The organism is Serratia sp. D1N4 (genome assembly GCF_054552755.1).
This window is the reverse complement of record NZ_CM137274.1, coordinates 2,763,631-2,878,064: the sequence shown is the minus strand read 5'-3', so window position 1 is coordinate 2,878,064 and position 114,434 is coordinate 2,763,631. Positions and strand designations below refer to the sequence as shown.

Genomic DNA, 114,434 nt, shown 5'->3' with positions numbered 1-114,434 from the left:
AGCGTGCCAGCCAACCGCCATCAACCGCAAGGGTATAACCATTCACATAGTCGGAAGCAGCGGAGGCCAGAAAGACGATCGGCCCCATAATGTCTTCCGGTGTTCCCCAACGTCCGGCGGGAATGCGCTCCAGAATTTGCTGATTGCGTTCTTCATTAGTGCGCAGTTGCTGGGTGTTGTTGGTGGCCATGTAGCCAGGGGCAATGGCGTTCACGTTGATACCATATTGCGCCCATTCGTTCGCCAGCAGGCGGGTAATGCCCAACACGGCGCTTTTTGAGGCGGTATAGGAAGGAACGCGGATACCGCCCTGAAAAGAGAGCATCGAGGCAATATTAATGATTTTGCCCCCGCTCCCTTGGCTGACAAACTGTTTCGCCACGGCCTGCGCCATAAAGAACAGGGTTTTGATGTTAACGTCCATCACATCGTCCCAATCTTTTTCATTGAAGCTGAGCGCGTCTTCACGCCGGATAATACCAGCGTTATTGACCAGAATATCTACCCTGCCGAATTCGCGGATAGTTTCTTCTAGCAATGAAGGAATGGCGTCAATCTTGCCGAGATCGGCGTTCAAATTCAGGAAGCGGCGCCCAAGCTGAGTCACTTTAGCCATCGTTTCATGCGGATCGCTGCGGTTGACGCCGATAATGTCGCAACCGGCCTGTGCCAGCCCAACCGCTATACCTTGGCCCAAACCGGTATTGCAGCCGGTGATGAGCGCCACTTTGCCTGTTAAATCAAAGGAATTCAAAATCATGACTGTATTCTCGTGCTGCACGGCGCGGGTGCACCGTGCAGATGCTGGCTGAAGGGATTTAACGCAGATCGCAGGTAGCGAGATGGTCCATGTCACCAAAGACCTGATTTTCGCCAACCATACCCCAGATAAAGGTATAACGTTTGGTGCCTACACCAGAATGAATGGACCAGCTTGGTGAGATCACCGCCTGTTCATTCTGTACCAGCAGATGACGTGTTTCCTGCGGTTGCCCCATCATGTGGAACACTGCGGTGTCGTCGTCCATGTCGAAATAGAAATACACTTCCATGCGGCGATCATGGGTATGGCAGGGCATGGTGTTCCAGAGATTGCCTTCTGCCAGTTTGGTCAGGCCCATGGTGAGCTGGCAGGTGGGTAAGACGTCCGGAACGATGAATTTGTTGATGGTACGGCGGTTGCTGGTGGCATCATCACCCAGCGTTTGTGGTGAAGCTTCTGCCAAGGTGATTTTTTTATTGGGGTAATGAGTATGTGCAGGGGCGCTGTTGTAATAGAACTTGGCAGGTTGCTGGGCATCCACGCTGCTGAATTCAACGCGCTGCGCACCTTTGCCCACGTACAACGCTTCTTCATGGCCAATTTCGTAGGTATGACCATCCACCATCACAACACCCGGCCCGCCGATATTAATCATGCCTAATTCACGGCGCTCAAGGAAATAGCTCACGCCCAGTTGCTTACCCACTTCGTCGCCGATGCTGACCGTAGTATTCACCGGTTTAACCCCACCGATAATGATGCGGTCAATATGGCTGTAGGTCATCGTGTAGTTGTCGGTTTCGAAGATATTCTCAATCAGGAATTCGCGGCGTAATCCAGCGGTATCGAGCTGTTTAGCGTGGTCACTGTGAATGCTTTGACGAACGTCCATTGCAATGTCTCTCTTCTTTGAAGTTCACCATTGAGGAAGAAAGCACCGGGCCGCCAACTGGCGCTGTGTGGCAGTAACAGCGGTCATCGGCTGCCCGGCGTTTTCTTTATGCTGCCAGCATAGAACGCCTGACATACGAATTCAATAAAAATGAAATGCCGTTTTATTTATTTTATGACGCAGTCGGGGTTTTGCAGTAAAAAAGCGCGGGCGATGTAACGTGAGGGGAAATAAACGGCATCAGCAGGGGCCGATGCCGACAGGGTTTTATGCCAGGTGCTCGGCAGTCAACTGCTCAAGGCTGTGTAGTTTATAATCCGCCAGAGCCCAGCGAGGATCCTGACGATACTCTTGTGCTGGAATGACAATGGAGCGCATACGTGCCGCTTTGGTGGCAATCATGCCGTTGAAGGAGTCTTCCAGCGTAATACAGTGCGACGGTTCGCTGCCTAAGCGCTCTGCGGCAATCAGATAAACCTCTGGGTGCGGCTTGCTGTAGGGCAGATACTCGGCAGAAACCAGCTGATCAAAATAGCTTTCCAGATCGAACATCTTCAAAACCTGTTGCTGCATGCGCAGCGGTGAAGCGGAGGCCAGGCCGATATTCAAATCCAGGCTGCAGCACAGTTCTAGCGCTTGTTGCACGCCAGGCAGCAGTGGGCGTTGTTCTCGCACCAGTTCTATGGCCCGTTCGATAATGCGCCCGGCGACTTCTTCTTGCGACACACCTTGCCACGGCATCGACTGGTACCACATTTTCACCACCAGATCGATACGCAGGCCCAGCGTATCTGGCAGTTTGTGACGATCGGACAGATCCAGCCCCAGCGAGCCGAAGATATCCAATTCCGCTTGTAACCACAGGGGTTCTGAATCGATCAATAAACCATCCATGTCAAAAATAGCGGTTTCTATGCGTTGCGAATAAGTCATTTAATGATTAGCTCCTACTGCGCCGGTAAAAGATCACGTTTTTCCCACTTTATCATTTTTGCCGGTGGGTCTGTACCTCTCTGGCTTGGCTCGTTTGGTCAAAACGCAGCATCTGCCCATCGATTGACAAAGAAAACGGTGGGCGAGCTTCCTTAACTACGGGTAGACTTAGCCCATTGACGGTTACGTCACTTACAAGGGGAACACATGACGTATCAACAGGCTGGGCGCATCGCCATACTGAAACGTATTTTCGGATGGGTGGTTTTCATCCCTGCGTTACTTTCCACGCTGGTTTCACTGTTGAGCTTTGTTTATCAACACAGTGAAAAAACCAAAGGCATTAACGCCGTGATGCTGGATTTTGTTCACGTCATCGTGGATATGCTGCGTTTTAATACCTCGTTCCTGAATATTTTTTGGTACAACTCGCCGGTGCCGGATGTCGACAAGAGCCTGTTCAGCGGTGCGAACCTGATGTTTATCATTATCTATTTTCTGATTTTTGTTGGGCTGGCGTTACAGACTTCTGGTGCGCGGATGTCGCGTCAGGTGAAGTTTATCCGTGAAGGGCTGGAAGATCAGATGATTTTAGAGCAGGCCAAGGGGAACGACGGGCAGACGCGGGCGCAGTTAGAAGAACGAATTACGCTACCGCATCATACTATCTTCCTGCAGTACTTCCCGTTGTACATTCTGCCAGCGGTGATCGCGGTGGTTGCCTATTTCGTGTTTAAACTGCTGGGGCAGATGGCTGGCGCAGCATAATGTGGTAAAGGTTTGATAATTGGGGCGCTGCTTGCAGCGCCCCAATTATTTAGAACACCTCAGGATGTAGCAAGGCGTCGATGGCGCGCTGTGCGGTCACCAAGTGCTGGCCGCCGAACAGGTTGCTGCGGTTAAGCAGGTAGTAGAGTTGATACAGCGGCTGGCGCTCAATAAAACCGGTCTCTAGAGGCCAGATGCTTTGGTAGCCATCATAAATCTGTGCTGGCAGGTCCGGGTAAAGTGGCAACATGGCAAGATCGCACTCGCGATCGCCCCAGTAACAGGCCGGGTCAAACAGGAAGGGGCCATCGGCGGCCAGCGCGCAGTTGGCGGGCCATAAATCCCCGTGCAATAGGGAAGGTTGCGGCTGGTGGTGTTGTAGCCGCAGATACACTACGTCGATGATTTCATCGATATCGCCGAAGGTCATGCCCTTTTCGGCAGCCAATTGCAACTGCCAGCCGATACGCTGTTCGGCAAAAAATTCGGCCCAGCGGCGTTGCCAGGCATTGGGCTGCGGTGTGGTGGAAAGATCGTTATCGAAATCCAGACCGAACTGCGGTTGTTCGCTCCATTGGTGCAGGCGGGCCAACTGTTGGCCCAGGCAATGAGCACCGTGCGCATCTAACGGTTTAAGTGGTTGATATTCGAGCAGCAGAAAACTGTAATCGCGATCGCTACCCACTCCGTACACCTCGGGTACGTGTACGGTCTTACTGCGCGCCAAGAGTGCCAGTTGATCGGCTTCGGCAGTAAATATCGGCAGCAGTTCGCGGGTATCGCATTTCACAAACACCTCGCTGTCACCGTAACTCACGCGCCACGCCGAATGGATCTCTCCGCCGGGTAGTTCAGTCCTTTCGCGGATTTCTGCGCTGCCAAGATGTTCACTTAACAGACGACTAACGGCTTGCCACATAGTCATTCCCCTCTGTGTTGCCTGCGATTTCATTAGGTTAGCGTCTTTCCTGTTGCGAAAACACGACATGGCGCACAGCTGTACCAACTACTGGTGATAATTCCACTGCGCGTGCCTGGTCAAAGTATATACGCTATTGATTAATTTAAGTACGCCTACTCTTGCAACTTGCTGGTTGCTCGGCGATGTTTGTGCACTGTGTCCTTAAATCAGCGAACAGAAGGAGTGAGGATGGAGCAAAACATGCAGTGGCAGCGCGGCGAATTTCACATCAGCAGTGATAAGAGTGAGTTGGATCTGGTTTTTACTCACGCTTTTTTGACTACCTCCAGTTGGGGGAAAGGGATTTCGTTGGAAACGGTACGCCTATCGATAGAGAACAGCCTGTGTTTTGGGCTTTATCATCGTAACCAGCAAATCGGTTTTACCCGCTTGGTGACCGACTACGTGACTTTTGGCTATCTGTGTGACGTTTTCGTCACGTCAGAGTTTGAACGGCAGGGGCTGGCACGCTGGCTAATGGAGTGTTCGCTGGAGCATCCGGTGTTGCAGCGCCTGCGGCGCATCATGTTGGTCACCAACAGCGCCCCTTGGTTGTATCAAAAAGTAGGGTATCAGCCAATCAATGAAGAGAACTTCGTCTGGCATATTGTTCGGCCTGATATTTATCAGCAACAATAGGGTGAGATGCGTTCAACGTTAGTGGGGTGACCGTCGCAGGTTTCGTTCCCAAAGTGAGTGATGAATTCCGCGACGGTGAATGATTCTGTTTTATGTATCAGTATGTAACCGCTTGACGTAGTCCCAAGAGGTAGCAACGGTGACCTTAGGGGGCTTTCCTAAGGCAACCTGGCCGAACCCTTGGGCCAGTTGTTGTACAATCTGTTGATCCAACGGCGTTATCAAAGCAAAGCTGGTGCTCTCCAGTTGATGTTGTATGCCTCGTTCATCAGTGACCGAGGTGGTAAATCCTTCGCGAGTGAGTTGCCCACTCAGCTTGGATAAATCGGTTAAACCGTCTTCCTGAACGTTGAAAGTCACCACAAAACAGGTGGGTGGAGATTGACTCATAAATCACCTCTTGGTATATGGATACCCTGAGAATAGACCAAAAAAGTTATACAGGCGTCCTTACAGGTTGTATATGCTACGCAACTCATTGAAAGGAGTGAGGGATTCTGTGAAAACAAAAATCGGTTGCCTGATGGCAATCTTACTATTAGCCGGTTGCGCGAACGATCCGCAGACAACGGGCAACACGGCAGGCAGTGGTACATCAGGCGGTTGGCTCAAACCTCCATCGCCAATACCCAGCAACCGAACCGGCACACCGGTCGCCTATAATGATTACATTCGTCAGGCTGCCAGCAACTATGGCGTCGACGAAACCTTGATTAAAGCCATCATTCAGGTGGAGTCCGGGTTTAACCCGAACGTCGTCAGCACCTCGAATGCCGTAGGATTAATGCAACTGAAGGCATCAACCGCCGGGCGCGATGCCTACCGTATGAAAGGAAAAGATGGGCAGCCAAGCTCACGTGAGTTGAAGGATCCGGCGGTCAATATTGATCTGGGAACGGCCTATATCAATATTCTTCAAAGCCAGCAGCTAGCCGGGATCACCGATCCACAAACGTTACGCTATGCCACCATCGTCTCTTATGTGAATGGTGCCGGGGCGATGTTACGGACATTTTCATCCGATAAACGTGTGGCGGTAAACCGTATTAACCAGATGAGCCCAGACGAGTTCTATCAGCATATCCAGAAGAAGCACCCGGCACCGCAGGCGCCGCGCTATCTCTGGAAAGTCACTACCGCCTATCAGGCGATGTCTGAGTAATACGCCTTCACATAGCTACAAGGCCCCTTAACGGGGCCTTGTGTTTATTGTGCACAGAAAACCTCCAGCTAGGCTGGAGGTTCCGTAAAGCTTTCAGCTTTGAGCCAGTTATAAAAACCCCTTTTGATTTGTTAAAACAGTTTGCGGTCTGGCAACTGCAAATATTCAACAAGAAATCAAAAGGGGGTCCCTATGAGGGACGAAAAGAGCTTAGCGCACACGCGATGGAACTGTAAATATCACATAGTATTTGCGCCGAAGTACCGAAGACAGGTGTTCTACGGGGAAAAGCGCAGAGCGATTGGCAGTATCTTAAGAAAGCTGTGCGAATGGAAGAACGTGAATATTCTGGAGGCAGAATGTTGTGTGGATCACATCCATATGCTTCTGGAAATCCCACCGAAGATGAGTGTGTCGGGCTTTATGGGATATCTGAAGGGAAAGAGCAGCCTGATGCTCTATGAGCAGTTTGGCGATTTGAAGTTCAAATACCGTAACAGGGAGTTTTGGTGTCGAGGGTATTACGTTGATACGGTTGGTAAAAATACAGCCAGGATACAAGAATACATAAAGCACCAACTGGAAGAGGATAAGATGGGTGAGCAGTTGTCGATCCCGTATCCGGGCAGCCCGTTTACGGGCCGTAAGTAATGCATAGATGCAAATGTCAGATCGCGATGCGCCTGTTAGGGCGCGGCAGGTAACAGAGCCTTATAGGCGCATATGAAAAACCTCCGGCTATGCCGGAGGATATTTATTTGGCATCGAACCATAACTTCCACTGCGGCACCGCCGTCGCGAAAGTGCCCCGGTGAGTGGTGTCACCCGTGGAAATCGCCTCAACCATCGTGTTACCTGATCCCATCGATTGTGCATAGGTCATCGCCATGCGGCCAACGCCAACCGTGATAGCCTCGTCTGTTTCTCCGTAATAGTTACGCACCGGAGATTGGATAACCCAGCGATAGGCTTGAGCTGCGGCAATCAGCTTGCCATAGGCTGAGTTGGCGAAATATTGCGGGTTAAAATATTCCGGCCGAATCAGTTTGTGCAGATCGGTAGGAATATCTTCTGGATTGAACGGTTGGCGCTCATAGGCTTTCTTGGCAACGTCGTAGTACTCGTCGTTGAGCAATGCGCGAGCCAGACCGGGTACTCCGTAGTAATTTTCGTAAGCGAAAGCTGACAGGATCATAATGCTATTCAGCCAACTGGCGTCAAACTTGCGCGGGAAAACCAGAAAACCGTTCATTAGAGCAAACACATCAACGGGCGCGCTGGCGGTGGTAGTGCCTTGTGGTTTGATGCCGACGCTTTCCAGCTTCTCAAGCATAGCCATGGTCACAAAACCGCCCTGTGACCAGCCGGAAAGAAACAGACGATCGTTGCTCAGCCCCATGTGTTTGAGCACGCTTTGGGCGGCGATCAGCATGTCATAGGTGGCCTGCTGGTGGCTGCCTTTTACCATATAGCCTTCAGGCTCGGTAGAGTTACCCAAGCCAAAATAGTCGGCACCGATCACCAGGTAACCTTGCCCGGCAAATTGCGCGATCATCAATTGGGTTTCCGGTGACTGTTCTGGGAATGAAGGAACCTGGTATTTCCCGTAGACCGTACCGTGCTGATAGGAGAGTAGTGGGAATGACTTGCCAGCGGTTTCTGGGATGGCAAGCAACCCTGATGCGACCGTTGGCCGGTTGCCGAACTCCGGTATCACCGAGTGATAGGTGACGCGATACAGGTTTACCGCATTGCGGGCTGGGGTATATTTAACGTTTACTCCAGCAAATTTTGGCGTGTCGACATTGAGGATCTGGTTCAATCGCTCACTGCTCCAGTGGTCGATCAACTGATAAGAAACGCTGTCGCTTATCTGAACTTGAGGGTTATTGTTGGTTTCTGCCGTGACAGGAGCCAGCCAGCAAACCAGCAACAGGTAAATGAAAGCGTGAAATGTTTTTAGCATTGATGTTCCCTCAATATAATCACTGCGCGGAACCGCAGGTAGGCTTTGCGGATGATGTGGCATGGCTAACGGGAGGTACTTCACCGACTGGTTTGTCACTCTCGTTATACAATGAATCTTAAATTTATCAGGCCAGTGCTGTGCTAAACATAGTGTGCTTTGATCAAAAGTCCAAATGGACCGCTGATAAAATCAGCAAAATCAATGATGCATATCAGATAGCAGGAACTGAGGGGGAATAATGGAAAAGATTGACCTGCACATGCACTCCAATTACAGCGATGACGCAGATTTCCCGGTTGAGGTGCTGATCGCTCGCTGCCAGCAACAGGGCATCAGCACGTTAGCAGTGACCGATCACAACAACGCTAATTCGGTAGAGCAAGCCAAGGCCTTGGCATCATCCAGTCTGAATGTGTTATCCGGCATTGAAATCGACTGCACCTTTGCCGGGCGTAACTATCATCTGTTGGGCTATGGTTTTACCCCCAGTGAAGACTTTGCGGCGATCCACCAGAATTTCAGTGCGATCCAGCGTGAACTGACACCGAAAAAGTTCGAAAAGCTGCGTGAGCTGAAGTTCTACCTTGATGAACAGCGGTTAGAGCAGGTGTGCGGCGGGGCTATTCCACAGGAAGAGCAGATGGGAGAGGTGATCCTGGAGGATGAACGCAATGACGGCCATCCGCTGTTGCTGCCTTATCGTGCTGGTGGTGCCAGGGCGGATATGCCATTGATCAACTTTTACTGGGATTTCTTTGGCCCTGGGAAAGTTTGCTACATGCCTGTCAGCTACCCGGCAATGAGCGAGATGGTCGATGTGATTCGCCATAATGGCGGGATACCGGTCGTGGCGCATATTGGTGCCAACGTTAAGCAAGATCACACTCTGGTGATTGATGACATGCTGAAAGCGGGCGTGATGGGTATTGAAGTATTCTCCAGCTACCATTCGCCAGAATTGGCCAGCCAGCTATATGACTTTGCCGTTGATCGTTCGGCATTTGTGACCTGCGGTAGTGATTTCCATGGGCGCAACAAACCGAAAATCGAAGTTGGGCAATGCGCTTACGGCTCGCAGCATATCGCGGAAATACGCCGATTTGTTGCAGCCGCTAGCGCATGATTCCCTGCCAAATTAAGACTTTTAGAAGGCGTTCGGTGTGTAAGTGGAGATAATCTCCAGCACGCCGTTGATAATAAATTGCACGCCCATACAGACCAGCAGGAAACCCATCAGGCGGGAGATGGCTTCAATGCCACTTTTGCCAACCAGGCGCATAATGCTGGTCGAACTGCGTAGGCAGGCCCATAAAATCACCGAAACCGCCAGGAAGGTGAGCACGGGTGCCACCAATAGCACCCAATGAGCAAATCCCAGCGTGTTTTCTTTGATGCTCGATGCAGAGCTGATGATCATCGCAATCGTACCCGGCCCGGCGGTGCTCGGCATTGCTAATGGCACAAAGGCGATATTGGCAGAGGTTTTTTTGCGTAGCTCTTTGCTCTTGGTTTCCACTTCCAGCGTTTCGCCTGGGGTTTGCTGTGGAAACAGCATACGGAAGCCGATAAAAGCGACGATCAACCCACCGGCGATGCGCAGGCCGGGAATGGAGATACCAAAGGTTTTCATGACCAGTTGACCGGCATAGAACGCCACCGTCATGATAAAGAACACGTAGACCGAAGCCATCAGCGACTGCTGGTTACGTTCTTCACTCGTCATATTGCCCGACAGGCCCAACAGCAACGCTATCGTGGTTAGCGGATTAGCCAGTGGCAGCAGTAACACCAGTCCCAGCCCGATGGCTTGAAACAACTGCAAAATGGTCAACATAAAAACAAACCCCAAAAATTGTGGACGTGGATGTCAGCAAAGCGCCTGGTGCGGCGCTTCATCTCAACAACGTTATACTAAACGTTCGATTTTCTTGTGCCGCCAAACCAGCCTGTAGAAAGTGGTCTGCAATGCCAGCATTGTCAAATAAGCTATCGGGAACGCCATCCATACGCCCTCCAAGCCAAAATAGGCACTGAGTAGGTAAGCTGCGGGTAATTGCACGACCAGAATACACAGAATCGAAATGGATACCGGCACTAACACTACGCCGCTGGCGCGCATGATACCACCGACGATGGCTTGGAAACCAAACACCAGCATGCTCCACAGCATGATATGTAACAGATGTTCTGCCTGTGCCAAGACGCTAGGGCTAGTGAGGAACAGACTCAGCAGCCAATGCGAAAGTAGATAACCCAACACGATCAGCGTGCCAGTTAACCAGAAATTGATAAATAATCCGGTACGCAGAATGGGGCTAATCCGTTCCATATGCCCGCCGCCGATCGCTTGGGCCCCGAGAATGGAAGCCGTAATGGCAATCGACAGCGCCGGGAACTGCACGTAATTGACGATCTGCGTGACGGCGCCGTAGGCGGCAGTGGCATCCGAACCGTGGCGGTTAACCAGCGTCAGAATGGCCAGCTCAGAAATTGAAATCACCACCATCTGCAAACCGGTCGGTAAGCCAATGCGCAATACTTTGCGTAGCACAACCGGGTTCAGCTTCAACGCGGCCAGCATGGCACGATCGGGAGCCAGCACGTGTTGTTTGCGGCGAAGGCGTACCGCCAGATAGATCATGGCTAGCGCGTTCCCCACCATACCCGCCAGTGCTGCGCTCTGGATGCCCATCGGAGCAAACCCTAGCCAGCCACGGATGAGCGCCGGGGTCAGCAGCAAACCCACGCAGGTCGATAGCAGCAGTGCCAACAGCGGAGAAACCGTGTCACTGACGCCGCGTAGCAACTGAGTGAACAGAATAAACACCAGCAACAGCGGCATAATCAGCATCATAATACGGGCGTAAGAAACCGCTTCTTCCAGCACATCCGGCGGGGTTCCCAGAGCCTGCAACGCCTGACGAGCAAACAGAGAACCAAATACGGCGGCCAGCAAGCCAATGATGACGCCCAGCATCAGCGCTGTTCCGGCGATGGTTTTCACCTTTTCCGGTTCATTCGCCCCCCATGCCTGCCCAATCAACACCGATGCCCCGGCACCTACGCCGATCACCAGTGAGATAAAGAAGAAAACCACGGGAAACATACCGGCAATCGCTGCCAAAGCATGAGTGCCAAGCATTTGGCCGATATAAATACCGTTAAGAGTGCCGGAAAATCCTTGCAGGAAATTGGACAGTACCATGGGTACCAAAAAGATCAGGTAGATGCGCCAGAGCGGCTTCTGCCCTTGTTGCGAACGGGTTGGCATTGAACGTTTTCCTGCACTTAAAGGGGGTAATAGCACCAGTCGTGCCTAAGTGTGCGTGATATCACGAGGTGAAAGCATCGCGGGTTATCCAGGCCAGATGCGCCTGGATATCGGCTGGCCAATGGGCAATTCGCTCGGCAAAAACCTTACCGTCATGACCAAACAGCGCTCGCACCGCTTCTTCATAACCAGGTAAGCAACCGGCGATGGCGGTCATAAATCGGTAGCCTTTCTCTTTTGCTCGGCGCTCATGGTCCTGTTCCGCCGTATTGTGCCGAGCCTCGTCAACCAAACGGCGCAATGCGGCAGAAGCACCGCCACGCTGCTGTGCTAACCATTCCCAATGGCGGGGTAGCAGCGTCACTTCACGTGCCACTACACCGAGTTTTGGCCGCCCGACGGAAGGCTGAGTTGCGGGTTCAGCCTCATGTATGGAGACATTTTCCCCAGGCTGCGGCCAGACATAGCCCTCAGGCCAGGGATAGTCGACCTGTGCTCCTGTGGCATCATCAAATACCAACAGACCACCTGCTGAAAGATCGAGCGACGCCAGCACCTTTGCAACCTCAGGGTAGGAGCCTGTGGCGACACGTTGGTGACGTAAAAATGCGGTGCATTTTGCAGAGTTAATCGTATTCACAGTATTATACCCGGATATTATTATTTTACCCGGATTAATTTGGCGGGGTTGTGCTTAAAAGTCAAGCACTGTGATATTCACGGTGTTTTACCCATCGTTTGGCACACCCATCACTTGCAGCAATAACTTGTTGATGCTGGCGCGATTGCACTTTATTTATCCGCTACAAATTTAATGTTACTATCCGCAGGGTTGTAAAAAGCCGCTGAAGGTACGCGTTTTATGGGCGTATCAAGTTGTGCATCAATCTGGCAATTGTGGGCGAGATATGCTGCATAACTTACTCAATACTCATCAAAATATCTGTACTGCATGTGATCTGTCGTGTGGGTCACCACTGTAGATAAGGAATTATTAATGCCTGTTATTACTCTTCCTGACGGAAGTCAGCGTCAATATGATCATGCCGTTTCCCCGATGGATGTTGCCCGTGATATCGGCCCTGGCCTCGCCAAAGCCTGTATTGCTGGCCGTGTCAACGGCGAACTGGTTGATGCCAGCGATCTGATCGAGTCTGATGCGCAATTAGCCATCATCACCATCAAAGACGCCGAAGGCCTGGAAATCATGCGCCACTCCTGTGCACACCTGTTGGGCCATGCGATCAAACAGCTGTGGCCAGATACCAAAATGGCCATCGGCCCGGTGATCGACAATGGTTTTTACTATGACGTTGACATCGACCGCACCCTGACGCAGGAAGATCTGGATCTGCTGGAGAAGCGGATGCATGAGTTGGCCGACAAAGATTATGACGTCATCAAGAAAAAAGTGAGCTGGCAGGAAGCCCGCGACACCTTTGCTGCCCGTGGCGAAAGCTACAAAGTGGCAATTCTGGATGAAAACGTCAGCCGTGACGACCGTCCTGGCCTGTATCACCACGAAGAATACATCGATATGTGCCGCGGCCCGCACGTGCCGAATATGCGTTTCTGCCATCATTTCAAACTGCAGAAAACGTCGGGTGCTTACTGGCGTGGCGACAGCAAAAACAAAATGCTGCAGCGTATCTATGGCACTGCCTGGGCAGATAAAAAACAACTGAATGCCTATTTGCAACGTCTTGAAGAAGCGGCGAAGCGTGACCACCGTAAGATCGGCAAGCAGCTTGACCTGTACCATATGCAGGAAGAAGCGCCGGGCATGGTGTTCTGGCACAATGACGGTTGGACCATCTTCCGCGAACTGGAAGCCTTTGTGCGCATGAAGCTCAAAGAGTACCAGTATCAGGAAGTGAAAGGGCCGTTCATGATGGACCGTGTGCTGTGGGAAAAAACCGGCCACTGGGAAAACTACAAAGACGCCATGTTCACTACGTCGTCAGAAAATCGTGAGTATTGCATCAAGCCGATGAACTGCCCGGGCCACGTGCAGATCTTCAATCAGGGCCTGAAGTCTTACCGCGACCTGCCGCTGCGCATGGGCGAGTTCGGCAGCTGTCACCGTAACGAGCCTTCAGGTTCGTTGCATGGCCTGATGCGTGTCCGTGGTTTCACCCAGGATGATGCCCACATCTTCTGTACCGAAGATCAGGTGCGTGCTGAAGTGAACGACTGCATCAAGATGGTCTACGATATGTACGGCACCTTTGGCTTCGAAAAAATTGCGGTGAAATTGTCTACCCGCCCAGAGAAGCGCATTGGTACTGACGATATGTGGACCCGTGCTGAAGACGATCTGGCCGCCGCACTGACTGAAAACGGGATTCCGTTTGAATATCAGCCGGGTGAAGGTGCCTTCTACGGTCCAAAAATTGAATTTACCTTGCATGATTGTTTGGATCGCGCATGGCAATGTGGTACCGTGCAACTCGATTTCTTCTTACCGGGCCGTCTAGGCGCGTCGTATGTCGGCGAAAACAACGAACGCGTGGTACCGGTAATGATTCACCGTGCTATTCTTGGCTCCATGGAGCGCTTCATCGGTATCCTTACCGAAGAATATGCCGGTTTCTACCCAACCTGGATTGCTCCAGTGCAGGTAGTGGTGATGAATATCACCGACAGCCAGTCTGATTACGTCCAGCAATTGACCAAAAAACTGCAAGATGCAGGGATTAGGGCAAAAGCGGACTTGAGAAACGAGAAGATTGGCTTTAAAATTCGCGAACATACTCTACGTCGAGTTCCTTACATGTTGGTGTGCGGTGATAAAGAGGTCGAATCGGGCAAAGTTGCCGTTCGTACCCGCCGTGGCAAAGACCTGGGGAGCCTGGACGTGAGTGACGTCGTAGACAAGCTGCTGAAAGAGATTCGCAGCCGTAGTCTTCATCAATTGGAGGAATAAAGTATTAAAGGCGGAAAACGAGTTCAACCGGCGCGTCCAAATCGCATTAACAAAGAAATTCGCGCGCAAGAAGTTCGCCTAACCGGCGTCGATGGCGAGCAGATTGGTATTGTCAGTCTGAATGAAGCTCTTGAAAAAGCTGAGGAAGCGGGTGTTGATTTAGTAGAGATCAGCCCAAATGCCGAACCGCCAGTTTGCCGGATCATGGATTACGGCAAATTCCTCTACGAGAAGAGCAAGTCGACCAAAGAACAGAAGAAGAAGCAAAAAGTTATCCAGGTTAAGGAAATCAAGTTCCGCCCTGGCACCGATGATGGCGACTATCAGGTCAAACTACGCAACCTGATTCGCTTTCTGGAAGACGGCGATAAAGCCAAGATCACCCTGCGGTTCCGTGGGCGTGAAATGGCGCACCAGCAGATTGGTATGGAAGTGCTTAACCGCGTCCGTAAAGATTTGTGTGAAGATATTGATCTGGCAGTGGTCGAGTCCTTCCCAACAAGGATCGAAGGCCGTCAGATGATTATGGTGCTCGCACCCAAGAAGAAACAGTAAGGCTTCCAAGTAATCGAACCCACGCCGTGCAAGCGTGCGTGGGTTTTATTCGCCTCACTGATTCGTTGTTTAACAATGCGAAGTGGATTTAATTAACATGCCAAAAATTAAAACTGTACGTGGTGCAGCCAAGCGCTTCAAAAAGACCGGCAGCGGTGGTTTTAAGCGCAAACATGCTAACCTGCGTCATATTCTGACCAAAAAAGCAACCAAGCGTAAACGTCATCTGCGTCCGAAAGGCATGGTGTCTAAAAACGATCTGGTCCTGGTTACCGCGTGCCTGCCGTACGCATAAGCCACATTTTTTGAATCAAGAATAAGACTTTAGGAGAGAGCATATGGCTCGCGTAAAACGTGGTGTAATTGCACGCGCACGTCACAAGAAAATACTGAAACAAGCGAAAGGTTACTACGGTGCCCGTTCGCGCGTTTATCGTGTTGCCTTCCAGGCAGTAATCAAAGCAGGCCAGTATGCTTACCGTGACCGTCGTCAACGTAAGCGTCAGTTCCGTCAGCTGTGGATTGCACGTATTAACGCCGCTTCTCGTCAGAACGGCCTGTCTTACAGCAAGTTCATTAACGGCCTGAAAAAAGCCTCTATTGAAATTGACCGTAAGATCCTGGCTGATATCGCAGTATTCGACAAAGTAGCCTTTGGCGCACTGGTTGAAAAAGCGAAAGCAGCTCTGGCGTAAGAAAGACGAAAGGGGGAGCTTGCTCCCTCTTTTAATTGTTATTTTTCAGAGACAAATATTGACTTTTATTGGCCTCGGCGCTCACACTATTCGTCAATCAATCGACAAGGTAATGCAACTATGCACTCTGCCATTTTCCGTTTCTTTTTTTACTTTAGCGCCTGATTTAAGGGAGCCTTGGCGTAAGAAAAGAAACGAAAAGTAGCGCCTTAGCCTCCCACTGTGGAGGCTTTTTTGTTTTTGACTATCTCCTTTGCCTTTCAAACCGTAGCGCTGTGGGTTGCAACGTGAAATTCATTGAGGATAAGGCCAAAGGCGTGCTCGAATAATAATCAATCATAACTTAGCGGGCCGTCACGGCCAGAGGAAGAGGAAAGCAATGTCACATCTCGCAGAGCTGGTTGCCAAAGCCAAGGCAGCCGTAGAAGATGCCCAGGATGTTGCCGCGTTAGATTTGGTACGCGTCGAATATTTAGGCAAAAAAGGTCATTTCACCTTGCAGATGCAGTCACTGCGCGAAGTGCCAGCGGAAGAGCGCCCGGCTGCCGGAGCGGTGATCAATCAGGCAAAACAGGACGTTCAGGATGCGCTGAATGCGCGTAAGAATATGCTGGAGTCTGCCGTACTGAACGCACGTCTGGCGGTTGAGACTATCGATGTTTCGCTGCCAGGTCGTCGTTTGGAGAATGGTGGTCTGCACCCGGTGACCCGCACTATCGATCGTATTGAAACTTTCTTCGGCGAACTGGGTTTCTCTGTCGAAACCGGCCCAGAAATCGAAGACGATTATCACAACTTTGACGCGCTGAATATTCCAGCTCATCACCCGGCACGAGCCGATCACGATACCTTCTGGTTTGACGCTACGCGTCTGCTGCGTACCCAGACCTCTGGCGTGCAGATCCGCACCATGAAGACCCAGCAACCGCCGATCCGCATCATCGCACCGGGCCGTGTCTATCGTAACGATTATGATCAAACGCACACCCCGATGTTCCACCAGATGGAAGGGCTGATTGTCGATAAAGACATCAGCTTTACCAATCTGAAGGGCACGTTGCATGATTTCCTGAACAACTTCTTTGAAGAGGATTTGCAGGTTCGTTTCCGTCCTTCCTACTTCCCGTTTACTGAGCCTTCCGCAGAAGTTGATGTGATGGGCAAAAACGGTAAATGGTTGGAAGTGTTGGGTTGCGGCATGGTGCACCCGAACGTACTGCGCAATGTGGGTATCGATCCGGAAGTTTACTCCGGCTTTGCCTTCGGCATGGGAATGGAGCGCCTGACGATGTTACGTTACGGTGTCACCGATTTGCGTGCGTTTTTCGAAAACGATCTGCGTTTCCTCAAACAGTTTAAGTAAGGCGGGAATATCACATGAAATTCAGTGAACTCTGGTTGCGCGAGTGGGTAAACCCGGCCATCAGCAGCGAAGCATTGTCCGATCAAATCACTATGGCAGGCCTGGAAGTGGACGGCGTTGAGCCAGTAGCCGGTGCTTTCAACGGCGTGGTGGTTGGCCACGTGGTGGAATGTGGGCAGCATCCTAACGCCGATAAATTGCGTGTAACCAAGGTTGATGTAGGCGGCGAGCGTCTGCTGGACATCGTCTGTGGTGCGCCAAACTGCCGTATTGGTTTAAAAGTAGCGGTAGCCACCGTTGGCGCGGTATTGCCGGGTGATTTCAAGATCAAAGCCGCCAAACTGCGTGGTGAACCTTCTGAAGGTATGCTGTGTTCGTTTTCCGAACTGGCGATTTCTGACGATCATAACGGCATTATTGAGTTGCCAGAAGACGCGCCGATCGGTACCGATATTCGCGACTATCTAAAACTCGATGATAGCGCGATCGAAATCAGCGTCACCCCTAACCGCGCGGATTGTCTGGGCATTATTGGCGTAGCGCGTGACGTTGCCGTGCTGAATCAATTGCCGCTCACCGAGCCAGATATGAGCCCGGTTGCTGCTACCATCACCGATACGCTGCCAATCCGTGTAGACGCGCCGCAGGCGTGCCCGCGCTATCTGGGCCGTGTGGTGAAAGGGATCAACGTAAAGGCGCCTTCACCATTGTGGATGCGTGAAAAACTGCGTCGTGGTGGGATCCGTTCTATCGATGCCGTGGTTGACGTCACCAACTATGTGTTGATGGAACTCGGTCAGCCGATGCATGCGTTCGATCTGAACCGCATTGAAGGCGGGATCGTGGTGCGTATGGCATCTGAAGGCGAAACGCTGCGCCTGTTGGATGGCAATGAAGCCAAATTAAGCGCGGATACCTTAGTGATTGCCGATCATCATAAAGCGTTGGCGATGGGCGGCATTTTTGGTGGTGAGCACTCTGGTGTGAACGATGAAACCCAGGATGTGCTGTTGGAGTGTGCGTTCTTCAGCCCGCTGTCGATTACTGGCCGTGCGCGTCGTCATGGTTTGCATACCGACGCCTCCCACCGTTACGAGCGTGGTGTGGATCCTGCATTGCAGTATAAGGCTATGGAGCGTGCAACTCGTTTGCTGATGGATATCTGTGGCGGTGAAGCTGGGCCTATCATTGATGTGACCGATGAGAACGCGTTGCCGAAACGTGCCTCTATCACATTGCGCCGTGAAAAGCTGGATCGCCTAATTGGCCATGTGGTACCCGCCGAGCAGGTGAGCGATATTCTGCGCCGCCTTGGCTGCCAGGTGACTGAGCAGGGCAGCAACTGGCTGGCGGTTGCGCCAAGCTGGCGTTTCGATATGGAGATCGAAGAAGATCTGGTGGAAGAAGTGGCTCGTGTATACGGCTACAACAATATTCCAGACGTACCTGTGCGTGCCGATCTGGTGATGACTAAGCATCATGAATCCGATCTGGCGCTGAAGCGTGTAAAAACCATGCTGGTCGATCACGGCTTCCAGGAAGCAATTACTTACAGTTTTGTCGATCCGAAAGTACAGGTGCTGCTGCATCCGGGCGAAGAAGCGCTGATCCTGCCAAGCCCAATCTCGGTAGAGATGTCCGCTATGCGCCTGTCGCTGTGGACTGGTTTACTGTCTGCGGTGGTGTACAACCAGAATCGTCAGCAAACGCGTGTGCGCCTGTTCGAAAGCGGCCTGCGCTTTGTGCCTGATACTACGGCGAATCTGGGGATCCGTCAGGATGTCATGCTGGCTGGCGTCATTGCCGGGCATACCCATGAAGAACACTGGGATCTGGCAAGAAAGCCGGTGGACTTCTATGATTTGAAAGGGGATCTGGAGTCTGTGCTTGAGCTGACAGGTAAGTTATCTGAAATTCAGTTCAAGGCAGAGGCCCATTCGGCTCTCCACCCGGGTCAAAGTGCGGCGATTTATTTGCACGGTGAGCGCGTAGGTTTCATCGGTGTGGTTCACCCAGAACTTGAGCGTAAACTGGATCTTAACGGCCGTACTGTGGTGTTTGAACTGGAGTGGAATAAGGTCGCAACCCGCGCCGTACCTCAAGCGCGTGAAATTTCTCGCTTCCCTGCAAACCGTCGTGATATCGCGGTTGTCGTGGCTGAAAACGTCGCCGCAGAAGATATTTTGGCAGAGTGTAAGAAAGTTGGCGCAAATCAGGTAGTTGGCGTAAACTTGTTTGATGTGTACCGTGGCAAGGGCGTAGCAGAGGGTTACAAGAGCCTGGCTATCAGTCTGGTATTGCAGGATACCGCTCGTACACTGGAAGAAGAGGAGATCGCCGCTACCGTTGCAAGATGCGTAGAGGCTCTAAAACAGCGATTCCAAGCATCCTTGAGGGATTGAACCTATGGCGCTTACTAAAGCTGAAATGTCAGAACACCTGTTTGAGAAGCTTGGGCTTAGCAAACGGGACGCCAAAGATCTGGTAGAGCTGTTCTTTGAAGAGGTCCGTCGGGCTTTAGAGAACGGTGAGCAGGTAAAACTGTCAGGTTTTGGTAATTTTGATTTGCGTGACAAGAACCAACGTCCGGGACGCAACCCTAAAACCGGTGAGGACATTCCGATTACGGCGCGCCGCGTGGTCACTTTCCGTCCGGGGCAAAAACTAAAAAGCCGGGTGGAAAACGCGAGCCCAAAAGAATAAGTTGCGTAACACCAAAAAGGCCGCGTTCGCGGCCTTTTTCTTATTCACAGAGTCATGATTTTAATAATGATGTTATGTGGTAATATATTGTTACCTGGTTTTTATTATCTCTCACTCTTATTATGCATGGCTGATTTCATTACTCTGCAACGTACCATGCCACCCTGCTTTTTCGCTAGCATATAAGCATTAAATAATCTTACTGATAATGCTTTCTGCTATAAAGATAGATTGATGATGTTTGCAGAGCATTCCTATTTTGCTTTTTTTCAATAGCGCATTGTAACTAACTCAGGGATCGTCATCTCTGGGTTAATGATAGTAATGACCAGAGCCACCAACGTGTGAACCGCCACCATGGCCGCCGCGGGGGCCGAAACAGCAGGCAGATAGAGCCGTAGTGAGCAAAGCTATGGCTAATAAAATCCCAATACGTTTAGTCATAATAATATCCTTCGGTGAGTGTCAGGTAATAATAAGAGGCTATGGAGCAATCAGTGCGTCAATTATTTGTTAAGCTCTGTTGGCGTATGTATTAATAAAATAGAAGTGGTGACAGTGTAGGGATTGTGTAAAGGGCTTGAAAACGATCTGAAAATAGTCCTTGAGGCGATAGGCGTGAAATAGGTGCACTGATATAACCCTCTCAGTTTTGTAATAAAGAGAGATGAACAATGAAAAAGATCCTGTTGCTGGTGTGTTTACCTCTGCTGCTGCCGGTGGCTGCCCAGGCAAATGTCTCTATTGATATCAATGCACCCGGTGTTTCACTGCATTTGGGCGATCAAGATAAACGAGGTTACTACTGGGATGGCTATGATTGGCGTCCGCCACAGTGGTGGCATGCGCACCAGGGGCATAGTGTCGGGGAGCGAAATGAACGCGGCATGTATTGGGATGGCGGGCGTTGGCAGCCATCGGACCTTCGTGAGCATGCTGATCGCGGGAGGAATCCATTTCATGGCGATCGTAAAAATGTTCGCAATTCACACGATGATAGCGATCGTGGCAATAACCGCAGCGATAGCAATAATGCCTACGGTCGGCCTTATCCACAAAACAGCAACGATCCGCGCCACTAATTGATTTGCTGGCGGTTAGTATTGCTATCACCTGTTGGTTAATAGATGGTGCTAGCCGCTGTTTTCCTGGCCGATCTGCGACACAACCCTTTCCCTCACGGCGCTAACCTCCTAATATTCGCTGCAAGATGTTAATTATCAGACCATGACAACGGTCTGCAGGAATTGTTACGCCTATGCCGACCCACCAAACGTTCACGTTATTGCAGCAAAATCAGCGCCAACGCGATAAACGCCATTTATCACTGTTGACGCTGGGCGTTGTGGTGGCTTTTGTCTTCAGCCTGAGCGCCGGGGATGTCTGGATCTGGCCCACTCAGTGGCTGAGTGAGTCTGCGCAGCTATTTGTCTGGCAACTGCGCCTGCCGCGAGCGCTGGCGGTCATGTTGGTGGGGGCCAGCTTGGCAGTTGCGGGAGCGGCGATGCAAGCGCTGTTTGAAAACCCGCTGGCAGAGCCTGGGTTACTTGGGGTGGCCAATGGCGCTGGCGTAGCGCTGGTTCTGACGGTGCTGTTCGGCAACGGATTATTGCCGGTTGCCCTGATGAGCCTGAGTGCGATCCTCGGCGCACTGGTGATGACCTTCCTATTATTGAGTTTTGCCCGCCGCCGACGAATGAGTAATGCACGCCTGCTACTGGTGGGAGTTGCGTTGGGCATCGTCTGTAGTGCCATCATGACATGGGCCGTTTATTTCAGCTCCAGCCTCGATCTACGCCAACTGATGTATTGGATGATGGGCGGTTTCGGCGGGGTCGACTGGCGGCAAAAATGGTTGCTGCTGATATTGTTGCCGGTGCTGCTGTGGTTATGTGCGCAGGGTAAAGCGCTAAATCTGATGGCGCTGGGTGAAGTTCAGGCCCGGCAACTGGGGCTTTCTCTTCATCTGTGGCGCAATCTGTTGGTGTTGGCGATCGGCTGGTTGGTGGGTGCCAGTGTGGCACTGGCGGGGGTGATCGGTTTCGTGGGGTTGGTGATCCCTCATATACTGCGGCTCAGCGGCTTGACCAATCAGCGCTTCCTGTTGCCCGGTTGCGCGCTGGCAGGGGCCGGAGTGTTGCTGGCGGCTGATGTGGTTGCACGTATCACGCTACTTTCCGCAGAACTCCCTATCGGCGTAGTGACTGCCACACTGGGCGCACCGCTATTTATCTGGTTACTGACCCGGTCAAAGAGCGTAAGGTAAATGAGCTACCGCTATAAACCGACGGTACTTTCTCTGCTTCACCTGCAAATAAAACAATAGGATGAAATCTAATGAGTAAGCCAATTTATGCCGTTCCGCTGCAAACCATTGAAAACCAGTCGACTACTTTGGATGAGTATCAAGGGAAAGTGCTGCTGGTGGTTAACGTTGCTTCGGAATGTGGCCTGACTAAGCAGTATGAAGGTCTGGAAAAACTCTATGAAGCCCACCATGAGCAAGGCTTTGCGGTGTTGGGTTTCCCGTCTAATGAGTTTCTGGGGCAGGAACCCGGTACCAATGAAGAGATCCTGGCCTTCTGTCGCGGTACTTTTGGCGTCAAATTCCCGATGTTTGCCAAAATCGAAGTGAATGGTGCGAATCGTCATCCGCTTTATCAGGCATTGATTGCAGCACAGCCACAGGCTGTCACTCCTGAAGGCAGTGAGTTTTTTGATCGTATGAGCAGTAAAGGGCGCGCACCAAAACAAACGGGCGATATCCTGTGGAACTTTGAGAAATTCTTGATTGGCCGTGATGGCACAGTGATCCAGCGTTTCTCGCCCGATATGACGCCGGAGGATCCGGTGGTGATACAAGCGGTCAAGCTGGCGCTGGCGAAGTAAGTAAAGAGGCTATTAGAACATGCTGCAACTCAGCCAGGTGGGAGTAGAAGGTCGTTTTGCCCCTTGTTCAGGGCAGATCAGTGCTGGGTTGCAGGTTCACCTGATCGGCCCTAATGGTGCAGGGAAAAGTACGCTGCTGGCAAGGTTGGCAGGGATCCTGCCTGGGCAAGGTGAAGTCCTGCTGTCGGGCAGGGCAATGGATGATTACCCAGGTCATGAATTGGCGATGCGCCGCGCTTATCTCTGCCAGCAGCAGCCACCTGTTGCTCTGATGCCGGTATTCCAATACCTCGCTTTGCATCAACCTGCAAATTCGGATGAACGTGAGCTGGAAAACGCCATCCTTTATTTATCTGGGTGTTTGAAGCTGGCGGATAAATTATCACGTATGTTGACTCAGTTATCTGGCGGTGAATGGCAGCGGGTGCGTCTGGCTGCCGTTTTATTGCAGGTGTGGCCCACCGTCAATCCGCATGGTCAGCTATTGCTGCTTGATGAGCCCACCAATAGCCTGGATGTTGCGCAGAAAGTGGCGCTGGATCGTCTGCTGCGGGAGTTTTGCCACAGCGGTCGCACCGCGCTGATTTGTGCACACGATCTGAACCATACTCTGCAGCAGGCCGATAGTGTCTGGCTATTACATGCTGGGCGACTGGTGGCGCAAGGGAGTACGCATAAAGTGATGGAGCCAGAAGTGTTATCACGTATTTATGATGTTGATTTTCACTTACAGGCGTTGGGCGACCAGCGTTGGATTATGACAAAAACGGCATAGTGGGTTTTTTTTTGCTGTTATTTTAAGCAGTTGGGTTTTTGATAGGTAGCTTGCAAATCATCAATCTTTTATCTGATTCTTCTCCCCAAAACAGATTCTTTCGTTGAAAAACGTCAATGACGTGCTACGCTAGACGTGGTCAATAGAAAACTATAATAAAGTAAAGCTTTGATTAAGCTGAGTATTTTTGTTCTTTTAGTGGCGATGTCCTTCGGGAAACTTCCTGACAGTAATTTACAACTTAAGGTTTAGTTAAGCTTACCGACGTACATTGGCAGTTTACCCACCGGAAATCATTCTCTCTGGCGTTTAACATTGGTTAAATGAAACAGTTTTACAGTGGCTTAAAGAAATCTGAGACGTTTGAGGTCTAACTATGGATCAATTCCTGCCTTTTTCACGCCCGGCTATTGGTGATGAAGAAATTGCGGCGGTAGAAAAGGTACTGCGTTCCGGCTGGATCACCACCGGGCCACAGAATCAGCAGTTGGAAAGTGAGTTTTGTAAAACCTTCGGATGTAAACATGCTGTTGTCGTCTCTTCTGCGACCGCAGGCATGCATGTCACCTTAATGGCACTGGGTATTGGGCCAGGTGATGAGGTGATTACGCCTTCGCAGACCTGGGTTTCCACGTTAAATATGATCGAATTGCTTGGCGCAACGCCGGTGATGATCGATGTCGACCGCGATACCTTGATGGTCAGCGCCGCCGATGTGGAAGCAGCAATCACAGCACGTACCAAAGCGATTATTCCTGTTCACTATGCAGGCGCGCCATTACCGATGGATGCGCTGCGCGATGTGGCCGAGCGCCACGATATCCCTCTGATTGAAGATGCCGCTCATGCGGTGGGAACTCGTTTTAATGGCGAGTGGGTCGGTGCACGCGGTACTGCGATCTTCTCTTTCCACGCGATCAAAAACCTGACCTGCGCAGAAGGTGGCCTGATTGCTACCGATGATGATGCACTGGCCGATCGCGTGCGTTGCCTGAAATTCCACGGTCTGGGGGTTGATGCCTTCGATCGTCAGCTGCAAGGGCGCAAGCCACAGGCTGAAGTGGTTGAACCAGGCTACAAGTATAACCTTTCTGATATTCATGCCGCGATTGCCGTGGTGCAACTGGCACGTTTGCCTGAACTGAATGCGCGGCGCAAAGTGTTGGCCGAGCGTTACCTTAATGCGCTGAAAGACTCTCCATTCCAGCCGTTGGGGCTGCCGGATTATCCGCACGATCACGCATGGCACCTGTTTATGGTCCGTGTTGATGAAGAGCGCTGCGGCATTGGGCGTGATCAATTGATGGAGCGGTTAAAAGAGGTGGGAGTGGGCACTGGCCTGCATTTCCGTGCCGCCCATACGCAAAAATTCTATCGTGAGCGTTATCCGCAGCTTTCGTTGCCTAATACCGAATGGAATTCGGCGCGTTTATGCACCTTACCGCTATTTCCTGACATGACCGAAGCCGATGTCGATCGCGTGGTCAATGCCTTATCTTCTGTTGTGGAGTCATCTCGTGTCTCGCGCTGAACCGATTAGTAAAGTTTCGGTGGTTATCCCGGTATTCAACGAGCAGGAAAGTTTACCTGCATTGCTGGAACGTACCACTGCCGCCTGTAAGCAATTAACCCAACCGTATGAAATTATTCTGGTTGATGATGGTAGCAGCGATAATTCCGCCGAGATGCTGACGGCCGCCGCTGAACAACCAGGCAGCTGCATTATTGCGGTATTGCTGAATCGTAACTATGGTCAGCACTCTGCCATCATGGCTGGCTTCAATCAGGTCAGTGGCGATCTGGTGATCACTCTGGATGCCGATCTGCAAAACCCGCCAGAAGAAATTCCCCGGTTGGTCAGCGTGGCGGAGGAGGGGTATGACGTGGTAGGTACCGTAAGGGCCAACCGTCAGGATTCCTGGTTCCGCAAGTCGGCTTCGCGCATGATCAATATGATGATCCAGCGCGCGACCGGTAAGTCGATGGGCGATTACGGCTGCATGTTGCGTGCTTATCGTCGTCATATCATCGAAGCGATGTTGCACTGCCACGAGCGCAGTACTTTTATCCCTATTCTGGCAAATACTTTCGCCCGTCGCACCACTGAAATTGAGGTGCGCCACGCCGAACGTGAGTTCGGTGATTCCAAATACAGCCTGATGAAGCTGATCAACCTGATGTATGACCTGATCACTTGCCTGACGACCACGCCACTGCGCTTGCTCAGCGTTGTTGGCAGCGTGATTGCGTTGTCCGGGTTTGTCCTGGCGGTGTTGTTGATCGCCCTGCGTCTGATTTTGGGGCCTGAATGGGCGGCAGGTGGGGTATTCACCCTGTTTGCGGTGCTTTTTACCTTCATTGGCGCACAGTTTGTCGGTATGGGGTTGTTGGGGGAGTACATCGGCCGGATTTACAATGATGTCCGCGCCCGCCCTCGTTATTTTGTTCAGAAAGTGGTCGGCGATAAGCAGACCCAAAATACTCAGGAAGAAGAACGATGAAAGCTATTGTATTTGCTTACCATGATATCGGCTGTGCTGGCTTGCAAGCGCTGACTGAAGCGGGTTATGACGTGAAGGCGGTGTTTACCCATACCGACGATCCTGGTGAAAACAACTTCTTCTCTTCTGTTGCCCGCCAAGGGGCTGAGCTGGATTTACCGGTTTATGCACCGGAAGACGTGAACCACCCGCTGTGGGTTGAGCGTATCCGCGAATTGCAGCCTGATATTATTTTCTCTTTCTATTACCGCAACATGCTGAGCGAAGAAGTACTGGCGCTGGCACCGAAGGGCGGTTTTAACCTGCATGGTTCACTGTTGCCACGTTATCGCGGGCGTGCGCCGGTTAACTGGGCGCTGCTGAATGGTGAAACAGAAACCGGCGTTACGTTGCACAAAATGGTCAAGCGTCCAGATGCAGGCGACATCGTCGGCCAGCAAAAAGTGGCGATCACGGCGAGCGATACCGCGCTGACGTTGCATAAGAAAGTGTTGGAAGCTGCGCAGGGTTTGCTGAAACAGCAACTGCCAAAGCTGAAGAACGGCACTGCGACGTTGACTCCGCAAAATGAGGCGGATGCTAGCTATTTTGGCCGCCGCACAGCAGCCGATGGCGAGATTCAGTGGCATAAGTCTGCCCGCGAGATCGACAATCTGGTGCGCGCTGTAACAGAACCTTACCCCGGTGCTTTCAGCTATCTCGGCCAGCGCAAACTGACCGTGTGGCGCTCACGCGTGCTGGACACCCAGCATGACAAACAACCGGGTACCGTGTTGAGCACTTCACCGCTGACCATCGCCTGTGGTGATGGTGCGCTGGAGATCGTGGCGGGTCAAAGTGAATCCGGTTTATACGTGCAGGGTTCGCGCCTGGCGCTGGAGATGGGCATTGTTACCGATGTGCGCCTGACTCCGAAACCGAGTGCGGCCATGAAGCGCAGAACTCGTGTGTTAATCCTCGGGGTCAACGGCTTTATCGGTAACCACCTGACTGAGCGCTTGCTGCGTGAAGATCGCTATGACATCTATGGCCTGGATATTGGTTCTGATGCGATCAGCCGGTTCCTGGATAACCCACGCTTCCACTTTGTGGAAGGGGATATCAGCATTCATTCCGAGTGGATCGAATACCACATCAAGAAATGTGACGTGGTCCTGCCGCTGGTGGCGATCGCTACACCGATCGAATACACCCGTAATCCACTGAAAGTGTTCGAACTGGATTTCGAAGAAAACCTGAAAATCGTCCGCGACTGTGTGAAATACAACAAACGCATCATCTTCCCGTCCACGTCAGAAGTTTACGGTATGTGTGACGATAAAGAGTTTGATGAAGACAGTTCACGCCTGATCGTGGGGCCAATCAGCAAGCAGCGTTGGATTTATTCTGTCTCCAAGCAGCTGTTGGACCGTGTAATCTGGGCTTATGGCGCGAAAGAAGGCCTTAAGTTCACGCTGTTCCGTCCGTTTAACTGGATGGGGCCACGCCTGGATAACCTGGATGCGGCACGCATTGGTTCTTCCCGTGCTATCACCCAGTTGATCCTCAACCTAGTTGAAGGTTCGCCGATCAAACTGGTTGACGGTGGTGCGCAGAAGCGCTGCTTTACCGATATCAATGACGGCATCGAAGCGCTGTATCGCATTATTGAAAACCGTAACGGGCAGTGTGACGGTCAGATCGTCAACATCGGTAACCCGACCAACGAAGCGAGCATTCGTGAACTGGCGGAAATGTTGCTGGAGAGCTTCAACAACCATCCGCTGCGTGGCAATTTCCCACCGTTTGCCGGTTTCAAAGATGTGGAAAGCAGCAGCTACTACGGTAAGGGCTATCAGGACGTTGAACACCGTACCCCAAGCATCAAAAATGCGCGCCGTTTGCTGGATTGGCAGCCAACTATCGCCATGCAACAGACCGTTGCCGATACGCTGGATTACTTCCTGCGTACCACGGTAGAGGAAGGTAATGGTGCATGAAGAAGGTCGGCCTGCGAGTTGATGTAGATACCTTCAGCGGCACCCGTGAAGGGGTGCCGTGTTTGCTGGACCTGTTCGATAAGTACGGTATTCAGGCCAGTTTCTTCTTCAGCGTTGGGCCGGACAATATGGGGCGCCACTTGTGGCGCCTCCTTCGTCCTCAATTCCTGATGAAAATGCTGCGCTCAAATGCGGCTTCGCTATACGGCTGGGATATCTTGCTGGCGGGCACTGCCTGGCCGGGGCGTAACATCTCCCGGGCGTTAGGGCCGTTGATGAAACGTACCGCCGAGGCGGGTCATGAAGTGGGGCTGCATGCCTGGGATCATCAGGGCTGGCAGGCTCGAGTGGCGCGTTGGTCAGAACAGGAGTTGACGCGGCAAGTGCAGTTGGGCGTTGACGCACTGACTGCGAGCACGGGGCAACCGGTCAAGTTCTCAGCCGTTGCTGGCTGGCGTGCCGATCAACGCGTTGTCGAGGTGAAGCAGGGCTTTGATTTTCAGTACAACAGCGATTGCCGTGGCACACACCCGTTTCGTCCGCTATTAAACAATGGTCAGGCTGGAACGGTGCAAATTCCCGTCACACTCCCCACCTTTGATGAAGTGATTGGCAGCGAAGTCAGCATTGCCGACTTCAATGACTACATTCTGCGTGCGATCGAAAACGATCGGGGCGTGCCGGTGTACACCATTCACACCGAGGTGGAGGGGATGTCTCAGGCCGCCATGTTTGAAGATCTGTTGCAGCGTGCGCAGCAGCAGGGCATTGAGTTTTGCCCGCTGAGTGCCTTGTTGCCGCAGGATCCGGCATCGTTGCCGCTGGGCCGCATCATGCGAGCACCCTTTCCTGGCCGTGAAGGCTGGTTAGGCTGTCAAACCGAAGTAGAGGAAAAAGACGTTTCATGAAAGCGCTGAAAGGAACCTGGGCCATTGTATTGGCCATTTTTTTTGCCCTAGTCTATCTGATTCCGCTCAACGGACGCCTGTTATGGCAACCCGACGAAACCCGCTATGCCGAGATCAGCCGTGAAATGCTGGCCAAGGGCGATTGGGTGGTCCCCAATCTGCTTGGCCTGCGCTATTTTGAAAAACCGGTAGCAGGTTACTGGTTTAACAACGTTAGCCAGTGGATATTTGGTGATAACAATTTTGCCGTGCGCTTCGCTTCGGTATTCAGTACCGGTCTGGCGGCACTGCTGGTGTTTGCACTGGCCTGGCTGATGTGGAAAAACGCGCATCGTGCCTGTTTGGCGGTGTTGATTTTCCTGTCGATGTTCCTGGTGTTCAGCGTTGGAACATATAGCGTGCTCGATCCGATGATCTCGCTGTGGTTAACAGCGGCGATGGTCAGCTATTACCTGACGCTAAAAGCCACCACCACCAAGGGCAAACTGGGGGGCTATGTGCTGCTCGGCTTGGCCTGTGGCATGGGCTTTATGACCAAAGGATTCCTGGCCTTGGCGGTGCCGGTGATTGCGGTGATTCCGATTGTGATCCAGCAGCGCAAAATCAAAGAACTGCTGATCTACGGGCCGGTTGCGGTGGTGGTGGCGGTGTTGCTCAGCCTGCCGTGGGCACTGGCGGTGGCCCAACGTGAACCGGATTACTGGAACTATTTCTTCTGGGTGGAGCACATTCAGCGCTTTGCCGAAGAGAATGCCCAACATAAAGCACCGATCTGGTATTACATTCCGATCCTGATTGCCGCCGTGTTGCCATGGCTGGCGCTATTGCCTGGTTCACTGGTCAAAGGTTGGCGTGAGCGCGTTCAGCGCCCTGAGTTATTCTTTCTGTTAAGTTGGGTAGTGATGCCGTTAATCTTTTTCAGCATCGCTAAGGGCAAGTTGGCGACCTACATTCTGCCGTGTATGGCACCGTTGGCCTTGCTGATGGCGGCCTATGCGGAAGATTGCGTGGCGCAATTGCGCACCCGGGTATTCAAAGCTAATGCCGTACTAAACGGCCTGTTTGGCCTGATTGGTATCGCGGCACTGTCGCTGATGGGGTTAGGTTTGTTGCCTAACGTACGTCTGTTCACTTCAGATGAGTGGCCGAAGATTATTCTTGGCTTCGTTGCTTTCGCTGGCTGGCTGCTGTTTGCCGTGATCTCTGCGCGCAATAATGCACAGCGTTGGGCTTGGGCCGCGGCCTGTCCGTTGCTGCTCTGCTTGCTGATTGGCTATGCCATTCCGCAGCAGGTTGTCGATTCCAAACAGCCGCAGAACTTTGTACGGGTCAATATGCCAGTTCTGAGCCAGAGCCAGTATGTTCTCGCCGACAACGTAGGTGTGGCAGCAGGGTTGGCCTGGGAACTGAAGCGCAGCGATATACTGATGTTTAGCCAGCGGGGTGAAGTTTCCTACGGCCTGAATTATGAAGACTCACGCAGCCACTATATCCGCGATGAAGATTTCCCGCAGTGGCTCGAGCAGGCGCGCAAGCAGGGCGATGTGTCGCTGGTGTTACACCTTTCCCGTGATGAACATGTACCGCAGGATCTCCCAACGCCAGATAGCGTTACCGAAATGCACCGCTTCGCACTGCTGTGGTACAAGCAGCAGCCATGATGGCCTATGGGTTGGTGATTCTGGTCAGCCTGTTTACCTGTGCAGGGCAGCTATGTCAGAAACAGGCTGCCCAAACCTGGGAGCAGGCTGCTGATCGACGCTTGAGCATCACTCTGCGTTGGTTGGCGCTGGCGGTAATCTTCCTGGGGCTGGGCATGCTCATCTGGCTCAATGTGCTGCAACGCTTGCCGCTCAGCGTAGCCTACCCGATGCTCAGCCTCAACTTTGTGCTGGTCACGCTGGCAGCACGTTGGCTGTTTAATGAACCCACCACGCTGCGCCACTGGTGCGGCGTGCTTTCAATCATGCTGGGAATACTGCTGATGAGTCTTAATCCATGAAAGGCTATGCGTGGGGGGCCGCCAGTGTCCTGCTGGTAACGTTGGCACAATTGCTGATGAAATGGGGCATGGCGCAGATCCCGCTGTTGTCATTTGCAGATATCACGCTGGCGTTATTACGTCATCACTGGCTGGCGTTATTGGCGGTCAGTGGTGGCATCTTCGGCTATGCCTTGTCGATGCTGTGCTGGTTCTTTGCATTGCGTTACCTGCCACTGAATCGCGCCTACCCGTTATTGAGCATCAGCTATGCGTTGGTCTATCTGGCGGCGGTGATCCTGCCTTGGTTCAACGAATCGGCGACTTTGCTGAAAACGCTGGGAACCCTGTCGATTCTGTTTGGCGTTTGGCTGATTAACAGCAAAGCGAAGGTTAAATCTCCCCAATAGCGGACAAATCCTCGATATCTCCTTCACAATGCTTGCCTTTTTCCTGTATTGAGAGATAAATCAGCGCTATCCTTACTTAACTTACTCTGTGGCAATGTGCGGGTAGCATGATTCAGTGAAGGGAACGATGCGATGCGTGTGTGGTTTTTATTAGTCAGTTTGATCCTTGCCGGTTGTAGCAGCCATGCGCCACCGCCAAATGGTCGTTTGTCCGATTCCATCGTCGTTGTCGCGCAACTGAATGAGCAATTACGCCAATGGTACGGTACGCCGTATCGCTATGGTGGTTTAGATCAAGCCGGTGTTGACTGTTCTGGCTTTGTCTACCGCACTTTCCGCGATCGTTTCGATATGCAATTGCCACGCTCTACGGAGCAACAGACCAGCATCGGCACCAAAGTATCGCGTGACGAACTGTTACCGGGCGATCTGGTGTTTTTCAAAACCGGCAGCGGTGAGAATGGCCTGCATGTCGGCATCTATGATACCAACGACGAATTTATCCACGCCTCCACCAGCCGCGGTGTGACGCGTTCCTCGCTGAACAATGTGTACTGGCGAAAAGTCTACTGGCAAGCGCGCCGAATCTAGCGTGTAACCGGTTGTGCTGGTGTATCATGGCAGCATCACATTGCTATCGGTGAATGCCATGAATTCCTTACGTTTATTAATTTCCGACTCTTACGATCCTTGGTTCAACCTGGCGGTTGAAGAGTGTATCTTCCGCGAAATGACGACGCAGAACATCCTGTTCCTGTGGCGTAATGCTGAAACCGTGGTCATTGGTCAATCACAGAACCCGTGGAAAGAGTGTAATACCCGGCGTATGGAGCAAGACGGTATTCGCTTGGCACGGCGCAGCAGCGGTGGTGGCGCGGTGTTTCACGATCTCGGTAATACCTGTTTTACCTTTATGGCAGGAAAGCCAGGTTATGATAAAACCGTTTCAACCGGCATTATTCTGCAAGCGCTGGCGCAGTTGGGGATTAACGCAGTGGCTTCTGGGCGCAACGATCTGGTGGTTGAGACAGCCGATGGGATCCGCAAAATATCCGGTTCTGCCTATCGCGAGACGCAAGATCGGGGCTTCCATCATGGCACTCTGCTGCTAAACGCCGATCTCAATCGCTTGGCTGATTACCTCAACCCCGATCCTAAAAAGCTACAGGCGAAGGGGATCACTTCGGTTCGCTCTCGCGTCGCCAATCTGGCGGAGTTCTTGCCAGGGATTCATCATCAGCAGGTTTGTGACGCTATCATCCAGGCATTTTTTGCCCACTATGGTGACAGTGCACCAGCGGAAGTGATCTCACCGGATGTTTTCCCCAATCTGCCAGATTTTGAACAACAATTTGCTAAGCAGAGCAGTTGGGAATGGAATTTCGGTAAAGCGCCTGCGTTCAGCCATCTTCTGAATGAGCGCTTTAACTGGGGAGGCGTAGATATTTTCTTTGATGTCGAAAAGGGCACGATTGTACGGGCGCAGATCTTTACCGACAGCCTTAATCCGGCCCCCATGCAGACCTTGGCCACTATGTTGGTGGGGTGCCCTTACCGCAGTGAGGCGCTGGCCGCCTGTTGCGAGCGTCTGCAATTGCAGTTCCCGCAGCAAGCAGACGAACTTTCCGCGTTACGTGATTGGTTGATGGAAACGATCAAATAGCGTTATCAGGCAGATGAAGAGTATGGGACGGGGAAACCTGTCCCTTTTTTATGCTATCAACGCTGGCAGACAGTTAACCGTTGCTTTTTTATTGTCCTGTTTGAGGGTAAATTCACCGATAGTAGAGATATAACAAAAATCAAGACAGTCATGACGTAGAGGCTCTGATACACGGTGTAACAGAAGTTATTAATTAATAAACAAAATTAATGCTTTTGCGGGATTCAGTATTGATAACGCTCCGGATAGTATTCTCTTAGTTTCACATTTTTTAGGATTTTTCTATAAAAATCAGCGGTAATAAATCAAATGCTCAACTGGATTGCACGTTACAAGTTCAAGTAGAACAAAAAACACGCGTTCTCGAGTTGTTTTAGCCTTAAGATAAATTAATTTATAATTAAACTACTTATGGTTTTAACATAGCTTTAAGCTATTGATTTATTGATAACGCATTGGTAATTACATTAAATTTTACGATTAATCTTAGGTGGGGTTGAGCGATAGAATATATTGATATAGCATTAAATAATCGCCGTTAATCCTTTGGCATTAAAATGAAAGTTAAATTTGAAGCTGACTTTATTAGTTATTCTGTCTTCCAACCGGTGTACTCAATGGAAGGAAGATTGCTGGCGGTGGAGATCCTCAGTCGTTTCAATAGCCTGGATGGCGATCTGGCAATGCCGATGGAGATTGGGGTTAATTTATTATCCCCTGAACAACGGATTGAATTATTTAACGAACAGTTGCTGCTGGTTGAACAGCAGGCATCATGGTTTGTTGAGAATGACGTATTATTAACCATTAATATTGAAGAAACTATTGCTGATTTGCTTATTAGCAACCTTGTGCTGCGCCAGCGTATTCAGCAATTGCCGTTTATTGTTTTTGAGATCGGCGAGAGTTTCCCCAATCTTTCTGCGGGAAAAAACAATGAAACAGTCAGGTTATTGAGTGAATATTTTACCCTGTGGCTGGATGACTTTGGCTCGGGTAAAACGACGCTCACGGCACTGTACGATGGATTATTTGACTGCGTAAAAATAGATAAACGCTTTTACTGGCAACTATTTACCCATCCGGGTTATGACGTGGTTATTGACTCACTATTGAAAAATATCAATTTGCTCTGTAGGGGGGCTATCGTTTGCGGAATAGAAAAAAAAGAGTACTTCAATAAACTTAGAAACGCTGGTGTTTTAGGGCTGCAGGGATTTTTATGGCCTGTCATTAGTGTGGATAATCTACGAACTCTGCGAAGGACTTATGCAGCATTCGACAACAATAGCTGATTATTTCCAACACGCATAATGAGGTTAACAATGGACGGAATGATTGTTTTCGTGATCCCGGTATTGTTATTTATCGCGATTTTTTCGTTCGCAAAGCATTTTTTTGGTCAACGCAGTAAAACATTAAAAATCTCCCGCCGTCGCCGGTAGTGCCATTCGTCTCTGCCTGGTAAACAGGCAGGGCGTTATCCCTGTAATTCCTCCGTATTAATCAGCGCGCCCAGGCTCTACACTGAAGGTAATGGAGGGCCTATGCCACAGTTTGAAAATACCTATTATCAGCAGTTGCCCGGTTTTTACACCGAGTTACACCCTACGCCACTGAAAGGGACCCGTTTGCTGTACCACAGCCAGCCTTTGGCCCGTGAGTTGGGTTTAGATGATAGCTGGTTTACACCGGAAAAAACGCCCGTTTGGGGGGGGGAAACGCTGTTGCCGGGCATGCAGCCGCTGGCGCAGGTTTATAGTGGCCATCAGTTTGGTTCTTGGGCCGGGCAATTGGGCGATGGCCGTGGAATTTTACTGGGTGAACAGAAGTTGGCGGACGGCCGCAGCATGGACTGGCACCTGAAAGGGGCGGGTTTGACGCCGTATTCGCGCATGGGTGATGGCCGGGCGGTGCTGCGTTCGGTGATCCGTGAGTTTCTGGCTTCAGAAGCCCTTTATCACCTTGGCATACCCACTACGCGAGCACTGACCATTGTAACCAGCGAGCACCCGGTATTTCGCGAACAGCCAGAGCGGGGAGCGATGCTGCTGCGCGTAGCGGAAAGCCATATACGCTTTGGTCACTTTGAGCATTTCTATTACCGCAAGCAGCCAGACCAGGTGAAGCAACTGGCAGATTTCGTGATTGCCCATCACTGGCCGCAATGGGTCGAAGAAAAAGAGCGTTACTCGCTGTGGTTTACCGAGGTGGTAGAACGTACCGCGCGCTTGATTGCCCATTGGCAGACCGTCGGCTTTACGCACGGGGTGATGAATACCGATAACATGTCAATCCTCGGGCTTACCCTGGATTTCGGGCCTTATGGCTTCCTCGATGATTACAAGCCGGATTATATCTGTAACCACTCGGATCATCAGGGCCGTTATGCTTTCGATAATCAACCCGCCGTCGGGCTGTGGAACCTGCACCGGTTGGCGCACACGCTTTCCGGCCTGATGAGCGCCGAGCAGTTACAGGCTGCGCTGGCGGCCTATGAACCCGCGTTAATGCAGGCTTATGGTGAGCAGATGCGGGCCAAGCTGGGTTTCTTCACGCCGTCGACGCAGGATAACGATCTGCTGACTGGCCTGCTGCGCCTGATGGCGCAGGAAGGACGTGATTATACCCGCACGTTCCGCCTATTGAGCACGGTTGAACAGCAACAGGCGCAATCTCCGCTGCGTGACGAGTTTATCGATCGCGCAGCGTTTGATCATTGGTATCAGCAATATCGCCTGCGCTTGCAGCAAGAGCAAGTGAGCGATGCCGAGCGTCAGCAAGCCATGAAGGCGGCCAATCCACAGTTGATTTTACGCAATTATCTGGCCCAGCAGGCGATCGAGGCGGCGGAGCAAAATGATGTCAGCAAACTAGCACGTCTGCATCAGGCATTGCTGAAGCCGTTTGCCGATGATCCGCAATATGAGGATCTCGCGGCGTTGCCGCCAGACTGGGGTAAGCATCTGGAGATTTCCTGCTCGAGCTAAGGCTCAAGCAGTTTTTCTATGTGCTCGGGCAAGCGTTCTGGCTTGGTGAACGGGGCAAAACGCGTAATTCGAGCACCGTCCGAAGTGAAGAGAAACTTGGTGAAGTTCCACGTGATGCGTTGGCTGCCCAGCAGGCCGGGTGCACGACGTTTCAGCTCGTTGAACAGCGGGTGGGCATCTGCACCGTTAACGTCGATCTTGCTGAATAGCGGGAAGCTAACGCCGTAATTCAGGTTACAAAATTCGGCTATTTCCAGTGCGTTACCCGGCTCTTGTTTGCCAAACTGATTGCAGGGAAACCCGAGCACCATCAGGCCACGTTCGCGGTAGCGCTGCCAGAGATTTTCCAACCCTTGATACTGTGGGGTAAAACCACATTGGCTGGCGGTGTTGACCACCAGATAAACCCGTGCGGGGAAGTCTGCCAGCGTTTTGAACTCGCCCTGCAAGGTAACGCAGGGGATGGATAACAAAGGGTTGTTCATACAAGAGGCTCCGCATTTCTGCTGGTGGGGTGTGATGCACACCCCACTCAAGGCGATCAGAAACGAGTATCCACCGCATCTGCCAACATTGCCAGTAACTGTTCACTGTCGGACCAGCTCAGGCATGGATCGGTAATCGACTGGCCATAGGTCAACGGGTGGCCGTGAACGATTTTCTGTGTCCCTTCCGCCAGGAAACTTTCTGCCATCACGCCGGCGATCGCCACTGAACCGGCACGGATCTGCTGGCAGACGTTCTCTGCCACTTCCAACTGGCGGCGGTGCATTTTCTGGCAATTACCGTGGCTGAAGTCGATCACCAAATGCTCCGGCAGGTCGAACTCGCGCAGGCTGTCGCAGGCGGCAACCACATCACTGGCGTGATAATTCGGCGTTTTGCCCCCACGCATGATGATATGGCCGAATGGGTTACCGCTGGTCTGGTAAATAGTCATCTGGCCGTGCTTGTCGGGCGACAGGAACATATGGCTGGCACGGGCCGCACGGATGGCATCGATGGCAATGCGGGTATTACCGTCGGTGCCGTTCTTGAAGCCCACCGGGCAGGAGAGCGCCGAGGCCATTTCGCGGTGCACTTGGCTTTCTGTGGTGCGTGCGCCAATCGCCCCCCAACTGATCAGATCGGCAATATACTGGCCGATCACCATATCCAGAAACTCGGTGGCGGTAGGCAGGCCGAGCTGGTTAACGGCAAGCAACAGCTTACGGGCCATTTCAATCCCACGATTGACCTGAAAACTGCCGTCCAGATCGGGATCGGAGATCAACCCCTTCCAGCCAACCACGGTGCGCGGTTTTTCAAAATAGGTGCGCATCACGATTTCCAGGCGATCCTGATAGCGTTCCCGCAAAACGTTCAAGCGGCCAGCATAATCGATAGCGGCATCCAGATCGTGAATGGAGCAGGGGCCAATGACCACCAGCAAGCGGCGGTCTTCACCCACCAGGATGTTTTCAATACGTTTGCGTGACGCTGTCACGTTATTGGCAATGGCGTCTGAGATCGGCAACTTTTCCGCTAGTGCTTGAGGCGTAACGAGGTGATCGATGCGCGCGGTTCGCAGTTCATCTGTTTTGTGCATGATTTTCTCTAAAACTGTTCTTCGCTACGGCAGGAATACCGGGAAGTGATGATGATCACAATAACGCAAAAATCGCTGAATTCAACCGTAGAACCCCGGTTCTGTTGAGCAAATTCAGCAAAAAAACCTGACAGGGTAAAAAGTGGGCGGCAGCAGGCCAGTTTCCTGCTGCTTTACCCTCAGAACATACGGCGGCTCATGCCGAGAATATCGAGGATTTTGGTCGAGATTTCTTCCACCGAATAGTTGGTGGTATTGAGGTAGCGGATTTGATTCTTGCGGAACAAGGCTTCTACTTCTGCCAATTCCATCCGGCACTGGCGCATTGAAGCATACCGGCTGTTTTCCCGCCGCTCTTCGCGGATGGCGGCCAAGCGTTCAGGGTCAATCGTCAGACCAAACAGCTTATGCTGAAAGGGTTTTAGTGCGGCTGGCAGCTGTAAATTGTCCATATCGTCGGCGATAAACGGGTAATTGGCCGCGCGAATACCGAACTGCATGGCCAGATACAAACTGGTGGGGGTTTTACCACAGCGCGAAACGCCAAGCAGGATCACCTGTGCCTGGTCGAGATTACGCAGCGAAATACCGTCATCATGCGCCAAAGTGTAATCAATGGCGGCGATACGGGCGTCATATTTGCCGAGATTGCTTTCGGTCAGGCCGTGGGTGCGATTGGCGATGGGCGTGGGTTCTACCCCCAGTTCACCCTGTAGCGGCCCAACCAGTGCTTGCACGATGTCCTGGCAGAAACCTTCGCTCTGGGTGATCACCTGGCGGACTTCTGGTGAGATAATCGAATAGAACACCAGCGGGCGAACCCCGGTCTGATGATAAATATCATTAATTTGTTGGCACACGCCACGGGCCCGTGCTTCGGTTTCTACGAATGGCAGGGTATAGGTCGTCGCCTTGATGGGGAACTGTGACAGAACCGCATGCCCCAGCACTTCGGCGGTGATGGCCGTACCGTCTGAAATATAAAAAACGCTTCTGTCCATCCACAACTCCTTTACTGAAAATAGTGATCCTGGGGTGAAAAATATCACGGTTCGTGAATGAGTGAATATCATGATCAATTGCGAACAATAAAGCCATATTTTAACCAGGCAAACTTAAAATAGGTCAAAAATTAACTTAATAAAACGTAATTTTATTTTTTATAAAACAATGATTATAAATTATTAGTGCGTTTTCTCGGTTCAGTGATGCTATTTTCTACAAATTCTTTGCCGAGTAAAATTGGCGTTCAATCTGGAAATAATAATATTTAACTTGTTGAATTATATTTATTTAGTGCCAAAGGGAACGATCCCCATTTAAATTATATTATTTCAGTGTTTATCTTAAAATCCATTTTCTTCATCGGGTTGATCGATTCACCTTTCCAATTTCTATGGATCATTGTGCTAGTCTGGCTTGGCTCTGCTTACCGAATAAAATCCGCTTAGACCCTACTGATAGCAAAAAGGATTGTCTCGATGTCCAACAATGGCCCAGACTTGCGTAATGTACTTTGGTATAACCAGCTTGGCATGCACGACGTTGACCGTGTCGGCGGCAAAAATGCCTCCCTCGGTGAAATGATCACCAATCTTTCCGATTTGGGTGTTGCCGTGCCAAACGGCTTTGCCACCACCGCACAGGCATTTAACGATTTTCTTGAGCAAAGTGGTGTTAACCAACGCATCTATCAGTTATTGGATCAAACCGACGTTGACGACGTTGTTCAACTGGCCAAAGCCGGTGCACAAATTCGCCAATGGGTGATCGATACGCCTTTCCACCCAGAATTTGAGCGTGAAATTACCCTGGCGTACCAGCAATTGGCAGACGGTGAAAGCGCAGCCTCGTTTGCCGTGCGTTCTTCCGCCACCGCCGAAGATATGCCAGATGCGTCTTTTGCTGGCCAGCAGGAAACCTTCCTCAACGTGCAAGGCATCGATGCCGTGATGGTGGCAATCAAGCATGTGTTTGCTTCACTGTTTAACGATCGTGCGATCTCCTACCGGGTGCATCAAGGGTACGATCACCGCGGCGTGGCGCTGTCTGCGGGCGTGCAGCGCATGGTGCGTTCCGATCTGGCCTCGTCTGGGGTGATGTTCACCATCGATACTGAATCCGGTTTCGATCAGGTGGTATTTATTACTTCGGCGTTTGGTCTGGGTGAAATGGTGGTGCAGGGCGCGGTCAACCCGGACGAATTCTATGTGCACAAACCGACGCTGCTGAAAGGCAAACCGGCCATCGTGCGCCGCAACCTGGGCTCGAAGAAAATCCGCATGGTGTACGCACCTTCGCAGGATCATGGTAAACAGGTTCGGATCGAAGATGTGCCAGAAGCGCAGTGCAATCGTTTCTCCTTAACTGATGATGAAGTGCAGGCCTTGGCGCATCAGGCTTTGTTGATCGAAAAACATTACGGCCGCCCGATGGATATCGAATGGGCAAAAGATGGTCACACCGGCAAATTGCTGATCGTACAGGCGCGCCCGGAAACCGTGCGTTCCAATGAAAAAGTGATGGAGCGCTACCAGTTAAACGGCAACAGCACCGTGCTGGTGGAAGGACGGGCTATTGGTCAGCGCATCGGGGCTGGCCCGGTGAAAGTGATTTACGATATCAGTGAAATGGACCGCATTCAGCCTGGCGATGTGCTGGTGACTGACATGACCGACCCAGACTGGGAACCGATCATGAAAAAAGCCGCGGCGATTGTCACCAACCGTGGTGGGCGAACCTGTCATGCGGCGATTATTGCCCGTGAATTGGGGATCCCGGCGGTGGTTGGCTGTGGGCATGCCACCGATTTGCTGAAAGATGGGCAGAAAGTCACCGTGTCCTGTGCCGAAGGCGATACCGGCTTTGTTTACAGCGATATGCTGGACTTCAGCGTGCAGAGTTCAGCGGTCACCGAACTGCCAGAACTCCCGCTGAAGATCATGATGAACGTGGGTAACCCGGATCGTGCCTTCGACTTTGCCCGCTTGCCGAACGATGGGGTGGGTTTGGCACGCTTGGAATTCATTATTAACCGCATGATTGGCGTGCACCCGCGTGCGCTGCTGGAGTTCGACCAGCAAACGCCAGAACTGCAAGCCGAAATCCGTGCGTTGATGCAGGGTTATGATGATCCGGTCGAGTTCTATGTGGGCCGTTTGACCGAAGGGATCGCCACCTTGGGTGCGGCGTTCTGGCCGAAGCGCGTTATCGTGCGTCTTTCTGACTTCAAATCCAACGAATACGCCAACCTGGTGGGCGGCGAGAAGTATGAGCCGCACGAAGAAAACCCAATGCTGGGGTTCCGTGGTGCCGGTCGTTACGTTGCTGACAGCTTCCGTGACTGCTTTGCCATGGAATGCGAGGCGATGAAGCGGGTGCGCAATGACATGGGGCTGACCAACGTCGAGGTTATGGTGCCGTTTGTCCGCACCGTGGCGCAGGCGGAAGCGGTGGTGGCGGAGTTGGCGCGTCAGGGGCTCAAGCGTGGAGAGAATGGGCTGAAAGTGATCATGATGTGCGAGATCCCTTCTAACGCCTTGCTGGCCGATCAGTTCCTTGAGCATTTCGACGGTTTCTCTATCGGTTCCAACGATATGACGCAGTTAACTCTGGGGCTGGATCGCGACTCTGGCGTGGTTTCCGAACTGTTTGACGAACGCAACGAAGCGGTAAAAATGCTGCTGACCATGGCGATTCAAGCCGCCAAGCGTCACGGCAAGTACGTGGGGATTTGTGGTCAAGGGCCTTCAGATCATGCCGATTTTGCCGAGTGGCTGATGGATCAGGGGATCGACAGTTTGTCGCTTAACCCGGATACCGTGGTGCAAACCTGGGTGAATCTGTCGAAGAAAAAGTAATTTACCTTTCTAGGGGCACCGAGTAGGTGCCCCACTACGCTATTTCGCCAGACTAAGTATTAGGCATGAATTTTTGTATCACTTCTTCCAGAAAAATAAAAAATAACGTCCGTGATTTCTCATAGGGCTTAAGTTTACTGTTGCCACCGCTATTAGTGAGATAAAAAAGCGTGTTTTGCTGCAGTTTTGGGAAGTAGCGGAACTCTTCAAATAAAAAGATTATCTCTTTGTAATTCAAATCGGATAATTCATCATCAAAAGATTTAAATTGCCCGGTAGTCGATAGCACCAAGAGTTTAGTGTCTTTGCTGTCAGAGTTTCTGACGGTAGTCACTTCATTGGTTGCTAGCGTAAATACATCAGAAAAAATCCGGAGACGATAGGCAAAGTAATCAGCGCAAATGTAAGAAGGGCCTAGCCCATAGATAATCAGCTTATTGCAATCTTTGATCTTTAACCAAAAATCATGAGCAAGGTTATCGTCAAAGTTAGCAATATAGTCTGATATGCGCTGTAGCTCGCTTGATGGTTTTGCCGGGGGGGCTTCATTATGTTCGCTGATAATAAATTTTTTATATTGTTTGAAGGACTCAAACCCCAATTTCCTTACAAACTTGGAGATTTTTGACGTTGAAACATCAAACTGTGCGCTGAGCTCAGTAATAGAAACCGTTGAGTTATGCTGAATGCATTCCTTAGTGCTGTCTAATAGCTTTTTTTCCAACACGTTCAAACCGTTGTAATCAATCTTTATCATGATTTATTTCCGATGTTAAGCCCCGATCATCTCTGCTCAATGTTACGAGAAAATCAGTCCAATGAGTACCCCGATTGCTGAAGAGATAACCACTTTGGCAACGCCACTCCCCATTTACAGCCTATCAGGCCATCACTATAAAGTTTTAAATTCCATATAAAACTAAATTATCAGCATAAAAACAAATAAAAACACCTTTATAATGATTTTTTATTTCAATTTATTATAAAAATCAAGATAAATTAAACTTAATGATGATAATTTTCCATAAAAAGGATCTTAAGCATGGTTTTATGGAAAATTATTGGTATAAATGTTACCCAGCGTCAGGGCTAATGAAAGTGAAATGTTAAAAACCATCAGGAAACGATCATGTTGGAAAAAATCACAGACTTCAGTTTGAACCTGTTCTCCCTAAAGGGCAGGACAGCGATCGTCACAGGAGGCAACAGCGGGCTGGGGCAGGCATACAGCCTGGCGTTTGCTAAAGCTGGCGCCAATGTTGCTGTTATCGCCATTGCGGACGACGAAGGGGAAACCCGGCATTTGGTAGAAGAGTGTGGGGTGGGTTATCAGTTTATTCTTGCGGACATTACCCGTGAAGGGGAACCACAACAGGCCATAGATCAGGTAGCCGCGCGTTTTGGCCGAATCGATATACTGGTTAACAATGCCGGGATGTGCATTAACGAACCGGATGTTCTTAAATTTACCCGCGTACAGTGGGATAAAATGATCGCTCTCAATCTGAGCGCCGCCTTTGAAATGTCGCACGAAGTGGCCAAGTACATGATCCCACAACAAAGTGGGAAGATTATCAATATCGCCTCTATGTTCTCTTATTTAGGTGGGCAGTGGTCACCGGCTTATTCAGCAAGTAAACATGGCATTGTTGGGCTGACAAAAGCCTATTGCGACGAATTAGCACAATTCAATATTCAGGTCACCGCTATCGCCCCTGGATATTATGCAACGCCATTAACTGAAAAAACACGTTCAGATCCTGACGCTAATCAACGGGTGCTTTCTCATATTGCGGCTAATCGCTGGGGAAATATTGCCGATCTGATGGGGACGGCAGTCTTTTTGGCCTCAGATGCATCCAATTATGTTAACGGCTCAGTGATAGCGGTTGATGGTGGTTTTTTAGTGCGTTAATCAATGATGATAAGGGTAATTATGAACAAGCATGACACATTAGGGCAATTGCGTAGCCTGCTGAAAGCGGATCAGATCGTGACCGATCATGCCAAGCTCTATGATGCAGCCGCCGACAGATATAAAAAATATGCCAAGGCCAAAGAGCAGCTTAATGTTCCTATCCCTACGGCAATTGTGCTGCCAGAAAGTGCCGAGGAAGTGGCTGAGATCCTTAAATTCTGTAATGAAAATGCCATTAACGTTATTCCAAGAAGTGGCAAGACGGCGACCGAGGGTGGCCTGGAAAACTGGAAAGAAAATACGTTGGTGATTGACTCGGCGCGCTTGAATAAAATCATCAAGATCGACAGTTATAATATGGAAGCCACGGTGCAAGCCGGCGTTTGCCTGCAAACGCTGGAAGATGAAGTGCGTAAGCAGGGCCTGACCACCGGCCACTCACCACAGTCTAAACCGGTGGCGCAGTATGGTGGGTTAGTGGCAACCCGCAGCATCGGCCAGTTCTCTACCCTGTACGGCGGGATTGAGGATATGGTGCTTGGCCTGGAGTGTGTCTTCCCTGATGGGCATATTTCACGTATCAAGAGCGTTGCCCGCCGTGCCGGTGGCCCAGATATCCGCCATGTGGTGATTGGTAACGAAGGCACCCTGTGTTTTATCACCGAAGTGACGGTGAAACTGTTCAAGTTCTACCCGGAGAACAATCGGTTTATCGGCCACTTAATCAAAGATGTTGCCTCGGGTATCAAGATCCTGCGTGACGTTATGGCGGCAGGCTATCGCCCTTCGGTGGCGCGAGTGTATTCAGAAGAGGACGCGGCGCAGCATTTCTCGGCCTTCCACGAAGGCAAATGTGTCCTGATCTTTATGGTGGAAGGGCCTTCCGGCATTGTGAATGCCACCATTGATGGCATCAACGACATCATCAAAGAACATGCGGCGGGGATCCTGAAACCGGTTAAAGGCCAACTGATCGAAGACTGGTTCAATCATCTCAACTGGTCACAGGCACGCATCGAGCAAGAGGTGAGCGAGATGGTGAATCATAATCGGCATGATGGTTTCACCACTGAGATCTCAGCAAGCTGGGAAATGATCCCGAAAATTTACGATCGCGTGATCCAGCGTATTCGTAGTGAATTTGAACGCAGTGAAGATCTCACCATGCTGGGGGGGCACTCATCGCACAGTTATATTAACGGTACCAATATGTACTTTGTGTATAACTATAATATTCACTGTGAACCAAAGGATGAGATGCGTATTTATCACCATCCTATCCAGCGTATTATTGTGGAAGAGACGCTGAAACTGGGTGGTTCCATGTGTCACCATCACGGTATTGGGAAATATCGTAACCAATGGACCGAGCAGGAACATGGTAGTGCCTATTATATTCTGCAAGGGCTGAAACAGGTCTATGATCCGAAAGGTATCATGAACTTTGGCTGTATTTATCCGCAGCCGGGTACTGAGCATTTCTTTGAGTAATCTTCACGGATAAATCTTCCAAGGGTAACGGGGAAGGTCTGCGAATATCCAAGGTGCTTCGAGTTGCAGTCAATAAGGCTGCAACTCAGGATATATAAATACCTTTCCACCTTATAGCTACCAAGAATAATGGAAGTGAATAATGCAAAAACTATTTATGGGCATTGATAGTGGTTCGCAAAGTACCAAGGTGGGTATTTTTGATCAACAGGGTAATGAAATTTGCTATGGCAGCGATCTATTACAGAGTACAGAAACACCGGCACCTGGGGTTGTTTACCATCCCGGAGAAGATCTCTGGGAAAGCCTGGTGCGCGCCATAGAAGATTGCCTGAATAAATTTACTGGCGATCGGCAGCAGATCCTGGGAATGGGGCTGTGTACTATCCGTTGTTGCCGGGTGTTACTGGATGAAAACGGTGAGTTAGTTGAGCCGGTCATCAGCTGGATGGACATGCGTATGTCGCAACCCTATGTTCATCAGAATGACGCGGTGAAATATGTCACTACCACCTCTGGTTACATTGGGCTCCGTCTGACCGGCGCGTTCAAGGACAGCTGTTCCAACCAGGAAGTTTATTGGCCAATGGATTGGCAAACCCTGCAGTGGGCCGATGATGCCGAGATCCAGCGTCAGGGGTTAACGCGCAGCCAGCTGTTTGAACTGATTAAACCCGGTGAAAGTTACGGCCCGCTCCGTGCAGAACTCTGCGAGCGTTTTGGCCTGAATGCCAACATTCAAGTATTTGCCACCGGCAATGACAAGGCCGTCGAAGTGCTGGGGGCAGGTATCACTGCGACCGATGAAATCATGATCTCGTTAGGGACATTCATTTCAGCCATGCTTTATCGTCATGATTATTACTCTAATGCTGAGAGCTTTTTCCCGACGCTGGCGTGTGAACCTTTCAAATATGTCTATGAATCTACCGGGATCCGGCGCGGCATGTGGACGGTGAGTTGGTTTAAAAATTTAGCCGGTGAAGATATCAGTAAGATCGCTGAAATGGAAAATATCAGCGAAGAGGATGTGTTAAATCGTATTGCAGAATCCATCGCACCAGGCTCGGAAGGGTTGATCACTATTCTTGACTGGCTGAGCCCTCCAAGCCATCAATTCCGTAAAGGGATCATGCTTGGCTTTGATCAACGGCACACTAAATATCATATTTATCGTTCTATTCTGGAAGCTATTGCCTACACGATAAAAAATAATATTGATGCGATGTTACAGGAAACGGCATCCACGATAAGCAGCATTCGTATTATTGGCGGCGGGGCAAAAAGCGATGTATTAGTGCAGATTATCTGCGATCTGTTTGGTAAAGAGACCTATACCCTGAAGGCCAATAGTTCAGCCTGCCTGGGTGCTGCCATGTGTACCGCCGTCGGATTAGGCGTGGTGGAGGATTTCAACCAGGCGAAAAGAGATATGGCGCAGGTTAAGAAGAAGTACATTCCTAATCAGAATAACCATATTTACTATGATGAGATTAATAAAAATGTCTATATGAAAGTACGCAACTATACCGATCCACTCCTGTCAGAGGCCTATGGTTTTCTTAATAAACCATCAATATAAAAATCTCTCTACTCCATTCCAAGGTGCTACGCATAGATGTTAAGTAAATATCTGGCTTAGGGCATCTTGCTGCTTGGGTAAAAGAGGGTGAACAATATCATACAGGTATGACTATTATGGAAAATACAGCAAAGACTGAGCAAGTTAAAAATAGTGCCAGATATATGCAAATATTATTGCTGACTGTCGCCGGTGGGGCAATATATCCGATGTTATATTTGCGGCAGATTTATCAGGATACGATGATCCACGCCTTTAATATCTCCAATGTACAGCTCGGTGAACTGTATTCAGTCATGGGGTTTTTATTCTTTATCTGCTACACGCCCAGCGGTTGGTTGGCTGATAGAGTGAAACCGATGAAACTGATTACCCTGTCGCTATTGGGAACGGGCCTGTTAGGGCTTTGGTACAGCACTTTGCCTTCCTATACCGCGCTATTAATCATTTTTTCTGGCTGGGGAGTGACCACCGGTTTGACCTTCTGGGGAGCCGTTATGAAGCGCATCAAGCTGCTTGCGGCCAAAAATGAGGCTGGGCGCTTTTACGGTATTTATGATGGTGGCCGTGGCCTAGTGGAATCGATCCTGGCGAGCATTGCGTTATTTATCTTCTCGATGACCGTCGGCCCGAATGACGAGAACGTGGTTCAAGGGTTGGTCTACGTTATTCATCTGTACTCCTGGTTTTGTATTGCGTTAGCCGTAGTCTGTTTTGTCTGTATCTGGTTTGAAGCAAACGCACCGAAAGAGACAGAGGAAAAGCAGACAAAAGTCACCCATAAAAACGTGATGAAGGATTTAGGTTTTATCCTGCGCCAACCCGAGGTATGGCTGATCGCGATTATTATCTCCTCCGGCTATCACTTATTTTGGTCTACCTACAGCTTTTCAGGCTATTTGCAGGCCGGTGGCTGGGGATTTACCGCGGTGATGGCGGGGACGATCACCACGATCAAGCTGTGGCTGCGGCCAGTCGGGGGCGTAGTCGGTGGTTTTCTGGGGGACAAATTAGGAAATATCAGAGTATTAACCTACGCATTAATGCTTAGCGCACTTGGACTTGTCGGGCTGATCTGTATTCCGGCGACCCGTTTGTCTGCGGGTCTGGTGATTGGCTTCTGCGTTTTCTTTATTCTGTTTGTTGGCCTGCTGACTTACGCAGTACGTGGCTTGTACTGGGCGATTATTGAGAACCTGAAGGTGCCGGAAAGTAAGCTCGGTCTGGCAATTGGCATAATTTCTGCGGTTGGCTATTGCCCGGATATTTTTATCCCACTGATTAATGGCTATATCATGGACTATGCCCCCGATCAGAAAACCGGTTACCAACTTTATTTTGGTTATACCGTCGTGATGGCCTGTTTTGGTATCGCCGCCTGCTTTGTGCTTAAGCATCGTGTCACGGCCCAACCCCTTTCCACGGTCAAACCTGTTACGGCCGAATAATCCTGAGAAATACAGTGTACCCGCAGTGAGAGCCGCGGGTTTCACCCGCACCCACTGTGGTATGTAACTGAGCGATATCACAGCTGTGAGGTTAGGATAAGAATAAAAAAAGGCCCATCGTAAGAGACGGGCAAAGACTACACACAGCAATTCACTTACATGGAATGATATTGGTTGGATATCTGCCGAGAATCTCGGTGATCTAGGCAAGATATAGCAAGAAGAATAAGCACTTACGCATGGCCCGTCATTAAGACTCGTCCTAATCAAGCCTGGCGGTATAAAACGAAAAGGGGAATGAAGGAGAGATGAGCGAGATAATGGTCTGCCCGTGGCCGGGCAGACCGCTGACTGATTACAACTGTTCTAAGTCCTTAACCACTTCCTCAATATCGGTATTGGGTTCGGGGGCTTCATTGACCCAGGCACTGACCAAGCGATAAGAAACCGCTAGCACCACCGGGCCGATAAACAGGCCGATCATGCCAAATGCCAACAAACCGCCGATCACACCGGACAGGATCAGAATCAACGGCAGGTCTGCTCCCATGCGAATCAGCGCCGGGCGCAGGAAGTTGTCCAGCGTACCCACCACACAACTCCATATCAGCAGCACGGTGCCCCACGTGGTATCCCCGGTCCAATACAGCCAGATAATCGCCGGGATCAGTATCAGTAATGGCCCCAACTGTGCCACGCAGAACACGAACATTAATACCGTCAGCAACGTAGCAGCAGGGATACCGGCAACCGCCAGACCAATTCCCCCCAGCACCGACTGCACCAGGGCCGTCACTACTACGCCCAATGCCACGGCGCGGATCGCTTGCCCAGCCAGCAGCACGGCGGCATCGCCACGTTCGGCAGCCAGGCGGATGGCAAAGTGGCGGATCGCCAGCCCGACCTGTTCGCCCCGGGCATACAGCAGGGCGCTGAACAGCACCATCAGCGTACAGTGCACCAGAAAACGCCCAATATGCGCGGCCTGCGTCACGAACCAGGTGGCCGTCTGGCCGAAATAGGGCTGCACTTTGGCGATCAGTGCGGCTCCACCCGTGCTCACCAGCAGGTGATAGCTGCTATAAACCCGGTCGCCAATCAGCGGGATGGCGCGCAGCCATTCCATAGCCGGGATCTGGATCTTACCCGGTGAGTTCACCCAGGCGACTATCGGTGCGCTATTGTCGACGACGCTGCTGACCAGCAACGAAATCGGCAGCACAAACAGCAGGATCAACAGAATGGTCATGATCAGCACTGCCAGCGAGCGGCGGCCCCACAGCAAGCGTTGTAGTTTAATCAATACCGGCCAGGTTGCGATCACCACCATGCCAGCCCAGGCAAAGCCAAGAATAAACGGCTGAACCACCCAAAAACTGGCGACGATCATAATGGCAATAAACAACACGCCAAAAATAATCGTGGGTAAATCGTATCGGCGTTGCGGTTGTGTCATGAATGCGTTTTCATCCTATTTAGTGAAATCTTTTATCCGTTTTTATCATGGTGCATTTCGGGCAACTTTCACAGCCAAGCGCACGTTTTGCCGCAAGCGCTTCTGTTGCCGTCAGTTTGTGATAATGTGAGTGCCTGCACAAAACGAAGTATGTTAGCTTTTACTGACGATATAAAGATAGGGGTGGGTCTGCATCTAGGCCCGGTTAAGTAGTTAAAAATTAGACAGACAGGGTCAAAAAAGCGAATGATCCCACAGATTTCTCAGGCACCCGGCCTCGTTCAATGTGTGCTCGATTTTTTGGAAGCGTTAAAACAAAACGGATTCAGCGGCGATACTGCCACCAGCTACGCCGATCGTCTGACGATGGCGACGGACAACAGTATTTATCAACTGTTGCCCGATGCGGTGGTGTTCCCTCGTTCAACCAGTGATGTGGCGTTGCTTGCCCGCGTGGCGGCAGAAGAGCGTTTCAAGGCGTTGACCTTCACCCCGCGCGGCGGCGGCACCGGCACTAACGGCCAAGCGCTGAACGCGGGCATTGTGGTCGATATGTCGCGCTACATGAACCGTATTCTGGACATCAATGTTGAACAAGGTTGGGTGCGGGTTGAGGCCGGGGTGATTAAAGACCAGCTCAATCAGTATCTGCGGCCGTTCGGCTATTTCTTCTCTCCTGAGCTTTCCACCAGTAACCGCGCCACGCTTGGCGGTATGATCAATACCGACGCCTCTGGCCAGGGTTCACTGGTTTATGGCAAAACCTCGGATCACGTGCTCGGACTGCGGGCGGTATTGCTGGGTGGCGATATGATCGATACTCGCGCCATGCCGACGCCGTTGGCGGAAACGATTGCCCAGGAAAACACGCCGGAAGGGCGCATTTACGACACGGTGCTCAACCGCTGCCGCGAACAGCGTGCGCTGATCCTGGATAAATTCCCCAAACTTAACCGCTTCCTCACCGGCTATGATCTGCGCCACGTGCTGAGCGACGATCTGCAAACCTTTGACCTGACGCGTATTCTCACCGGCTCCGAAGGTACGCTGGCGTTTATCACCGAAGCGCGGTTGGATATCACGCCGCTGCCAAAAGTGCGCCGCTTGGTTAACATCAAATACGACTCTTTCGATTCTGCGCTGCGCAATGCGCCCGTGATGGTGGAAGCCAAAGCGCTGTCGGTGGAAACCATCGACTCCAAGGTGCTCAACCTGGCGCGCGAGGATATCGTCTGGCACTCCGTCAGCGAGTTGATCACCAACGTGCCGGATAAAGAGATGCTCGGGCTGAATATCGTCGAGTTTGCCGGTGATGATAAAGCGCTGATCGACGGCCAGATGTCAGCGCTGTGTGAACGCCTGGACGATTTGATTGCCAAGCAACAGTCTGGAGTGATTGGTTATCAGATTTGTGGCGATCTTACCGGCATTGAGCGTATCTACAATATGCGCAAAAAGGCGGTGGGGTTGTTGGGCAACGCCAAAGGGCAGGCCAAGCCGATCCCGTTTGCCGAAGATACCTGTGTGCCGCCACAGCACCTGGCTGATTATATTACCGAATTCCGGCAGTTGCTCGACAGCCACAACCTGAGTTACGGCATGTTTGGCCATGTCGATGCGGGAGTGCTGCACGTGCGCCCGGCGCTGGATATGTGCGATCCGCAGCAAGAAGTGCTGATGAAGCAAATCTCCGATCGGGTGGTGGCGCTCACCGCCAAATATGGCGGGTTGCTGTGGGGGGAGCACGGTAAAGGCTTCCGCGCGGAATACAGCCCGGCCTTCTTCGGTGAAATCCTGTATGAAGAGTTGCGTCGCATCAAGACGGCGTTCGATCCGCTAAATCGCCTCAACCCAGGCAAGATCTGCCCGCCGATGGGCGTGGATGAGCCGATGATGAAGGTGGATGCGGTGAAACGCGGCACGCTGGATCGCCGTATTCCGCTGGATATCCGCACTTCGTTCCGCGGCGCGCTGGAGTGTAACGGTAACGGTTTGTGCTTCAACTTTGACGTGCGCAGCCCGATGTGCCCGTCGATGAAGATCACCGGTAACCGTATTCATTCGCCAAAAGGCCGCGCAGCGCTGGTGCGTGAATGGTTGCGGTTGCTGGCTGAACAGGGCGTCGATCCGGTAGCGCTGGAGCAGCAACTGCCGCAGCAGCGCCTTAGCTTCCGCACAGTGATCGAGAAAACCCGCAACAGCTGGCGTGCTGGCAAAGGGGAGTATGATTTCTCGCACGAAGTGAAAGAGGCGATGTCCGGCTGCCTGGCCTGTAAAGCCTGTTCGACCCAGTGCCCGATCAAGATCGACGTACCGGGCTTCCGCTCCCGCTTCCTCCAGCTTTATCACACCCGTTACCTGCGCCCGGTGCGCGATTATATGGTCGCGGGCGTGGAGAGTTATACGCCGCTGATGGCCAAAGCGCCGAAGGTGTTCAACTTCTTCTTTAAACAGCCCTGGATGCGCGAACTGAGCCGCAGCACCATCGGCATGGTGGATTTACCGCTGCTCTCCAGCCCGACCCTGCGCCAGCAGCTTTCCGGTCACAGCGCTTTTACCATGACGCTGGAACAGCTTGAAGCGTTGAGCGAGGCGCAGCGGCAACAGCATGTGCTGATCGTGCAGGATCCGTTTACCAGCTATTACGACGCGCAGGTGGTAGCTGATTTTGTGCGGCTGGTTGAGAAACTGGGTTACCAACCGGTATTACTGCCATTCTCCCCTAACGGTAAAGCACAGCATATCAAAGGGTTCCTGACACGGTTTGCCAAAACGGCACGCAAAACTGCCGATTTCCTCAATCGGGTGGCGAAGCTCGGTATGCCGATGGTAGGGGTTGATCCGGCGTTGGTGCTGTGCTATCGCGACGAGTATCGGGAAATCCTCGGTGATAACCGGGGCAATTTCCAGGTGCAGTTGGTGCACGAATGGTTGCAACAGTTGCTGGCCGATCGTCCAGATCAATCCGCAACCGGCGAAGCCTGGTATCTGTTTGGCCACTGTACCGAAACCACGGCGCTGCCTGCCAGCACCCAGCAATGGGCCACGATCTTTAGCCGTTTTGGCGCAAAACTGGAGAACGTCAGCGTCGGCTGTTGCGGCATGGCGGGAACTTACGGTCATGAAGCCAAGAATCTACAGAACTCCTTGGGGATTTATGAGCTTTCCTGGCACCAGGCGCTGCAACGTTTGCCGCGGCAACGTTGCTTGGCGACCGGTTATTCCTGCCGCAGCCAGGTGAAACGCATTGAAGGCAATGGCGTGCGGCATCCGTTACAGGCTCTTCTGGAGATAATGATGTGAAACTGTGGAAACGTGAAGCAACGCTGGAACAACTCAACCGCACCGGTGAAGGCTGCATGGTAGGCCATGTTGGTATCCAGTTCACCCGCATCGAGGATGATTATCTGGAAGCGGTAATGCCTGTTGATCAGCGTACCACCCAGCCGTTTGGCCTGTTGCACGGCGGTGCTTCGGTGGTGCTGGCGGAATCGATGGGTTCTATGGCCGGTTACCTGTGTACCGAAGGGGAACAGAAAGTGGTTGGGCTGGAAATCAACGCCAACCATATTCGGGCGGTGTTTGAAGGGCAGGTGCGTGGCGTCTGCCGCGCGCTGCATGTCGGCCGGCGTAATCAGGTCTGGCAGATCGAGATTTTCGATAGCCGTGATCGCCTGTGCTGCACCTCTCGCCTTACCACGGCGGTCATCGAGTAACCCTTTTGCCCGCAGATATCCAGTCTGCGGGCAATTCTCCCAATTCTTTCCTCGCTCTCCCTCCAATCAGCCCATTTGGACACCAGCGGCTCAAAAAATTCAGTAACGACTAAACTTAAAGCAACGAAGCGCATTTTTGCGACAGACAAGATGCATAAATGGGTATTTTATATATATGTTTATTTGTCATGGTGAAACACCAGATTGAGGCGGGTCTTATGCAAACGGAAGATGTCGGTATGTTCTCTTTGGCAGACAGTGTCTGGCAAGGCATTTCGCTTAGCGACAGTGCAGTTATGCAAATTATCAAATTAACGCAGCAGGATCCGCAGGTCTTGGGGCTGCGGCTTGGGGTGAAGCAATCAGGCTGCGCCGGTTTTGCCTATGTGCTGGACTTGACGCGCGAGCCAGCCACAGACGATCTGCGCTTTGAACGTGATGGCGCGGTGCTGTATGTGCCACTGAAAGCGATGCCGTTTATTGATGGAACCACGGTGGATTTTGTCCGCGATGGGCTGAATCGGATCTTCAAATTCAATAACCCTAGAGCTCAGAACGCCTGCGGGTGCGGTGAGAGCTTTGGCGTTTGAGCGATGCTATCAACATGACACGAAGCAAGGTAGAAGTTACTCATGATGTACAGGCTTGGGTCAGCGATGGTCGTTACAAGGAAGGTTTCTTCACCCAGTTGGCAACCGATGAGTTGGCCAAGGGCATCAATGAACAGGTGGTACGCGCCATTTCCGCCAAGCGCAATGAACCCGAGTGGATGCTGGAATTCCGCCTGGAGGCCTACCGTGCCTGGCTGCAAATGGAAGAACCGCATTGGCTGAAAGCCAACTACGACAAACTGAATTATCAGGATTACAGCTATTATTCCGCCCCCTCTTGCGGCCATTGTGACGACGCCTGCGGCTCTCAGCCGGGGGCCGAGCAACAACCAGGTGCGGTGACAGAAAACAATTATCTCACCAGCGAAGTGGAGCTGGCCTTCACCCAACTGGGCGTGCCGGTGCGCGAAGGCAGCGAGGTGGCGGTAGACGCCATCTTCGATTCGGTTTCTGTAGCCACCACCTATCGTTCGAAACTGGCGGAAAGCGGAGTGATTTTCTGCTCGTTCAGTGAGGCAATTCAAGAATATCCGGATCTGGTTCGCAAGTATCTGGGCCGCGTGGTGCCGCATAACGATAACTTCTTTGCCGCGCTCAACGCTGCTGTGGCCTCTGACGGCACCTTTGTTTATGTGCCGAAAGGCGTGCGTTGCCCGATGGAGCTTTCCACCTACTTTCGCATCAACGCGGCAAAAACCGGCCAGTTCGAGCGCACCATTCTGATTGCCGATGAGGGCAGCTACGTCAGCTACATTGAAGGCTGTTCAGCGCCGGTGCGCGACAGCTATCAACTGCATGCGGCGGTGGTGGAAGTGATCCTGCATAAAGATGCCGAAGTGAAATATTCGACGGTGCAGAACTGGTTTGCCGGGGGTGAAAGCAAAGGTGGGATTCTGAACTTTGTCACCAAGCGGGCGCTGTGCGAGGGTGCCGGTTCCAAAATGTCGTGGACGCAGTCGGAAACCGGCTCGGCGATCACCTGGAAATACCCCAGCGTGATCCTGCAAGGAGATAACTCCATCGGCGAATTTTTCTCTGTGGCGCTAACCAACGGCCATCAACAGGCCGATACCGGCACCAAGATGATCCATATCGGCAAAAACACCAAATCCACCATTATTGCCAAAGGGATCTCCGCCGGGCACAGCCAGAATACCTATCGTGGCCTGGTGAAGATCCTGCCGGGGGCGGAAAACGCGCGCAATTTTACCCAGTGCGACTCGATGCTGATTGGGCCGGACAGCGGCGCACATACCTTCCCGTATGTGGAGGTGCGCAACAACAGCGCTCAGTTGGAACATGAAGCCACCACCTCGAAAATCGGCGACGACCAGTTATTCTACTGCTTGCAGCGTGGTATCAGCGAAGATGATGCTATCTCGATGATCGTTAACGGTTTCTGTAAGGATGTTTTCTCCGAACTGCCGCTGGAGTTTGCCGTTGAGGCGCAAAAACTGCTGGCGATCAGCCTGGAGCACAGCGTGGGTTAAGCACGCCAATGAGGACACAGTATGTTAAGCATCAAGAATTTGCACGTTAGCGCAGAAGGCAACGAGATCCTCAAGGGCCTGAATCTGGAGATTAAACCGGGTGAAGTGCACGCCATTATGGGCCCGAACGGCTCAGGCAAAAGTACGCTGGCCGCCACGTTGGCCGGGCGTGAAGAGTATCAGGTGACCACCGGTGAAATCAGCTTCAAAGGTAAAGACCTGCTGGCCTTGGCGCCGGAAGCTCGCGCCGGGGAAGGGGTTTTTCTGGCGTTTCAGTATCCGGTCGAGATCCCCGGCGTCAGCAACCATTTCTTTCTGCAAACCTCGGTTAACGCGGTGCGTAAATATCGTGGGCAACAGGCGCTCGATCGCTTTGATTTCGCCGATTTTATTGAGGAGAAGATCGCGCTGCTGAGCATGCCCGCCGATCTGCTGACCCGTTCGGTAAACGTCGGTTTCTCGGGTGGCGAAAAAAAACGTAACGATATCCTGCAAATGGCGGCGTTGGAACCAGATTTATGCATCCTTGATGAAACCGATTCCGGGCTGGATATTGATGCGTTGAAGATTGTAGCGAACGGCGTTAACTCGCTGCGTAACGGCAATCGTGCCTTTATTATCGTAACCCACTACCAGCGCATTCTGGACTATATCCAACCGGATCATGTGCATGTTCTTTCCCAAGGGCGCATCGTCAAATCCGGTGATTTCTCTTTGGTGAAACAGTTGGAGGAGCAGGGCTATGGCTGGCTTTCCGACCAACAATAATTCGCCGGTGCTACAACAGATGTACAGCCTGTTCGCAGCCCGTGGCGGCGAGTCTTCACCTCATGCTTTGGCACATTGGCAGCAGGCTTTGTGCCTTGGTTGGCCAACCCGCAAGCAGGAAAACTGGAAATATACTCCGCTGGACGCTCTGCTGGATCAACAGTTTCTGGAGCCTGCGGGGAGAACGTTCACTGCTGCCCAGTGCGATGCTCTGGCGCTGAAGATCGATGCCTATCGTCTGGTGTTTATCGATGGGCGCTTCTGCCCGCCGTTGAGCGACAAGGACTTGGGTGACTATCAGCTAGAGAACGCCCCACAAACGCTGCCGGAGCCGATTCAGCCGGAGATTTTCCTGCATCTGACCGAAAGCTTGGTGCAGGAAACCCGCGTGATCCATTTGCCTGCCGGTAAAGTGCCCGACAAACCGCTCTATTTGCTGCATATCAGCAGCGGGCGTGACGATGATGGGGAAGTGAATACCGTACATCACCGGCACCATCTGAGTATTGCAACCGGCGCGCAGGCGGAAGTGATCGAGCACTATGTCAGCTTGGGTTCTGCGGGGCATTTTACCGGTGCACGCCTGACGGCGACGATTGGCGACAATGCCGTATTGCACCACTGCAAGCTGGCGTTTGAAAACCAGGGCAGCTACCACTTTGCGCACAACGATCTGGTGGTTGGCCGTGATGCGCAGGTAAAAAGCGACAGTTTCCTGCTTGGCGCGGGGCTGACTCGCCATAACACCAGCGCGCAGTTGAACGGAGAAGGAGCCAATCTGGTGATCAACAGCCTGGTGCTACCGGTGGGCAAAGAGGTGTGTGATACCCGAACCTATCTGGAACATAACCAAGGCTATGGCGAAAGCCGCCAGTTACACAAAACGGTGGTTAGCGATCGTGCCAAGGCGGTGTTCAACGGCATGATCAAAGTCGCACAGCACGCGATTAAAACGGATGGCCAGATGACTAACCATAACTTGCTGTTGGGTAAAGTGGCAGAGGTGGACACCAAACCGCAGTTGGAAATTTACGCCGATGATGTCAAGTGCAGCCATGGTGCTACCGTAGGGCGTATCGATGCCGAGCAACTGTTCTACCTGCAATCACGCGGGATTGATAAACCGGCGGCACAGCGGATGATCATTTTTGCTTTTGCCGCCGAACTGACGGAAGGGATCGCTGATCCCACCATTCGCGCACAGGTGTTGGCTCGCATTGCTGAACGTTTGCCGCAGGAGGCTGCATGAGTTATCCCCTGGAACGGGTGCGTGGCGATTTTCCCCTGCTGGCACGCGAAGTGAATGGGCAACCGCTGGCCTATCTGGACAGCGCCGCCAGTGCGCAGAAACCGCAGAGAGTGATTGACCGTGAACTGGATTTTTATCGCCACGGCTACGCCGCCGTGCACCGTGGCATACATACGTTGAGCGCAGATGCCACGCAGCAGATGGAGGCGGTGCGTGCGCAGGTGGCTACTTTTATCAATGCGGCGTCGGCAGAAGAGATCGTGTTTGTAAAAGGCACCACCGAAGGCATCAATCTGGTGGCTAACAGCTTTGGCCGCCATGTATTGGCAGCGGGTGACAATATCATCATCACCGAAATGGAGCACCACGCCAATATTGTGCCTTGGCAGATGTTGGCGCAGGAGCGCGGGATCGAACTGCGTATCTGGCCATTACAGCCGGATGGAACCTTGGATCTGGCGCAGTTGCCGCATCTGATCGACGCTTCTACCCGCCTGCTGGCGATCGCTCAGGTTTCCAATGTGCTGGGTACGGTCAACCCGCTAAATGACATCATTCCTGTGGCCAAAGCTGCTGGGGTGAAGGTGCTGGTGGATGGTGCGCAGGCGGTGATGCACCAACGGGTTGACGTGCAGGCGCTGGATTGTGATTTTTATGTTTTCTCCGGCCATAAGCTCTACGGGCCTTCCGGAATTGGCATTCTGTACGGCAAGCAGTCACTGCTGGCACAGATGCCGCCATGGGAAGGGGGCGGCGCGATGATCCAGCAGGTCAGCCTGACCGCAGGCACCACGTTTGCTGCGCCGCCGTGGCGTTTTGAGGCGGGTTCGCCAAACTCCGCTGGCATCATGGGGCTGGGCGCTGCTATCGATTATGTGCAGGACCTGGGGCTGGACGCGATCTACGATTATGAGCAGTCGCTGATGGATTACGCGCTGGAGGCGCTGAAACAGGTGTCGACGCTAAGGATTTATGGCCCAGCAGAGCGTTCAGGCGTGATTGCCTTTAACCTGGGTGAGCATCATGCCTATGACGTTGGCAGCTTTCTGGATCAGTACGGCATTGCCATTCGTACCGGGCACCATTGCGCGATGCCGTTGATGGCCTTCTACGCCGTGCCGAGTATGTGCCGTGCCTCACTGGCGTTGTACAATACGCGGGAAGAAGTGGATCGGTTGGTAGCCGGATTACAGCGGATCCATCGGTTACTTGGATAACGCCTTTCATTACAGAAGGGAGCCTTATGGCAAACTTGCCGGACAAAGACAAACTGGTGCGTAACTTTTCCCGTTGCCTGAATTGGGAAGAGAAGTACCTGTACGTGATCGAGCTTGGCAGCCAATTGCCGCCGTTGGCCGCAACCGATCGGCAGGCTGAGAACCTGATTGCCGGTTGCCAGAGCCAGGTATGGATTGCGCTGCGCGATGCAGGCGAAGGTCGGGTTGTGTTCCATGGCGACAGCGATGCCGCTATCGTGAAAGGGCTGCTGGCGGTAGTGTTTATTCTGTATCACCAGCTCACGCCACAGCAGATTATCGATCTGGACGTGCGGCCATTCTTCTCTGAACTGGCGCTCAGCCAGCATTTGACGCCTTCCCGTGCTCAGGGGCTTGAGGCGATGATCCGTGCCATTCGCAGTAAAGCCGCGCAGTTCACTTAGAACCTGGGTTCATTGATACCGTTTTAATGTCAATGAGCCTTTACAATCCCGATGGAACCCTCGCTTTCCCCGGCTAAATCAGTGGTATTTCAGCATGTTACTCATTGACGTTTCGTTGACAATCTGATGCATTGATTATGTTATAACATGTTGATTTTTAGACGACTTATTGCCTTTACTCCTGTTCTTGTTAGTATCATTCGAGTGTTTATCTGATTTACCCACTAACAAGCGCCAGATAGTCTTGTGATTGAACTGTATACCCAAAGCTTTTGGTGCAGTGGCATCAAGCTTGAAGGGTGTGATTAAGAATAGGGATGAGAATGAAACGTACGTTGACTTTAATAGGCATACTGTTTGCCACCGCGCTGACGGGCATCCAAACCGCCAGTGCGAATGAATACCCATTGCCGCCACCGGGTAGCCGCCTGATTGGCGAAAACATCATTTACAATGTGCCGAACGATGGGCGCTCGCTCGAGGCCATTGCTGCTGATTACAAGATTGGCCTGTTGGGGATGCTAGAGGCTAACCCAGGCACCGACCCTTATCTGCCAACGCCGGGCTCCGCATTGACGATCCCGACGCAGATGTTGTTGCCCGATACCCCGCGCGAAGGGATTGTGGTTAACCTGGCAGAATTGCGTTTGTATTATTATCCGAAAGGCGAGGATAAGGTCATCGTCTATCCGATCGGTATTGGTCAGACAGGGATGAATACTCCGCTGCAGGTGACGTCGATTAGCCAGAAGATCCCGAACCCAACCTGGACGCCAACCGCCAATATCCGCAAACGCTACGCGGCTCAGGGTGAAATACTTCCAGCGGTGATCCCGGCCGGGCCAGAGAATCCGATGGGGCAGTTTGCCCTGCGCCTATCGATGGGGCATGGGCAATATCTGATCCATGGCACCAATGCCAACTTTGGCATTGGCATGCGCGTCAGCTCTGGCTGCATTCGTTTACGCCCAACGGATATCGAAGCGTTGTTTAATATGATCCCTCAAGGTATGCGGGTGCAGATCGTCAATGAGCCGGTGAAGGTTTCCGTTGAACCTGACGGTAAACGCTATGTGGAAGTGCACCAGCCGTTGTCGAGAGTGGCCAGTGACGATCCACAGACCATGCCCATTTCGCTTTCTAAAAACCAGAAAGCCTTTGCGAGCGATCAACTGACGGATAGGGCCGTGTTCGACAGCGCGGTTGTACGGCGCTCTGGCATGCCTGTGCTGGTGAGTGTAGGTCAGGAGCCTGCTGAGGTTTCATTGACGCCAGTGGAGCCTCAGAGCGCAAATAACGCGGCTCCAACAGGGGCTCCGATCAGTTCAGTCAATTAAGTCGGTTTTAGAGAATAGTGAGGTCCAGCATGCTGGGCCTCTTTTTTTGCCCATACAACAGGCATAAAGAGAGTTAGCGAGATGAAAAGGGAGGTTCCGAGTGGGAATTGCAGGCAAAAAAAACGGCGCACAATGTGCACCGTTTTTAATTACCGAAGCTAACTTACTTTTTGTAAGCTTGTGCTTGGTTGTCCAGACGCTGGTTAGCGCGCGCTGCGTCGTCTTTAGCTGCTTGAACGTCAGAACGGATTGCGTTCACGTCGTTGCTCAGCTGATCAACTTTAGCGTTCAGAGTCTGAACGTCAGAAGACAGTTGATCGATTTTAGCATTGCTAGAGCAACCAGCCAGCATAGTAGAAGCCAGGATTACCGCGCCCAGTACCAGTTTAGTACGATTCATTATAACACCCTCTAGATTGAGTTAATCTCCATGTAGCGTTACAAGTATTACACAAACTTTTTTCGAAAGAGAATAATTTTTTTGTATTAGGGCCCTTTATTTTGATCGTTCGCTCAAACTTGCATCTTGTTTTGCAAAATAGTTAAAAAAACGAGGGAAAACAGCCCCATTCCAACGGACTACTCTTAATTGAAATTAGCTAAATAATGAGCAGTTAGCGATTGCGTTTTTAGAAAACAGTTGGCGAAGGATAAAAAAACGCCGCAAAGCGGCGTTTTAGTCAGAGCACTTATTGTCACGTATATTAATTACAGTACGTGAACCGAAGCCGTATTGGTGGTGCCACTCGGTACCAAAGCACCGGAAACCATCACCACGACGTCGCCTTTCTGTGCCAGTCCACTGGCCAGTGCCGCTTCTTTACCGATGCGATAGAAATCATCGGTAGAGGCGATTTCTTTCACCATCTGGGTCACGACGCCCTTGCTCAGGATCAACTGGCGTGCGGTGATTTCATTGGTGGTCAGCGCCAGAATGACGGCGTTAGGGAAGTATTTGCGCACTGATTTGGCCGACTTACCACCGCTGGTTGCCACCACGATCAACGGCGCATCCAGCTTTTCGGCGGTTTCGACAGCACCACGGCAGACGGCTTCGGTAATGCGCAGCTTGCGGCTGTCGTTCAGGGTGTCGATACGGCTTGGCATCACGCGGTCGGTACGTTCGCAGATGGTCGCCATGATGGTCACGGCTTCCAGCGGATATTTGCCCTTGGCGCTTTCGCCGGACAGCATCACGGCATCGGTACCATCCAGAATGGCGTTGGCTACGTCACCGGCTTCAGCACGGGTAGGGCGCGGGTTTTTGATCATCGAATCGAGCATCTGGGTGGCGGTGATCACCACTTTGCGTGCACGGTTACATTTTTCGATCATCATCTTCTGCGCGAAGATCACTTCCTCAACCGGGATCTCAACACCCAAGTCACCACGAGCAACCATGATGCCGTCAGAAGCCTCGAGGATTTCGTCGAAGTTATTCAGGCCTTCCTGGTTTTCAATTTTGGAGATGATCTGGATGTTTTCGCCGCCGTGCGCTTTCAGGTGTTCACGGATTTCCAGCACGTCGGAGCGTTTACGGATGAACGAAGCCGCAACGAAGTCCACGCCTTGCTCGCAGCCGAAGATCAGGTCGAGTTTGTCTTTTTCCGCCAGTGCTGGCAGTTGGATGGAAACGCCTGGCAGATTAACGCCTTTGTTTTCACCCAGATCGCCGTTGTTCAGCACTTTACAGACCACTTCTTTATCAGTAACGGCGGTGACTTGCATCCCGATCAAACCATCATCCACCAGCACGGTATTGCCCACTTTCAGATCGGCCGTGAAACCAGGGTAGGTCACTGCGACACGTTCTTTATTGCCAATGACGCTTTGGTCGGTGGTAAAGGTGAAAGTCTGGCCAGCCACCAGAGCGGCGTCAGTTCCTCCTTCCAATTTCATGGTGCGGATTTCCGGGCCTTTGGTATCCAGCAGGATACCGGCGGTTTTACCGGTTTTCGCCAGTACGGCGCGCAGGTTCTTGATGCGGTTGCCATGTTCTTCGTAATCGCCATGGGAAAAGTTAAGGCGCATTACGTTCATACCTGCGCTCAGCAGGTTGGTCAGCATTTCTTCCGATTCGGTTTTTGGGCCGATGGTACAAACAATTTTGGTCTTTTTCATGACGATTTTTTCTACAAGTTGTGATGGATGATAAAACGAACGATACCGGCGGCCGAGCCATCGGTAAGGGATTTGAAGCGTGCCTGGTAGTGCAAAACATAGTTAAGAATAGGTGACCACAGTAAAAATGATGTGGAAAAATTCAGCCGCTGCTGAGGCGCGGGTATGCTGCGCATAATGATGGGATGAGAAATTGTCGTTATTGCGTTTTCGCAGATCAAGGGCTGAAACCATTCAACTGAAAGACGTTGCGCATTATAAGGGCTCTGTGATGGGAAACAAAACAAAAAACCGATGCGTATGGCAGGTTTAGTCAAAACAGGGGCAAATGTGGCGCAAATGCAAATCAGCAGTAGCGGTTTGTTGCGCAAATAACCTTACTGTGAACAATTTGACGAGCGCCAGAAGGGAAACTGATTGGTAAATCACAACCTTATAGAGATTACTGCTCACAAACTCGCGTCATTCAAGCGTGCTGTGGAATTTCCAGCAGGCTACCCGCAACCAGGCAAAAGCAGCCAAATGGGGTTGCGGCAGGGATCAGCAGCGTTTCCCCAGCAAGAATGGTGTGAATATCATTACCGACGGTAAATTCAAATTCACCAGCAATGATACGGATTTGCTGTGGGTACGGCCGCTTTTGCAATTGGCCAAAGGCACCGGCAGTAAATTTCACTTCCGTTGCTGGCGTTTGATCACTCATTCGCCCTTCACGGCGGGCAAGACCATTGTCGAGACACTCGAACGGCGTCTCAGCTTTAAATATCAACATGAGAAAAGCTGCCTTTAACCGGTATTGTGTTCATGATACCCGATGCAGTATCGCTGTAATACCGTTGCTGATGATGAAATTTGGCTAGAAAGGGAGATACCTGAAAAGAAGTGGTGCGTCCGAATGGACTCGAACCATCGACCCCCACCATGTCAAGGTGGTGCTCTAACCAACTGAGCTACGGACGCACTGAGTTGCTACAGGAATTTGGTGCGTCCGAATGGACTCGAACCATCGACCCCCACCATGTCAAGGTGGTGCTCTAACCAACTGAGCTACGGACGCATCTTTTCCTGTCTGTCATGGCTGACAGCGGGGACGAATATTAACGAGCTACCCGCTTGCTGGCAAGGGGAAAAGCACAATTTTATTCGGTATTTCACGCGATTGCTGAGCTTATGCACAGCGAGGCGGTTTTTTCTGCAAAGATTGATGGGGAACTCGCCGGTCTGCATAACACAGACCGGCAAATAGCCTTAACGGGTGGAACGTTGCAGGATCAACGCAGCGGGTTGCCGCTGTAGCCAGCGCATGCGCCATGCCATCATGATGGCGGCAAAGGTCAGGCCGATGATAAAGCCAATCCAGAAACCGCTTGGCCCCATTGCTGGAACAACATAGTCCGTCAGCGCCAGCAGATAGCCACTGGGCAGCCCCAGGATCCAATAGGCGACAAAGGTGATGTAGAAAATCGAGCGGGTATCTTTGTAGCCACGCAGGATACCGCTGCCGATCACCTGCACGGAGTCGGAGATCTGGTAAATAGCCGCCAGCAGCATCAGGTGTGACGCCATGGCTACCACCGCCGGGCTGTCGTTGTACAGCAGGGCGATATGCTCCCTGAAAACCGTGGTGAACAGCGCGGTACAGCACGCCATGGCAATACCAACGCCAATCGCTGAGTAAGCCGCGACCCGAGCGCCTTCCACCGACCGTTCACCCAAACGGTGGCCAACGCGGATGGTAGCACCAACGCCGAGCGACAGCGGCAGTACAAACATCAGCGCGCTGAAGTTCAGGGCAATCTGGTGCCCGGCAACCGAGACAATCCCCAGTGGTGACACCAACAGCGCCACGACCGCAAACAGCGTCACTTCAAAAAACAGGGCCAGCGCGACCGGCATGCCAAGGCCGATCAGGCGCTTCAGGGTTTGCCAATCTGGCCCGCGACGCTGGCCAACTGCCAATTTGATATCACGCTGCGACGATGCGCGTTTGGCATACCAGCGCATCAGCAGGAACATGATCCAATACACGCTACCGGTGGCGACGCCGCAACCGACACCGCCCAGCTCAGGCATGCCGAATTTGCCGTAGATGAAAATGTAGTTAATGGGAATATTGACCAGCAGACCGATAAAGCCGATCACCATGCCGGGCTTGGTTTTTGAAAGCCCTTCACACTGGTTACGCACCACCTGGAAGAACAGATAGCCGGGAGCTCCCCACATAATGGCATGTAGGTAACCAACGGCTTTATCCGCCAACTGTGGATCGATGCCGTGCATCATATCGATGACCAATTTACTGTTGTAGATGGCGACGATAATCAGCACCGAAACCCCTGACGCCAGCCAGAAGCCCTGGCGCACCTGATGGGCAATGCGATCGCGGCGGCCTGCGCCGTTCAGTTGGGCAATCACCGGAGTCAGGGCCAACAGCAGGCCGTGACCAAACAGAATGGCCGGGAGCCAGATCGATGTGCCAACGGCCACGGCGGCCATATCGGTAGCGCTGTAGGCACCGGCCATAATGGTATCGACCACGCCCATGGCAGTTTGCGATATTTGCGCGATGATTACCGGGATCGCCAGGGCCAACAAACTACGCGCTTCAATGAAGTACTTCTGCACGCATACACCTTTTTATTATTTATGATGAAGAGAGGGTTACCATCAGCGGGCAACAATTAAAAAATAGCGGAATTTTGTCGAAAAGATTGTACCTTCTCGGCGTACTTAAGCAAATCTTGTGACAAAATAGTTATTAAATGCGCAAGCGCAGTTTTTTTGCCGTCGTGAATTTGGTTTTCTGCTTTAACTGGGGCAAACTGCGCGTAGCGCTTTGAACACATTCAGAAGAAGAGGCCTACATGTTTACCGGTATTGTGCAAGGCACCGCTAGGTTGGTTGCCGTCGATGAAAAACCCAATTTTCGTACTCATATTGTTGAAATGCCCAGTGAACTGCTGCCGGGGTTGGCGCTGGGTGCATCGGTCGCCCATAACGGTTGCTGCCTGACGGTAACCGAGATTAAAGGCAACCAGGTCAGTTTTGATCTGATCAAAGAAACCCTGCGTTTGACCAATCTTGGTGAGTTGAAGCAGGGTGATGTGGTCAATATCGAGAGAGCCGCCAAGTTCAATGATGAAATTGGCGGGCACCTGATGTCCGGCCATATTATTTGCACCGCTGAAGTTGCCAAAATTTACACCTCAGAAAATAACCGCCAGATCTGGCTGCGCATGCCGAGTGCCGATCTGATGAAATATGTGCTGCATAAAGGGTTCATTGGCATCGACGGCATTAGCCTCACCATTGGTGAAGTGATAAACAACCGTTTCTGTGTGCATCTGATCCCGGAAACGCTTGAACGCACCACCTTGGGCAAACGGCGTCTGGGGGATAAAGTGAATATCGAGATTGACCCACAGACTCAGGCGGTAGTCGATACTGTTGAGCGCGTGCTGGCCAGCCGCGAAGCCGCGATTGAAGCGGCAAATGCGTTATTGCCAAAAGATTGAATTATTATCTGTATCAAAAACAACCCCGGTGATGTCGGGGTTGTTTGTCTGTGAGCCCGTGTGTTGTTCTTAGCGCGGAACACGCAGTCCGCCTTCGATGCCTTTTGGGCTGAATACCACCTGCCACAGTTGAATGTCACGGGCGCGAAACGCACCGGCGCAGGCGTTCAGATAATAGCTGAACATACGCTCGAAGCGTTCGGAATAGTTCACCGTCAACTGTGGCCATGCCCGTTGAAAGCGTTCATACCAGGCCATCAGGGTGCGATCATAATCGCTGCCGATATTGTGCCAATCCTCCATCACAAAACGCCCTTCACTGGCTTGGGCGATATGTTTCATCGAGGGCAGACAACCATTCGGAAAGATATATTTGTTGATCCACGGATCAACACTCATATCTGTCTGATTTGAGCCGATGGTGTGCAGCAGGAAAATCCCATCGGGTTTTAAATTACGTTCAACCACCTTGAAATAGGTCCGGTAATTTTTCGGGCCGACGTGTTCGAACATGCCGACAGAGACAATGCGGTCAAACTGCTGGTGAAGATCGCGGTAATCCTTCAGCAAAATCTCCACATCCAGGCCTGCACAGCGATCTTGAGCCAGCTTTTGCTGTTCCGCTGAAATGGTCACGCCAACCACGGAAACCCCGTAATGCCTGGCCGCATAGGCCGAAAGCCCACCCCAGCCACAGCCGATATCCAGCAAGCGCATACCGGGTTGCAGATGCAGCTTTTCGCAAATCATACGCAGTTTGGCTTCTTGCGCGTCTTCCAGCGTGGTGGCTTCTTTCCAGTAGCCGCAGGAATATTGCATATAAGGATCAAGCATCAGGGTGAACAGGTCGTTACCCAGATCGTAATGTTCTTTGCCGACAATCCAGGCACGTTTCTTGGATTGCAGATTGCCCAGGCGGGCAGCAGCAATGCGCAGAGTATCTTTCAGTTTGCGGGGGAGTTTTTTCTCAAGACCGGCGGCGACAACGCGCTGAAAAAAAACGTCCAGCCGTTCACACTCCCACCAACCATCCATATAGCTTTCGCCCAATCCCAAAGAGCCTTCCTGCAAGACGCGTTTAAAGAAATTGGGATTTTTAATCTGAATATCGAAAGGGCGTGAACCGTTGATCTCAATACCGGCCATGCCGAGCATTTCATGCGCGATACGGTACCATTGGTTATCTTGAATGCTCAGATCTTCTATACACGATGAACTCATAGCTTCTCCATCACCTTCTTCTGACTTATGACCCACAAGAAAATAGCGTAGACAATTTCTAATGAGGCATATGTTTACCTACGGTAAAATTTCGCCGTGGTGTCTGATATCCGACTATGAACAGAGGAAATTTAAGAGACTCCCTGCGCAAAAGGCGCGGAAAAATGATTCCTTAAATAAAGTGTGACGCCATTCGCGTACACAATAGTTACTGCGATAAAAGTTCTATATAGATGTTATTTTGAAAGGTGGCTTCGAGTATAGGCTTGCCGAGGCGCATACTCAACAGTAAATCGCGCTCGGCTGGAATTTTCATTAAGTGACTATTTATAAAGACAATTATGACATGGAGTCAGCATGTTCTTGGCGGGTTACCTGCCCATCAACTTCTCCCTTCCCACGCTGAATCATGTACCCTAAGGCGGCCAAAACCACTGTAGCGACCATCACGGTAACCGTTGCTAGCAGCGGTTGGGTGATGAATGCCGAAACCAACATACTGGCGATAAAACACAACCCTAATTGCAAGGTATTCTGCAAGGCTGCGGCTTTACCGCTGTTATCAGGGAACGGCATCAGCGCATTTGTCACCAGAATCGGATAACTGGCACCGTTAACCAAAGCCATAAAGCAGAATGGGATCAATAGGCTAGTTAAGGTCGGTTGGCTTAACGTGGCGACCAGATACAACGCCACCATGCTGACTCCATAAGCTACCAGTAGCCACGGTAACAAGGTTTTGCCTGAAATGCGGTTCAATGCTGTACGACAACCGTAGCCGCCGAGTAAAAAGGCCAACGTCTGTGGTACATAGCTCAGGCCAATATCATTCGGGCTGTATCCCATATTGCCGAGAATAAACGGCGAACCGGTCAGCCAGGCAAAGAAGCTGGCTGAACAGGCGGCAAAGATCATCACGTTGCCGCTGAAAACCGGAGACTTCAGGATTTGCAGGAAGCTGAGGCCGGGCTTTTTATCGGCAGAGGGCACGATTCTGGCCGTCTCTTTCAGCAGCAAAGTGGGTACGAACAACAAGACAGCGATACCCAGCAACACCGCAAAGATCGCTCGCCAGCCCATATGGTTCAGCAGCCAGGCACCGACCAACGGGGCCAGTGCCGGAGAAAGCGCAACCAATGGCATGATAGTGGCGAAAATGCGGTTAACTTTGCCATCGCGATAGCGATCCACCACGATGGCCTGCCAGGTTACAGCGGCAGAACAAACCCCAATCGCCTGGATGAAACGCAATGACCACAGTTGCACGGCATTTTGCACCCACAGCATCCCCAGGCAGCCGAGAGCAAACAACGCCAGGCCAAACAGCAGTACCGGTTTGCGGCCCAGCTTATCGGAAAGCGGCCCCCACACCAGTTGGGCAAAGGCGAAGCCAGCCAGAAAGATACTCAGGCTGGCGCTGATGGCACCGGCGGAGATTTGCAAATCCTGTTGCATGGCACCAAAGGCGGGCAGATACATGTCGGTGGCCAGATAGCCCAGCATACTCAGGCCAGCGAGATAAAACATAAATCCAAAATTTTGCATGGTATTTCTCATTAACATTTTCTTATTGCAGGTTTTTTAGCGCCGGCCAGTGTATCCGGCTGGATCTCTGCTTGTGAAACGGTAATATTTGCTAGGTGCTGTTAAAAAAATTGAAGGCAAAACAAGATGTGGTCTGAATATTCACTCGATGTCGTTGATGCGGTAGCGCGCACCGGCAGTTTCAGTGCGGCAGCACAGGAGCTGCACCGTGTGCCGTCTGCGGTAAGCTATACCGTGCGGCAACTGGAGCAATGGCTGGCAGTGCCGCTGTTTGAACGCCGCCATCGTGATGTTGAACTGACGCCTGCCGGTGTGCTGTTTGTAAAAGAAGCGCGTACTGTTATCAAAAAAATGCTTGATACGCGTCGTCAATGTCAGCAGGTGGCCAATGGTTGGCGCGGGCAGCTAAAAATCGCGGTGGACATCATTGTTAAGCCGCAGCGCAGCCGCCAACTGGTCCTGGATTTTTATCGCCACTTCCCCGATGTGGAACTGGTGGTGCAACCGGAAGTGTTCAACGGCGTGTGGGACGCGCTGGTGGATGGCCGGGCCGAGATGGCGATCGGTGCCACGCGTGCGGTGCCGGTGGGCGGTGGCTTTGCCTTTCGCGATATGGGTTTTATGAACTGGTTGTGTGTCGTTAGCGCGTCACATCCGCTGGCCAGCCTGACCGGTTTGCTGCGCAACGATCAGCTGCGGCCATATCCCTCTCTGTTGCTGGAGGATACGTCGCGCAACTTGCCTAAGCGAGTGACTTGGTCATTGGATAATCAGCGGCGGCTTACCGTACCCGACTGGGTTTCCGCTGTAGATTGCCTGCGCAGCGGGTTGTGTGTTGGCATGGTGCCAGCGCATCGCGTACTGCCATTGGTGCAAAGCGGTGAACTGGTGGCATTGCAATTGCAGGAGCCGTTTCCCGCCAGTGCCTGCTGCCTGACCTGGCAGCAGAACGCACAGTCACCGGCGATGGCCTGGCTACTGGAGTATCTAGGAGATAGTGAAACGCTCAACCAGGAGTGGTTGAGCGAAGAGATTAGCGGCGATAATCGATAAATGGGCCATCGGCCACGGAACGGCGTTCGATCAGTTTTGGATGTACTTCAATCACCTGGGATTCTTCACGCTTGCTGATAATGCGATCCAGCAGCATGGTGAAAGCCATTTCCCCCAGGCGTTCTTTCGGCTGGTGGATGGTGGTTAGCGCCGGGGTGAAATAGCGCGCATTACGCACGTTATCGTAACCGATCACCGAAATATCCTGCGGGACGCGCAGCCCCAGTTCGTCGGCGGCACAGATCGCCCCCATTGCCATAATATCGCCCCCGCAAAATACCGCAGTAGGGCGCTGTTTCTGCGACAGGATCTGGTGCATGGCCTTGTAACCCGAATCGGGTTCAAAATCCCCTTGGACGATCCACTCTTCTCGCACCTCAACATTGGCCTCTTGCAGCGCCTTCAGGAAACCACGATGGCGGCCGCCGCCGGTGTTGCGTGATAACTGCCCAGGGATCGCCCCGATATCACGGTGGCCACGCTCCAGCAGATAGCGGCCAGCCAGATAGCCGCCTTCAAAGGCGTTATCGATAATGGTATCGGTAAAATCACCGCGTGCAGCACCCCAATCCATCACCACCATGGGGATATTGCGATAATCCTCCAGCATGCCCAGTAACTCATCCGGGTATTCCGAGCACATTACCAGCAGGCCATCAACACGCTTTTGCGCCAGCATCGCCAGGTAGGCACGCTGTTTGTCGAGGTTATTGTGCGAGTTACAAAGGATCAGGGTATAGCCTTTGCTATAGCAGCTGTTCTCTACCGCCTCGATCACTTCAGCAAAGTAGGGCGCTTCACTTGAGGTCGCCAGCAAACCGATCGATTTGGTATGGTTAACCTTCAGGCTACGTGCGACCGCGCTCGGGGAGTAGTGCAGTTCTTTGATCGCAGCCCGAACGGCCTCTTTTGTTTCTTCGGCGACGAAACGCGTCTTATTGATGACGTGCGAAACGGTGGTGGTGGAAACGCCAGCGCGTTTGGCGACATCTTTAATCGTTGCCATGTAAAGAATGACTCCTGAACCCACATGTTATGGCATGTAAGTATGATGTTAATCGTTTGCCTGCGTAGATCTCTCCCCAGAGAAGCGGAAGCTGAGTTTTTAGTGCTGAGTTCGTAAGCCGCTTAAACAGGAGGGGCATTTTGCCGGTACGCAGTTGTGAACTGCGGATTTTGTCCCAAATTGACGCAAAGTGGAAGATCTATTCGGCATTATAACTTGGGAAATGATAACAAGATTTTAGTCACGAACTGTGTGAAAATGATTTGACGCATTAATCGTGTGGATTTTATGCTTAGTGAAGCCAATCTGATAGGGAGTCGTTATGGATACCAATTTGAAGATGTCATTGATTACCACCGCTTGTGCTTTAGCAATGATTATTGTTTTCGGTTTTATCGCCGCATTGAACTGATTCATACCAAGAAATAATAAAGGCGCAGCATGCTGCGCCTTGCTATCAACCTCCAGCGATTACGCCAGATTCTTTTCCACGAACGCCCAGTTCACCAATGCCCAGAAGTTCTCCAGGTATTTCGGACGCGCATTGCGGTAGTCGATGTAATAGGCATGTTCCCACACGTCAACGGTCAGCAGCGGTTTGTCTTCACCGGTCAGCGGGGTTGCCGCGTTTGAGGTGCTAACGATCGCCAGCGTACCATCCGCCTTTTTCACCAGCCAGGTCCAACCCGCGCCGAAGTTTTTCACGGCGGCATCGGTGAATTGCTCTTTAAAAGCAGCAAAAGAACCGAAGGATTTGGTGATCGCAGCGGCTACTGCGCCCGTTGGCTCGCCGCCACCCTGTGGTGACAGGCAATGCCAGTAGAAGGTGTGGTTCCACACCTGTGCTGCGTTGTTAAACACGCCGCCGGTAGACGTTTTGACAATCTCTTCCAGGGTTTTGCCTTCGAACTCGCTGCCTTTCACCAGGTTGTTCAGGTTAACCACGTAGGTGTTATGGTGCTTACCATAGTGGTATTCCAGGGTTTCTGCAGAAATGTGCGGTTCGAGAGCGTTTTTTTCATACGGTAATGCAGGTAATTCAAACGACATTGCTTTCTCCTTTTTATATACAGCACTATTATTCCGACAACCTCCAACCCGGTGGTTGAAGGAGGAAAACAGAATTGTTGTGTGTTTTTTATGGACAATAATCTTAACAACTTTCCGGGTGAAAAAAAGGTTTAAAGCATGTTAAGCGGCTGATTGATTAAAGCATCGGCAGGAAAGGGCGGCTGAGGCTATGTCTCAGCCGCAATAAATCAACGGATAGTTTTTGGCGTGACGACACGGCGTGCGCCGATGTAGTGGTTCTGCCAGTAGTCATTATCTAACTGGCTGACGCGGATTTCTTCGCCAGTACGCGGGGACTGGATAAACTTGCCGTTACCAAGATAAACGCCAACGTGATCGGCAGTACCACGGTTATTGATGCGAAAGAACACCAGATCGCCGGTTTCCAACTCGCTTTTCTTGATCGGCGCGGCATCACGCAGGTGATACATTTCATTGGCGGTACGTGGCATTTTGATTTTCACCACGTCTTTATAGGCGTAATAAATCAGGCCGCTGCAGTCAAACCCGGTGTGTGGTGAAGAACCGCCCCATTGGTAAGGCTTGCCCATCTGGCTCATGAGTTTGGCCATGGCCGTTTGTTTGGCATGCTGATAACGTTTTTTGTGCGCAGGGCTGAGTTTCAGTGGTTTTTCATTCTTGGCCAGTTTCGCGGTAGCCATATTCGGCTCACGATGGCGACCATAGCCTTTCTTGTAACCCTTTTTCGGCGGAGTGACTTTGACGCTGGCAGTGCGGGTAGATTTACTCTTTGATTTAACCTGTGTGGTTTTCTTCCCTGCCTGTGACTTTATTTTCGCTGTTTTCTGAGTCGCAACGGCTTTTCCTTTTTTGCTGGCCTTATCCGCTTTCTTTTTCTTGCGATCGTCAGGCCGGGCCTCATTAACGTGCCCCTTACGTTGCTCGGCAGAAACATGTGCCTTTGGCGCAGCGTGCGCCAGATTGAAGAACAGCTGTGAGAACAACAGCATGAAAAGCGTAATAATTAAACGCATGTCAATGTTACCAACCTTGGCCTCGAAAAAGATATCTAACGGGCTACAGTATTCCCGAAATTTGCCATATAAAACAGCGTAGAACTCATAAATAGTAATCCATATTGTGAGAAAACGTTAATGGCATTTTTTATGATGTAAAATCAATCAGTTGATGTATAAAAAAACATCAATAAACCGAGTGTGACTTATTATTCATCCAGTGCCAACCGCGAAAATATAATAGTGAAATAGTCGGATTAAAAATGTTATTCTGTGAGTATGTTTTAACCGGAATAGTGCGGTTTTTAGAGCTCGTCCGGCAACCGGAAATGTCCCTGCAAAAGATGGCGTTTTCTTGATACTGTTCCTGCCGCTACAATAGCCGGTGTGATGTTGTAGCCAAGATGTGGCTTGAGGAAGCAATAATGACGACGATTGAAAAAATTCAGCAGCAGATTTCTGCTAACCCTATTTTGCTGTACATGAAAGGTTCACCGAAATTGCCAAACTGCGGTTTCTCTGCGCAAGCCGTCCAGGCGCTTTCCGCCTGTGGTGAGCGTTTCGCTTATGTTGATATTCTGCAAAACCCGGATATCCGCGCCGAACTGCCAAAATACGCCAATTGGCCAACCTTCCCGCAGTTGTGGGTTGACGGTGAACTGGTGGGCGGTTGCGATATCATTATGGAAATGTATCAGCGCGGTGAATTGCAGCCATTACTCAAAGAGACGGCTGAGAAATACAAACAGCAGGAAGATCAGCAGCCTTAATGGCGAAAGGTTTTACTGAAAAAACTCGGGCGGCATCTGTTACAGATGCCGCCCGAGTTGTTTATGACGCTTAGTCAGCGTTGTTGCTGCTGAGCGGCCAACCACCAAGACGTTTCCAACGATTCACCAGTTCACAAAACAGCAGAGCCGTTTGTTCGGTATCGTACAGGGCGGAATGTGCCTGGCTGCTGTCGAATGGCATACCGGCGGCGATACAGGCCTTGGCCAACACGGTCTGGCCCAGTACTAACCCGCTTAACGCGGCGGTATCGAAGGTAGCAAACGGATGGAATGGATTGCGTTTCAGGCTGGCTCGCTCAGCGGCCGCCATCAGGAAGCTGTGATCAAAGTTGGCATTGTGAGCTACGATAATCGCTCGGTTACATCCTTGATCTTTAATACCTTTGCGCACGGCCTTGAAAATGGCGTGTAGCGCATCATGTTCACTCACCGCACCGCGCAGCGGGTTATGCGGGTCAATACCGTTGAAGGCTAGCGCTTCGGGTTGCAGATTAGCCCCTTCAAAGGGTTCAACGTGAAAATGCAGGGTTTCATCCTGCTGTAACCAGCCGTTGCCATCCATTTTCAGCGTGACAGCGGCAATTTCCAGCAGCGCATCGGTCTTGGCATTAAAGCCTGCGGTTTCTACATCAATAACAACGGGATAAAACCCACGAAAACGGCCACTCAGGGCGTTAAGATCACTTTTTTCGGCCATCAGTTTCTTATCTTCATCGAATACAGCGGGCATTATGACAAATTTCTTGCCTTGATGCAGCGGAGATAAAAGAAGGGCGCTGAAATGCGCCCTGGGGAAACGTCAGTTGCCGAGACCTTGGCCAGCATGTTTGTTCTCGATCAGTTCGATTTTGTAGCCATCGGGATCTTCAACGAAAGCGATAATCGAGGTGCCGCCTTTGACCGGGCCCGCTTCACGGGTTACGTTGCCGCCAGCATGGCGAATGTTGTCGCAGGTAGCTGCCACATTATCAACGCCCAGTGCCAGGTGGCCAAATGCGGAACCCATCTCGTAGCTGTCAACGCCCCAGTTGTAGGTGAGTTCAATCACAGAACCTTCGCTTTCATCGGTATAGCCAACGAACGCCAACGAGTATTTGTACTCGGTGTTCTCGCTGGTGCGCAACAGGCGCATGCCTAATACCTTGGTATAGAAATCGATGGAACGCTGTAGGTCACCGACACGGATCATGGTATGGAGTAGGCGCATAATTTCCTCTGATTGGATGTGCCGCAGCGAGCGGCAGGTAGATTGAAGCGAACATCAGTATAGCTTTGTCATCTAAGGCAATTCAACGCGTCTGGTGCACAAGTGGCTTACGTGACGCTGTCACTAATAAATTCAGCCGGCTTTTGGCCGGCTGGGGATCAAATAAAAGTTACTTACAGAGTAGGATAATCGGTATAACCCGCTGCGCCGCCACCGTAGAAGGTGTCAGCATGCGGTTCATTCAGCGGCGCTTTCTGCTTGAAGCGTTCTAACAGATCCGGGTTAGCGATATAGCTGCGGCCAAAGGCAACGGCATCAATAAAGCCTTTTTCGATCAGTTCTTCGGCTTTTTCGGCAGTGTAGGCACCCGCGCCCACGATTACCCCGCTGAAATGCGCGCGAATAGCGTCACGGAACGCGGCTGAATAAGGCTTGCCACCGGCCCAATCGGGCTCAGAGATGTGCAGATAGGCGATGCCACGTTTATTCAGCTCTTCGATCAGATATAGCGCTGCTGCTTCCTGGTCTTCCCCGTTGTCCAGGCCATTGAATGGGCCAAGCGGTGAAATACGGATACCAACACGATCTGCCCCAATTTCGGCGATGCTGGCATCAACCACTTCCAACGTCAGGCGAGTACGATTCTCAATACTGCCACCATACAGATCGGTACGCTGGTTAGAGGCCGGAGACATGAACTGGTGCAGCAGGTAACCATGTGCTGCATGTAATTCAATGTAGTCGAAACCCGCTTCACGGGAATTGGCAGCCGCCTGGCGGAAATCGTTGACGATCCCGGCGATTTCTGAAGTTTCCAGTGCGCGCGGAGTGGAGGTTGGCACACGTACCCAGGCACCGGTTTCATCGCGGACCGTGGTGCGGGTTTCGGCATTGATTGCGGAAGGGGCGACCGGTGCTTGCTGGCCCGGTTGCAGGCTGTCGTGAGAAATGCGGCCAACGTGCCAAAGCTGCACGGCGATATGCCCTTGCTTCTCATGAACGGCCTGAGTGATTTTTTTCCACGCGGCAATCTGTTCCGGGGTATGCAACCCTGGAGCACCGGCATAGCCTTTCGCCTGGAAAGAAATCTGTGTCGCTTCGGTAATGATCAGGCCGGAACTGGCGCGTTGTGCATAGTATTCCGCCATCAATGGGGTTGGAATATCACCGGGTTCAATGCTGCGCAAACGAGTCAGCGGGGCCATGAATACACGATTGGGCAGTGTTGTAGAGCCAACTTTCAGGGGGGAGAACAACTTTTCAATCTTCATAATGCATCCTATTTAATAGACCGGTCGACTAGTTTGGGTTAAAACGTATTTCAGCAATGGCACTTTCAGGGTAAATCAAAGGGATTAGGGTTGCGCAGGGCGCAACAGTAACTCGATAGTTTCCAGCGCGCTGGTCAGTGGGGCGACCGAACGGCGGATTTTGGCTCGCAGCGAAGCACCAAGCCATAATGAGTAGAGCGTTTCCGCCGTTGCCGCTGGGCTCATGGCGATGACCAGCGAACCTTCACGTATCCCTCGCTCAAGCGCCTCTTGCAGATGGCCAACAATGCGCGCGGTGCCGGTTTCTAGCGCATGGCGCATCGGTTCCGACAGATCGCTGACCTCGGCAGAAAGTTTCACCGCCAAGCAGGCGTTATGGCATTCGCTGAGGCAGTGATGGCTGATGGCTTGTGCGTAATAACTTAATAACTGATGGCGCGCATCGCGTTTGACATCGCCAAACAACGTCTGCATATCAGCATCATAGTGTTCAAAATAGCGTTGCAGCATCGCTTCGCCAAAAGCTTCCTTCGAGCGAAAATAGTGGTAGAACGAGCCTTTAGGCACGCCAGCCGTCGCGAGCAATTGGCTCAGGCCCATACCGGCAAAGCCAAGGCGCATGCTGAGGGTTTCGCCAGTAACGAGCAGATGTTCACGTGTATCCACGTTGCAATGCACAGGTTTTGTCATAATGATGCTGAGCGTAATAGACCGATTGGTCTAGGTCAAGAGAAATAAAAAGCCGGTGAGTAATACCGGCTTGAGTTTGAGTTTATTGTGCCTTAGGAGAGCGTAAAAGTTAAGCCTTGCCTTGGGCGTGCCTGCGGCAATTTTGCAGAATATCCTGATGGGGCTGATATTCATGTGTCTGCACGTTGAGCATACCCAACAGGGTGTGGAACAGGTTGTCCTGCGAAACCTCATCGTTTTCAGCCAGGCTATTCAGGCATTGACGATCGATAGCAAAATTGCGTTCATACTCTGCCGACATCCACATCAGGAAAGGCACGTGGGTTTGCTGAGAAGGCGCAAAGAGATAAGGCGTGCCGTGCAGGTAAATACCGTTTTCCCCCAGCGATTCGCCATGGTCAGAAAGGTAAACCATTGCCGTATTGAATTTGTCACCGTGTTGCTGCAACAGCTTGATGGTGTTATCCAGCATAGCATCGGTGTACAGCAACGAATTGTCGTAGGTGTTCACCAATTGTGCGTGCGTACAGTCCTGGATCTGGTTGCTGTCGCAGGTCGGGGTAAATTGGCGGAATTCAGGCGTGCTGCGGCGATAATACGCTGGCCCATGGCTGCCCATCTGGTGCAGCACGATAACGCCGTTGCCTTTCAGACCGTTGATGTAGTCATCCAGTTGGTGCAGCAGCACATTGTCCATACAGACATCACCCTCACAGTACTGCGGTAACTGCAATTTGGTCATGTCGATATGCGGGATGCGGTCGCAGGCACCTTTGCAGCCGCCATCATTGTCACGCCACAGCATATTGACTCCGGCATGAGCCAGAACATCCATTAGGCCTTCTTGATGAGCGGCTAATTTGGCATCGTAATCGCTGCGCGGCATGTTGGAGAACATACAAGGCACGGAGATCGCCGTTTCGGTACCGCAAGAGCTGGCATTCCTGAAATACACCACGTTGTCCTGTTTCAGGCGCGGATTGGTTTCGCGTGGGTAACCACCAAGCGAGAAGTTTTCCGCCCGCGCGGTTTCGCCCACCACCAGGATCAGCAGCGTCTTTTTCTCCTGGCTAAGGATGGTCGGGCCCAGTTGGGCATCTTCGCCAATCTTGACTAGCGGCAGACTGCGGCTGAAATAGCGATGTTCGGCAAATTTGATCGTGCCAGCAACAAAGTTGGAAGGCGTGAGCATTTTCACCACGCTCTTATTGTTGCGGATCAGCGAGGCGTAATCTTTGTAAAACAAGGCAGCGACCAGCAAGATCACCACGACAGAAAGCATGACGTTTGCAGCACGCAAGCCAAGCATGTACCACCAGGGGCGAGTTTTATGGATTTGCACCCAACAGACCGCCACCGAAGGAAGAATACCCAGCAGTAGTAGCCACAGCCCCATACGTGGCGTCAACAAAGCTGCGGCTTCCTGCGAGTTGGTCTCGAAGGCGCTCTGCATCATATTTCCGTCGATCACGGTACCGTAACTGAACATAAAGTAATTGGTAGCCGCACTGCCGAGCAGCAGAAGGATAATCAGTGGTTTGCGCAGCAGTGGTATTGTCAGCACGCTAAAAATTATGTTGAGCGCACAAAAAATCACCACTGGCATAGTGGCAGCGAAAATGACGCTATGGATGCTATCGAAGTTGATATACGACCAGGCGGTATAGAGAAATAAGGCGTTATGGAATAGGGTAAAAAATAGTGCGCTGGAAAGGATAAACCCCAAGCTGTTGCACTGTAGTAATCGACGTAACTGCATTGCCAAATCTGAATCCTGCGATTGTGTAATGCGCTGAAATCTACCAGATGAAACTTAAGATAACCTTAGAGAAGCAGAGCGCTACAGGGCTGCAATGGCTTGGCAAAAGCGGCTGCTGAGCAGCAGCCGCTCGCTTATCAATAGGCTGCGGTAAACTGTGCCTGGATGAACTGCGGTTTTTCGATCTCGTCGAGGATGGCTACGGCCAAGTCTTCTACCGAAATATTGGCTGGAGCCTGGCCGTTCATCAGCAATTGGGTGGTTCCCAGGCGGAATTGCCCGGTGCGTTTGCCCGGTTCCAGTAAGGCGGCAGGGGCGAGATAGGTCCAATCCAGTTGGGTTTCGTTTTTCAACTTATTGCGCAAATCGCGCACAGCCTGAGCGCCTGGGCGGATGTTTTCCGGGAATTGCGGGGTATCAACCAGCTCAACACCCGGGGCCACTTCCAGGCTACCCGCACCGCCAACAAACAGCAGGCGTTTCACCCCGGCTTTTTTCACCGCATCCAGGATCTGTTGCGCACCTTTGGCCGTTTTCTCATACAGATTATCTTCTGCCCAACCGGGATTGTAAGCGCTGATCGCGGCATCCTGACCGGTTAATTGTTTTGCCAGCCATTCGGTGTCGGCCACATCGCCCAGTGCGACGGCCAGATCAGCATGGTCAGGCAGATCCTTGTTCTGGCGGGCGATAGCCGTAACCTGTAAGCCACGAGCCAAAGCTTCATCCACCACGCGACGGCCAACAAAACCGGTTGCTCCAATAATGACGACTTTCATTCGTTATCTCCTGTCCATACGACTCAGTGTGTTTGCCGAATCATTCGCATCCGGCGCGTTGGACATACTATAGTACTTAACAATAGAGTTGATTAGTGTCATATTCATGCTTTGTTTATTAAGTAAAGCTTCATAATAATGGATAAGCTCAATCGAATGGCGGTATTTGCCACCGTGGTGGCAGAGGGTTCTTTTGCTGGAGCGGCTCGCAGGTTGGGGATGACGCCTTCGGCCATCAGCCAGCACATACGTTCGCTGGAAAAGGCGCTTGGCGTACCGTTACTGCACCGTTCAACGCGCCGTCTGGCACTGACGGAGTCTGGAGCGGCCTTCTATCCAGGTTGTGAAGCCATGTTGCAGGAGGCGCAGCGTGCTGAGCAGCGGCTTGCGGAGCTACGGGATACGCTGGTGGGGGAACTCCGTATTGCCACCACCGTCGGTATCGGCGGCGGGCCGTTGGCAGAAGCGCTGGCACCGCTGTTGCTGGCGCATCCTAAACTGACGCTGCGTATTCTGGCGGACGATCAGGTGGTGGATATGATTGAGCAACGCGTAGACATTTCGCTGCGGGTGAATCTGCAACTGGCAGACACCAGCTTGATTGCGCATCATCTGAGTGAATGGCCGATGGTACTGTGCGCTGCACCTCGCTACCTTAGCCAGCATGGCGTACCCGAAACGCCGCAGGATCTGGTTCAGCACCGCTGGATCACCGGCAGTAGCCAGGGTTTTCAGCTCGATCTGCATCATCAATCCGGTGAAAATTTCAAGCTGCGGCTGGCCGCCGGGCAGATTGTCAGCGGCAGCATGAATGTGATGCGCGCTTTTACCCGCATCGGGCTGGGGATCTCTGGTCAGCCGCTTTACGAAATCGGTGATGAGCTGCGCCGAGGGGAATTAATTGCCCTATTACCTGAGTGGCGGCCAGTACCATTCCGCCTGCATGCCTTGACGTTGGAGCGCGTGCTGCCGGAGAAAACCCGTCAGGCCTTGCATTACCTGCGTGATTATTTTCGTCGCCATGGTGAAAAGCCACTTGCCATCGGCGCTGATGACGTCTTCAATTAGGTAAGGCCGTGTGGAACACTGCCTAAACGCAGGAGGTCGTGTGGCGCAGCAACTTGAGTTTTTTGACATCCCCAGCCCGTGCCGTGGCATTTGCCAGACGGATGAGCGCGGTTTCTGCCGTGGCTGCCTGCGCAGCCGCGAGGAGCGCTTTGGCTGGATGCAAATGAACGATGCGCAAAAACGTGATGTTTTGCGCTTATGCCGCCAACGTTATCTGCGTATGCAGCGCGTCAGTAAGCCCTCTGATGAAATTCCGCCGGAACAGCCTTCGCTTTTTTAGCTATTTCCCGATCTGACGCACGTTAATGCCGTTTTATGGCTTCCTACCCTCTGGGCGCTTGTGTATGCTGGCGCGGAATAATTTTATGGAGTTTAAAAGATGGTGAATCGCATCAAGCTTGCACCGCAAGGGCCTGAATTCTCACAGATGATCTGTGGCTATTGGCGTTTAATGGAATGGGAGATGTCTCCTCAGCAACTGCTGACGTTTATTGAGCAGCATATTGAATTGGGCGTGACGACGGCCGATCATGCTGATATTTACGGCGGTTATGCCTGTGAGCAAGCTTTTGGTGAGGCGATTAAGCTGAAACCTTCGGTACGCCAAGGGATGGAACTGGTTTCAAAGTGCGGTATCGCGACCACCGCCAAGCCGGGTAACCCGATAGGCCATTACATTACCGATCGCGAGCATATTGTACAGAGTGCCGAGCAGTCGTTAACCCACCTGCATACCGATTATCTGGACTTGCTGTTGATCCATCGCCCCGATCCGTTGATGGACGCTGACGAGGTGGCTGAAGCTTTTGTCGCACTGCATAAAGCGGGCAAGGTGCGCCATTTCGGTGTTTCCAACTTTACTCCGACCCAGTTTACTCTGTTGCAGTCGCGCCTGCCGTTCTCGCTGGTGACTAATCAGGTGGAAATCTCACCTATTCATCAACCGGCGATCCTGGATGGAACTTTGGATCAGAGCCAGCAACTGCGCATCAAGCCAATGGCCTGGTCTTGCCTGGGCGGTGGCCGCCTGTTCAGCGATGCAGAATTCCAGCCGCTGCGTGATGAACTGCAATCCGTAGCGCAGGAAATTGGCGCTGAAACCATTGAACAAGTGGTCTATGCCTGGATCATGCGCTTACCCTCTGCGCCACTGCCGATTATCGGTTCTGGCAAAATCGAGCGCGTGCGCTCAGCCATTAAGGCATGTGAGTTGGAAATGAGCCGCCAGCAGTGGTTCCGTATCCGCAAAGCAGCCTTGGGTTACGACGTACCATAAGTTTTTTTATTAGCCGGGCTAATTGCCCGGCTAATATTTTAGTGACTATATTTTTTTGAATACTTTTCCAATCCATCCTTTTTACACCGTCAGCAGACATTTGAAATAGACTCTCTTCGTGATTACTCATCAGTGGCACAACATGAATGACAGGATTTTTCCCTCACTAAACGGTAGTATTATGTTGTGGAATGCAGAGGTAATTAAGTAAGTAATTATACCGAAACCATACCTATTTATACGATGCTTTCTTATCGACACACGCAGGCGCCATCTTATCTTAATGAGATAAAAATGGGGGCGCCAGCAACCGCATGTCCCGCTATCGATAAAAGCACACCTGACTGGATCGGTGTTGATAACTATAACTGGTCTGTAGCTGATATGTGGGAAACGTATAATCGTGTAGCGCCACAGTCTAATAAAGAAAGCCCTAAGTGGGTGCTGGTTCCACCGTCAACGGCATCACTGGGTTTGAATGATGAAAAACTGTATACGCAGATTAACTTATACTGGGATTTTATCAATCGATATCCCAATGCGCCGATCATTTATATCATGAACTGGAGGTTTGATAGAGATGTTACGGAAAAACGTGATATTTATACTAAATCAACAGCATTGTTATCCTTTATGGCCAATACTCTGGTTTCGGGTTTGTAATCCCAGACAATAAAAGTAATAACTTAATCGGGAAAACTCCCGGTTAAAACCGATTTAATCTTTTACGATTAATATTAAGAAGCATTATTTTCCATTCTTCCTTAAAGAGTGATTAAAAACGGAAGGAATACCTTAGATGAGTTATAGAATAATCGAATCTAAAGTGAGTAACAGAGAAATATTTAGTTAATTGAATTTATATAAAATTGAATAATTTCATATACGCTCTATACTGAGGACTCTGTTACAACTATCGCATGGAGGTTGATTGATGAAACGTTATTGGTGCGCAGCATTGGGCCTGATGGCCTGTGGCGCTGCACAAGCTGCTTCGGTTGATGTCGAAATGAATCTGGTGACTGCCCAGGGAATTGGTCAGGACATCGGCAAAGTCACTATCAGTGAAACACCTTACGGCCTGTTGTTTACGCCACAGCTTAAGGCGCTGCCGGGTGGGGTGCATGGTTTTCATGTACACGAAAAGGGCAGTTGCGAACCGGGGATGAAAGACGATAAAGCGGTGGCTGCTTTAGCGGCAGGTGGGCATTTTGACCCACAAAAGACCGGTAAACACCTTGGTCCATACGCTGATGGGCATCTGGGCGATCTGCCCGCCATCTACGTAACGAATGACGGCATGGCCAGCGATCCGGTTTTGGCACCACGCCTGAAGAAGATCGGTGAAATCGAGGGTAAAGCCCTGATGGTTCACGCAGGTGGTGATAACCATTCCGACCATCCGAAACCCTTGGGTGGTGGTGGCGATCGGTTTGCCTGCGGTGTAATTAAGTAAGTAGGTCGCCCGCGTTAAGTTGTCGCGGGCGCAACTATTGTTGCCTCTGGCGGTGAAATCGCCTGTTTTAGCTGTTGCAGCGAGCAATATAACCGCCAAATCAACCCTGCCAAATCGCGCGCGGCCTGTTCCGGGTGATGCGCTAGCGCGTTACTCATGCGTTGCAACTCTTGCAGCGTGGCGTCCAGCGAACTGTGGTGTACCCCTTTCTCGGTCATAATCCCCTTCAGGCAATGAATGCAGACGTCACGAACGGCAGAAAGCGGATCCGAGCGGGTTTGCCATTCGCGCAACTGCCAAACGATGTGGCTACAGTTCAGTAGCACCACTCCCCAACGGAGCAACCAGGTGCGGGCTTCTTGATCCTGACTTTGATTCAACTGACTGATACGGTGATAGATCCGAGACTCAAACTGGCTTTCGTTTTGCTGGGGCTTGCGACTTAACTGATCGATAAAGTCACGGCGCAATGCACGAATAATACGCTGGCTTTTACGCTTGTCTGAACTGGGGCGGAGGATCTGGAATGCCAACCCGGCCAGCAATACCCCAACAATCTTGCTGATGCTATCGTTCATAAACAATTGGTAGTCGTAGCTGGGGGGATTGGTGACGGCGAGAAACGATCCCATAAACACGATCAACTGACCCCACAGCGGCGCGTAGGGAGGATGCTGTAGCTTCATCATCTGCATTGTCACCAGCACCGGAAACAGAAAGGCGCAGAATAGCCAGAAGTCATTGAGTTGAATCATCAGGCCAAACTTGATCAAAAAGCAGAAAACCGAAAGCAGGGAAACGGCTTTCAGCAGATTGGCGACGGATTTGGTCGGTGAAGGCGTGGATGAGTAGAGGACACAACTGATGGCGGTCATGGTCAGAGCCGAACTGCCAGAATCCCATTGGGTGCTGATCCAGAAAGCACAGCCGATCAGGATGCAAAGAAAGGTACGTAATCCGTTGTAGGCGGCTTCATAGCTGTCGGTGTGGCGAGCTAGCGCGGTGACGCGTGGTGGTTTGATCTCGCTGGCCTGGGTAGCGCTTTCCAGCCGTTGTAACCAGCGGCTGCAACGCAGATAAAGCCAACAAAAATGCCGTAAGCGCAGGAAAAAAGCACGATGACGGTAATCGGCCGGATCTTGTGGTGCGATAAGTTGCAGAATATGCGCCAAACGGTATTTATCGGTGTCAGGGCTGTGCAGTTCTTTCAGCAGTTGATCCAACACCGATGCCAGGTTAGCCGGTTGATCCGGCCAGTTCAGCAACATGCGCCGCAGGCTGGAGATCACGCTGGTAATGCGCAATTGCTGATGCAGCATGTAGTTGAGGATGTTGTTCTGCCGGCGTAGCCGGTAATGGCTCCAGAAAGCCTGAATGCGTAAGACGTTCATCGTCAGGATCTGGCCAATCACCCCTTCGTGTGAAGTGCGCATCCGCAGGCTGATTTCCGGTTGCCACAGCATGGCGGCATGTTCCAGCAGCCGTAAATGCATCCGCCGCAGCGAGATCAGCAGGGCTTCACCATCCGACGTGCTGGGCAGGATCATCATCATCAGGCCACCGCATAAAATCCCGGTGATCACTTCACAGACTCGCGCTTGGGCGATATCGAAGATTTCCAGCGTATCGGTAACATTAACCGTGCTGAAGGCGATGATCGCTGCGGTATATCCTGCCAGAGCAAAGGCGTAGGAAACGTTGTTCTGGTAGTGGTTGGAAATGTAGGTACAGAACCCCAGCCAGGTGGCAATCGACAGCGTGAACAGCCAAGGATCGTTCAGACAATGACCGGCAATCATCAAGGACGCCATTGCCCCCATAAGGCTGCCAAAAATCCGCCCGATACTCTTGCTGATGACGCCACCCACCGTAGGGAAACTGACCACGGCGGCGGAGGTCAGGGCCCAATAAGGTTCGTCAAGTTGCAGAACAAACGCGATCCACAGCGCCAGACACATGGCCAGCGAGTTACGCAACGCATAACGCCATTGCCCTGCGGTGGCCTTGCCCCAAGGCGTGCGGTTCCATTCAAGAAAAGGCAGATTCACCGATCAATCCCGAGTGTGGATCGAAATAGTACAAGTAGTGCCCGCCACCAACGTGACATCGTCCGGAACATTGAGCAGTTTTATCCGCACCGGCACCCGTTGCGCCAGGCGTACCCAAGGCACGTTGGGTTTGACGTCAACTAACAAGCTGTTGTTATTATTATCATTCTCGACGTTTTGATCGTAAATCGCCCGGCCAATGCTCTCTACTTTACCTTGCAGGGGAATGTTGCCGTTATAGAGAACGATATCCGCTCTGCGGCCCTCTTTTATATGCCGCAGCTTGGTTTCTTCAAAATAGCCGAGCACATAGAATGAGTGAATATCCACCAACGCCACCAGCGGAGTGCCTGCGGTGGCGTAGTTACCAACGCGAGCCTGTAGATTGGTGATATAGCCATCGGTCGGTGCATAAATTCTGGTTTTGCTTAAATTCCATTTGGCCTGTTCCAGGTTGGCCTGCGCGGCTTTATAAGCGGCTTTCATGGCCTCAGCGGCTAAGTTAGATTCATCCAAATCCTCAGAGGAAATAACGTTATGCGGCAGGTTACGGCGACGTGTGGCTTCGTGATCGGCTTTGGCCAAGTCCGACTGTGCTTTTGCCAGCGCGGCTTCGGCGTTGTCCAAGGCGATCTGATAAGGGACTGGATCGATGCTGAAGATCAGGCTTCCCGCCGCGATGAACTGATTATCATGAACATTGATTTTTTCTAGCCGGCCAGAGACCTCAGGGGTGATATTAACCAGCTCGGCGCGCACTTTTCCGTCACGCGTCCAGGGGGATTGCATGTAGTAATTCCATAGCCACCAACCAGCACAAAGGGCAATGGCACAGATAATAACCGTCGAAAAATATTTTAATGTCTTATGCTTCATGGGCTACCAACTCGCTAATATCCACAGAGATCCGCTGACGGCGATGACGAAAATGGACAGATCCATCAACATAGGGTGCCAGATTTCGCCAGAATAGAGCCAGTCCCGCAGCAGGTGGTGAACCAGCAGCCAGCATACCAACCCGAGGAGAAATGCTTTAAATATCGGGGGAAAATAGAGCGAGGCACCGAGCACCAAATCGGGTAGGGGCGATGTAGCAGGGAACCAGGATGCATTCACAGTAACAATCCCTATGAGTGAATAGGATAAATATTTGCCTAGAGGATAACCAATAACTGATAAATTGAGTGGCTATTTTTACAATATCGATTATATACATTTGTGTTTTTAATATGACTTACCCAAAATAGTCTACACTCTGGGGTGTAATATTAGCATGCTAATTATAAGGAGGGGGAAGTGGAGTCAACATTAGGTTCAGATTTAGCACGATTGGTTCGTGTTTGGCGTGCGCTCATCGACCATCGGCTCAAACCGCTGGAACTGACTCAAACACATTGGGTTACTTTGTACAATATCAACCGGTTACCGCCTGAGCAGTCGCAGATCCAACTCGCAAAAGCGATCGGCATTGAACAACCGTCTTTGGTCAGAACGCTGGATCAACTGGAGGAGAAGGGGCTGATTACCCGCCATACTTGTGCAAATGATCGACGCGCAAAACGCATTAAGCTGACTGAAACCGCAGAGCCGATTATTCAGGAAGTGGATAGCGTGATTACCGTGACAAGAGGTGAAATACTCAGCGGTATCTCGGCAGATGAAGTAAAGCTTTTGGTAACCTTGATTGACAAACTCGAACAAAACATCATTGAACTGCAAGAAAAATAATAAACTCAGCGACTTTTTTTGAGCGTTCTTTTCACGGCACAGATACTAAAACCGGAGGGTCAGTGCCTCCGGTTTTACGTTCAGGAAAGTACTATGTTACTGCAGCGGAGAAACGGTAACGGTACCGCCGTTTTGCGCCATACGGACACGTTGCCCAGGGCTGAACTGAGTGGCGCCTGTTCTCTGTACCACAACGATGTTTTCTTTGTTGTCGGTTCTGATTTCCAGTTCGACGCCATTGCTGCGGGAAGCCACACTCCCTACGCTGTTACCCACCACACCACCGGCTACCGCGCCTGCTGCTGTTGCCAGCGTGCGGCCAGTACCCCCACCAACGGTATTCCCCAACAGGCCACCCAGCACTGCACCACCGATAGCGCCGATGGTGTTTGCACTTTCACTGCCCTGGATTTGTACCGGGCGTACAGAAACTAAAGTGCCAAAGGTGACGGTCTGTACACGCTTGGCATCAGAGGCCGAATAAACATCGCCGGAGGTTGTAGGGTCTGCACAGCCTGCCAGCGTGATTCCGGCGAGAGCAACGACGAGAAGACGCTTGATCATATAAAACTCCTGCGGTTAGTAATCCCGATCTGGGAAACCTGCCCAAATCCGGCTTAATGAAAATGTTTCAACAAGTGTGGCTGAAAACGTGCGATATCACCATGACTCGCTACGGCACACAGCTTAACTTTTCTCTGTTCAACCAATAATAAACGGTGGTTTAGCTTTATAACAGAGCAGGGGAAAAATAAGCGTAATTTTTTGTTGCGTTTATGCTGTTGTCCGTTATCAGGATAAAATCAGCGCGTCGTTCACAGCGTGTAGAAAATGCATCATAATTCATGGCGTTAATAGTGTAACTCTGGTTTATTTAATGAGGTAGAAGGTTTCATCCTCGTAAAGGTAAAAGGATATTGCTATGAAGTCAGGCCGCTATATCGGTGTTATGTCGGGTACCAGTCTTGATGGTGTTGATGTGGTTCTTGCCGCCATTGACGAACGCATGGTGGCTCAACAGGCCAGCTACAGCCATCCGATGCCGATTCAACTGAAGAAAGATATTCTGGGGATGTGCCAGGGGCAGCAGACTACGCTTTCGGCCGTCGGCCGGTTGGATGCACAACTAGGTACCCTGTTTGGCGAAGCGGTGCTGGGCCTGCTGAAGCAAGCCGGTATACCGGCGCATGAAATCACCGCGATTGGCTGCCATGGGCAGACGGTATGGCATGAGCCAGAGGGCGAAATGCGCTTTTCCATGCAACTGGGTGACAACAACCGCGTGGCCGCGTTGACCAATATCACTACCGTGGGTGATTTCCGGCGGCGGGATATGGCCTATGGGGGGCAGGGCGCGCCATTGGTTCCGGCGTTTCATCAGGCGCTGCTGGCCCACCCTCAGGAGCGACGCATGGTGCTGAATATTGGTGGCATTGCCAATCTTTCGTTGCTGTTGCCTGGGGCTCCGGTGCGCGGCTTTGATACCGGGCCGGGTAATATGCTGATGGATGCCTGGGTATGGCGGCATCGTGCACAACCTTATGACCAAGGTGGCCTCTGGGCGATGGAAGGGCGTGTTTGCCTGCCACTGTTGCAGCAGATGCTGGCCGATCCTTATTTTGCCTTGCCAGCACCAAAAAGCACCGGGCGGGAATACTTCAACATCAGTTGGCTGGAGCAGCAACTGATTGCGATGCCAGGCGTGAGCCCGGTGGACGTGATGGCAACGCTGGTGGAACTGACGGCGACCAGCATCTGCGAGCAGGTGTTGCTGGCGGGCGGCTGTGAGCGGTTACTGGTGTGCGGCGGCGGTGCGCGTAATCCATTGCTGATGGCGAGGATGTCTGCCTTGTTGCCAGGGATTGAAGTGGCCTCTACCGACAGCTTCGGCGTCAGTGGCGACGCCATGGAAGCGCTGGCCTTTGCCTGGCTGGCTTTCAGGACGCTTTCCGGGCAGCCCGGCAATCTGCCTTCGGTGACCGGAGCCCGCTGTGAAACGCTGTTGGGTGGGATTTATCCGATTTTGCCATTGGGACACCAGTAGCTTTGTTAGGATGAGCAAAGGTTGAATATCCCAAGGAGCAACACCATGAAAAAAATCCTTATTGCCGCTGTGGTACTGCTGTTGGCGGGTTGTAGCCATATGGCACAGCAGAAGCAGGATCAGACGTTGCATTATCAATGTGGCACCACACCGCTGACTGTGACGCTGAATGGTGAAGAGAACACCGCAAGCTTTCTGTTGGATGGTGAGCAACTGAAATTGAAGCTGGTGTCTGGAACTCAATACAGCGACGGCAAATACACTTTCTGGTCGAAAGGGCCCAATGCTGTGGTCGAACGCAATGGCAAAGTGATCATGAGTGACTGCACGCTCGCGTCAGATTGATTGTGATTCTGGTGTCGCAGGCGCAGAATGTAACGACGAATTCACCGGTGGGTTGAAATCCTAGATGACTGATAATAACGAGTTTGATGTTGCGGACCTGCGCCGCGAATACACGCGTGGCGGCCTGCGCCGTAGCGATCTGACGGCTAATCCTCTAGAACTGTTCGAACGCTGGCTGAAACAGGCCTGTGAGGCGCGCCTGGCCGATCCTACCGCCATGTGTGTTGCCACGGTGGATGAGCAGGGCCAGCCTTTTCAGCGCATCGTGCTGCTCAAACATGTCGACGATAAAGGCTTGGTGTTCTATACCAACCTGGGGAGCCGTAAGGCACAGCAACTGGCGATAAACCCGCACATCAGCCTGCTGTTCCCGTGGCATATGCTCGATCGGCAAGTGACCTTCCTCGGCCAGGCCGAGCGATTATCGACGCTGGAGGTGATGAAATATTTCAGCAGTCGCCCCAAAGATAGCCAGATTGGCGCCTGGGTTTCACAGCAGTCATCACGCATCTCCGCGCGTGGCGTACTGGAAAGCAAATTCCTCGAGCTGAAGCAAAAATTCCAGCAGGGCGAAGTGCCGCTGCCCAGTTTTTGGGGCGGTTTTCGGGTCAAATTTGATTCTGTCGAATTCTGGCAGGGGGGCGAACACCGTCTCCATGACCGCTTTATCTATCAGCGGGAAGGAAATGACTGGAAAATTGACCGACTGGCACCCTGACAGACGGAAAATCCCCCTTAAGCGCTGGCACTGATGCCGCTGGCGCTTTATTCTATGCGCTACCCCGAATTTTACTATTTTCGCCAATGGGCGAAGGCTGTGTACCGGCAAAGGTGCATTCGTTTATACATGGAGAAATTGATGGCTAGCATCAACCTGATTCAACAACTGCAAGAGCGTGGCCTGATAGCTCAGGTGACGGACGAGGAAGCGTTAGCAGAGCGGCTGGCGCAAGGGCCAATTGCCCTGTATTGCGGCTTCGATCCGACCGCTGATAGCTTGCATTTGGGCCATCTGGTGCCTCTGCTGTGCCTGAAGCGTTTCCAACTGGCCGGGCACAAGCCGGTAGCGTTGGTCGGCGGCGCGACCGGGATGATCGGCGATCCAAGCTTTAAAGCCGCTGAGCGTAAACTGAACACCACGGAAACGGTCAACGAATGGGTCGAGAAAATCCGTAAACAGGTTTCCCCTTTCCTCGATTTTGATTGCGGTAGCAACAGCGCGATCGCGGCAAATAACTATGACTGGTTCGGCGGCATGAACGTGCTGAGCTTCCTGCGTGATATCGGTAAACATTTCTCGGTTAACCAGATGATCAACAAGGAAGCGGTGAAACAGCGGTTGAACCGCGATGATTCAGGTATCTCCTTCACCGAGTTCTCTTATAACCTGTTGCAGGGTTTTGACTTTGCCGAACTGTACAACCGCCATCAGGTGGAGTTGCAGATCGGTGGTTCTGACCAGTGGGGTAACATCACCTCGGGTATCGATCTCACCCGTCGCATGCATCAGAAACAGGTGTTTGGTCTGACCGTTCCTTTGATCACCAAGTCAGATGGCACCAAATTCGGTAAAACCGAAGGTGGCGCAGTCTGGCTGGCACCAGAAAAAACCAGCCCGTACAAATTCTACCAGTTCTGGATCAACACTGCGGATGCCGACGTTTATCGCTTCCTGAAATTCTTCACCTTCCTGAGCCTGGAAGAGATCAACGCGCTGGAAGAAGAAGACAAGAACAGCGGCAAAGCGCCGCGTGCTCAGTACGTGCTTGCGGAAGAAGTGACCGGTATGGTACACGGTGCTGAAGGGCTGGCGGCGGCGAAGCGCATTACCCAGAGCCTGTTCTCCGGTGCGCTGCACGAAATGACCGAAGCAGACTTTGCGCAATTGGCACAAGACGGCATGCCGTCCATCAAGCTGGAAAGCGATGCCGATCTGCAGCAGGCGCTGGTGAATGCAGAGCTGGTGCCATCGCGCGGGCAGGCTCGCACCATGATCGGCTCCAACGCGGTGACCATCAACGGTGAAAAACAATCCAATCCAGAATACCAGTTCACCGAAGGCGATCGCCTGTTTGGCCGTTACACGCTGCTGCGTCGCGGTAAAAAACACTACTGCCTGGTTGATTGGAAGTAATTCGCTATAAGTACCAAGGGGCCTTCAAGGCCCCTTTATTTTGACGGGTTCAGGGGCAGTTGCTCCTGTGGTGGTGTCTAGGGTCAGGTCGTTTTGATGAAAAATATTCTTTCTATACAATCGCATGTGGTGTTTGGGCACGCAGGTAACAGTGCAGCAGAGTTTCCTATGCGCCGGATGGGGGTCAACGTCTGGCCGTTGAACACCGTGCAATTTTCCAATCACACGCAATACGGCCAGTGGACCGGTTGCGTGATGCCAGCCAGTCATCTGACCGAAATTGTGCAGGGCATTACCGCTATCGATAAGCTGAAAGAGTGTGATGCGGTGCTGAGTGGCTATATTGGTTCGCCAGAGCAGGGCAGCCACATTCTGGAGATTGTGCGGCAGGTGAAGCAGGCCAATCCCAATGCCTGGTATTTTTGCGATCCGGTCATGGGGCACCCGGAAAAAGGTTGCATTGTGGCACCGGGCGTTGCCGAGTTTTTTTGTCAACAGGCGCTTTCGTGTAGCGACATGGTGGCACCAAACCTGCTGGAGCTGGAACTGCTGAGTGGGCAGGAAATCAGCAGCGTGGAGCAGGCGGTCAATGCTGCTCGTGAACTGATAGCCAAAGGCCCGAAAGTGGTGTTGGTGAAACACCTTAGCCGCGCCGGTTATGACACCGAGTGTTTTGAAATGTTACTGGTGACAGCCGATGACGCCTGGCATATCAGCCGCCCGTTGGTGGATTTTGGTGCGCGTCAGCCGGTGGGCGTGGGCGATCTGACCAGTGGTTTGTTGCTGGTGAATCTGCTGCAAGGGGTGGCGTTGGACAAAGCGCTGGAGCACGTCACTGCGGCAGTCTATGAAGTGATGCTGACGACGCAGGCCATGGGTGAGTACGAATTACAGGTAGTGGCGGCGCAGGATCGTATTGTTACGCCGGATTGCAGCTTTAAGGCGGTAAAGCTGTAGTGAAAATCCCCCGGCGATGCCGGGGGATAGATGATTACTTCAGGCCTTCAGCACGTAACGTGGCTTCTACCGCAGGGCGAGCCGCGACACGTTCATAATAGGCAGAAAGATGAGCGTACTTTTTCACATCGAACTGCATATGGAATGCCCAACCCAGAATGGTAAACAGATAGGCATCCGCCACGCTGAAGCGTTGCCCCAGCAGATAATGCTGCTTCTCTAGTACCGAATCCAGATAGCTGAATTGACTCTCCAGCTTTGCCCGTACCATAACTTTGTATTCGTCCGGTGTTTGCGGGTTAAACAGCGGGCTGAAACCTTTGTGCAGTTCGGTTGCCACGTAGTTCAGCCATTCGATCGCGTGGTAGCGGGAAAGCGTTCCCGGCGCAGGGATCAGGTTACGATCCGGTACGCGGTCTGCCAGATATTGCACAATAGCTACGCCTTCGGTCAGTAGGCTACCGTCATCAAGCACCAATGCCGGGACCTGTCCCTTTGGATTGATTGCCAGATAGTCGGCACCGCTTTCCGTTTTCTTCTGCGCCAAATCGACTTTTTCTGCCGTAAAGTCTAACCCGGCTTCGCGCAGAATGATGTGCGGTGATAAGGAACAGGCGCCAGCTTTATAGAACAATTTCATCGAAAACTCCTTGATAGTGATGAGTGACGGGCATATCTAACTCTAACCTTTTATCCTAGTTCTCTGGCGCTAAAATTGCAGCGGTTTTGCCGAGAAAATTTAATTACTGCGGCGATTATTGTAACCGTAGCTGTTCCAACGTGCTGGCGATCTGCTGTTGCAGAGCCAGAGGCGCGGTTTGCATCGGTGAGCGCAATTCGTTGTGAATGAAACCCTGCTGGGCCAACGCGGCCTTCACCGGTGCTGGGCTTGGGAAACTGAACATTTGTTGGATCATGGGCAGCAATGTATAAAAATTGCTGCGTGCTGCTGGCAGATCGCCTTGTGCCACTTGCTGAACCAACTTAACAAAACGCTCCGGGTAAATATGGGCCGACGCGCAGATGGCTCCGCTGCCACCCAAGCACAGCGTGGTCAGGATCAGATTGTCCTCGCCGGTCAGCACATCAATTTCACCGTCGTTAATCAGCGCCATCGTAGCATCCGGATTACCTCCGCAGTCTTTAATCGCCTTGATCTGCGGGTGACGGGCTAGCTGGCGCAGGGTTTCCAACTCACACCCAACGCCGGTGCGATAAGGCACGTTGTAGAGGATCACCGGAACGCGGGAGGCATCGGCAAGGCGGGTAAAATATTCCACCAGGCCAGCCTGTGACGGGCGGATATAGGAAGGTGCCGGGATCAGCACACCAGCAATATCACGCTGCTGAATGGCCTGCTGCATTTGCAGCGTATTAACCAGATTATTACCTGAAAGCCCCATCACTACCTGGTTGGCTGGCACCACGTCCAATACGGCATCCAGCACGGCCAGTTGTTCCTCTTTGCTCAGTGCCGCTGCCTCACCGGTAGAACCGCACACCACCAACCCCGCGACGTCAGAGGCGATCAGGTGCTGCGCCAGTTTTTTCAGCGCCGGTAAATCGACGTGATAATCTTTGAACGGGGTCACCAGCGCAACCCAAATGCCAGAAAATGAAGCCATACAACATTCCTTCTGCGTGACCGACAGAGAAGCCAGATGAGAGGGAGCAAGAGGGGGAACGCGTTGCACACCGTCCTGTCAGCTCATCTGACGGGACAGCACGCCCCGGTCAAATGAGCGACTGTTTCTTCGATTTAACCGCGATGAACCCGGCAACGCTCAACGCAGAGCGTTGCGATGCGATCTGTTGGATTGCGTAGGTCATGGCGATCTCGTAAAAATAGGGGTGGGATGATGATGGGTATTTCTCATTATGCTGTCAATTTATAACAGATTGATAACATTGTTATTCATGATCGTCTGAGGCTGATGAGTTTGGCTAATAAGTAAAAACCCCGCCGTGGCGGGGTCTCGTTCAACGATGTGGGCGGGTGCTGATGGAGGCAGTCCAGCTAAACGTCGTGCTCGTGGGTTGCACGCGATTGGCTTTGCGTTCTGCCCGGATTGCTTTGGCAATCTTTTCACGTGCGGCCATGATGCGTTCAATGGCCTCATCTTTCACTTTGTTCTGTTCGGCGTTGGTCAACGGACGATCATGGTTTTTTCGTGCTCTGTCCAGCTCGGTTTTTACTTCACGTTGTTCGCTTTCCGTCATGTCTTTCAGCGTCAGTTTCTTCATTATCGTCACCTGTCTTGTGAAGTTGACTTTCAGTGTACAGGATTTACGACATAAATATTGCAGCGCAGTTATCAAACTTCTTCTTGAAGTTCGCTGAGGAAACGACGCATGCGCTCGGTCCGTTGCTCGGCCAACATCTGGCCAGTCGAGGTCTGGAACCCATCTTGCAGTTTGAACAGCTTGGTTTCGAAGTGATCCAGGGCAAAACGCTTGTCGTCATACGGGCGTCGCTGCGCCAGCGGATCGGCCGCATCGTAAAGCGCACTGCACATGCGGCCACCGATATAAAAGCAACGGGCGATGCCAATCATGCCAATAGCATCAAGCCGGTCGGCATCCTGCAGGATTTTTGCCTCTAGCGTTTGCGCAGGAATAGCAGCAGAAAAACTGTGTGCCTCGATCGCATGTGCCGTTTTTTCGATATCAGCAGCAGACCAACCGAGCACAGCCAGCATGGCGGCCGCTTTTTCTGCCGCCATACGTGAAGCCAAGTGACGCTGCGGTGAATTTTTTTCTACCGCAACACAGTCATGTAACAGCACCGCAGCACAAAGAATACGCAGCTCGCCTCCTTCATCGCGAGCGATCTGACGGGCGTTTTTCCACACACGGTGCAGGTGAGCGACATCGTGAGAACCATCATCGCCATCAAGCGTCAGGGGTAACAGTTTCTGGGCTAATTCTTGGTAGGGGTGAAAAGGTTGCAGTAGCTCCAGGGGTAACGCTAATCCAAGCACTGATAATTCCTTATTTGTGGGGCTAACCGTCATGATGCTGGCCATATTTACGGTCGTACTCACGCCGGTAGCTGCGCGATTTATTGCGATCGCGGATCCATAAATAGACGCATACCAACGCCACCGCCGTGGAAAAAGAGACATTGCGCATATCCCGGTCATACCAGAACACCAACAGTGCATCCAATCCAGCGACCAAGGCAATCCACTTGTAGACGTGTGACTGCCGCCGCGTGGCTGCGTTAAGGCGTTTCAATTGTCTGGCTTCGTGCAGAATCGGTTTTTGCTGCATAGTCATCCACTCGTGGTCAGTTTCTCATGCGTAAATTACCAGAATATTTCGCTTGGCGGCAGAGAGGTTATCGACGAGTACAGTAGTTTTTCTGCCTTTGTACAAAAGCCATGCAGCGTGATATTGAAATCAGCTAAAAAAATGATAGGTTATTTATTCATTATTTTTGGCTTTTTATTCAAGAGGGTGAGTTATGATCGTCAGAACCTGGCACGGCTGTGTGCCTGTAGCGTATCGGCAAGGGTTTGCTGACCATTTGGCCGTCACCGGTGTACAGCATGCGGAATCAGTCGCGGGTAATTGCGGTGCTTTTGTCAGGCAGGAAGTTCAGGGCGAGTATGCCCACTTTTTTCTGGCCACCTATTGGGAGTCATGGCAGGCCATCAAATGCTTTGCTGGCGACGATTATCACGTGGCGGTGACTTACCCGGACGATGACGCTTTTGCCCTGATTTCCGATCCTTACGTTTTTCATCATCAGGTGGATGAGGTTAAAGGGCTTTAAGGGCGCATGATAGCGCCCCGGATTCACAAGGCGAGGATCGCTTCGATCTCAACGTTAAGTTCGGGTGAAAACAGGGCGCTGACGGCCATCAATGAGCACGCTGGCAGCGCACCATCCAGATAGTCGAACAGCACTTCGCGGATCGCCGCCAGGTCGGCGATGTCGGTCAGAAATACGCTGATCTTGACCAGAGACTTGAGGTTAGTTCCCTCGCTGGCGGCGATGGTGGCCAACTGTTCGAGTATGGCGCGCGCCTGGTGTGAGGCTTTGCGCCCTTGAGCCTCGGTAGTGAACGCGGTTAATCCCGAGATATATAATGTGTCTGCATGCCTAACTGCATGCACGTAAGGCCCGCCAGGCTTGGGTAATTGTGGATAATTGGTGCGTTTTATTAGCGACATGATAAACCCCACAAGAGCTTTCAAAAAAACAACCGCACTATACCCAGAGTGCTCGTAGGGTATACCGTGCCGACAAAAGTTTTGCAGTATATTGCCAAGCAATACTATCATCCCAGCAAGTCGTTCACGCAATAAGGATGCACCAAGGGGATGAACCAGGCATTTGTTCCTTATCTGCAACGTTGGCAACTTGAACCTGATGGAACAGCGTTCGAAACGCACAGCAGTTTGCTGATGCCGGTACGTTATCAAGGCCTGCCAGCCATGTTGAAGATTGCTCGTGAGCAGGAAGAAAAGTTCGGCGGCCTGCTGATGTGCTGGTGGCAAGGTGAAGGTGCTGCGCGAGTTCTGGCCTGGCACGATGACGGTATCTTGTTGGAGCGGGCGATGGGTGGCGGATCGCTGGCGCAGATGGTGCGCGGCGGCGAGGATGCGCGGGCCACCGAAATTCTGTGTCAGGCGATCGCCCGGCTGCATGCGCCACGCGCTGAACCCTTTCCCGATCTGATCCCGCTACACCAATGGTTTAACGCTTTGTGGCCCGCAGCGCAGGCCCATGGAGGCATGTTGCGCTTGAGCGCCACGGCGGCGGCGGAGTTGCTGACCAGCCCACGTGAACAAGGCGTGCTGCACGGCGATATTCATCATGACAACGTGCTGGACTTTGCCGAGCGCGGCTGGCTGGCGATCGACCCTAAACGCCTGTATGGCGAGCGTGGGTTTGATTATGCCAACATCTTCTGCAATCCCAATTACGGTGTTGCCACCGATCCCGATATCTTTCATCGCCGCGTCGAGCAGGTTTGTGCATTGGCCGGGTTGGAACGCAGCCGCTTGTTGCAATGGATCCTGGCCTGGGCCGGGCTTTCCGCCGCCTGGTTTCTGGAAAATGGTGAAGCCGCTGATATCGACTTTCGTGTGGCTGAGCTGGCAGCGCGTGCGTTGGGCATCGCGCTGCCGCAAGGCGATCTGGGGTTTATCCTGCCGGTGATTGAGCGCTTCTGAATAAGGTATGGCTTAAGCAAACGCTTGGCTGACAATGCGTGCCGCAGAGGCGATGACCTCATTGTTGGCTTTGGCATCTTGCTGCGGCTGCGTGAAGTATACGGCAATCACCAGCGGAGCACGGTTCTCTCGCCAAACGATCCCAATATCGTTAGTGGTGCCGTAGTCGCCACCCCCGGTTTTATCAGCAACCATCGCACCGGCTGGCACGCCTGCCCGGATGCGTTTATCCCCGGTGGTATTGCCTTTCATCCAGGCTACCAGTTGTTCGCGCTGCGCCTGCGGCAACGCACTGCCCAAGGCTAATTTCTGCAAGCTGGCCGCCATGGCCGCTGGCGTGGTGGTATCGCGTTCATCACCTGGAATAGCGCTGTTGAGCTCGGTTTCCCAGCGATCCAGCCTGAAGGTGGTATCACCAATGCTGCGTGCATAGGCGGTAATGGCCGCAGGCCCGCCGAGCTGTTTCATCAGCAGATTGACGGCAGTGTTATCGCTGTACTGGAGCGCGGCAGCGCACAGTTCGGCCACGGTCATACCGCTATCGAGGTGTTTTTCAGTGATCGGCGAATAGGCCACCAGATCGCTTTTCTGGTAGCGGATGCGTTGCTGCATAAAACCGCTATTGCTCAGGCTGTGCTGCAAAATGGCGCTGGCCGCCATCACTTTGAAGGTGCTACAGAACGGAAAACGCTGTTCGCCGTTCAGTTGCAGCGTTTTGCCATCGGCGGTATTGATAGCCACCACCCCAAGGCGGCCGCCGGAGGCTTTTTCCAGCGCCGCAAGCTGTTGCTGAGCTTGTTGCAATGTGGTACCGGCGGCATACGCCAGCAGGGGGGTGAGCGCGCTGATGGCAGGAATAGCAGCCGCAGCTAAAAGCAATTTGCGGCGTAGGGGAGAGAATGACATAGAGTATCGTCCTTGTTGGTTATTTGGCGCTCTATTATATGCGGATTCAGGGGGTTATGTGCCGTGGTGACGAGAAAATAGTTAGGCTCCCATAAAAAACGCCGGGGTTATTAGCCCCGGCGTTTTTTATGCAACGGCGACCGGTATCAGTTAGCGGTAGCGGCCTGCGCTTTTGCTTCGGTATCCTCTGCGGTATCCAACGTCATGCGGTACAGCTTCGGTGCCGTCAACATCATCAGGACGGCGATAACGGCGGTAGCGATACCGATCTGCATAAACACGTGGCTATAAATCGCCAGTGAGGCATGCGCATCGTTGATATCGCTTGGCACAGCGGTCAGCCCGGCGACCTTACCGGCAATCAGCGCCGCCGCAGCGGTGGTCAGGAACCAGGATCCCATGATAAAGCCCATCAGGCGTTGCGGTACCAACTGTGCCACCATCGCCAGACCCAGGCCGGAAATCATCAGTTCACCGATGCTCTGCAAGGCATAGCTCAGGATCAACCAATTAACTGAAACGATGCCCTGATCGTTAGCAAAGCTGGCTCCCCATGGCAGCACCAGGAATGCACCGGAACAGAGGATCATGCCGAAGGCAAACTTGTGCGGCATCGGCAGGCGATCGCCCATCTTGTTATACAACGCCGCCAGGATCGGGCTGGCCAGCATGATCCAGAACGGGTTCAGCGCCTGGTACTGTTCTGGTTCAAAGGCAATGCCCAGAATGTTGTGCTCAACGTTATGGATGGCGAAGAAGTTCAGTGAGGTCGGCATCTGGCTGTACAACACGAAGAAGACCACCGCTTCCAGCATCAGCAGGAATGCCACGATCATCTTGCGGCGTGCCGCACCGTGCAGCGCAAAGGTTTCCTTGGCGAACACGATAACGATCCCCACAGAAATGATGGCCAGCGCCCAGCGTGCAATGATCTGGTTGTGCAGCAACCAGCTTGAGAGCGCGATCAGCGCAACGACACCGACTAACACCATCAGCAGTTTGTGAACCTGCAACGGCTGAAAGTCAGGCTTTGAGCCGTGTTGCTTAACCCAGCCGTGGCACAGCATAAAGTTGACCAGCGTGATCAGCATACCGACGACGCTCAGTGAGAAAGCGACGCTCCAGCCGTATTTTGCCGCCAACCAAGGCGTGGCCAGCATGGAGAAGAACGAACCGATATTGACGGACATATAGTACATGGTGAATGCACCGTCCAAACGCGGGTCGTCTTTCTCATAGCAGGTAGACAGCAGGGAAGACGGGTTGGCCTTGAACAGACCGCTACCCACGGCGATGGTCGCCATACCCAGATAGACCCAGAACACATCGTGACCGGAATACGCCACCATGGCATAACCGGCGGCCAGAACCATTGCGCCCAGAACGATCACCCGTTTTGAACCGAGAACTTTATCCCCCAACCAGCCGCCGATGGCCACAAAGCCATACACCAGGGCGCTGAATGAAGAGAATAGGGTAATAGAGTCGGCTTCGCTCAGGCCAAGCATTTTGACCAGATAAACGGCCATGATGCCTTGCAGGCCGTAGTAGCCAAAACGCTCCCAGAGTTCGATCGAGAAGATCAGGTAGAACGCCTTAGGCTGTTTGAAAGCGTTAAGACTTATGCTTTCCGGTTGTTTGTTGTTTGCAGTAGACACTGGGACCTCTGGTTTTTTCACTGCCCGTATTAATAAACGGGAAATAGCAAAAAGTGATGCAGGGCTGCATCCTTTGCTTGTTATAGGAGTAAATGACGGCGGGTAATGTTCACTATCTTTGTCAACGAGGCAAGCTTTTTGACATATTCCGTTACAGATAACCTCTATACCACAATGCAACTATGTTACAAATTTTATGCAGTATTAACGTTTGCATTGTTCATGTTTATCAAACTTTTGTTTTGATTTATAGCTTGGGGTTATTTTTAAAGTGATATCTTCTGCTATTTATACTTTATGCAGTTCATATCAATGGATGGGCGAAATAATGCGAATGATCATTGTGCATAAAACATTGTTTGTAAAATTATAGAAATTTGAAAAAACCGAGAGGGTATGTAAATAGGATGTGATCGTGAGAACGAGATGTTGCTGGCAAATTTTGACTCATTTTTTTCTTAAAAATAACGCAACAATGCATTTTTCAGCAAAAATTTGTCGGTAAGAGGGAGTGAATCGCTACGCGGTATGCCGTTCAGTTAAGCAGAAAGTTGCATAACTGACCGGCCAGCCTCAGGCATGTTTGAATGGGTGGGTTATTACAACTCTGTTTTGCCATCGTATTCGCACAGATCTTCAATCATGCACGAGCCGCAGCGCGGTTTGCGCGCGATGCAGGTATAGCGCCCATGCAGGATCAGCCAATGGTGGCAGTCCACTTTGAAGGCGGCAGGGACCACTTTCAGCAGTTTTTCCTCCACCTGCTCAACGTTTTTCCCTGGAGCAAAATTCGTGCGGTTGCAAACGCGGAAAATGTGCGTATCCACGGCAATGGTCGGCCAGCCAAAAGCGGTGTTAAGCACCACATTGGCGGTTTTGCGGCCCACGCCGGGCAAGGCTTCCAGCGCAGCGCGATCTTCCGGCACTTCAGAACCGTGTTTTTCCAGCAGAATACGGCAGGTTTTAATCACGTTCTCGGCCTTGCTGTTAAATAGGCCGATGGTCTTGATGTACTCTTTTACACCATCGACACCCAGAGCTAACATAGCAGCCGGAGTGTTGGCGATCGGGTAGAGCTTGGCGGTTGCCTTGTTGACGCTGACGTCGGTGGCCTGTGCGGAAAGCAGCACGGCAATCAGCAGTTCAAAGGGCGTGCTGTAAACCAGTTCCGTAGTCGGATGCGGGTTGTTGTCGCGTAAACGGGTAAGAATTTCCAGGCGTTTTTCTTTATTCATGACGCTTTCTCTGCGTGTCCCTGTGCCATTTGGTCTTCAGCCTGCAAAAGTTTTGCCTTGCGCGCCTTCATTTTTTCATCGATCACATATTTGGTTGCCAGCATCAGCCCTAGGCCGATAAAGGCTCCCGGTGGCAGCATCGCCAGCAGAAAGGGGGTGTCGAAATGCACCACTTCAATACGCAGCACCTTGGCCCAACTGCCCAGCAGCATATCGGCACCATCAAACAGGGTGCCGTTGCCAATCAATTCGCGCAGCGAGCCGAGTACGAACATGGCACCCGTAGCTCCCAGGCCAATGGCGACGCCATCAACTAAGGCTAAACCGACCGGTTTTCTCGCGGCGATGGCCTCAGCACGGCCTACCACGATGCAGTTGGTGACGATGAGCGGGATAAAAATCCCCAAAGACTGATAAAGACCAAACGCGTAAGCGTTGATCAGCATCTGCACGATGCTGACCGCCGCTGCGATGATCATCACATAAATCGGAATACGCACTTCGCTGGGCACCCAACGGCGCAGGGCCGAGATAGAACCGTTGGTGATGGTCAGCACCAGCGTGGTAGCCAGCCCCAGCCCCAGCGCGTTGGTGGCGGTTGAAGTCACGGCCAGCAACGGGCATAGACCCAATAATTGCACCAGCGCAGAGTTGTTTTTCCACAGCCCCTGAACGATTAACTCTTTGACTTCACTCATTCGTTGGCTCCACAGGCAGGTAAGGTGTCCAGTTTAGAGGGCAGCGTTTCCATATACAACGCCGTACGGCGCACGGCATTAACCACTGCGCGCGGGGTGATGGTGGCACCGGTGAACTGATCGAACATACCGCCGTCTTTCTTCACCGCCCAGCGGCTATCATCGGGGCCTGCAACTTTTTTACCGCTAAAGGAGGAGATCCAGTCGGAAATACGTAATTCAATTTTATCGCCAAGCCCTGGCGTTTCGTGATGCTCCACCACGCGGGTGCCGAGCACGGTGCCGCTGAAATCAGCGCCTACCAGTAATCTAATCGCGCCGGAGTAGCCGTCCGGGGCGGTGGTTTCTAGCGCCGCGGCCACCGGCTGGCCATTTTTACGCGCCAGATACAGATGATGCGGCGCGCCATTGCCTAACGCTGGATCGCTGACCACCAAGCATTCGCTTTGCATATCGTTATCGTAATATTCCGGCGGCACCACCTGATCCAGCAACGCTTTCTGCTGGAGCGCCGCTTGGTGGGCAATGGTGGTTTTGGTCAGGGTGTAGACCATCGCGGTCAAGCCGGTGGTCACCGCGGCAAACACCGCCAGGGTGATGCCATGCTTTTTCATTGAATTCAGCATGATGATTCCTCAGCGGTGGCCATACACGCGCGGCTGCGTGTAGTGATCGATTAACGGCACGGTGATATTGGCCAGCAGCACGGCGAAGGCCACACCGTCTGGGTAACCGCCATAAACGCGGATCAGCCATACCAGCAAACCCACCAGCGCACCATAAATCAGCCGGCCTTTTGGCGTAGTGGAAGCGCTGACCGGATCGGTAGCGATAAAGAACGCCCCCAGCATGGTGGCACCCGAGAACAGATGGATCAACGGCGATGCCTGCTGCGCGGGCTCCAGTAGCCACGCCAACCCCGAACACAGTGCAATCGCGGCCAGCATACTGAAGGGGATTTGCCAGTGAATCAGCCTGCGGCCCAGCATAAACAGGCCCCCGGCCAGAAAGCCCAAGTTAATCCACTGCCAGCCGATACCGCCAAGCGCACCGCCAAACAGCGGTTGCTGCAACACCTGTTCCACAGAATGGCCGCTGCGCAGACCGGTTTTAAACCCGTCGAGCGGCGTTGCCTGGCTGATACCGTCAACCCCCAGCTGTAGCTGATGGATAGTTGCCCCTTGGGCGGTGTGGCCAGTGAAAATACTCAGTAGGGTATCTTGCAGCGATAGCGCGGTGGCGCGTAGTTCATCCGGCGGTAGCCAACTGGTCATTTGCACCGGGAAGGAGATCAGAAGTACCACGTAGCCGACCATGGCCGGGTTGAACGGGTTCTGCCCCAGGCCACCATAGAGTTGCTTGGCAATGACAATCGCAAACAAGGTCCCGATCACGATCATCCACCAAGGGGCAAGAGGTGGTAGGCTGATCCCCAGCAACAGCGCGGTAAGCAGGGCCGAGTTATCCGCCAAGCGGGCGCGTACCGGCTGTTTGCGCAGCGCCAGAACCGCGGCTTCTGCCAGCAGCGCCGTCACCATCGCCAACGCCGTTTGCACCAGGTTGCCATAACCAAAGAACCACACCTGCGCGGCCATGCCGGGAATGCAGGCCAACATCACCCACAGCATGATCCGGCGGGTGCTTTGCTGGTTATGGGTAAAAGGGGAACTGGCGATGTGTAAGCCTTTGGTGGCTGTTTGTTGTACCGGCCTGAACTTCATAGAGTCACTACCATTTCTTTGCCATGTTATCAGCACGTTCACAGCGCCCTTGCTACAGGCACCGAGGGAAATTACAGCGCTGCATTCTACCTCATTCATACCTAGGGTAATACGTGCTAATCATAAGGATATTCAGGTTTAAGACTTTGCTGCCAGGAAGAGCGCTCGTCAATGGCACAATGGGTTTTTTTTCGCCATAAACATGCGCTAGGTTAATCTGATATTGAGCGTTTTCGCGTATAAAACGTTCGATAACGATCGGTACAGGTACGACTAACAGGTTATTTTGGTGGCGATTATCCGCACAAAATAACAACATTCATATAATCTAGATAGGTTACTATCCCAGGTATTATTAAGTTGGCGAACAAATAATAATGACTAATGAAGACATTTTTTTTATTGAAGAACTGATTGAGTGGGTAGAAATTCATCTGGAAACGCGGCCCAATCTTGATGAGGTCGCACGGATTTCCGGTTATTCCAAATGGCATCTACAGCGCAAATTCAAACGTATTACCGGCATCCAGCTTGCCACCTACATTCGCTCACGCATTCTTACCCGCGCCGCTGTTGCCTTGCGCATCACCAACCGTTCGATTATTGATATTTCGGACGAACTGGGTTTTGACTCTCAGCAGACCTTTACCCGTATGTTCAAACAGCGATTCGGCACCACGCCAAACCGTTACCGCACCATGGATAAATGGGATGTGAAAAACCTGATGCCGCGCTTCAACTTCGATGCGCGTTATGAAGCGGGTTTTTACCCGGAAGTGAAACGGCTGACGCTGCCGGATATGCATCTGGTGGGGTTCACGCGTGAACTGGAGTTTGAGGCTTCGGAAGAGATGGAGCTTTCTTCATGTGTGGCGATGAAAACCGAGATTTTTAAAGATTTTTTCAGAGGCCTGAATGTTGAATGCCATAAGGTGTTCAGCATCCACTCTTCGCGTGAGTCTGCTGATGACGAGTGTTTATCCACACATATCATGGCGGTAGAACCCGAGCATAAGAAAGATATTCTTTCCGGCCATAATATTGATAATATTCATGTTCCTGGGCGGGAATATATCTCCATCAGTCATCAGGGAACGGCGAAAGAGTGCGGTCAGTTTGTTTCTTACCTGATTGCCAACGTGAGGCCCGGGTTGCTTAATGAGGTAAAAGGCAGCGTGGAGATGGAAATGCTCGAAGCCAAAGAGTGGCAACAGGATGCGAAACTGCGCCAGATTGATATCAATTACACCTATCTGATTTCCATCGATTAAACGGGGCCTTGCGTTCTGCAAGGCTCCTTTCACTACTCTTTATCTGCGGTGGCGAGTTGCTGGGCAGCCTTCTTGGCCTTCACGCGAGCGATGGCGGCGGCCACAGCGGCTTTGCGCGGATCTTCCTCTGCGATTGGTTCAGCAGGTTCAATAGCGGTAGCTGATGATTCCTGCTGTGCGGCTTTCTTGGCCTTCACGCGAGCGATAGCGGCGGCTACAGCGGCTTTGCGCGGATCGTCTTCTGCGGCAGGCTCAGCCGGTTCAATAGCGGTAGCGGATGATTCCTGCTGTGCGGCTTTCTTGGCCTTCACGCGGGCGATAGCGGCGGCGACCGCAGCCTTGCGCGGATCTTCCTCTGCGATTGGCTCAGCAGGTTCAATAGCGGTAGCCGGTGATTCCTGCTGCGCGGCTTTCTTGGCCTTCACGCGAGCGATAGCGGCGGCAACCGCAGCCTTGCGCGGATCTTCCTCTGCGATTGGCTCAGCAGGTTCAATAGCGGTAGCCGGTGATTCCTGCTGCGCGGCTTTCTTGGCCTTCACGCGGGCGATGGCGGCGGCAACCGCAGCCTTGCGCGGATCTTCCTCTGCGATTGGCTCAGCAGGTTCAATAGCGGTAGCCGGTGATTCCTGCTGTGCGGCTTTTTTGGCTTTTACGCGAGCGAGTGCGGCAGCAACCGCAGCTTTGCGTGGATCAGCTTCTTCCGTTGCCGGAGTTACTGGGGTTTCCGTTGGCACTAACTGAGCTTTGCGTTCTCTGGCCTGCGCTTTTCGTGCTTCGCGAGCGGCAATGACGGCACTGTTGTCTGGCACCAGCCCGGTAATGATCATGCCTGCGGCTTCACTTTTTTTGCTGCGCACGCGCGCCAAGGCGGCGCTGACGGCATCTTGATCGCTGTCAGTCAGTTTCACTGCGGCTTTTTTATGGCGATCTTCCCGCGCCAGCTTTTCCCGCTCTAATCGGGCCAGTTTGGCTTCATAACGCGCCTTGGCTTCTGCGGCGCGTGCCGCTTCCTGATCCAGTGCTTTGATCTCGGCCTTTTCCTGGCGGTAATACTGCACCAGCGGAATATTACTTGGGCAAACATAAGCACATGCGCCACATTCAATGCAGTCGAACAGATTATGGTTGCGCGCTTTCTCGTGTTCGTCACCTTTACTGAACCAGTAAAGCTGCTGCGGCAGCAACCCGGCTGGGCAGGCATCGACGCACAGCCCGCAACGGATGCAGGATTGCTCCTGTTCCTGCGGGGCCATTTCGTTGATCGTTGGGGCCAGCAGGCAGTTGCTGATTTTGACTACCGGCACATTCAGCGAAGGCAGGGTAAAGCCCATCAGCGGGCCACCCATAATCACCATCTGCTGTGGTTGCGGCTGGAAACCGCCAAACGCCAATAGATGCTGAACCGGTGTACCGAGGCGCGCCCAGACGTTGCCGGGTTGGCTCATCGCTTCACCCGTCAGGGTCACCACACGTTCAATCAGCGGTTCACCATCGATAATCGCGCGCTTGATGGCGAACGCGGTGCCGACGTTTTGCATCAACACGCCGATGGAGGACGAATGTTTACCGTGCGGCACTTCTTTGCCGGTCAGGATCTTGGTTAACTGCTTGGCCCCGCCGGAAGGGTATTTTGTCGGGATCACCCGTAATTCTATGCTTGGATGAGCGCGTAATGCGGTTTTTAGGGCGGCAATCGCCTGCGGTTTGTTGTCTTCAATGCCGATCAGCGTCAACTTAGGTTGCAGCAAATGGCGCAGGATCTGGGTGCCTTCAAGGATCTGGTCGGCATGCTCCTGCATCAGCCGATCGTCGGCGGTAATGTAGGGTTCACATTCGGCAGCATTCAGGATCAGCGTTTCAACCTGGTGGCTACCGCCCTGCAACTTACTGGCGGTGGGGAAGCCCGCACCGCCCAAGCCCGCAATCCCGGCCTGGTGGATACGCTGGATCAGCTCTTCCGCATCCAATTGGCGGTAATCCGCCACCGGCGTCAGTTCACACCAGCGGTCTTCGCCGTCCGGCTCGATGATCACGCACAGCTCTGCCAATCCTGAAGGGTGGGCAGTGACATGGGGTTCAATGGCGCGGATGGTGCCCGACGTCGGTGCGTGCACCGGCAACGTGCGGCCACGACCAAAGGTCAGCGGTTGGCCTTTCAATACGCGATCGCCAGCCTTAACGCACAGCTCGCCTTCCGGCCCCAAATGCTGTTGCAGCGGGATGATAAATACGGCAGGCAGAGGAACCACGCGCAGCGGCACACCGCTGGATTGGGTTTTCATTTCAGGTGGATGAATACCACCGTCGAAATCCCAAATCCGGTCTTTTTTAAAGGCGGTGAACAGATTAAACATGTGGCTCCACGTGAATCACTTGCACCGGAATCGCCTGCATATCCCACTTCCAACTGGCGGTAGTGGTGGCGACCGGTTTCATTTCAATACAATCGGTTGGGCAGGGCGCGACGCACAGGTCGCAGCCGGTACAGAGATCGGTAATCACCGTATGCATGGCGCGCGTTGCGCCAACAATGGCATCAACCGGGCAGGCTTGAATGCATTTGGTGCAGCCGATGCAGTTGGCTTCATCGATAAACGCCACTTTGCGCACCGGCTCGGCCACCGCTTCGCCGCCGTCTAGCGGCTGCGGTTCAACGTTGAGCAACTCGGCCAGCTTCAGCATCACCTGCTCGCCACCGGGGGCACATTTGTTGATCATCTCGCCGTTGGCGACGGCTTCGGCATACGGGCGGCAGCCGGGATAACCGCATTGACCACACTGGCTCTGCGGCAGGATCTCATCCACCTGCTCGGCCACCGGATCTTCTTCCACTTCAAAACGGCGCGCGGCAAAGCCCAGCACCACGCCGAACAGCAGGCCTAATGCACTCAAGGCGGCAATCGCTATCCACAACGCGGTCATTAGAATTTCACCAACCCGGTAAAGCCCATAAAGGCCAGCGACATCAACCCGGCGGTGATCAGCGCGATCGAAGAACCACGGAAAGGGGCCGGGACGTCGGCGACCGCCAGGCGTTCACGGATGGCGGCAAACAGCACCATCACCAGCGAGAAGCCTGCGGCGGCGCTGAAGCCATAGACCGCAGACTGCAAGAAGTTATAGCCCAGATTGACGTTAAGCAGCGCAACGCCCAGCACGGCGCAGTTGGTGGTGATCAACGGCAGGAAGATCCCCAGCAGGCGATACAGCGCCGGGCTGGTTTTGCGCACCACCATTTCGGTAAATTGCACCACAACGGCGATCACCAGGATGAAGGACAGCGTGCGCAGATACACCAGATCCAGCGGGATCAGGATAAAACTGTTGATGAGCCAGGCGCAGACAGAAGCCATGGTCATCACGAAAGTGGTGGCCATGCCCATGCCGATGGCGCTTTCCAGTTTTTTGGAAACGCCCATAAATGGGCACAGGCCCAGAAACTTCACCAGGACAAAGTTATTCACCAGCACGGTGCCGACAAACAGAAGCAGGTATTCGGTCATTGCGATGCCTAAAAAAATAAAAGCCGCCTATTATCGGGAATTGGCGGCATAACGACAACCGATGAATCGCAGGGGTATAGCGCTTTTTTGTGTCTTTTGATGAAAATTCGCGCTTACTGCTCGGTGAATGTGCCTTTTACGCGCTTGGAGCGCTTGATATAGGGCACCAGCAAGGCGGCCATCAGCAGCGGCCACATAAGGCTGCGCACCGCCATTTCATCCGATACCGGAGAGAAAGCGAAGGCTTTGATCGCCAACAGCACGGTGATCAGCAACCAGAGCAGAAACAGCTTCGGGAAGCGCTGCGAGCGCTGGCAGAACAGCCACAGCAGATACAGGGTAAAGCACCACATCACCAACGCGGTGAGCACCGAGAAATACCATTGCAGGGTAAACGCCTGGGCGTTGGTGATCAGGTATTCGCGTGATTCCGGCTTAAAGATTGCCATACCGTACAGCAGTAACATCAGGCTGGCGCTAAGCAGGGTGACGATCAGATAGGCCATGGGTGCCAGCAGCCAACCGCCGATGCGGGAGTATTCAGCTTGAGTCATAACGGTATCCTGAGTGACATGATTTAGCGTGATAAGCCGCATAGCTTAACGGGTAATCGCCGGTTCGTCATCAATGTCAATCAGATAGGGAAGGGGCACAACATTGTGCGCCCCTGATCGTAGGATTACCGCTCCGCCCCATTGCTACCAATCAGCTTCTGATACCAGAAGAAACTTTTCTTACGCTGGCGCGCCAGACCTTTGTTGTGATCCACATACACAAAGCCATATTGTTTCTGGAAGCCATTGAGCCAGCTCAGTAAATCGATAAACGACCACGGATAGTAGCCGCGCACGTCCGCGCCTTGCTTGATGGCATCTTCAATCGCCCCAATGTGCTGGCGCAGATAGTCGATACGATCGTCATCCACCACTTCGCCATCGATAATCGGGTCTTTGGCACCCAGGCCGTTCTCGGTGATATACATAGGAATATCGCCGTAACGCGCCTTGATGTTCATAATGCCTTCGGTCAGGCCCTGCGGGTAAATCTCCCAGTCCCAGTCGGTATAAACCCCGGTCGGGTTACGCACAAATTTGAACAGCCCTTTGAAACCGAACTCGTTACCCTGCTGATGGCCTTTGCCTTTTTCGCCGGAGGTATTCATGGTCAGGTGTGACTCATGCTCATTGGCGGCGATGGTTTCACGCTTATAGTAATTCAGGCCGATAAAGTCACAGATATTATCGCGCAGCAGCTGTTCATCGCCCGGGGCAAACTGTGGCACTCCCCACACCGCCTGCGCCTGTGCCAGCAGTTCTGCCGGGTATTCCCCTTTCAGCACCGGATCGTACAGCCAGTGGGTGAAAATGCCTTCTGCCAACTGATAGGCGGCCAGATCTTCTGGCGATTGGCTGAGCGGGGTATGGGTTTGCAGCACGTTCACAAAGCCGATCTTGCCATCGATACCGCTGGTGCGGAATGCTGCTACCGCTTTGGCGTGGGCGACAAACACGTGGTGGCAGGCTTGTAGCGCCCGCGCCGGGCTTTTCACACCCGGTGGGTGGCCGCCGGTGATGTAGCCGAAGCCGATAAAGCACACGGTTTCATTGAAGGTTGACCAGAGTTTGACACGATCGCCGTAGCGCTGGTAGCACAGGCGGGCGTACTCTTCGAAGGCTTCCGCAGTGCTGCGGGCTTCCCAGCCGCCTTCGTCCTGCAACGCCTGCGGCAGATCCCAGTGGTACAGGGTGATCATCGGTTCGATATTGTGTTCCAGCAATGCATCGATCAGATCGCTGTAGAACTTGACCCCGGCTTCGTTGATGGTGCCACGGCCTTGCGGCAGCAGGCGCGGCCATGAGATGGAGAAGCGGTAGCTCTGCATGCCCATCTCCGCCATCAGCGCGACGTCTTCACGGAAACGATGATAGTGATCGACAGCCACGTCGCCATTAGTGCCTTGATACGTGGTGCCGGGCAGGTGGGAGAAGGTATCCCAGATAGAAGGGCCTTTACCGTCAACATCATGCGCACCTTCAACCTGATACGCTGCGGTAGCCGCGCCCCAGAGAAACTCTTTCGGGAAAGCAGACATAACTATTCTCTCTCTTGTGGAAGATAACAAACCAACATTGAGGATAGTTTATGTGGATCAGAAATGTGTTTGCAACCGGTTTCTGAAACCGGTTGCAGTTTTGCGGCAGGGTTAACGGCGATTCAGTTGGTAATAGACTTCATTCCAGCGGATTTCGTTCTTGAAGGCCGGTAGGGTGGTGGCATGATCAATCAGCAGGAACTCGATGTTATGCATCTCGGCATACAGGCGCAGATAATCGGCATTAACCGCCTGCGAGAACACCGTATGGTGCGCACCACCGCCCAGGATCCAGGCTTCTGCCGCCGTTGCCAGCGTTGGCTGCGCCCGCCAGATGGCACGGGCCACCGGCAGTTTCGGCATGGGGTGAGGTTGCTCAATCGCATCGACCTGATTTACCAGCAGGCGGAAACGATCGCCCATGTCGATCAGGCTGGCATTTACCGCCGGGCCTGCCGGAGTAGAGAAAATCAGGCGTGCCGGATCGGCTTTGCCGCCGATGCCCAGGCGCTGAATATCCAGCAACGGTTTTTTCTCTTTGGCGATTGATGGGCAAACTTCCAGCATATGTGAGCCAACCACCAGATCGTTACCCGGTTGGAAGTTGTAGGTGTAATCCTCCATAAACGACGTGCCGCCGTTCAACCCAGAACCCATCACTTTCAGAATGCGCAGCAGGGCAGCGGTTTTCCAGTCGCCCTCGGCGCCAAAGCCGTAGCCTTGCTGCATCAGGCGTTGCACCGCCAGCCCAGGTAGCTGTTTCATGCCGTGCAAGTTTTCAAAATTGGTGGTAAACGCGTGGAACTTACCCTGCTCCAGGAAGCGTTTCATCCCCAGTTCGATACGGGCGGCGTCAAGCAGGTTTTCACGTTTCGCCCCATGGCTTTTTACCACATCGGCCAGTTCATAGCTGGCTTCGTACTCTTCGATCAGCGTATCGACTTCGCCTTTGCCCACTTCGTTGATTACGCTAACCAAATCACCGATACCATAGGCATTAACCGAATAACCGAACTGGATCTGCGCGCCCACTTTGTCGCCGTCGGTCACCGCCACTTCGCGCATGTTGTCACCGAAACGGGCCACTTTCAGCTGTTGGCTCTCTTGTTTGGCTGCCGCCACCCGCATCCACTGGGCGATGCGCTGATGCGCAGCAGGATCCTGCCAATGACCGGCGATCACGCTGTGCTGCTGGCGCATACGTGCGCCGATAAACCCGAATTCGCGGCCGCCGTGCGCGGTCTGGTTGAGGTTCATAAAGTCCATATCCATGCTGTTCCACGGAATTTCAGCGTTGAACTGGGTATGGAACTGCAACAGCGGCTTATGGAGGATCGACAGCCCGGCAATCCACATTTTGGCCGGTGAGAAGGTATGCAGCCAGGTGAGAATGCCGATGCAATCCTGGTGATAGTTGGCATCGCGGCAGACGGCGGTGATTTCATCCGGGGTGGTAACCAAGGGTTTCAGCACCAGTTTTACCGGCAAGCCCGCTTCGCGATTCAGGCTGTTGACCACCTGTTCGGCGTTTTCTTTCACTTGTTGCAAGGTTTTCGGGCCATACAGATGCTGGCTGCCGATCACGAACCAGACTTCACGCTGCTTAAAGACGTCCATCAAAGACTCCTGATAATAGGGTTAGTGTATTAATGCTGTGCGGCATAGCGCGGCTCAGCGGCCTGGCACCACTGCTGATAACGCTCATACAGTTGCTGATAACGTGCCGCGCGCTGTGGGTCGGGCTGTAAGGTGCGTTCGATGCTGCAAGCCATCTGCCGTTGTGCCTGCGGGACATCGCTGAAGTGCCGAGCGGCAACGGCGGCGAAGATCGCCGCCCCCAGCGCGCAGCACTGATCGGAAGCGACGATCTGCAACGGACGGTTCATCACATCGGCACAAACCTGCATGATCACCGGCGATTTACGGGCAATGCCGCCTAATGCCAGCACGTTGTCGACGGGAATATCCTGCTGTTCAAAACATTCCATGATGGCGCGGGCACCAAAAGCGGTGGCGGCGATAAATCCGCCAAACAGGGTTGGTGCATCGGTGCCGAGATTCAGATCGGTGATCACGCCTTTAAGGCGCTGGTTGGCATAGGGCGTGCGGCGGCCGTTAAACCAGTCCAGCACCACCGGTAAGTGGTCGAGAGACGGGTTTTTCGCCCAGGCGGCGGTCAAGGCGGCCAACATACCGTTTTCAATCTGTTGCAGTTGGGCCTGCAACTGCGGCTGATCCTTGGCGGCCTCGCGCAGCGGCCAACTGAGCAGTTGGCTGAACCAGGCATACATATCGCCAAAGGCGGATTGCCCGGCCTCCATGCCGATGGTGTGCGGCACCACGCTGCCATCAACCTGGCCGCAGATGCCACTAATGGCGCGATCGCTCACCCGCTGACGATCGGCAATCAGGATGTCGCAGGTGGAGGTGCCAATCACTTTCACCAGCGTATAAGGCTGGGCTCCGGCTCCGACCGCGCCCATATGGCAGTCAAAAGCCCCGCCGGAAAGCACCACATTTTCAGATAGCCCCAAGCGCTGCGCCCAGTCTTTGGTGAGCGTACCTACGGGCAGATCGGCGGTGTAAGAGTCGGTAAACAGCGGATAGGGCAGATCGCTCACCAACAGCGGATCCAGCGCGGCGAAGAACGCTTTTGGCGGCAGGCCACCCCAATCTGGGTGCCACAGGGTTTTATGCCCCACGCTGCAACGGCCGCGTTTCAGTTGCTGCGGTGCGGTGGTGCCGGAAAGCAGCGCTGGCACCCAGTCGCACAGCTCTACCCAAGAGGCTGCGGCTTGACGGACGGCGGCATCCTGGCGTGAAACATGCAGGATCTTAGCCCAAAACCATTCAGAGGAATAAACGCCACCGATGTAGCGCGAATAGTCAGGGAAATCGCCGCTGCGGCACAGTTGGTTAATGGCCTCGGCTTCTTCAATCGCGGTGTGATCTTTCCACAGCACGAACATGGCGTTGGGGTTGTTGGCAAATTCCGGACGCAGCGCCAGCACATCGCCGTTTTCATCGATCGGTGCGGGGGTGGAACCGGTGGAGTCGACGCCAATGCCGATCACCGCTTGCCGCTGTGCCGGGCTCATACGCTGCACCACGGCAACAATCGCTTGTTCCATGGCTTCGATATAGTCAAGCGGATGGTGGCGGAACTGGTTCTCCGCAGCGAGGCAGAATTCACCGCGCTGCCAGCGAGGGTAGTAGACCACCTCGGTATCCAGTTCATTGCCGTTATGACACTCGACAGCCAGTACCCGTACTGAATCGCTGCCAAAGTCCAGTCCCAGGGTGATCGCGCCTGCCGTCATGATGCTGACTCCTTAGTTGTTAGACAGTGGTTAACGATAGGAGCGCTGGCGGCAGGCAGGTGAGGAGCGGTTAGCTGGAAGTATGCACTTTTCTGCTTCCTACAGTGATTTTGTGATAGGGGTCAAAAGTTATCGACTGGCCAAATTTGCTGAATATATGGAGGTATCTGCTGTTATTCCTGGATGTGATAGCGCTCTACATTTGAGTAACAAATACCCGTTAAAACTGATCCCGTCTTACTGTTGAGATCGGAAGATGGCGCGCAATAAGCGCTACGCCGGGATACACACCCTAATGATAACGTTTTCACAGCAAGCCAGTTTCAAGTTGTAGAAAACAATACAGCGGAGAGCATCATGCATAAATTCACTAAGGCACTGGCGGTAATCGGTTTGACGGCGGTTATGTCACATTCGGCTATCGCCGAGACCATGAAGCTGGGCTTTTTAGTCAAACAGCCAGAGGAACCCTGGTTCCAGACCGAATGGAAATTTGCCGATAAGGCCGGTAAAGATCTCGGGTTTGAGGTGATCAAAATCGCCGTGCCGGACGGTGAGAAAACCCTGAACGCCATCGACAGCCTGGCGGCCAGCGGGGCGAAAGGTTTTGTGATCTGCACGCCCGATCCGAAACTCGGCTCGGCGATCGTTGCCAAGGCGCGCAGTTACGATCTGAAAGTGATTGCCGTTGACGATCAGTTCGTCACCGCCAAAGGCGCACCGATGGACAGCGTACCGCTGGTGATGATGGCGGCGACTAAAATCGGTGAGCGCCAGGGCCAGGAACTGTGGGGCGAGATGAACAAACGCGGCTGGAAAGTTGCCGAAACTGGCGTAATGGCGATCACCGCCGATGAGCTGGATACCGCCCGCCGCCGCACCGGTGGTTCGATTGCAGCGCTGAAAGCTGCGGG

113 protein-coding genes, 2 tRNA genes and 1 other annotated feature (2 of these 116 only partly in view) are annotated in these 114,434 nt (G+C 52.3%); of the genes, 61 read left to right on the top strand and 54 right to left on the bottom strand.

Annotated features, from left to right (window positions below):
- The 3 genes from kduD to hxpB form a co-directional block, all read right to left on the bottom strand.
- A protein-coding gene (kduD, locus tag ACX1CU_RS12635; RefSeq protein WP_459398664.1) for a 2-dehydro-3-deoxy-D-gluconate 5-dehydrogenase KduD crosses the window boundary here: on the bottom strand, positions 1–760 show its 5' portion. The gene continues 2 nt to the left of window position 1, outside the view; the window shows 760 of its 762 coding nt (coding positions 1–760); the start codon lies at positions 758–760; only part of the stop codon is in view: it crosses the left edge, with 1 base visible at position 1.
- A gap of 58 nt (positions 761–818) precedes the next feature.
- Positions 819–1,655, bottom strand: coding sequence for a 5-dehydro-4-deoxy-D-glucuronate isomerase (gene kduI / locus ACX1CU_RS12630; protein WP_459398663.1), 837 nt, complete (start codon positions 1,653–1,655; stop codon positions 819–821).
- A 267-nt stretch (positions 1,656–1,922) separates the two neighbouring features.
- The gene (hxpB, locus tag ACX1CU_RS12625) at positions 1,923–2,588 is read right to left on the bottom strand and encodes a hexitol phosphatase HxpB (RefSeq protein ID WP_459398662.1); all 666 of its coding nucleotides are present in this window, start codon (positions 2,586–2,588) and stop codon (positions 1,923–1,925) included.
- A gap of 207 nt (positions 2,589–2,795) precedes the next feature.
- On the opposite strand from hxpB, the gene ACX1CU_RS12620 reads away from it, so the two are divergent.
- Positions 2,796–3,356 (top strand): YniB family protein, encoded by a 561-nt coding sequence (locus ACX1CU_RS12620; RefSeq protein ID WP_459398661.1) that lies wholly within the window; start codon positions 2,796–2,798, stop codon positions 3,354–3,356.
- Positions 3,357–3,405: 49 nt separating this feature from the next.
- On the opposite strand, the gene ACX1CU_RS12615 is transcribed toward ACX1CU_RS12620, so the two are convergent.
- The gene (locus ACX1CU_RS12615) at positions 3,406–4,275 is read right to left on the bottom strand and encodes a fructosamine kinase family protein (protein WP_459398660.1); all 870 of its coding nucleotides are present in this window, start codon (positions 4,273–4,275) and stop codon (positions 3,406–3,408) included.
- 231 nt (positions 4,276–4,506) lie between these two features.
- On the opposite strand from ACX1CU_RS12615, the gene ACX1CU_RS12610 reads away from it, so the two are divergent.
- Positions 4,507–4,956 carry a GNAT family N-acetyltransferase gene (locus ACX1CU_RS12610; protein WP_459398659.1) on the top strand — a complete coding sequence of 150 codons (450 nt, stop codon included), beginning with the start codon at positions 4,507–4,509 and terminating at the stop codon, positions 4,954–4,956.
- Between the two features lie 90 nt (positions 4,957–5,046).
- Here ACX1CU_RS12610 and ghoS read toward each other — a convergent pair whose 3' ends face one another.
- The gene (ghoS, locus tag ACX1CU_RS12605; protein ID WP_459398658.1) at positions 5,047–5,346 is read right to left on the bottom strand and encodes a type V toxin-antitoxin system endoribonuclease antitoxin GhoS; all 300 of its coding nucleotides are present in this window, start codon (positions 5,344–5,346) and stop codon (positions 5,047–5,049) included.
- 109 nt (positions 5,347–5,455) lie between these two features.
- Here ghoS and ACX1CU_RS12600 point away from each other — a divergent pair, with 109 nt between their 5' ends.
- Together ACX1CU_RS12600 and tnpA are read left to right on the top strand one after the other, a co-directional pair.
- Positions 5,456–6,118, top strand: a complete 663-nt coding sequence (locus ACX1CU_RS12600) for a transglycosylase SLT domain-containing protein (RefSeq protein WP_459398657.1) — start codon at positions 5,456–5,458, stop codon at positions 6,116–6,118.
- Positions 6,119–6,310: 192 nt separating this feature from the next.
- A complete protein-coding gene (gene tnpA / locus ACX1CU_RS12595; RefSeq protein ID WP_042659502.1) occupies positions 6,311–6,769 on the top strand; it encodes an IS200/IS605-like element IS1541B family transposase in 459 nt (152 codons plus the stop codon).
- Positions 6,770–6,872: 103 nt separating this feature from the next.
- Here the strand turns inward: tnpA and ACX1CU_RS12590 are convergent, their stop codons facing one another.
- Positions 6,873–8,084 (bottom strand): alpha/beta hydrolase family protein, encoded by a 1,212-nt coding sequence (locus ACX1CU_RS12590; RefSeq protein WP_459398656.1) that lies wholly within the window; start codon positions 8,082–8,084, stop codon positions 6,873–6,875.
- Positions 8,085–8,325: 241 nt separating this feature from the next.
- Here ACX1CU_RS12590 and ACX1CU_RS12585 point away from each other — a divergent pair, with 241 nt between their 5' ends.
- Complete coding sequence (locus tag ACX1CU_RS12585; protein ID WP_459398655.1) at positions 8,326–9,210, top strand: PHP domain-containing protein; 885 nt, start codon at positions 8,326–8,328, stop codon at positions 9,208–9,210.
- Positions 9,211–9,231: 21 nt separating this feature from the next.
- Here ACX1CU_RS12585 and ACX1CU_RS12580 read toward each other — a convergent pair whose 3' ends face one another.
- The 3 genes from ACX1CU_RS12580 to ACX1CU_RS12570 form a co-directional block, all read right to left on the bottom strand.
- The gene (locus ACX1CU_RS12580; RefSeq protein WP_459398654.1) at positions 9,232–9,921 is read right to left on the bottom strand and encodes a MarC family NAAT transporter; all 690 of its coding nucleotides are present in this window, start codon (positions 9,919–9,921) and stop codon (positions 9,232–9,234) included.
- A 72-nt stretch (positions 9,922–9,993) separates the two neighbouring features.
- Positions 9,994–11,358: an MATE family efflux transporter gene (locus ACX1CU_RS12575; RefSeq protein WP_459398653.1), complete on the bottom strand. Its 1,365-nt coding sequence runs from the start codon at positions 11,356–11,358 to the stop codon at positions 9,994–9,996.
- A 61-nt stretch (positions 11,359–11,419) separates the two neighbouring features.
- Positions 11,420–11,998 carry a DUF2239 family protein gene (locus ACX1CU_RS12570; protein ID WP_459398652.1) on the bottom strand — a complete coding sequence of 193 codons (579 nt, stop codon included), beginning with the start codon at positions 11,996–11,998 and terminating at the stop codon, positions 11,420–11,422.
- A 357-nt stretch (positions 11,999–12,355) separates the two neighbouring features.
- Between ACX1CU_RS12570 and thrS the strand changes: the two genes are divergently transcribed.
- The 23 genes from thrS (at position 12,356) to ACX1CU_RS12455 (ending at position 35,696) form a co-directional block, all read left to right on the top strand.
- Positions 12,356–14,284, top strand: coding sequence for a threonine--tRNA ligase (gene thrS / locus ACX1CU_RS12565; RefSeq protein ID WP_459398651.1), 1,929 nt, complete (start codon positions 12,356–12,358; stop codon positions 14,282–14,284).
- A 3-nt stretch (positions 14,285–14,287) separates the two neighbouring features.
- On the top strand, positions 14,288–14,839 hold the full coding sequence (gene infC, locus ACX1CU_RS12560; protein WP_071683678.1) for a translation initiation factor IF-3: 552 nt from the start codon (positions 14,288–14,290) through the stop codon (positions 14,837–14,839).
- A gap of 97 nt (positions 14,840–14,936) precedes the next feature.
- A complete protein-coding gene (gene rpmI / locus ACX1CU_RS12555) occupies positions 14,937–15,134 on the top strand; it encodes a 50S ribosomal protein L35 (RefSeq protein WP_004931418.1) in 198 nt (65 codons plus the stop codon).
- Between the two features lie 43 nt (positions 15,135–15,177).
- Positions 15,178–15,534 (top strand): 50S ribosomal protein L20, encoded by a 357-nt coding sequence (gene rplT / locus ACX1CU_RS12550; protein WP_459398650.1) that lies wholly within the window; start codon positions 15,178–15,180, stop codon positions 15,532–15,534.
- Between the two features lie 114 nt (positions 15,535–15,648).
- Positions 15,649–15,773 (top strand) — a sequence feature (Phe leader region).
- Positions 15,655–15,699 (top strand): pheST operon leader peptide PheM, encoded by a 45-nt coding sequence (pheM, locus tag ACX1CU_RS12545; RefSeq protein ID WP_459402801.1) that lies wholly within the window; start codon positions 15,655–15,657, stop codon positions 15,697–15,699. It overlaps the preceding feature by 45 nt.
- A gap of 140 nt (positions 15,774–15,913) precedes the next feature.
- Entirely contained in the window at positions 15,914–16,897 is a 984-nt protein-coding gene (pheS, locus tag ACX1CU_RS12540) for a phenylalanine--tRNA ligase subunit alpha (RefSeq protein WP_459398649.1), read from the top strand.
- A gap of 14 nt (positions 16,898–16,911) precedes the next feature.
- Complete coding sequence (pheT, locus tag ACX1CU_RS12535) at positions 16,912–19,299, top strand: phenylalanine--tRNA ligase subunit beta (protein WP_459398648.1); 2,388 nt, start codon at positions 16,912–16,914, stop codon at positions 19,297–19,299.
- A gap of 4 nt (positions 19,300–19,303) precedes the next feature.
- On the top strand, positions 19,304–19,600 hold the full coding sequence (gene ihfA / locus ACX1CU_RS12530) for an integration host factor subunit alpha (RefSeq protein ID WP_004943604.1): 297 nt from the start codon (positions 19,304–19,306) through the stop codon (positions 19,598–19,600).
- Between the two features lie 674 nt (positions 19,601–20,274).
- On the top strand, positions 20,275–20,682 hold the full coding sequence (locus ACX1CU_RS12525) for a DUF2502 domain-containing protein (protein ID WP_459398647.1): 408 nt from the start codon (positions 20,275–20,277) through the stop codon (positions 20,680–20,682).
- Positions 20,683–20,858: 176 nt separating this feature from the next.
- Entirely contained in the window at positions 20,859–21,866 is a 1,008-nt protein-coding gene (gene btuC / locus ACX1CU_RS12520; protein ID WP_459398646.1) for a vitamin B12 ABC transporter permease BtuC, read from the top strand.
- Between the two features lie 71 nt (positions 21,867–21,937).
- Positions 21,938–22,489: a glutathione peroxidase gene (locus ACX1CU_RS12515; RefSeq protein ID WP_459398645.1), complete on the top strand. Its 552-nt coding sequence runs from the start codon at positions 21,938–21,940 to the stop codon at positions 22,487–22,489.
- Positions 22,490–22,508: 19 nt separating this feature from the next.
- Complete coding sequence (btuD, locus tag ACX1CU_RS12510; RefSeq protein WP_459398644.1) at positions 22,509–23,264, top strand: vitamin B12 ABC transporter ATP-binding protein BtuD; 756 nt, start codon at positions 22,509–22,511, stop codon at positions 23,262–23,264.
- 376 nt (positions 23,265–23,640) lie between these two features.
- The gene (gene arnB / locus ACX1CU_RS12505) at positions 23,641–24,795 is read left to right on the top strand and encodes a UDP-4-amino-4-deoxy-L-arabinose aminotransferase (protein ID WP_459398643.1); all 1,155 of its coding nucleotides are present in this window, start codon (positions 23,641–23,643) and stop codon (positions 24,793–24,795) included.
- Positions 24,782–25,765, top strand: coding sequence for an undecaprenyl-phosphate 4-deoxy-4-formamido-L-arabinose transferase (arnC, locus tag ACX1CU_RS12500; protein ID WP_459398642.1), 984 nt, complete (start codon positions 24,782–24,784; stop codon positions 25,763–25,765). Before arnB ends, arnC begins: the two co-directional genes overlap by 14 nt.
- Positions 25,762–27,744: a bifunctional UDP-4-amino-4-deoxy-L-arabinose formyltransferase/UDP-glucuronic acid oxidase ArnA gene (gene arnA / locus ACX1CU_RS12495; protein WP_459398641.1), complete on the top strand. Its 1,983-nt coding sequence runs from the start codon at positions 25,762–25,764 to the stop codon at positions 27,742–27,744. The genes arnC and arnA overlap by 4 nt, the downstream gene beginning before the upstream one ends.
- Entirely contained in the window at positions 27,741–28,652 is a 912-nt protein-coding gene (arnD, locus tag ACX1CU_RS12490) for a 4-deoxy-4-formamido-L-arabinose-phosphoundecaprenol deformylase (RefSeq protein WP_459398640.1), read from the top strand. Before arnA ends, arnD begins: the two co-directional genes overlap by 4 nt.
- Positions 28,649–30,313, top strand: coding sequence for a lipid IV(A) 4-amino-4-deoxy-L-arabinosyltransferase (gene arnT, locus ACX1CU_RS12485; protein WP_459398639.1), 1,665 nt, complete (start codon positions 28,649–28,651; stop codon positions 30,311–30,313). Before arnD ends, arnT begins: the two co-directional genes overlap by 4 nt.
- Positions 30,310–30,654, top strand: a complete 345-nt coding sequence (arnE, locus tag ACX1CU_RS12480; RefSeq protein WP_459398638.1) for a 4-amino-4-deoxy-L-arabinose-phosphoundecaprenol flippase subunit ArnE — start codon at positions 30,310–30,312, stop codon at positions 30,652–30,654. Before arnT ends, arnE begins: the two co-directional genes overlap by 4 nt.
- On the top strand, positions 30,651–31,043 hold the full coding sequence (gene arnF / locus ACX1CU_RS12475) for a 4-amino-4-deoxy-L-arabinose-phosphoundecaprenol flippase subunit ArnF (protein ID WP_459398637.1): 393 nt from the start codon (positions 30,651–30,653) through the stop codon (positions 31,041–31,043). The genes arnE and arnF overlap by 4 nt, the downstream gene beginning before the upstream one ends.
- A 132-nt stretch (positions 31,044–31,175) precedes the next feature.
- On the top strand, positions 31,176–31,634 hold the full coding sequence (locus ACX1CU_RS12470) for an NlpC/P60 family protein (RefSeq protein WP_459398636.1): 459 nt from the start codon (positions 31,176–31,178) through the stop codon (positions 31,632–31,634).
- Between the two features lie 58 nt (positions 31,635–31,692).
- The gene (locus tag ACX1CU_RS12465; RefSeq protein ID WP_459398635.1) at positions 31,693–32,706 is read left to right on the top strand and encodes a lipoate--protein ligase A; all 1,014 of its coding nucleotides are present in this window, start codon (positions 31,693–31,695) and stop codon (positions 32,704–32,706) included.
- Between the two features lie 557 nt (positions 32,707–33,263).
- A complete protein-coding gene (locus ACX1CU_RS12460; protein WP_459398634.1) occupies positions 33,264–34,001 on the top strand; it encodes an EAL domain-containing protein in 738 nt (245 codons plus the stop codon).
- 252 nt (positions 34,002–34,253) lie between these two features.
- Complete coding sequence (locus tag ACX1CU_RS12455; protein ID WP_459398633.1) at positions 34,254–35,696, top strand: protein adenylyltransferase SelO; 1,443 nt, start codon at positions 34,254–34,256, stop codon at positions 35,694–35,696.
- Here the strand turns inward: ACX1CU_RS12455 and ACX1CU_RS12450 are convergent.
- The 3 genes from ACX1CU_RS12450 to ppsR all read right to left on the bottom strand — a co-directional run bounded on the left by ACX1CU_RS12450 (position 35,693) and on the right by ppsR (position 38,285).
- Positions 35,693–36,181, bottom strand: a complete 489-nt coding sequence (locus tag ACX1CU_RS12450) for a glutathione peroxidase (protein WP_459398632.1) — start codon at positions 36,179–36,181, stop codon at positions 35,693–35,695. The genes ACX1CU_RS12455 and ACX1CU_RS12450 overlap by 4 nt on opposite strands.
- Before the next feature lie 56 nt (positions 36,182–36,237).
- Entirely contained in the window at positions 36,238–37,284 is a 1,047-nt protein-coding gene (locus ACX1CU_RS12445) for a 3-deoxy-7-phosphoheptulonate synthase (protein WP_459398631.1), read from the bottom strand.
- Positions 37,285–37,463: 179 nt separating this feature from the next.
- Complete coding sequence (gene ppsR / locus ACX1CU_RS12440) at positions 37,464–38,285, bottom strand: posphoenolpyruvate synthetase regulatory kinase/phosphorylase PpsR (RefSeq protein WP_459398630.1); 822 nt, start codon at positions 38,283–38,285, stop codon at positions 37,464–37,466.
- A 480-nt stretch (positions 38,286–38,765) separates the two neighbouring features.
- Here ppsR and ppsA point away from each other — a divergent pair, with 480 nt between their 5' ends.
- On the top strand, positions 38,766–41,144 hold the full coding sequence (gene ppsA, locus ACX1CU_RS12435; RefSeq protein ID WP_459398629.1) for a phosphoenolpyruvate synthase: 2,379 nt from the start codon (positions 38,766–38,768) through the stop codon (positions 41,142–41,144).
- 52 nt (positions 41,145–41,196) lie between these two features.
- Here the strand turns inward: ppsA and ACX1CU_RS12430 are convergent, their stop codons facing one another.
- Complete coding sequence (locus ACX1CU_RS12430; protein ID WP_459398628.1) at positions 41,197–41,901, bottom strand: MurR/RpiR family transcriptional regulator; 705 nt, start codon at positions 41,899–41,901, stop codon at positions 41,197–41,199.
- A 369-nt stretch (positions 41,902–42,270) separates the two neighbouring features.
- Here ACX1CU_RS12430 and ACX1CU_RS12425 point away from each other — a divergent pair, with 369 nt between their 5' ends.
- The 4 genes from ACX1CU_RS12425 to ACX1CU_RS12410 all read left to right on the top strand — a co-directional run bounded on the left by ACX1CU_RS12425 (position 42,271) and on the right by ACX1CU_RS12410 (position 47,583).
- Positions 42,271–43,059, top strand: a complete 789-nt coding sequence (locus ACX1CU_RS12425) for an SDR family oxidoreductase (RefSeq protein WP_459402800.1) — start codon at positions 42,271–42,273, stop codon at positions 43,057–43,059.
- A 21-nt stretch (positions 43,060–43,080) separates the two neighbouring features.
- On the top strand, positions 43,081–44,553 hold the full coding sequence (locus ACX1CU_RS12420; RefSeq protein WP_459398627.1) for an FAD-binding oxidoreductase: 1,473 nt from the start codon (positions 43,081–43,083) through the stop codon (positions 44,551–44,553).
- A 142-nt stretch (positions 44,554–44,695) separates the two neighbouring features.
- Entirely contained in the window at positions 44,696–46,135 is a 1,440-nt protein-coding gene (locus ACX1CU_RS12415) for an FGGY-family carbohydrate kinase (protein WP_459398626.1), read from the top strand.
- Between the two features lie 164 nt (positions 46,136–46,299).
- Entirely contained in the window at positions 46,300–47,583 is a 1,284-nt protein-coding gene (locus ACX1CU_RS12410) for an MFS transporter (protein WP_459398625.1), read from the top strand.
- 355 nt (positions 47,584–47,938) lie between these two features.
- On the opposite strand, the gene ydiK is transcribed toward ACX1CU_RS12410, so the two are convergent.
- Positions 47,939–49,039, bottom strand: a complete 1,101-nt coding sequence (ydiK, locus tag ACX1CU_RS12405; protein ID WP_459398624.1) for an AI-2E family transporter YdiK — start codon at positions 49,037–49,039, stop codon at positions 47,939–47,941.
- Between the two features lie 246 nt (positions 49,040–49,285).
- Between ydiK and ydiJ the strand changes: the two genes are divergently transcribed.
- From ydiJ to ACX1CU_RS12360, 9 genes are all read left to right on the top strand, one after another.
- Entirely contained in the window at positions 49,286–52,342 is a 3,057-nt protein-coding gene (ydiJ, locus tag ACX1CU_RS12400) for a D-2-hydroxyglutarate dehydrogenase YdiJ (protein ID WP_459398623.1), read from the top strand.
- Complete coding sequence (gene menI, locus ACX1CU_RS12395; protein ID WP_459398622.1) at positions 52,339–52,755, top strand: 1,4-dihydroxy-2-naphthoyl-CoA hydrolase; 417 nt, start codon at positions 52,339–52,341, stop codon at positions 52,753–52,755. Before ydiJ ends, menI begins: the two co-directional genes overlap by 4 nt.
- A 218-nt stretch (positions 52,756–52,973) precedes the next feature.
- Positions 52,974–53,345 (top strand): Fe-S cluster assembly scaffold SufA, encoded by a 372-nt coding sequence (gene sufA / locus ACX1CU_RS12390; RefSeq protein ID WP_459398621.1) that lies wholly within the window; start codon positions 52,974–52,976, stop codon positions 53,343–53,345.
- 14 nt (positions 53,346–53,359) lie between these two features.
- Positions 53,360–54,856, top strand: coding sequence for a Fe-S cluster assembly protein SufB (gene sufB / locus ACX1CU_RS12385; protein WP_459398620.1), 1,497 nt, complete (start codon positions 53,360–53,362; stop codon positions 54,854–54,856).
- A 21-nt stretch (positions 54,857–54,877) separates the two neighbouring features.
- Positions 54,878–55,624: a Fe-S cluster assembly ATPase SufC gene (gene sufC, locus ACX1CU_RS12380; RefSeq protein ID WP_459398619.1), complete on the top strand. Its 747-nt coding sequence runs from the start codon at positions 54,878–54,880 to the stop codon at positions 55,622–55,624.
- On the top strand, positions 55,599–56,873 hold the full coding sequence (sufD, locus tag ACX1CU_RS12375; protein WP_459398618.1) for a Fe-S cluster assembly protein SufD: 1,275 nt from the start codon (positions 55,599–55,601) through the stop codon (positions 56,871–56,873). The genes sufC and sufD overlap by 26 nt, the downstream gene beginning before the upstream one ends.
- The gene (gene sufS, locus ACX1CU_RS12370; RefSeq protein ID WP_459398617.1) at positions 56,870–58,090 is read left to right on the top strand and encodes a cysteine desulfurase SufS; all 1,221 of its coding nucleotides are present in this window, start codon (positions 56,870–56,872) and stop codon (positions 58,088–58,090) included. Before sufD ends, sufS begins: the two co-directional genes overlap by 4 nt.
- A 26-nt stretch (positions 58,091–58,116) precedes the next feature.
- Positions 58,117–58,533: a cysteine desulfuration protein SufE gene (sufE, locus tag ACX1CU_RS12365; protein ID WP_459398616.1), complete on the top strand. Its 417-nt coding sequence runs from the start codon at positions 58,117–58,119 to the stop codon at positions 58,531–58,533.
- Between the two features lie 323 nt (positions 58,534–58,856).
- Positions 58,857–59,870 carry a L,D-transpeptidase family protein gene (locus ACX1CU_RS12360; protein WP_459398615.1) on the top strand — a complete coding sequence of 338 codons (1,014 nt, stop codon included), beginning with the start codon at positions 58,857–58,859 and terminating at the stop codon, positions 59,868–59,870.
- A gap of 163 nt (positions 59,871–60,033) precedes the next feature.
- Here ACX1CU_RS12360 and ACX1CU_RS12355 read toward each other — a convergent pair whose 3' ends face one another.
- The 6 genes from ACX1CU_RS12355 to ACX1CU_RS12330 form a co-directional block, all read right to left on the bottom strand.
- On the bottom strand, positions 60,034–60,270 hold the full coding sequence (locus ACX1CU_RS12355; protein ID WP_459398614.1) for a major outer membrane lipoprotein: 237 nt from the start codon (positions 60,268–60,270) through the stop codon (positions 60,034–60,036).
- 308 nt (positions 60,271–60,578) lie between these two features.
- Positions 60,579–61,991 carry a pyruvate kinase PykF gene (gene pykF / locus ACX1CU_RS12350; protein ID WP_459398613.1) on the bottom strand — a complete coding sequence of 471 codons (1,413 nt, stop codon included), beginning with the start codon at positions 61,989–61,991 and terminating at the stop codon, positions 60,579–60,581.
- A gap of 466 nt (positions 61,992–62,457) precedes the next feature.
- Positions 62,458–62,763 (bottom strand): cupin domain-containing protein, encoded by a 306-nt coding sequence (locus ACX1CU_RS12345; RefSeq protein WP_459398612.1) that lies wholly within the window; start codon positions 62,761–62,763, stop codon positions 62,458–62,460.
- Between the two features lie 111 nt (positions 62,764–62,874).
- Positions 62,875–62,951, bottom strand: a tRNA-Val gene (locus ACX1CU_RS12340).
- A gap of 20 nt (positions 62,952–62,971) precedes the next feature.
- Positions 62,972–63,048, bottom strand: a tRNA-Val gene (locus tag ACX1CU_RS12335).
- A gap of 191 nt (positions 63,049–63,239) precedes the next feature.
- Positions 63,240–64,616, bottom strand: a complete 1,377-nt coding sequence (locus ACX1CU_RS12330) for an MATE family efflux transporter (RefSeq protein ID WP_459398611.1) — start codon at positions 64,614–64,616, stop codon at positions 63,240–63,242.
- 239 nt (positions 64,617–64,855) lie between these two features.
- Between ACX1CU_RS12330 and ACX1CU_RS12325 the strand changes: the two genes are divergently transcribed.
- Positions 64,856–65,506 (top strand): riboflavin synthase subunit alpha, encoded by a 651-nt coding sequence (locus tag ACX1CU_RS12325; RefSeq protein ID WP_459398610.1) that lies wholly within the window; start codon positions 64,856–64,858, stop codon positions 65,504–65,506.
- Positions 65,507–65,575: 69 nt separating this feature from the next.
- Here ACX1CU_RS12325 and cfa read toward each other — a convergent pair whose 3' ends face one another.
- Both cfa and punC read right to left on the bottom strand, forming a co-directional pair.
- Positions 65,576–66,727, bottom strand: a complete 1,152-nt coding sequence (gene cfa, locus ACX1CU_RS12320) for a cyclopropane fatty acyl phospholipid synthase (RefSeq protein WP_459398609.1) — start codon at positions 66,725–66,727, stop codon at positions 65,576–65,578.
- Positions 66,728–67,066: 339 nt separating this feature from the next.
- On the bottom strand, positions 67,067–68,284 hold the full coding sequence (punC, locus tag ACX1CU_RS12315; protein ID WP_459398608.1) for a purine nucleoside transporter PunC: 1,218 nt from the start codon (positions 68,282–68,284) through the stop codon (positions 67,067–67,069).
- 114 nt (positions 68,285–68,398) lie between these two features.
- Between punC and punR the strand changes: the two genes are divergently transcribed.
- Positions 68,399–69,325, top strand: a complete 927-nt coding sequence (gene punR, locus ACX1CU_RS12310; protein ID WP_459398607.1) for a DNA-binding transcriptional activator PunR — start codon at positions 68,399–68,401, stop codon at positions 69,323–69,325.
- Here the strand turns inward: punR and purR are convergent.
- Positions 69,306–70,331 carry an HTH-type transcriptional repressor PurR gene (gene purR, locus ACX1CU_RS12305; RefSeq protein WP_459398606.1) on the bottom strand — a complete coding sequence of 342 codons (1,026 nt, stop codon included), beginning with the start codon at positions 70,329–70,331 and terminating at the stop codon, positions 69,306–69,308. The genes punR and purR overlap by 20 nt on opposite strands.
- A 322-nt stretch (positions 70,332–70,653) precedes the next feature.
- Here purR and cydH point away from each other — a divergent pair, with 322 nt between their 5' ends.
- Positions 70,654–70,743: a cytochrome bd-I oxidase subunit CydH gene (gene cydH, locus ACX1CU_RS12300; RefSeq protein ID WP_459398605.1), complete on the top strand. Its 90-nt coding sequence runs from the start codon at positions 70,654–70,656 to the stop codon at positions 70,741–70,743.
- Between the two features lie 59 nt (positions 70,744–70,802).
- Here cydH and sodB read toward each other — a convergent pair whose 3' ends face one another.
- Both sodB and ACX1CU_RS12290 read right to left on the bottom strand, forming a co-directional pair.
- On the bottom strand, positions 70,803–71,381 hold the full coding sequence (gene sodB / locus ACX1CU_RS12295) for a superoxide dismutase [Fe] (protein WP_459398604.1): 579 nt from the start codon (positions 71,379–71,381) through the stop codon (positions 70,803–70,805).
- 209 nt (positions 71,382–71,590) lie between these two features.
- Positions 71,591–72,397: a C40 family peptidase gene (locus ACX1CU_RS12290; RefSeq protein WP_459398603.1), complete on the bottom strand. Its 807-nt coding sequence runs from the start codon at positions 72,395–72,397 to the stop codon at positions 71,591–71,593.
- A 407-nt stretch (positions 72,398–72,804) separates the two neighbouring features.
- On the opposite strand from ACX1CU_RS12290, the gene ACX1CU_RS12285 reads away from it, so the two are divergent.
- Positions 72,805–73,149, top strand: coding sequence for a Grx4 family monothiol glutaredoxin (locus ACX1CU_RS12285; protein WP_459398602.1), 345 nt, complete (start codon positions 72,805–72,807; stop codon positions 73,147–73,149).
- Positions 73,150–73,219: 70 nt separating this feature from the next.
- On the opposite strand, the gene rnt is transcribed toward ACX1CU_RS12285, so the two are convergent.
- The 6 genes from rnt to ACX1CU_RS12255 all read right to left on the bottom strand — a co-directional run bounded on the left by rnt (position 73,220) and on the right by ACX1CU_RS12255 (position 78,876).
- The gene (gene rnt / locus ACX1CU_RS12280; RefSeq protein WP_459398601.1) at positions 73,220–73,900 is read right to left on the bottom strand and encodes a ribonuclease T; all 681 of its coding nucleotides are present in this window, start codon (positions 73,898–73,900) and stop codon (positions 73,220–73,222) included.
- 69 nt (positions 73,901–73,969) lie between these two features.
- The gene (gene gloA / locus ACX1CU_RS12275; protein ID WP_459398600.1) at positions 73,970–74,377 is read right to left on the bottom strand and encodes a lactoylglutathione lyase; all 408 of its coding nucleotides are present in this window, start codon (positions 74,375–74,377) and stop codon (positions 73,970–73,972) included.
- Between the two features lie 173 nt (positions 74,378–74,550).
- A complete protein-coding gene (gene nemA, locus ACX1CU_RS12270) occupies positions 74,551–75,648 on the bottom strand; it encodes an N-ethylmaleimide reductase (RefSeq protein WP_459398599.1) in 1,098 nt (365 codons plus the stop codon).
- Between the two features lie 84 nt (positions 75,649–75,732).
- Positions 75,733–76,338, bottom strand: a complete 606-nt coding sequence (locus ACX1CU_RS12265; RefSeq protein WP_459398598.1) for a TetR/AcrR family transcriptional regulator — start codon at positions 76,336–76,338, stop codon at positions 75,733–75,735.
- A gap of 109 nt (positions 76,339–76,447) precedes the next feature.
- Complete coding sequence (eptA, locus tag ACX1CU_RS12260; RefSeq protein ID WP_459398597.1) at positions 76,448–78,097, bottom strand: phosphoethanolamine transferase EptA; 1,650 nt, start codon at positions 78,095–78,097, stop codon at positions 76,448–76,450.
- Between the two features lie 137 nt (positions 78,098–78,234).
- On the bottom strand, positions 78,235–78,876 hold the full coding sequence (locus tag ACX1CU_RS12255) for an NAD(P)-dependent oxidoreductase (RefSeq protein WP_459398596.1): 642 nt from the start codon (positions 78,874–78,876) through the stop codon (positions 78,235–78,237).
- 138 nt (positions 78,877–79,014) lie between these two features.
- On the opposite strand from ACX1CU_RS12255, the gene ACX1CU_RS12250 reads away from it, so the two are divergent.
- From ACX1CU_RS12250 to sodC, 5 genes are all read left to right on the top strand, one after another.
- A complete protein-coding gene (locus ACX1CU_RS12250; protein WP_459398595.1) occupies positions 79,015–79,944 on the top strand; it encodes a LysR substrate-binding domain-containing protein in 930 nt (309 codons plus the stop codon).
- Positions 79,945–79,984: 40 nt separating this feature from the next.
- A complete protein-coding gene (locus tag ACX1CU_RS12245; protein ID WP_459398594.1) occupies positions 79,985–80,224 on the top strand; it encodes a DUF1289 domain-containing protein in 240 nt (79 codons plus the stop codon).
- Positions 80,225–80,323: 99 nt separating this feature from the next.
- Entirely contained in the window at positions 80,324–81,220 is an 897-nt protein-coding gene (locus ACX1CU_RS12240; RefSeq protein WP_459398593.1) for an aldo/keto reductase, read from the top strand.
- Between the two features lie 294 nt (positions 81,221–81,514).
- Positions 81,515–81,883 (top strand): hypothetical protein, encoded by a 369-nt coding sequence (locus ACX1CU_RS12235; RefSeq protein WP_459398592.1) that lies wholly within the window; start codon positions 81,515–81,517, stop codon positions 81,881–81,883.
- 271 nt (positions 81,884–82,154) lie between these two features.
- A complete protein-coding gene (gene sodC / locus ACX1CU_RS12230) occupies positions 82,155–82,676 on the top strand; it encodes a superoxide dismutase [Cu-Zn] SodC (RefSeq protein WP_459398591.1) in 522 nt (173 codons plus the stop codon).
- A gap of 14 nt (positions 82,677–82,690) precedes the next feature.
- Here sodC and ACX1CU_RS12225 read toward each other — a convergent pair whose 3' ends face one another.
- From ACX1CU_RS12225 to ACX1CU_RS12215, 3 genes are read right to left on the bottom strand one after another with little or no spacing between them, the layout of a single operon-like run.
- Positions 82,691–84,724: an FUSC family protein gene (locus tag ACX1CU_RS12225; protein WP_459398590.1), complete on the bottom strand. Its 2,034-nt coding sequence runs from the start codon at positions 84,722–84,724 to the stop codon at positions 82,691–82,693.
- 3 nt (positions 84,725–84,727) lie between these two features.
- Positions 84,728–85,600 carry an efflux RND transporter periplasmic adaptor subunit gene (locus ACX1CU_RS12220; protein WP_459398589.1) on the bottom strand — a complete coding sequence of 291 codons (873 nt, stop codon included), beginning with the start codon at positions 85,598–85,600 and terminating at the stop codon, positions 84,728–84,730.
- A gap of 3 nt (positions 85,601–85,603) precedes the next feature.
- A complete protein-coding gene (locus ACX1CU_RS12215; protein ID WP_459398588.1) occupies positions 85,604–85,840 on the bottom strand; it encodes a DUF1656 domain-containing protein in 237 nt (78 codons plus the stop codon).
- Positions 85,841–86,020: 180 nt separating this feature from the next.
- Here ACX1CU_RS12215 and slyA point away from each other — a divergent pair, with 180 nt between their 5' ends.
- On the top strand, positions 86,021–86,452 hold the full coding sequence (gene slyA / locus ACX1CU_RS12210; RefSeq protein ID WP_459398587.1) for a transcriptional regulator SlyA: 432 nt from the start codon (positions 86,021–86,023) through the stop codon (positions 86,450–86,452).
- A 96-nt stretch (positions 86,453–86,548) separates the two neighbouring features.
- Here the strand turns inward: slyA and ACX1CU_RS12205 are convergent, their stop codons facing one another.
- Positions 86,549–87,016, bottom strand: coding sequence for an outer membrane lipoprotein (locus ACX1CU_RS12205; protein ID WP_459398586.1), 468 nt, complete (start codon positions 87,014–87,016; stop codon positions 86,549–86,551).
- Positions 87,017–87,374: 358 nt separating this feature from the next.
- On the opposite strand from ACX1CU_RS12205, the gene anmK reads away from it, so the two are divergent.
- The 5 genes from anmK to pdxY all read left to right on the top strand — a co-directional run bounded on the left by anmK (position 87,375) and on the right by pdxY (position 91,932).
- The gene (gene anmK, locus ACX1CU_RS12200) at positions 87,375–88,496 is read left to right on the top strand and encodes an anhydro-N-acetylmuramic acid kinase (protein ID WP_459398585.1); all 1,122 of its coding nucleotides are present in this window, start codon (positions 87,375–87,377) and stop codon (positions 88,494–88,496) included.
- 45 nt (positions 88,497–88,541) lie between these two features.
- Entirely contained in the window at positions 88,542–88,841 is a 300-nt protein-coding gene (locus ACX1CU_RS12195; protein ID WP_459398584.1) for an MliC family protein, read from the top strand.
- A gap of 64 nt (positions 88,842–88,905) precedes the next feature.
- The gene (gene pdxH / locus ACX1CU_RS12190) at positions 88,906–89,559 is read left to right on the top strand and encodes a pyridoxamine 5'-phosphate oxidase (protein WP_459398583.1); all 654 of its coding nucleotides are present in this window, start codon (positions 88,906–88,908) and stop codon (positions 89,557–89,559) included.
- A gap of 141 nt (positions 89,560–89,700) precedes the next feature.
- Positions 89,701–90,975 carry a tyrosine--tRNA ligase gene (tyrS, locus tag ACX1CU_RS12185; RefSeq protein WP_459398582.1) on the top strand — a complete coding sequence of 425 codons (1,275 nt, stop codon included), beginning with the start codon at positions 89,701–89,703 and terminating at the stop codon, positions 90,973–90,975.
- A 96-nt stretch (positions 90,976–91,071) separates the two neighbouring features.
- Positions 91,072–91,932 carry a pyridoxal kinase PdxY gene (gene pdxY, locus ACX1CU_RS12180; protein WP_459398581.1) on the top strand — a complete coding sequence of 287 codons (861 nt, stop codon included), beginning with the start codon at positions 91,072–91,074 and terminating at the stop codon, positions 91,930–91,932.
- Positions 91,933–91,966: 34 nt separating this feature from the next.
- Here pdxY and gstA read toward each other — a convergent pair whose 3' ends face one another.
- The 5 genes from gstA to ACX1CU_RS12155 all read right to left on the bottom strand — a co-directional run bounded on the left by gstA (position 91,967) and on the right by ACX1CU_RS12155 (position 95,205).
- On the bottom strand, positions 91,967–92,572 hold the full coding sequence (gene gstA, locus ACX1CU_RS12175) for a glutathione transferase GstA (RefSeq protein ID WP_459398580.1): 606 nt from the start codon (positions 92,570–92,572) through the stop codon (positions 91,967–91,969).
- A gap of 115 nt (positions 92,573–92,687) precedes the next feature.
- On the bottom strand, positions 92,688–93,557 hold the full coding sequence (dapA, locus tag ACX1CU_RS12170) for a 4-hydroxy-tetrahydrodipicolinate synthase (RefSeq protein WP_459398579.1): 870 nt from the start codon (positions 93,555–93,557) through the stop codon (positions 92,688–92,690).
- A 355-nt stretch (positions 93,558–93,912) separates the two neighbouring features.
- Complete coding sequence (locus ACX1CU_RS12165; protein ID WP_459398578.1) at positions 93,913–94,176, bottom strand: YjbD family protein; 264 nt, start codon at positions 94,174–94,176, stop codon at positions 93,913–93,915.
- A 71-nt stretch (positions 94,177–94,247) separates the two neighbouring features.
- The gene (locus ACX1CU_RS12160) at positions 94,248–94,913 is read right to left on the bottom strand and encodes an HD domain-containing protein (RefSeq protein ID WP_459398577.1); all 666 of its coding nucleotides are present in this window, start codon (positions 94,911–94,913) and stop codon (positions 94,248–94,250) included.
- A 22-nt stretch (positions 94,914–94,935) separates the two neighbouring features.
- Entirely contained in the window at positions 94,936–95,205 is a 270-nt protein-coding gene (locus ACX1CU_RS12155; RefSeq protein WP_459398576.1) for a hypothetical protein, read from the bottom strand.
- Between the two features lie 193 nt (positions 95,206–95,398).
- Here ACX1CU_RS12155 and ACX1CU_RS12150 point away from each other — a divergent pair, with 193 nt between their 5' ends.
- The gene (locus ACX1CU_RS12150; RefSeq protein ID WP_459398575.1) at positions 95,399–95,710 is read left to right on the top strand and encodes a hypothetical protein; all 312 of its coding nucleotides are present in this window, start codon (positions 95,399–95,401) and stop codon (positions 95,708–95,710) included.
- Between the two features lie 23 nt (positions 95,711–95,733).
- On the opposite strand, the gene ACX1CU_RS12145 is transcribed toward ACX1CU_RS12150, so the two are convergent.
- Complete coding sequence (locus ACX1CU_RS12145) at positions 95,734–96,111, bottom strand: RidA family protein (RefSeq protein ID WP_459398574.1); 378 nt, start codon at positions 96,109–96,111, stop codon at positions 95,734–95,736.
- Between the two features lie 150 nt (positions 96,112–96,261).
- Here ACX1CU_RS12145 and ACX1CU_RS12140 point away from each other — a divergent pair, with 150 nt between their 5' ends.
- A complete protein-coding gene (locus tag ACX1CU_RS12140) occupies positions 96,262–97,116 on the top strand; it encodes an aminoglycoside phosphotransferase family protein (protein ID WP_459398573.1) in 855 nt (284 codons plus the stop codon).
- Positions 97,117–97,128: 12 nt separating this feature from the next.
- On the opposite strand, the gene bla is transcribed toward ACX1CU_RS12140, so the two are convergent.
- The 6 genes from bla to rsxD form a co-directional block, all read right to left on the bottom strand.
- A complete protein-coding gene (gene bla / locus ACX1CU_RS12135; RefSeq protein WP_459398572.1) occupies positions 97,129–98,022 on the bottom strand; it encodes a class A beta-lactamase in 894 nt (297 codons plus the stop codon).
- 146 nt (positions 98,023–98,168) lie between these two features.
- Positions 98,169–99,725 (bottom strand): dipeptide/tripeptide permease DtpA, encoded by a 1,557-nt coding sequence (gene dtpA, locus ACX1CU_RS12130; protein ID WP_459402799.1) that lies wholly within the window; start codon positions 99,723–99,725, stop codon positions 98,169–98,171.
- Positions 99,726–100,279: 554 nt separating this feature from the next.
- Positions 100,280–100,915, bottom strand: a complete 636-nt coding sequence (gene nth, locus ACX1CU_RS12125; RefSeq protein ID WP_459398571.1) for an endonuclease III — start codon at positions 100,913–100,915, stop codon at positions 100,280–100,282.
- The gene (locus tag ACX1CU_RS12120) at positions 100,912–101,613 is read right to left on the bottom strand and encodes an electron transport complex subunit E (RefSeq protein WP_459398570.1); all 702 of its coding nucleotides are present in this window, start codon (positions 101,611–101,613) and stop codon (positions 100,912–100,914) included. The genes nth and ACX1CU_RS12120 overlap by 4 nt, the downstream gene beginning before the upstream one ends.
- A complete protein-coding gene (rsxG, locus tag ACX1CU_RS12115) occupies positions 101,610–102,239 on the bottom strand; it encodes an electron transport complex subunit RsxG (RefSeq protein ID WP_459398569.1) in 630 nt (209 codons plus the stop codon). Before rsxG ends, ACX1CU_RS12120 begins: the two co-directional genes overlap by 4 nt.
- A gap of 9 nt (positions 102,240–102,248) precedes the next feature.
- A complete protein-coding gene (gene rsxD / locus ACX1CU_RS12110) occupies positions 102,249–103,334 on the bottom strand; it encodes an electron transport complex subunit RsxD (protein ID WP_459398568.1) in 1,086 nt (361 codons plus the stop codon).
- Positions 103,335–103,711: 377 nt separating this feature from the next.
- Between rsxD and ACX1CU_RS12105 the strand changes: the two genes are divergently transcribed.
- Positions 103,712–104,605, top strand: a complete 894-nt coding sequence (locus ACX1CU_RS12105) for a helix-turn-helix domain-containing protein (RefSeq protein ID WP_459398567.1) — start codon at positions 103,712–103,714, stop codon at positions 104,603–104,605.
- A gap of 32 nt (positions 104,606–104,637) precedes the next feature.
- Here ACX1CU_RS12105 and rsxC read toward each other — a convergent pair whose 3' ends face one another.
- The 7 genes from rsxC to ACX1CU_RS12070 all read right to left on the bottom strand — a co-directional run bounded on the left by rsxC (position 104,638) and on the right by ACX1CU_RS12070 (position 113,520).
- The gene (gene rsxC, locus ACX1CU_RS12100) at positions 104,638–106,959 is read right to left on the bottom strand and encodes an electron transport complex subunit RsxC (RefSeq protein ID WP_459398566.1); all 2,322 of its coding nucleotides are present in this window, start codon (positions 106,957–106,959) and stop codon (positions 104,638–104,640) included.
- Complete coding sequence (gene rsxB, locus ACX1CU_RS12095; protein ID WP_459398565.1) at positions 106,952–107,527, bottom strand: electron transport complex subunit RsxB; 576 nt, start codon at positions 107,525–107,527, stop codon at positions 106,952–106,954. Before rsxB ends, rsxC begins: the two co-directional genes overlap by 8 nt.
- Positions 107,527–108,108, bottom strand: coding sequence for an electron transport complex subunit RsxA (rsxA, locus tag ACX1CU_RS12090; RefSeq protein ID WP_037399631.1), 582 nt, complete (start codon positions 108,106–108,108; stop codon positions 107,527–107,529). Before rsxA ends, rsxB begins: the two co-directional genes overlap by 1 nt.
- A gap of 113 nt (positions 108,109–108,221) precedes the next feature.
- Positions 108,222–108,662: a DUF2569 domain-containing protein gene (locus tag ACX1CU_RS12085; RefSeq protein WP_459398564.1), complete on the bottom strand. Its 441-nt coding sequence runs from the start codon at positions 108,660–108,662 to the stop codon at positions 108,222–108,224.
- Between the two features lie 125 nt (positions 108,663–108,787).
- Positions 108,788–110,200 carry a glycoside hydrolase family 1 protein gene (locus ACX1CU_RS12080; protein WP_459398563.1) on the bottom strand — a complete coding sequence of 471 codons (1,413 nt, stop codon included), beginning with the start codon at positions 110,198–110,200 and terminating at the stop codon, positions 108,788–108,790.
- 111 nt (positions 110,201–110,311) lie between these two features.
- A complete protein-coding gene (araA, locus tag ACX1CU_RS12075) occupies positions 110,312–111,817 on the bottom strand; it encodes an L-arabinose isomerase (protein WP_459398562.1) in 1,506 nt (501 codons plus the stop codon).
- A gap of 29 nt (positions 111,818–111,846) precedes the next feature.
- Positions 111,847–113,520: a ribulokinase gene (locus ACX1CU_RS12070; protein ID WP_459398561.1), complete on the bottom strand. Its 1,674-nt coding sequence runs from the start codon at positions 113,518–113,520 to the stop codon at positions 111,847–111,849.
- 357 nt (positions 113,521–113,877) lie between these two features.
- Here ACX1CU_RS12070 and ACX1CU_RS12065 point away from each other — a divergent pair, with 357 nt between their 5' ends.
- Positions 113,878–114,434, top strand: the 5' portion of a protein-coding gene (locus ACX1CU_RS12065) for an arabinose ABC transporter substrate-binding protein (RefSeq protein WP_459398560.1). The gene runs 427 nt beyond the window's last position; the window shows 557 of its 984 coding nt (coding positions 1–557); it begins with the start codon at positions 113,878–113,880; the stop codon falls past the right edge of the window.

Coding starts and splice junctions, on each gene's coding strand:
- dapA (WP_459398579.1), bottom strand. CDS start 93,557: ATGGCTTCATTTTCTGGCATTTGGGTTGCGCTGGTGACCCCGTTCAAA.
- ACX1CU_RS12610 (WP_459398659.1), top strand. CDS start 4,507: ATGGAGCAAAACATGCAGTGGCAGCGCGGCGAATTTCACATCAGCAGT.
- gloA (WP_459398600.1), bottom strand. CDS start 74,377: ATGCGCCTACTCCATACCATGATCCGTGTCGGTGACCTACAGCGTTCC.
- ACX1CU_RS12450 (WP_459398632.1), bottom strand. CDS start 36,181: ATGAACAACCCTTTGTTATCCATCCCCTGCGTTACCTTGCAGGGCGAG.
- rnt (WP_459398601.1), bottom strand. CDS start 73,900: ATGCCCGCTGTATTCGATGAAGATAAGAAACTGATGGCCGAAAAAAGT.
- ACX1CU_RS12145 (WP_459398574.1), bottom strand. CDS start 96,111: ATGTCGCTAATAAAACGCACCAATTATCCACAATTACCCAAGCCTGGC.
- pdxH (WP_459398583.1), top strand. CDS start 88,906: ATGACTGATAATAACGAGTTTGATGTTGCGGACCTGCGCCGCGAATAC.
- eptA (WP_459398597.1), bottom strand. CDS start 78,097: ATGCAGTTACGTCGATTACTACAGTGCAACAGCTTGGGGTTTATCCTT.
- arnT (WP_459398639.1), top strand. CDS start 28,649: ATGAAAGCGCTGAAAGGAACCTGGGCCATTGTATTGGCCATTTTTTTT.
- ACX1CU_RS12445 (WP_459398631.1), bottom strand. CDS start 37,284: ATGCACAAAACAGATGAACTGCGAACCGCGCGCATCGATCACCTCGTT.
- araA (WP_459398562.1), bottom strand. CDS start 111,817: ATGGACGTCTTTAAGCAGCGTGAAGTCTGGTTCGTGATCGGCAGCCAG.
- ACX1CU_RS12285 (WP_459398602.1), top strand. CDS start 72,805: ATGACGACGATTGAAAAAATTCAGCAGCAGATTTCTGCTAACCCTATT.
- nth (WP_459398571.1), bottom strand. CDS start 100,915: ATGAATAAAGAAAAACGCCTGGAAATTCTTACCCGTTTACGCGACAAC.
- ACX1CU_RS12080 (WP_459398563.1), bottom strand. CDS start 110,200: ATGTCTGCTTTCCCGAAAGAGTTTCTCTGGGGCGCGGCTACCGCAGCG.
- arnD (WP_459398640.1), top strand. CDS start 27,741: ATGAAGAAGGTCGGCCTGCGAGTTGATGTAGATACCTTCAGCGGCACC.
- ACX1CU_RS12470 (WP_459398636.1), top strand. CDS start 31,176: ATGCGTGTGTGGTTTTTATTAGTCAGTTTGATCCTTGCCGGTTGTAGC.
- sufS (WP_459398617.1), top strand. CDS start 56,870: ATGAGTTATCCCCTGGAACGGGTGCGTGGCGATTTTCCCCTGCTGGCA.
- rsxC (WP_459398566.1), bottom strand. CDS start 106,959: ATGTTTAATCTGTTCACCGCCTTTAAAAAAGACCGGATTTGGGATTTC.
- ydiJ (WP_459398623.1), top strand. CDS start 49,286: ATGATCCCACAGATTTCTCAGGCACCCGGCCTCGTTCAATGTGTGCTC.
- ACX1CU_RS12150 (WP_459398575.1), top strand. CDS start 95,399: ATGATCGTCAGAACCTGGCACGGCTGTGTGCCTGTAGCGTATCGGCAA.
- rpmI (WP_004931418.1), top strand. CDS start 14,937: ATGCCAAAAATTAAAACTGTACGTGGTGCAGCCAAGCGCTTCAAAAAG.
- ACX1CU_RS12155 (WP_459398576.1), bottom strand. CDS start 95,205: ATGCAGCAAAAACCGATTCTGCACGAAGCCAGACAATTGAAACGCCTT.
- arnB (WP_459398643.1), top strand. CDS start 23,641: ATGGATCAATTCCTGCCTTTTTCACGCCCGGCTATTGGTGATGAAGAA.
- tnpA (WP_042659502.1), top strand. CDS start 6,311: ATGAGGGACGAAAAGAGCTTAGCGCACACGCGATGGAACTGTAAATAT.
- tyrS (WP_459398582.1), top strand. CDS start 89,701: ATGGCTAGCATCAACCTGATTCAACAACTGCAAGAGCGTGGCCTGATA.
- ACX1CU_RS12290 (WP_459398603.1), bottom strand. CDS start 72,397: ATGCGTTTAATTATTACGCTTTTCATGCTGTTGTTCTCACAGCTGTTC.
- sodC (WP_459398591.1), top strand. CDS start 82,155: ATGAAACGTTATTGGTGCGCAGCATTGGGCCTGATGGCCTGTGGCGCT.
- sodB (WP_459398604.1), bottom strand. CDS start 71,381: ATGTCGTTTGAATTACCTGCATTACCGTATGAAAAAAACGCTCTCGAA.
- ACX1CU_RS12460 (WP_459398634.1), top strand. CDS start 33,264: ATGAAAGTTAAATTTGAAGCTGACTTTATTAGTTATTCTGTCTTCCAA.
- ACX1CU_RS12195 (WP_459398584.1), top strand. CDS start 88,542: ATGAAAAAAATCCTTATTGCCGCTGTGGTACTGCTGTTGGCGGGTTGT.
- ACX1CU_RS12620 (WP_459398661.1), top strand. CDS start 2,796: ATGACGTATCAACAGGCTGGGCGCATCGCCATACTGAAACGTATTTTC.
- arnA (WP_459398641.1), top strand. CDS start 25,762: ATGAAAGCTATTGTATTTGCTTACCATGATATCGGCTGTGCTGGCTTG.
- ACX1CU_RS12220 (WP_459398589.1), bottom strand. CDS start 85,600: ATGAAGCATAAGACATTAAAATATTTTTCGACGGTTATTATCTGTGCC.
- ppsA (WP_459398629.1), top strand. CDS start 38,766: ATGTCCAACAATGGCCCAGACTTGCGTAATGTACTTTGGTATAACCAG.
- ACX1CU_RS12615 (WP_459398660.1), bottom strand. CDS start 4,275: ATGTGGCAAGCCGTTAGTCGTCTGTTAAGTGAACATCTTGGCAGCGCA.
- punR (WP_459398607.1), top strand. CDS start 68,399: ATGTGGTCTGAATATTCACTCGATGTCGTTGATGCGGTAGCGCGCACC.
- sufC (WP_459398619.1), top strand. CDS start 54,878: ATGTTAAGCATCAAGAATTTGCACGTTAGCGCAGAAGGCAACGAGATC.
- ACX1CU_RS12580 (WP_459398654.1), bottom strand. CDS start 9,921: ATGTTGACCATTTTGCAGTTGTTTCAAGCCATCGGGCTGGGACTGGTG.
- ACX1CU_RS12465 (WP_459398635.1), top strand. CDS start 31,693: ATGAATTCCTTACGTTTATTAATTTCCGACTCTTACGATCCTTGGTTC.
- bla (WP_459398572.1), bottom strand. CDS start 98,022: ATGTCATTCTCTCCCCTACGCCGCAAATTGCTTTTAGCTGCGGCTGCT.
- kduI (WP_459398663.1), bottom strand. CDS start 1,655: ATGGACGTTCGTCAAAGCATTCACAGTGACCACGCTAAACAGCTCGAT.
- rsxA (WP_037399631.1), bottom strand. CDS start 108,108: ATGACCGAATACCTGCTTCTGTTTGTCGGCACCGTGCTGGTGAATAAC.
- ACX1CU_RS12140 (WP_459398573.1), top strand. CDS start 96,262: ATGAACCAGGCATTTGTTCCTTATCTGCAACGTTGGCAACTTGAACCT.
- rsxD (WP_459398568.1), bottom strand. CDS start 103,334: ATGAAGTTCAGGCCGGTACAACAAACAGCCACCAAAGGCTTACACATC.
- ACX1CU_RS12255 (WP_459398596.1), bottom strand. CDS start 78,876: ATGAAAGTCGTCATTATTGGAGCAACCGGTTTTGTTGGCCGTCGCGTG.
- ACX1CU_RS12070 (WP_459398561.1), bottom strand. CDS start 113,520: ATGACGGCAGGCGCGATCACCCTGGGACTGGACTTTGGCAGCGATTCA.
- ACX1CU_RS12355 (WP_459398614.1), bottom strand. CDS start 60,270: ATGAATCGTACTAAACTGGTACTGGGCGCGGTAATCCTGGCTTCTACT.
- ACX1CU_RS12590 (WP_459398656.1), bottom strand. CDS start 8,084: ATGCTAAAAACATTTCACGCTTTCATTTACCTGTTGCTGGTTTGCTGG.
- sufE (WP_459398616.1), top strand. CDS start 58,117: ATGGCAAACTTGCCGGACAAAGACAAACTGGTGCGTAACTTTTCCCGT.
- anmK (WP_459398585.1), top strand. CDS start 87,375: ATGAAGTCAGGCCGCTATATCGGTGTTATGTCGGGTACCAGTCTTGAT.
- cydH (WP_459398605.1), top strand. CDS start 70,654: ATGGATACCAATTTGAAGATGTCATTGATTACCACCGCTTGTGCTTTA.
- ACX1CU_RS12205 (WP_459398586.1), bottom strand. CDS start 87,016: ATGATCAAGCGTCTTCTCGTCGTTGCTCTCGCCGGAATCACGCTGGCA.
- arnE (WP_459398638.1), top strand. CDS start 30,310: ATGATGGCCTATGGGTTGGTGATTCTGGTCAGCCTGTTTACCTGTGCA.
- rsxB (WP_459398565.1), bottom strand. CDS start 107,527: ATGACCGCGTTGTGGATAGCGATTGCCGCCTTGAGTGCATTAGGCCTG.
- purR (WP_459398606.1), bottom strand. CDS start 70,331: ATGGCAACGATTAAAGATGTCGCCAAACGCGCTGGCGTTTCCACCACC.
- cfa (WP_459398609.1), bottom strand. CDS start 66,727: ATGAGTTCATCGTGTATAGAAGATCTGAGCATTCAAGATAACCAATGG.
- ACX1CU_RS12345 (WP_459398612.1), bottom strand. CDS start 62,763: ATGTTGATATTTAAAGCTGAGACGCCGTTCGAGTGTCTCGACAATGGT.
- pykF (WP_459398613.1), bottom strand. CDS start 61,991: ATGAAAAAGACCAAAATTGTTTGTACCATCGGCCCAAAAACCGAATCG.
- ACX1CU_RS12250 (WP_459398595.1), top strand. CDS start 79,015: ATGGATAAGCTCAATCGAATGGCGGTATTTGCCACCGTGGTGGCAGAG.
- arnF (WP_459398637.1), top strand. CDS start 30,651: ATGAAAGGCTATGCGTGGGGGGCCGCCAGTGTCCTGCTGGTAACGTTG.
- ihfA (WP_004943604.1), top strand. CDS start 19,304: ATGGCGCTTACTAAAGCTGAAATGTCAGAACACCTGTTTGAGAAGCTT.
- ACX1CU_RS12415 (WP_459398626.1), top strand. CDS start 44,696: ATGCAAAAACTATTTATGGGCATTGATAGTGGTTCGCAAAGTACCAAG.
- ghoS (WP_459398658.1), bottom strand. CDS start 5,346: ATGAGTCAATCTCCACCCACCTGTTTTGTGGTGACTTTCAACGTTCAG.
- ACX1CU_RS12515 (WP_459398645.1), top strand. CDS start 21,938: ATGAGTAAGCCAATTTATGCCGTTCCGCTGCAAACCATTGAAAACCAG.
- rplT (WP_459398650.1), top strand. CDS start 15,178: ATGGCTCGCGTAAAACGTGGTGTAATTGCACGCGCACGTCACAAGAAA.
- nemA (WP_459398599.1), bottom strand. CDS start 75,648: ATGAAGATTGAAAAGTTGTTCTCCCCCCTGAAAGTTGGCTCTACAACA.
- ACX1CU_RS12165 (WP_459398578.1), bottom strand. CDS start 94,176: ATGAAGAAACTGACGCTGAAAGACATGACGGAAAGCGAACAACGTGAA.
- thrS (WP_459398651.1), top strand. CDS start 12,356: ATGCCTGTTATTACTCTTCCTGACGGAAGTCAGCGTCAATATGATCAT.
- ACX1CU_RS12085 (WP_459398564.1), bottom strand. CDS start 108,662: ATGACTCAAGCTGAATACTCCCGCATCGGCGGTTGGCTGCTGGCACCC.
- sufA (WP_459398621.1), top strand. CDS start 52,974: ATGCAAACGGAAGATGTCGGTATGTTCTCTTTGGCAGACAGTGTCTGG.
- ACX1CU_RS12325 (WP_459398610.1), top strand. CDS start 64,856: ATGTTTACCGGTATTGTGCAAGGCACCGCTAGGTTGGTTGCCGTCGAT.
- hxpB (WP_459398662.1), bottom strand. CDS start 2,588: ATGACTTATTCGCAACGCATAGAAACCGCTATTTTTGACATGGATGGT.
- ACX1CU_RS12235 (WP_459398592.1), top strand. CDS start 81,515: ATGGGGGCGCCAGCAACCGCATGTCCCGCTATCGATAAAAGCACACCT.
- ppsR (WP_459398630.1), bottom strand. CDS start 38,285: ATGGACAGAAGCGTTTTTTATATTTCAGACGGTACGGCCATCACCGCC.
- gstA (WP_459398580.1), bottom strand. CDS start 92,572: ATGAAATTGTTCTATAAAGCTGGCGCCTGTTCCTTATCACCGCACATC.
- pheS (WP_459398649.1), top strand. CDS start 15,914: ATGTCACATCTCGCAGAGCTGGTTGCCAAAGCCAAGGCAGCCGTAGAA.
- ACX1CU_RS12410 (WP_459398625.1), top strand. CDS start 46,300: ATGCAAATATTATTGCTGACTGTCGCCGGTGGGGCAATATATCCGATG.
- rsxG (WP_459398569.1), bottom strand. CDS start 102,239: ATGCTGAATTCAATGAAAAAGCATGGCATCACCCTGGCGGTGTTTGCC.
- pdxY (WP_459398581.1), top strand. CDS start 91,072: ATGAAAAATATTCTTTCTATACAATCGCATGTGGTGTTTGGGCACGCA.
- btuC (WP_459398646.1), top strand. CDS start 20,859: ATGCCGACCCACCAAACGTTCACGTTATTGCAGCAAAATCAGCGCCAA.
- ACX1CU_RS12420 (WP_459398627.1), top strand. CDS start 43,081: ATGAACAAGCATGACACATTAGGGCAATTGCGTAGCCTGCTGAAAGCG.
- ACX1CU_RS12120 (WP_459398570.1), bottom strand. CDS start 101,613: ATGAGTGAAGTCAAAGAGTTAATCGTTCAGGGGCTGTGGAAAAACAAC.
- ACX1CU_RS12265 (WP_459398598.1), bottom strand. CDS start 76,338: ATGACAAAACCTGTGCATTGCAACGTGGATACACGTGAACATCTGCTC.
- ACX1CU_RS12360 (WP_459398615.1), top strand. CDS start 58,857: ATGAAACGTACGTTGACTTTAATAGGCATACTGTTTGCCACCGCGCTG.
- ACX1CU_RS12430 (WP_459398628.1), bottom strand. CDS start 41,901: ATGATAAAGATTGATTACAACGGTTTGAACGTGTTGGAAAAAAAGCTA.
- sufB (WP_459398620.1), top strand. CDS start 53,360: ATGACACGAAGCAAGGTAGAAGTTACTCATGATGTACAGGCTTGGGTC.
- sufD (WP_459398618.1), top strand. CDS start 55,599: ATGGCTGGCTTTCCGACCAACAATAATTCGCCGGTGCTACAACAGATG.
- ACX1CU_RS12585 (WP_459398655.1), top strand. CDS start 8,326: ATGGAAAAGATTGACCTGCACATGCACTCCAATTACAGCGATGACGCA.
- ACX1CU_RS12105 (WP_459398567.1), top strand. CDS start 103,712: ATGACTAATGAAGACATTTTTTTTATTGAAGAACTGATTGAGTGGGTA.
- btuD (WP_459398644.1), top strand. CDS start 22,509: ATGCTGCAACTCAGCCAGGTGGGAGTAGAAGGTCGTTTTGCCCCTTGT.
- ACX1CU_RS12455 (WP_459398633.1), top strand. CDS start 34,254: ATGCCACAGTTTGAAAATACCTATTATCAGCAGTTGCCCGGTTTTTAC.
- ACX1CU_RS12575 (WP_459398653.1), bottom strand. CDS start 11,358: ATGCCAACCCGTTCGCAACAAGGGCAGAAGCCGCTCTGGCGCATCTAC.
- punC (WP_459398608.1), bottom strand. CDS start 68,284: ATGAGAAATACCATGCAAAATTTTGGATTTATGTTTTATCTCGCTGGC.
- pheT (WP_459398648.1), top strand. CDS start 16,912: ATGAAATTCAGTGAACTCTGGTTGCGCGAGTGGGTAAACCCGGCCATC.
- ydiK (WP_459398624.1), bottom strand. CDS start 49,039: ATGACACAACCGCAACGCCGATACGATTTACCCACGATTATTTTTGGC.
- ACX1CU_RS12240 (WP_459398593.1), top strand. CDS start 80,324: ATGGTGAATCGCATCAAGCTTGCACCGCAAGGGCCTGAATTCTCACAG.
- ACX1CU_RS12525 (WP_459398647.1), top strand. CDS start 20,275: ATGAAAAAGATCCTGTTGCTGGTGTGTTTACCTCTGCTGCTGCCGGTG.